84 protein-coding genes, 2 pseudogenes and 1 riboswitch (1 of these 87 running past the window's edge) are annotated in these 109082 nt (G+C 71.7%); of the genes and pseudogenes, 45 read left to right on the top strand and 41 right to left on the bottom strand.

Translation table 11 applies throughout. The features are described 5' to 3' along the window. Window positions 1–1241: 1241 nt before the first annotated feature. The gene (locus ACGF3I_RS02005) at window positions 1242–1697 is read left to right on the top strand and encodes a hypothetical protein (RefSeq protein WP_393128551.1); all 456 of its coding nucleotides are present in this window, start codon (window positions 1242–1244) and stop codon (window positions 1695–1697) included. 428 nt (window positions 1698–2125) lie between these two features. Here ACGF3I_RS02005 and ACGF3I_RS02000 read toward each other — a convergent pair whose 3' ends face one another. Then, on the bottom strand, window positions 2126–3241 hold the full coding sequence (locus ACGF3I_RS02000; protein WP_393128550.1) for a hypothetical protein: 1116 nt from the start codon (window positions 3239–3241) through the stop codon (window positions 2126–2128). A 52-nt stretch (window positions 3242–3293) separates the two neighbouring features. Between ACGF3I_RS02000 and ACGF3I_RS01995 the strand changes: the two genes are divergently transcribed. After that, a complete protein-coding gene (locus tag ACGF3I_RS01995; protein ID WP_393128549.1) occupies window positions 3294–4199 on the top strand; it encodes a hypothetical protein in 906 nt (301 codons plus the stop codon). Between the two features lie 80 nt (window positions 4200–4279). On the opposite strand, the gene ACGF3I_RS01990 is transcribed toward ACGF3I_RS01995, so the two are convergent. Both ACGF3I_RS01990 and ACGF3I_RS01985 read right to left on the bottom strand, forming a co-directional pair. Beyond that, entirely contained in the window at window positions 4280–4870 is a 591-nt protein-coding gene (locus ACGF3I_RS01990; RefSeq protein ID WP_393128548.1) for a transposase, read from the bottom strand. Next, a complete protein-coding gene (locus ACGF3I_RS01985; protein WP_393128547.1) occupies window positions 4867–5382 on the bottom strand; it encodes a winged helix-turn-helix domain-containing protein in 516 nt (171 codons plus the stop codon). Before ACGF3I_RS01985 ends, ACGF3I_RS01990 begins: the two co-directional genes overlap by 4 nt. A 200-nt stretch (window positions 5383–5582) precedes the next feature. Between ACGF3I_RS01985 and ACGF3I_RS01980 the strand changes: the two genes are divergently transcribed. After that, window positions 5583–5990 carry a TetR/AcrR family transcriptional regulator C-terminal domain-containing protein gene (locus ACGF3I_RS01980; protein ID WP_393128546.1) on the top strand — a complete coding sequence of 136 codons (408 nt, stop codon included), beginning with the start codon at window positions 5583–5585 and terminating at the stop codon, window positions 5988–5990. Further along, complete coding sequence (locus ACGF3I_RS01975; protein ID WP_393128545.1) at window positions 5981–6088, top strand: hypothetical protein; 108 nt, start codon at window positions 5981–5983, stop codon at window positions 6086–6088. The genes ACGF3I_RS01980 and ACGF3I_RS01975 overlap by 10 nt, the downstream gene beginning before the upstream one ends. A gap of 405 nt (window positions 6089–6493) precedes the next feature. Here ACGF3I_RS01975 and ACGF3I_RS01970 read toward each other — a convergent pair whose 3' ends face one another. The 9 genes from ACGF3I_RS01970 to ACGF3I_RS01930 form a co-directional block, all read right to left on the bottom strand. Next, window positions 6494–7033, bottom strand: a complete 540-nt coding sequence (locus tag ACGF3I_RS01970) for an SMI1/KNR4 family protein (RefSeq protein WP_393128544.1) — start codon at window positions 7031–7033, stop codon at window positions 6494–6496. Window positions 7034–7042: 9 nt separating this feature from the next. After that, on the bottom strand, window positions 7043–17287 hold the full coding sequence (locus tag ACGF3I_RS01965; RefSeq protein ID WP_393128543.1) for a LamG-like jellyroll fold domain-containing protein: 10245 nt from the start codon (window positions 17285–17287) through the stop codon (window positions 7043–7045). 1185 nt (window positions 17288–18472) lie between these two features. Next, on the bottom strand, window positions 18473–19996 hold the full coding sequence (adh, locus tag ACGF3I_RS01960) for an aldehyde dehydrogenase (protein WP_393128542.1): 1524 nt from the start codon (window positions 19994–19996) through the stop codon (window positions 18473–18475). Between the two features lie 60 nt (window positions 19997–20056). Beyond that, window positions 20057–21322, bottom strand: a complete 1266-nt coding sequence (locus tag ACGF3I_RS01955) for a GAF domain-containing protein (RefSeq protein WP_393129098.1) — start codon at window positions 21320–21322, stop codon at window positions 20057–20059. A gap of 116 nt (window positions 21323–21438) precedes the next feature. After that, window positions 21439–22014, bottom strand: coding sequence for an N-acetylmuramoyl-L-alanine amidase (locus ACGF3I_RS01950; RefSeq protein WP_393128541.1), 576 nt, complete (start codon window positions 22012–22014; stop codon window positions 21439–21441). A gap of 15 nt (window positions 22015–22029) precedes the next feature. After that, complete coding sequence (locus ACGF3I_RS01945) at window positions 22030–23058, bottom strand: acetamidase/formamidase family protein (protein WP_393128540.1); 1029 nt, start codon at window positions 23056–23058, stop codon at window positions 22030–22032. Beyond that, on the bottom strand, window positions 23055–24602 hold the full coding sequence (locus ACGF3I_RS01940) for an APC family permease (RefSeq protein ID WP_393128539.1): 1548 nt from the start codon (window positions 24600–24602) through the stop codon (window positions 23055–23057). Before ACGF3I_RS01940 ends, ACGF3I_RS01945 begins: the two co-directional genes overlap by 4 nt. 165 nt (window positions 24603–24767) lie before the next feature. Continuing rightward, on the bottom strand, window positions 24768–26030 hold the full coding sequence (locus ACGF3I_RS01935) for an SWF or SNF family helicase (protein WP_393128538.1): 1263 nt from the start codon (window positions 26028–26030) through the stop codon (window positions 24768–24770). Continuing rightward, on the bottom strand, window positions 26027–28879 hold the full coding sequence (locus ACGF3I_RS01930; RefSeq protein ID WP_393128537.1) for an SNF2-related protein: 2853 nt from the start codon (window positions 28877–28879) through the stop codon (window positions 26027–26029). Before ACGF3I_RS01930 ends, ACGF3I_RS01935 begins: the two co-directional genes overlap by 4 nt. Before the next feature lie 273 nt (window positions 28880–29152). On the opposite strand from ACGF3I_RS01930, the gene ACGF3I_RS01925 reads away from it, so the two are divergent. Both ACGF3I_RS01925 and ACGF3I_RS01920 read left to right on the top strand, forming a co-directional pair. Then, a complete protein-coding gene (locus ACGF3I_RS01925; protein WP_393129097.1) occupies window positions 29153–30199 on the top strand; it encodes a fatty acid desaturase family protein in 1047 nt (348 codons plus the stop codon). A gap of 205 nt (window positions 30200–30404) precedes the next feature. Then, a complete protein-coding gene (locus ACGF3I_RS01920; RefSeq protein ID WP_393128536.1) occupies window positions 30405–30956 on the top strand; it encodes an MOSC domain-containing protein in 552 nt (183 codons plus the stop codon). Window positions 30957–31007: 51 nt separating this feature from the next. Here ACGF3I_RS01920 and ACGF3I_RS01915 read toward each other — a convergent pair whose 3' ends face one another. The 4 genes from ACGF3I_RS01915 to ACGF3I_RS01900 all read right to left on the bottom strand — a co-directional run bounded on the left by ACGF3I_RS01915 (window position 31008) and on the right by ACGF3I_RS01900 (window position 33649). Further along, on the bottom strand, window positions 31008–31529 hold the full coding sequence (locus ACGF3I_RS01915) for an SAM-dependent methyltransferase (protein WP_393128535.1): 522 nt from the start codon (window positions 31527–31529) through the stop codon (window positions 31008–31010). Window positions 31530–31669: 140 nt separating this feature from the next. Beyond that, window positions 31670–32614 (bottom strand): hypothetical protein, encoded by a 945-nt coding sequence (locus ACGF3I_RS01910; RefSeq protein WP_393128534.1) that lies wholly within the window; start codon window positions 32612–32614, stop codon window positions 31670–31672. Window positions 32615–32709: 95 nt separating this feature from the next. Continuing rightward, a complete protein-coding gene (locus ACGF3I_RS01905; protein ID WP_393128533.1) occupies window positions 32710–32976 on the bottom strand; it encodes a hypothetical protein in 267 nt (88 codons plus the stop codon). Window positions 32977–33127: 151 nt separating this feature from the next. Next, entirely contained in the window at window positions 33128–33649 is a 522-nt protein-coding gene (locus ACGF3I_RS01900) for a PadR family transcriptional regulator (protein WP_393128532.1), read from the bottom strand. Window positions 33650–33786: 137 nt separating this feature from the next. Here ACGF3I_RS01900 and ACGF3I_RS01895 point away from each other — a divergent pair, with 137 nt between their 5' ends. Next, window positions 33787–34560, top strand: a complete 774-nt coding sequence (locus ACGF3I_RS01895; RefSeq protein WP_393128531.1) for an alpha/beta fold hydrolase — start codon at window positions 33787–33789, stop codon at window positions 34558–34560. A 69-nt stretch (window positions 34561–34629) separates the two neighbouring features. On the opposite strand, the gene ACGF3I_RS01890 is transcribed toward ACGF3I_RS01895, so the two are convergent. Then, on the bottom strand, window positions 34630–35229 hold the full coding sequence (locus ACGF3I_RS01890; protein ID WP_393128530.1) for a class I SAM-dependent methyltransferase: 600 nt from the start codon (window positions 35227–35229) through the stop codon (window positions 34630–34632). A 306-nt stretch (window positions 35230–35535) separates the two neighbouring features. On the opposite strand from ACGF3I_RS01890, the gene ACGF3I_RS01885 reads away from it, so the two are divergent. The 4 genes from ACGF3I_RS01885 (at window position 35536) to ACGF3I_RS01870 (ending at window position 39143) form a co-directional block, all read left to right on the top strand. Next, window positions 35536–35949, top strand: coding sequence for a roadblock/LC7 domain-containing protein (locus tag ACGF3I_RS01885; protein WP_393128529.1), 414 nt, complete (start codon window positions 35536–35538; stop codon window positions 35947–35949). A gap of 208 nt (window positions 35950–36157) precedes the next feature. Further along, a complete protein-coding gene (locus tag ACGF3I_RS01880) occupies window positions 36158–37198 on the top strand; it encodes a DUF6397 family protein (RefSeq protein ID WP_393128528.1) in 1041 nt (346 codons plus the stop codon). A 65-nt stretch (window positions 37199–37263) separates the two neighbouring features. Further along, window positions 37264–38319 (top strand): RimK family alpha-L-glutamate ligase, encoded by a 1056-nt coding sequence (locus ACGF3I_RS01875; protein ID WP_393128527.1) that lies wholly within the window; start codon window positions 37264–37266, stop codon window positions 38317–38319. Between the two features lie 5 nt (window positions 38320–38324). Then, complete coding sequence (locus tag ACGF3I_RS01870) at window positions 38325–39143, top strand: RimK family alpha-L-glutamate ligase (protein WP_393128526.1); 819 nt, start codon at window positions 38325–38327, stop codon at window positions 39141–39143. Between the two features lie 158 nt (window positions 39144–39301). Here the strand turns inward: ACGF3I_RS01870 and ACGF3I_RS01865 are convergent, their stop codons facing one another. The 5 genes from ACGF3I_RS01865 to ACGF3I_RS01845 all read right to left on the bottom strand — a co-directional run bounded on the left by ACGF3I_RS01865 (window position 39302) and on the right by ACGF3I_RS01845 (window position 43699). Continuing rightward, window positions 39302–39919: a histidine phosphatase family protein gene (locus tag ACGF3I_RS01865; protein ID WP_393128525.1), complete on the bottom strand. Its 618-nt coding sequence runs from the start codon at window positions 39917–39919 to the stop codon at window positions 39302–39304. A gap of 225 nt (window positions 39920–40144) precedes the next feature. Then, complete coding sequence (locus ACGF3I_RS01860) at window positions 40145–41347, bottom strand: ABC transporter permease (RefSeq protein WP_393128524.1); 1203 nt, start codon at window positions 41345–41347, stop codon at window positions 40145–40147. Continuing rightward, on the bottom strand, window positions 41344–42102 hold the full coding sequence (locus ACGF3I_RS01855; RefSeq protein ID WP_393128523.1) for an ABC transporter ATP-binding protein: 759 nt from the start codon (window positions 42100–42102) through the stop codon (window positions 41344–41346). The genes ACGF3I_RS01860 and ACGF3I_RS01855 overlap by 4 nt, the downstream gene beginning before the upstream one ends. Further along, the gene (locus tag ACGF3I_RS01850) at window positions 42099–43163 is read right to left on the bottom strand and encodes a peptidoglycan-binding protein (RefSeq protein ID WP_393128522.1); all 1065 of its coding nucleotides are present in this window, start codon (window positions 43161–43163) and stop codon (window positions 42099–42101) included. The genes ACGF3I_RS01855 and ACGF3I_RS01850 overlap by 4 nt, the downstream gene beginning before the upstream one ends. Next, window positions 43160–43699, bottom strand: a complete 540-nt coding sequence (locus ACGF3I_RS01845) for a hypothetical protein (RefSeq protein WP_393128521.1) — start codon at window positions 43697–43699, stop codon at window positions 43160–43162. Before ACGF3I_RS01845 ends, ACGF3I_RS01850 begins: the two co-directional genes overlap by 4 nt. Before the next feature lie 238 nt (window positions 43700–43937). Between ACGF3I_RS01845 and ACGF3I_RS01840 the strand changes: the two genes are divergently transcribed. Next, window positions 43938–44636 (top strand): response regulator transcription factor, encoded by a 699-nt coding sequence (locus tag ACGF3I_RS01840; protein ID WP_393128520.1) that lies wholly within the window; start codon window positions 43938–43940, stop codon window positions 44634–44636. Continuing rightward, on the top strand, window positions 44633–45799 hold the full coding sequence (locus ACGF3I_RS01835) for a sensor histidine kinase (protein ID WP_393128519.1): 1167 nt from the start codon (window positions 44633–44635) through the stop codon (window positions 45797–45799). Before ACGF3I_RS01840 ends, ACGF3I_RS01835 begins: the two co-directional genes overlap by 4 nt. 35 nt (window positions 45800–45834) lie before the next feature. Here ACGF3I_RS01835 and ACGF3I_RS01830 read toward each other — a convergent pair whose 3' ends face one another. The 6 genes from ACGF3I_RS01830 to ACGF3I_RS01805 all read right to left on the bottom strand — a co-directional run bounded on the left by ACGF3I_RS01830 (window position 45835) and on the right by ACGF3I_RS01805 (window position 52685). Further along, window positions 45835–46338, bottom strand: a complete 504-nt coding sequence (locus ACGF3I_RS01830) for a hypothetical protein (protein WP_393129096.1) — start codon at window positions 46336–46338, stop codon at window positions 45835–45837. Window positions 46339–46430: 92 nt separating this feature from the next. Continuing rightward, window positions 46431–47678 (bottom strand): MAB_1171c family putative transporter, encoded by a 1248-nt coding sequence (locus tag ACGF3I_RS01825; protein WP_393128518.1) that lies wholly within the window; start codon window positions 47676–47678, stop codon window positions 46431–46433. A 73-nt stretch (window positions 47679–47751) separates the two neighbouring features. After that, entirely contained in the window at window positions 47752–48384 is a 633-nt protein-coding gene (locus ACGF3I_RS01820; RefSeq protein WP_393129095.1) for a toxin, read from the bottom strand. An 80-nt stretch (window positions 48385–48464) separates the two neighbouring features. Beyond that, window positions 48465–48932 carry a hypothetical protein gene (locus tag ACGF3I_RS01815; RefSeq protein ID WP_393129094.1) on the bottom strand — a complete coding sequence of 156 codons (468 nt, stop codon included), beginning with the start codon at window positions 48930–48932 and terminating at the stop codon, window positions 48465–48467. 450 nt (window positions 48933–49382) lie between these two features. After that, window positions 49383–49970, bottom strand: a complete 588-nt coding sequence (locus tag ACGF3I_RS01810) for a DUF2165 domain-containing protein (RefSeq protein WP_393128517.1) — start codon at window positions 49968–49970, stop codon at window positions 49383–49385. Window positions 49971–50156: 186 nt separating this feature from the next. Then, window positions 50157–52685 carry a hypothetical protein gene (locus ACGF3I_RS01805; RefSeq protein WP_393128516.1) on the bottom strand — a complete coding sequence of 843 codons (2529 nt, stop codon included), beginning with the start codon at window positions 52683–52685 and terminating at the stop codon, window positions 50157–50159. Window positions 52686–53043: 358 nt separating this feature from the next. Between ACGF3I_RS01805 and ACGF3I_RS01800 the strand changes: the two genes are divergently transcribed. Then, window positions 53044–54879 (top strand): immunity 49 family protein, encoded by a 1836-nt coding sequence (locus tag ACGF3I_RS01800; protein ID WP_393128515.1) that lies wholly within the window; start codon window positions 53044–53046, stop codon window positions 54877–54879. 21 nt (window positions 54880–54900) lie between these two features. Here the strand turns inward: ACGF3I_RS01800 and ACGF3I_RS01795 are convergent, their stop codons facing one another. Further along, window positions 54901–55974 (bottom strand): LacI family DNA-binding transcriptional regulator, encoded by a 1074-nt coding sequence (locus tag ACGF3I_RS01795; protein WP_393128514.1) that lies wholly within the window; start codon window positions 55972–55974, stop codon window positions 54901–54903. A gap of 490 nt (window positions 55975–56464) precedes the next feature. On the opposite strand from ACGF3I_RS01795, the gene ACGF3I_RS01790 reads away from it, so the two are divergent. Both ACGF3I_RS01790 and ACGF3I_RS01785 read left to right on the top strand, forming a co-directional pair. After that, window positions 56465–59647, top strand: a complete 3183-nt coding sequence (locus ACGF3I_RS01790; protein ID WP_393128513.1) for a GH92 family glycosyl hydrolase — start codon at window positions 56465–56467, stop codon at window positions 59645–59647. A 205-nt stretch (window positions 59648–59852) separates the two neighbouring features. After that, window positions 59853–60845 carry a zinc-binding dehydrogenase gene (locus ACGF3I_RS01785; protein ID WP_393128512.1) on the top strand — a complete coding sequence of 331 codons (993 nt, stop codon included), beginning with the start codon at window positions 59853–59855 and terminating at the stop codon, window positions 60843–60845. Between the two features lie 67 nt (window positions 60846–60912). On the opposite strand, the gene ACGF3I_RS01780 is transcribed toward ACGF3I_RS01785, so the two are convergent. Next, window positions 60913–61605, bottom strand: a complete 693-nt coding sequence (locus ACGF3I_RS01780; RefSeq protein ID WP_393128511.1) for an RraA family protein — start codon at window positions 61603–61605, stop codon at window positions 60913–60915. A gap of 278 nt (window positions 61606–61883) precedes the next feature. Between ACGF3I_RS01780 and ACGF3I_RS01775 the strand changes: the two genes are divergently transcribed. Then, complete coding sequence (locus tag ACGF3I_RS01775; protein ID WP_393128510.1) at window positions 61884–62930, top strand: tetratricopeptide repeat protein; 1047 nt, start codon at window positions 61884–61886, stop codon at window positions 62928–62930. 50 nt (window positions 62931–62980) lie between these two features. Next, complete coding sequence (locus tag ACGF3I_RS01770; RefSeq protein WP_393128509.1) at window positions 62981–64093, top strand: polyprenyl synthetase family protein; 1113 nt, start codon at window positions 62981–62983, stop codon at window positions 64091–64093. A gap of 21 nt (window positions 64094–64114) precedes the next feature. Here ACGF3I_RS01770 and ACGF3I_RS01765 read toward each other — a convergent pair whose 3' ends face one another. Further along, complete coding sequence (locus ACGF3I_RS01765) at window positions 64115–65164, bottom strand: isopenicillin N synthase family dioxygenase (RefSeq protein WP_393128508.1); 1050 nt, start codon at window positions 65162–65164, stop codon at window positions 64115–64117. A gap of 339 nt (window positions 65165–65503) precedes the next feature. Between ACGF3I_RS01765 and ACGF3I_RS01760 the strand changes: the two genes are divergently transcribed. Continuing rightward, on the top strand, window positions 65504–66067 hold the full coding sequence (locus ACGF3I_RS01760; protein WP_393128507.1) for a GNAT family N-acetyltransferase: 564 nt from the start codon (window positions 65504–65506) through the stop codon (window positions 66065–66067). A gap of 110 nt (window positions 66068–66177) precedes the next feature. Here the strand turns inward: ACGF3I_RS01760 and ACGF3I_RS01755 are convergent, their stop codons facing one another. After that, the gene (locus ACGF3I_RS01755; protein ID WP_393128506.1) at window positions 66178–66621 is read right to left on the bottom strand and encodes an SPW repeat protein; all 444 of its coding nucleotides are present in this window, start codon (window positions 66619–66621) and stop codon (window positions 66178–66180) included. Between the two features lie 258 nt (window positions 66622–66879). On the opposite strand from ACGF3I_RS01755, the gene ACGF3I_RS01750 reads away from it, so the two are divergent. Next, window positions 66880–67767: a class I SAM-dependent methyltransferase gene (locus ACGF3I_RS01750; protein ID WP_393128505.1), complete on the top strand. Its 888-nt coding sequence runs from the start codon at window positions 66880–66882 to the stop codon at window positions 67765–67767. A 45-nt stretch (window positions 67768–67812) separates the two neighbouring features. Here the strand turns inward: ACGF3I_RS01750 and ACGF3I_RS01745 are convergent. Beyond that, a pseudogene (locus ACGF3I_RS01745) lies at window positions 67813–68070 on the bottom strand (esterase); the annotation flags it as partial. A 120-nt stretch (window positions 68071–68190) separates the two neighbouring features. After that, entirely contained in the window at window positions 68191–68676 is a 486-nt protein-coding gene (locus ACGF3I_RS01740) for a GNAT family N-acetyltransferase (protein ID WP_393128504.1), read from the bottom strand. 127 nt (window positions 68677–68803) lie between these two features. Between ACGF3I_RS01740 and ACGF3I_RS01735 the strand changes: the two genes are divergently transcribed. The 8 genes from ACGF3I_RS01735 (at window position 68804) to ACGF3I_RS01700 (ending at window position 77074) form a co-directional block, all read left to right on the top strand. After that, window positions 68804–70042, top strand: a complete 1239-nt coding sequence (locus tag ACGF3I_RS01735; protein WP_393128503.1) for an RNA polymerase sigma factor — start codon at window positions 68804–68806, stop codon at window positions 70040–70042. A gap of 683 nt (window positions 70043–70725) precedes the next feature. After that, entirely contained in the window at window positions 70726–72618 is a 1893-nt protein-coding gene (locus tag ACGF3I_RS01730) for a bifunctional metallophosphatase/5'-nucleotidase (RefSeq protein ID WP_393128502.1), read from the top strand. A gap of 171 nt (window positions 72619–72789) precedes the next feature. Then, a complete protein-coding gene (locus tag ACGF3I_RS01725) occupies window positions 72790–74025 on the top strand; it encodes an SLC13 family permease (RefSeq protein WP_393129093.1) in 1236 nt (411 codons plus the stop codon). A 9-nt stretch (window positions 74026–74034) separates the two neighbouring features. After that, a complete protein-coding gene (locus ACGF3I_RS01720) occupies window positions 74035–74526 on the top strand; it encodes a universal stress protein (RefSeq protein WP_393128501.1) in 492 nt (163 codons plus the stop codon). A 37-nt stretch (window positions 74527–74563) separates the two neighbouring features. After that, the gene (locus ACGF3I_RS01715) at window positions 74564–75088 is read left to right on the top strand and encodes a CrcB family protein (protein WP_393128500.1); all 525 of its coding nucleotides are present in this window, start codon (window positions 74564–74566) and stop codon (window positions 75086–75088) included. After that, complete coding sequence (crcB, locus tag ACGF3I_RS01710) at window positions 75085–75459, top strand: fluoride efflux transporter CrcB (protein WP_393128499.1); 375 nt, start codon at window positions 75085–75087, stop codon at window positions 75457–75459. The genes ACGF3I_RS01715 and crcB overlap by 4 nt, the downstream gene beginning before the upstream one ends. 197 nt (window positions 75460–75656) lie before the next feature. Further along, window positions 75657–76274: a phosphatase PAP2 family protein gene (locus ACGF3I_RS01705; protein ID WP_393128498.1), complete on the top strand. Its 618-nt coding sequence runs from the start codon at window positions 75657–75659 to the stop codon at window positions 76272–76274. A gap of 113 nt (window positions 76275–76387) precedes the next feature. After that, on the top strand, window positions 76388–77074 hold the full coding sequence (locus tag ACGF3I_RS01700) for a hypothetical protein (RefSeq protein WP_393128497.1): 687 nt from the start codon (window positions 76388–76390) through the stop codon (window positions 77072–77074). Window positions 77075–77147: 73 nt separating this feature from the next. Here the strand turns inward: ACGF3I_RS01700 and ACGF3I_RS01695 are convergent, their stop codons facing one another. Together ACGF3I_RS01695 and ACGF3I_RS01690 are read right to left on the bottom strand one after the other, a co-directional pair. After that, window positions 77148–77771: an RraA family protein gene (locus tag ACGF3I_RS01695; protein WP_393128496.1), complete on the bottom strand. Its 624-nt coding sequence runs from the start codon at window positions 77769–77771 to the stop codon at window positions 77148–77150. Between the two features lie 145 nt (window positions 77772–77916). Next, window positions 77917–78831 (bottom strand): carbohydrate kinase family protein, encoded by a 915-nt coding sequence (locus ACGF3I_RS01690; RefSeq protein ID WP_393128495.1) that lies wholly within the window; start codon window positions 78829–78831, stop codon window positions 77917–77919. Window positions 78832–79233: 402 nt separating this feature from the next. Further along, window positions 79234–79417, top strand: a riboswitch (cyclic di-AMP (ydaO/yuaA leader). 2 nt (window positions 79418–79419) lie between these two features. On the opposite strand from ACGF3I_RS01690, the gene ACGF3I_RS01685 reads away from it, so the two are divergent. The 3 genes from ACGF3I_RS01685 to ACGF3I_RS01675 all read left to right on the top strand — a co-directional run bounded on the left by ACGF3I_RS01685 (window position 79420) and on the right by ACGF3I_RS01675 (window position 81485). After that, entirely contained in the window at window positions 79420–80199 is a 780-nt protein-coding gene (locus tag ACGF3I_RS01685; RefSeq protein ID WP_393128494.1) for a transglycosylase SLT domain-containing protein, read from the top strand. A gap of 347 nt (window positions 80200–80546) precedes the next feature. Further along, window positions 80547–80984 carry an STAS domain-containing protein gene (locus ACGF3I_RS01680; RefSeq protein WP_393128493.1) on the top strand — a complete coding sequence of 146 codons (438 nt, stop codon included), beginning with the start codon at window positions 80547–80549 and terminating at the stop codon, window positions 80982–80984. 51 nt (window positions 80985–81035) lie between these two features. Continuing rightward, window positions 81036–81485, top strand: a complete 450-nt coding sequence (locus tag ACGF3I_RS01675) for a nucleoside deaminase (RefSeq protein ID WP_393128492.1) — start codon at window positions 81036–81038, stop codon at window positions 81483–81485. A 34-nt stretch (window positions 81486–81519) separates the two neighbouring features. Here the strand turns inward: ACGF3I_RS01675 and ACGF3I_RS01670 are convergent, their stop codons facing one another. After that, window positions 81520–82230: an HAD family hydrolase gene (locus ACGF3I_RS01670; protein ID WP_393128491.1), complete on the bottom strand. Its 711-nt coding sequence runs from the start codon at window positions 82228–82230 to the stop codon at window positions 81520–81522. A gap of 144 nt (window positions 82231–82374) precedes the next feature. On the opposite strand from ACGF3I_RS01670, the pseudogene ACGF3I_RS01665 reads away from it, so the two are divergent. Further along, window positions 82375–83805: pseudogene (locus tag ACGF3I_RS01665) on the top strand (adenosine deaminase); the annotation flags it as partial. Between the two features lie 188 nt (window positions 83806–83993). Here the strand turns inward: ACGF3I_RS01665 and ACGF3I_RS01660 are convergent. Both ACGF3I_RS01660 and ACGF3I_RS01655 read right to left on the bottom strand, forming a co-directional pair. Continuing rightward, on the bottom strand, window positions 83994–86093 hold the full coding sequence (locus ACGF3I_RS01660; RefSeq protein WP_393128490.1) for a glycoside hydrolase: 2100 nt from the start codon (window positions 86091–86093) through the stop codon (window positions 83994–83996). A 33-nt stretch (window positions 86094–86126) separates the two neighbouring features. Then, window positions 86127–86945 (bottom strand): PAS domain-containing protein, encoded by an 819-nt coding sequence (locus tag ACGF3I_RS01655; protein WP_393128489.1) that lies wholly within the window; start codon window positions 86943–86945, stop codon window positions 86127–86129. Window positions 86946–87049: 104 nt separating this feature from the next. Between ACGF3I_RS01655 and ACGF3I_RS01650 the strand changes: the two genes are divergently transcribed. The 12 genes from ACGF3I_RS01650 (at window position 87050) to ACGF3I_RS01595 (ending at window position 104968) form a co-directional block, all read left to right on the top strand. Beyond that, window positions 87050–90202 carry a cytochrome P450 gene (locus ACGF3I_RS01650; RefSeq protein ID WP_393128488.1) on the top strand — a complete coding sequence of 1051 codons (3153 nt, stop codon included), beginning with the start codon at window positions 87050–87052 and terminating at the stop codon, window positions 90200–90202. 182 nt (window positions 90203–90384) lie between these two features. Continuing rightward, window positions 90385–91317 (top strand): NADP-dependent oxidoreductase, encoded by a 933-nt coding sequence (locus ACGF3I_RS01645; protein ID WP_393129092.1) that lies wholly within the window; start codon window positions 90385–90387, stop codon window positions 91315–91317. Window positions 91318–91466: 149 nt separating this feature from the next. Continuing rightward, window positions 91467–92735 carry an imelysin family protein gene (locus ACGF3I_RS01640; protein WP_393128487.1) on the top strand — a complete coding sequence of 423 codons (1269 nt, stop codon included), beginning with the start codon at window positions 91467–91469 and terminating at the stop codon, window positions 92733–92735. Then, window positions 92732–93961: an iron uptake transporter deferrochelatase/peroxidase subunit gene (gene efeB, locus ACGF3I_RS01635; RefSeq protein ID WP_393128486.1), complete on the top strand. Its 1230-nt coding sequence runs from the start codon at window positions 92732–92734 to the stop codon at window positions 93959–93961. Before ACGF3I_RS01640 ends, efeB begins: the two co-directional genes overlap by 4 nt. Window positions 93962–94146: 185 nt before the next feature. After that, window positions 94147–96042: a phospholipase C gene (locus tag ACGF3I_RS01630; protein ID WP_393128485.1), complete on the top strand. Its 1896-nt coding sequence runs from the start codon at window positions 94147–94149 to the stop codon at window positions 96040–96042. Between the two features lie 170 nt (window positions 96043–96212). After that, window positions 96213–97127: a GH25 family lysozyme gene (locus ACGF3I_RS01625; RefSeq protein ID WP_393128484.1), complete on the top strand. Its 915-nt coding sequence runs from the start codon at window positions 96213–96215 to the stop codon at window positions 97125–97127. A 135-nt stretch (window positions 97128–97262) separates the two neighbouring features. Next, window positions 97263–98867: an APC family permease gene (locus ACGF3I_RS01620; protein WP_393129091.1), complete on the top strand. Its 1605-nt coding sequence runs from the start codon at window positions 97263–97265 to the stop codon at window positions 98865–98867. A 209-nt stretch (window positions 98868–99076) separates the two neighbouring features. Continuing rightward, on the top strand, window positions 99077–101206 hold the full coding sequence (locus ACGF3I_RS01615) for a hypothetical protein (protein ID WP_393128483.1): 2130 nt from the start codon (window positions 99077–99079) through the stop codon (window positions 101204–101206). A 54-nt stretch (window positions 101207–101260) separates the two neighbouring features. Beyond that, window positions 101261–102904, top strand: a complete 1644-nt coding sequence (locus tag ACGF3I_RS01610; protein WP_393128482.1) for an ABC transporter substrate-binding protein — start codon at window positions 101261–101263, stop codon at window positions 102902–102904. Window positions 102905–103048: 144 nt separating this feature from the next. Continuing rightward, window positions 103049–103579, top strand: coding sequence for an Asp23/Gls24 family envelope stress response protein (locus ACGF3I_RS01605; protein ID WP_393128481.1), 531 nt, complete (start codon window positions 103049–103051; stop codon window positions 103577–103579). A 32-nt stretch (window positions 103580–103611) separates the two neighbouring features. Then, window positions 103612–103950: a YkvA family protein gene (locus tag ACGF3I_RS01600; RefSeq protein WP_393128480.1), complete on the top strand. Its 339-nt coding sequence runs from the start codon at window positions 103612–103614 to the stop codon at window positions 103948–103950. 85 nt (window positions 103951–104035) lie between these two features. After that, window positions 104036–104968 (top strand): class I SAM-dependent methyltransferase, encoded by a 933-nt coding sequence (locus ACGF3I_RS01595; RefSeq protein WP_393128479.1) that lies wholly within the window; start codon window positions 104036–104038, stop codon window positions 104966–104968. 21 nt (window positions 104969–104989) lie between these two features. Here the strand turns inward: ACGF3I_RS01595 and ACGF3I_RS01590 are convergent, their stop codons facing one another. Together ACGF3I_RS01590 and ACGF3I_RS01585 are read right to left on the bottom strand one after the other, a co-directional pair. Then, window positions 104990–106399 (bottom strand): hypothetical protein, encoded by a 1410-nt coding sequence (locus tag ACGF3I_RS01590; RefSeq protein ID WP_393128478.1) that lies wholly within the window; start codon window positions 106397–106399, stop codon window positions 104990–104992. A 171-nt stretch (window positions 106400–106570) separates the two neighbouring features. Then, a complete protein-coding gene (locus ACGF3I_RS01585) occupies window positions 106571–107956 on the bottom strand; it encodes an amidase (protein WP_393128477.1) in 1386 nt (461 codons plus the stop codon). Window positions 107957–108200: 244 nt separating this feature from the next. Here ACGF3I_RS01585 and ACGF3I_RS01580 point away from each other — a divergent pair, with 244 nt between their 5' ends. Beyond that, window positions 108201–109082 carry the 5' portion of an MFS transporter gene (locus ACGF3I_RS01580; RefSeq protein ID WP_393129090.1) on the top strand. It continues 393 nt past the right edge of the window, so 882 of the gene's 1275 nt are visible here — the first part of the coding sequence; its start codon is at window positions 108201–108203; the stop codon falls past the right edge of the window.

The raw sequence follows: 109082 nt of genomic DNA, 5'->3' as shown, positions 1-109082 counted from the left end.
GTGGGGCCCGGCCGTGGGGGGGGGTGGGTGGCCGGGTTCTGTTTGCTCATTTTTCTCCTCGCTGTCTTGTTTTTGGGGGGGGGGGGGCGGCCCCCCCGCGCCCCCCCCCCCCCCCCCCCGACAGGATGCCGTCCTGCGCCGGTCGTATCCGACAACACCGGGGTCAGCGGTCAGGCAGCATGACTTCGCTGAGCGGGCCCGGGTGCCGAGACACGGCCGATCGGCGAGCCGGAATCAGGCGTCCATGGTCCAGTAAGCCGCGAGGCCACCGCCTCCGCATACGGCACGACAACTGAGGACGAACGCGTCGACGGCGTCGCCCTGTTGGGTGCGAGGGCACCCTGGGCATGGGCGGTCGCGTTGAGCTACTCATCGGGGTGGTGCGCGGTCGCACCGATACGCACCGGGTGACCCTCGCGCTCGTCGACCGCGAGCCAGGAGTCGCGCCATCCCCCTGACTGGGCGGGTGCCGCCACGAATGGTTCGTCTACAGATCCTGGAACCGGATCCGATTCTCTCGACCATCAGGGCGAGGTGGCGCGACAAGGGATGTCGACGTCCATCGGGGCTGGACCACGCAGGACATGGCCCAGGTGCTTCGGCACCGACTTCGGAAGGGTAACTGCTCTTTAGTCAGGCCGACTTGGCGCTCTAGAAGAACCCAACCGCCTTCGGGGAATAGCTGCAATAAAGGTTCTTCGTCTGCTGGTGGTACAGCAGTTGCACCCAAGCTGACCAGGAGAAACAGCAGTTGGTGCGGCTCGCTGGAGGCGTCTGGTCCGGAAATGGTCCGGAACTTGGTCCGTCTCGGCTTGCGCAAGGTGTTGCTGCTGGGCGGGGCCTCCTCGGACCGGCGCTGTGATCGGCAGTGCGACGAGCTGGATTCCGCCGGGGACCTCCCCCGTTTGCCGAGCACGGGTCGGCGGGTTCAGATGTCCAGGCGGCGGCGCCGGGTCGGCCGTTGAGGAAGTCGGTCGCCTTTCGGCCTTCGGCGGTCAATGAGTCGCAGCGGAAACGTTCGGACGCCACAGCGGCGGAAGCAGGAGCGGCAACCAGGAGCAGGGCGGCGCTCACCCAGGCGGACGATGCAGCACGCCGCCTTGCAGCGGATCTCCTGCCCCGTCGTGCTTGCTGCTGACGCTGGTAGCGCCTGGTGACCACGTGATTCCGATGAATCTTTGACCAACACCTGAGTTCAGGCGCTTATGTGCCGACATCACCATAGAAGCAGGGGAACTCACGTGAATCTTGACCCGTCACAGCTCTTCGACGACTCGGTCACCTGGCTCCTCCAGGCCCTCAAGGCCGGCACGGGCGAGGGCATCAAGGCTGCTGTAGCGCGGTGGTTCTCCCGGGGGGACGATGATGCCGAGCAAACCGTCCTCAGCCGCCTGGACCGCACGGCTGACGTGCTTGGCGCTGCTCCCGAAGGTCCGGAAGGCGGGGGCGTACTCAATAGTCAGCATGAGCGTTGGGTCGGCCGGTTCGAGGACGCCTACAGTGACTGGGACGGCGACCAACAAGCAGTTGCTCTCGAGGAGTTGAGGTCTCTCCTTGAGGAGCACGCACGGGCCGTTGGCGCGCAGTCGGGCGACGGTGGAGTCTCAGTGGCCGGAAACATGAGTATCAAGGCCGAAGGCGGTTCCATCGCTACAGCCATCATCAACGGCGGAGCAAGCCTCGGCTCCCCTTCCTAGCCGACTTCGGCACAGAGCTGAACGAAGCCACGGCCACCTCCAGCCAGGCGCCAGTATTTCCGGACCTGGCTCAGCTCCCCTCTGATGCGCGTCTGATCCTTGCGCAGGATCGTTCTATGGCGGCCGGGAAGGTCGTCATCTACAACTTCCCTCCCTCCCACACGTCGGCGCCTCCGCTGCCAGCTGTCAGCAAGTCCTTCGCGTCCTGGGAAGTGGGTGAACTCAGTGTCAAACCATCCGTCGGAGAGGGGCTACCCCCGTACGTCGAGCGGGCCCACGACCACGAGTTGCGTCAGTGCCTGAGAAAGATCAGGAACGGCTCCTCCTCAGTCGTTGTGATCGAGGGAAACTCCTGTGCCGGGAAAACACGCGCAGCCTACGAAGGCGCTGGTACAGAGCTGCACGACTGGGCGCTGCTCTATCCTCACTCAGCTGACGGCCTCAGGCAGGCGGCAGCAAAGGGGCTGGTCAGACCACGAACCATCATTTGGCTCGACGACGCCCACAGCACTGTCCTTGCCGATCGGGACGGCGAGGAGGCCGCCGCTCTGCTCCTGACGCTCAAAGATGCCGTGAGCCACCTGGCGATCGTGGTCACCATCTGGCCCGGCCACTACGAAATGCTCACCGGCGCCGCCCCTGCCTCCCAGGGGCAGGACCGCCTTGCTCGGCGCCGGACGCTTCTTCAAGCCAGCCACCGCGTCACCGTCCCCGACACCTTCACCGACCGCGAGCTCGATGACTTCCAACGCCGGGTCACCGACCCGCAGTGGGTGCAGGCGGTAGACAGCGCCCGTGGTACCCAGGAGTTGACCCAGACGCTGGCCGCCGCCGTAGAACTCATGCACCGCTACCGCCGCAGCGACCACCCCGGCAAAGCCCTGGTGACCGCAGCAGCTGACCTCCGCCGACTCGGAGTGCGCGAACCCATTCCAGTGCGCACCCTCACCGCAGCAGCACCCAGCTACCTGACCTCGCACGCACGCATGAAACTCGTCGGCGACTGGGCAGCAACCGCACTCGCCTGGGCACGAGAACCCTGCCATGGCGTGTGCCCTGCGCTGCCGCCCGTCCTGCACCCCGACGGCATCGGACCGGACCCGGACCGATGCGACCTCAATGACTATCTGGAGCAGCACATTGCCGAGGAGCGTGCCTTCGCCGCCCCTCCTTCCCCCTTCTGGCAGGCTGCGCTGACGGCGGATCTCGGCGGTCTCTCCTATGCGAAGTTGGGCACCGCAGCCTTCTCCAGCGCCCGGTTCAAGATCGCTCGTGATCTTTACATCAAGGCACTTGAGCGTCACCACACACCGGCGTTCAGTGACCTCTGCGTCCTCTATAGCGAGACGGGAATGATCCACACGCGGCGCGGAATCGACGAGCTCCTTGCTCTGTGCGAACCGATTGAGGACGGCGGCGAAAGCGCCTTTCATCTGGGCACCGACATCGGCTATGTCGCGACGGGGCAGGTGGACGCCGAGTACCGAGAGAGGAGTGCCGAACTCGCGACGGCGCTGTTCGAGCGCGCTGCTGAGGCCGGCCACGCGTCTGCTAGGACCGCCCTCGTCATGATGTACGAGGATCTCGGCCAGCTGGATGAGGCGGCCCGCGGCGGCGCGGGTAGCGGATGCTCCAGAAGCCCAGCAGGAGCATCCAGCGGCACTCTTGCATCAGGCGGCGGAGGGCGACGCGGACGCGCTGCACGAACTGAAGAGGCTCGCGCGCACCGGCGGACCCCGCTGGCATGCCCTCGTGGCCCGGGCCTTCGACGTGCCCTCCCGTCTCTGCGCGTGGCCTTCCAAGCTGAGCAAGCAAGGGGAGCGGGACCTGGCCCGGCAACTCCTGGATGCTGGCGTCGCCGCGAAGTCCGCTGCGACTCTGGGCATGTTGCTCGACTTCCTGGACCGCCCGGAGGATCAGCAGGAGGCAGCGGCCCTCAAACGTTCGGCAGCAGAAACCGATTCACACTTCTTGTTCCAGCTGTTCATGGAACTGTGGCCAGAGCGCCGACGCGAGGCACTCGCACTGCTCAGCAGAGCACGCCGTCAGCGCCGGCACGGGGCCGTGCGGACCGTCGTCCGGCATCTACACAAGATCCCCAGTGCACGCCACACCGCTGAAGACATCGCCCACATTCTGGCCATGAGAGACCGGCAACCCTGGGCACAGTACGAACTGGCCTTGTGGATGTACGAGCGACTCGAAACACCTGAGGAGGGACTGCCCCCGCTGGAGAGCATTCCCGACGAGGTGTTCGCGCTCCTGGAAGCTGCAGCGGTTCATCACCAAGACGCACGCCGCTTGTGGGGACAGCTCCTGAGCCGCATGGGGAGGGAGTACGAAGCCCGCGATGCCCTGTTCGCCGCTGTCGACAGCGGCGACTACACCATCGTCACCCACGGCGAACTCGGCGAGCACCTGTTCCCGGACCAGCCGACCAAGGCCGAGCAGTTGAAGATGTACGGCCTCACCGCTGAGGGAGAGCCACACGACGTCTGGTAGTCCAACGATCAGGAGCTACGGCCATCCACTCCTCGGCCAGTTGCCCGCGATCGAGTCCGCTCATTCATCTCCGAGCCCGACTACTGATCTTTTCGTAAGTTCGGTGGGTGTGGTGGATGGATGGTGAGTCCTGTGTGGGTGAGGAATGACCAGGGGAGTTGTGGGTTGGTGTTGATGCGGTGGATGCCTTGTTCGGTGGCGTCGGCGACATCGGCGAGGTGGTTGCCGGCGAGGTTGGCGAGTTCACGCTTCTTGAGCGAGGACCACAGCAGTTCCACTGGGTTCAGCTCGGGTGCGTAGGTGGGTAATCGCTCGAGTGTGAGCCATTCCTGCTCGGCCACCCATGCCCGCATCGCCCGGCTCCAGTGGGCCGACAGGCCGTCCCAGACCAGCACCACGTTCTCGCCGCCGTAGAACACCTTCATCTGCTCCAGGACCTCGATGAGTCCGAGCGTGTCGTAGCTGCCGGGCTTGAGGTGGAAGCACAGTCGTGCCCCTCGTTCGGGGTCGGTGGAGTGGTAGCCCAGGGCCCCGGCCATCGATGCCCGCTTCCAGTTCAGGCGGTGCCGAAGGAGCGGAGTTCGTCCGCGGGGCGCGTAGGTGCGGCGGACCTGAGGCAGGAGGGAGACGCCTGATTCGTCGAGGAACACGATCCAGGCACGTGTGTTCACCGCCCTTTTTTGATCCGCGGCCACTCGTGCGCGACCCAGCGGGCGATCTCCAATTCATCCCGCTCCACCGCCCGCCGCTCGGGCCGCTGCAGACTCCATCCCAGCCGGCCCGTCAGCAGCCGCCACACCGACGCCCGCGACAACACCACCCCCGTCACCCGGGCAACGACCTCTCCGACACGTTCCAGAGTCCACAAGTCGGCCTCGAAACCATGAGCCCGGGCACCTTGCTCCAACGCGGTTCGGACCGCTTCGACCTGGGAGTCGTCCAGCTTGGGCGGGCGCCCGGTAGATGCCCGCCGCCGCAGCGCGGAAGCACCGTCCTTCTCCCACACTCGCCGCCATCGCCGCACGCTCTCGGCACACACCCCTACCGCCCGCGCGATCTCCGCATGCGAGACACCCTCCTCGAACAACTCCACCGCCCGAACGCGACGCGCTTCCTCCAACTGCGGCCGTGACAAAGGCGGAAGAGACGATCCGGCGGTCAAAGGCGAAGGTTGATAAGCCATCCCGACAGCCTCCCACCTACACCGCCAGCACACCCACCGAACTTACGAAAAGATCAGTAGGTCCGCTTGCGCGGCCGCTTCTGCTCGACGATCACAGTCTGGGGTGCGGCGGGCATTCTCCATGCGCGGCGTCGCGGCCCGGCTCGGCGTGGCCGCCATGTCGCCCTACCGTCCCCAGCAAGGACGACCTCATCCTGCTCATGGCCGACACCGCATTCGGCGAGGAGACCTACCCCGCCGATGTACCCGAAGGGTGGCGCTCCCGCATCGGGCTCGGCGCCCGGACCCTGTGGACCCTGTACCGCAGGCACCCGTGGCTGGCCCAGCTCGGCCCCCTCACCCACCCGTTGCTCGTGCCCAATCTGATGGTCCACGCCGAATGGGTGCTGAGTGCCCTCGACGGCCACGACCTCGACCCCACCACGCTCTTCGACATGCACGTCCTGCTCTACAGCCACGTCCAGGGACTGGTAGTACACCTGGAGTGGGATGCGCACGCCGAAGCCTCCACCGGCCAGACGGAAGACCAATGGATGAACAATCGCGCCCCGCCCTCCAGGCACTGGCGGAATCCGGCCGCTTCCCGACGTTCGCCAAGGTGGTCGTAGCCTTCAACGACGGCTACGACCTGCACCTCGACGCTCTCTTCGAATCCGGCCTCAAGGCACTCCTCGACGGCCTGACTCCCATCGTCGAAGGCTACTGAGCGGATGCGGTGAAACGCGCCGCTGATCCCTCGATGTTTGGCTGGGCCGATGTCCCAGCAACGAAAAGGATCAGTCATTGACTTTGCCGCACCCGCTTAGGGGTGCGGGTGCGTTGGCTGGTGCCGTCGCTTGAGAGCCGAGGAAACCCCCGCCGGCTTGCTCGGCGGGGGTTTCCTCGCGTGGCTGGTCAGGATGGCCAGTGGTCTCCTTTGTGGGCTCTGTTGTACTCGGGCTCACCGCTGTCAGGCACTCGAAGCAGATACGTGGTGGTGCCCCGAGTGCTGCGACCGATGCGGAGCACACGACACCCCGGGCGCCCCCCGTCGGCGGGGGGACTACTTCTGGTGGGGGTCTGCGCGCGGATCGGCTCACTCCTGCGTCGGCGGGGAGGACTTGACTCCGCGTCACGTGGGGAGCTTGTGCACCTGGACAGGACCGGCCCAGCCGAGGCTGCTGTTTGGCCCGGCCATTTCCTCGTCGGTCAGATAGCGATAGAGCCACTCGGCAAAGCTCATGTCGTACTCGTAGAAGTCGTCATCGTCTCCGACGTGGACTACGAGCAGCGGTGCGGCACCGCCGGGCCTGGCGAGCAGGAAGAGGTACTCCCCTCCATTCGTCGACGCCAAGGGAACCAGGCCGCCAGCTCCGAATGACAGTTGCTCAGGGTTTAGTGAAGTCGCAGTGATCTCCTCCCATTCGCACTCCTGGAATGCCTCAACAGTTCCCCTCATCCAGTGCAGCAGGTTCCACAACTCAAATCCGGGATGCCCGAAAGAGAGGCGGTTGTTCAACTCCACTGGGGCGTATCTTTCAATAAATTTCTTATAGTCGAGAGGTAGATCTGCTGCAAACTCGGCTTCAATCTCCTGCCACTCATCCGCGCACGGATGGACATCATCAGGGTCTCCGAGCATCTGAAACAGCATTTCCAGATATCGACTCATTTACCTCTCCTACATCTTGCGGCAATTGGGGGTTCCAGTCACCCGTCCACCCTTGGGGTTCTGGTACACGACGCAGTGCTTGGAAATATTGTCCTCGATGATGTTGATGTTGTACTCGATGGCGGAAGGTATGCCGGAGTGAGAACGGTCCCTCCCTGCGTCATCCACCTCGTATCGGGGGACGACCGAGAAAGCGACATGCTTACCCTGCTTAATCGGTTGCACCAGGTCCTTCTCCACCCCAGTGCTCAGGTAAGGGGTATTCGTCTTCTCGTATTCGGCCACCAAGTTCCTCAGATCGATACCGGAGCCGGTCGTGGCCGCTGGCTGCAGGTGCCCGTTAGCTGGCCTCTCTCGTTCGGATCTGATCTCATTCATTCCTGGCGGCTGCGTGGAACCATTTGTATTGGTTCCAGGACGCTTACGACCGGCATTGTAGTCGCTGCCATCGATGATGCCGGAGACCCCAGTCGCACGACACTGTTCGCTGCCCTCGAAATTGTCGTAGTACCGTTCGCGCGGCAGGTAGGTGACGTGGCCAGTGGAGCTGAACCCCGGCCCGTCATCACACTTGCCGTCGTCGCGCGTTCGGCCTCGGTTCTTGCCACCGGAACCATCGTCTGGGGACGGTTGAAACAGTTCTCTTCCGTCATTGATGAGTTTCGGAACGAAAATGGTCAGGATTGAGTCGAGGGCTGCCTGTGCTGACACTACGGCGTTTACGGCTTGCCCGGCTACCCATGTCGCCACGGGGACGACAGGGAGTAGCGGTGGCCGAGGGGGTGCGGGCGTGGGGTTCTTTCCGTTGTTGGGGTTCTGGTCGATCTCCGGGGGGCGCGGAGTGGTGATGGTCCTGCCACACGACCCATTGCACGTCTTTTGGCGTCCACCATGGTATTTGCTTCCCGAGTACGTGCCTCGACCGCGGCCACTGGACCGACTGGATCCGCTGGACCAAGAGCCGGTGATCCGCGCAGACGTCCAACCTTCGCGCGTGGAGTTGGCCTGCTGGCTGAGGCTGTTGCTGAGACGCTTGCTCGTGCAGCGGTCAATGAGGATTCCGCACGTGCCGCTGCCGATGGTGTCGTCTCCGCCAAAGTAGAAGACAGAGAAGGCGCCCCAAAAGGATGGTCTTGCGAACGTCACCAGAGTGTCGTAGTAGCGGCTGGGGTTCCACCAGTGCCCGTTGGGATCTGTTCCGTTCAGGGGGCCGCCGGTTCCGTACGTGTAGCGATTGGCCTGGGCCGAGGGAGTTGGGGCAAGTTGCAGCGTGTCCCGAGAGTCAAAGCTGCCGTTGCCTGGTGCGTACCAGCGGGCCGCCATGTTGACGTCTCCGGAGACCGGGTCTGTCCAGCCTGACTGATAGCCGAGCGTCGAGTTGCTGCCTGTGGAGGCCGCCTTCTCTCCGAACGGGGTGTAGGCGGTGGAGCCGGCGAGCGCCTTGCCGTCGGGAGTGAGGCCGGCGACGAGGTCGGTGTGCTGGTCGGTGACCGCCCATTGGCGGGTGGTGCCGCTGGTCATGCCCTGCAGGGAACCGTTTGGGGTACGGGTGTACTGGCTGGTGCCGTCGTCGGTGAGGTTGTTGGAGCCGCCGTCGTAGCTGAAGGTGGTCTGGCCGTTCTGGTGGACGCGGTCGAGGGAGTCGTAGGCGAGGGTTGTGGCGCCGTCGGTGATTTTGCGTTCGAAGGCGTCGAAGGTCAGGTTGCGGGGTCCTCCGGCGAGTCCGGTGACCGAGGAGAGGGTGCCGCGGGCTGTGTAGGAGTACGAAGCGGTGCCGTCGGTCAGGAGGCGGTTTCGTTCGTCGTAGGACGAGTTCGTGGTGCCTGCTGTGGTGCGGTTGCCGGCGTCGTCCCAGCCGTAGGGCGTGGTGGTAGCGCCGTTGTTCCAGGAGGTCATGCGGCCTGCCTGGTCGTAGCCGTAGGTGTTGTCTGCGGCTCCGGCGGTTCCCTTGGTGTTCTTCTTCGTCAGGCGGTCGTCGAGGTCATAGGCGTAGGCGGTCGACGCCGTCTCGTTCGTTCCGTTCGGGTCGGTGAGCTTGTCGCCGGAGAGGCGGCCGAGGCTGTCGTAGTCGAAGGCGCGGCGGGCGGACACGACGGAGTCTGCCCAAGTCTTCCCGCCCTGGGGTATGACCGCGTACTGGTTCAGGGTGGGCCGACCTGCGGCGTCGTAGGAGGACCAGATCTGGTTCTGGGTGATCGCGTCCTGGGTCCAGGTGATGCGGTTGGCGGCGTCGTAACCGTAGACGGTGGCGCCCGCCTTCGTGGTGCGCTGGGTCATGTTGCCGTCGGAGTCGTAGGCGTAACCGGTCTTGCCGCCGGGGCCGTCGCTGGTGAGGAGTTGGCCTCGGTCGTTGTAGGTGTAGGTGTTGCGGCCGAGCAGGCCGTCCGTTCCGGCGGAGGTCATGTAGCCGGCCAGGTCGTACTGCAGGGACCTTGCGGTGGTGGCGGCTTCGGATCCGGTGCCGGTCTCGGCGGTCAGGCGGCCGAGTGCGTCGTAGGTGCGGTCGCGCTTGACGCCGCCGGGCAGTGACTCCGAGACGCTCTGGCCTGCTGCGTCGTAGACGGTGGTCCAGGTGCGGTCGGCTGCGGCGGGGTGCGCGGTCGTCGCCGGTTCGACGGTCGATTCGGGCAGGTTCCACGGGGTGAAGGTGTAGGTCGTGGAATTGCCGCGGCCGTCGGTGAGACGGGTGCGGTTACCTGCGGCGTCGTAGCCGAAGCGTGTGGTGATGGCGCGTCCGTCGGCAACCGGTTCGACCTGCTGGGTCATGCGGCCCAGAGCGTCGAAGGCGTACGTGGTGCGGGTTCCGGTTGCCGAGACGGCGGCCGTGCGGTTGCCGTCGGCGTCGAACTCCGCGGAAACCGTGCGCAGGGCGGTCGTTCCGGTCCCGTAGTCCGTCAGGGCGGTCTGGTTGCCGAGGGCGTCGTAGGCCATGGTGCTCTTACGGCCGGTGGCGTCGACGGTCTGGGTCTTGCGGCCGAGACCGTCGTAGTCGAACTTGGTGGTTCCGCCCATCGCGTCGGTTGCGGTCAGGGGTTCACCGGCTGCGTTGTAGGTGGCGGTGGTGGTGTGGTTTCCGGGTGTGGTGGACGCGGTCTGGTTGCTCGCGTCGTCCCACGTGTAGCGGGTCGTCAGGTTCTGCGGGGTGGGGTAGCGCTCAAGGGTGGTTGCCGTGATCCGGCGACCGAGTTCATCGTAGGTCGATTCGGTCCGCGCGCCCGTCGGGCCGGTGGCGGACAGCTGCAGGCCGGTGGGTGTCCAGCTGTACCGGCTCACGCCGGCTCCGCTTACGTCCGTCGTCGTGCTGGTGGGCAGGCTCTGGTTGAGGCTCTTGCCCAGGGACGGGTCCGTTTTCTGGGTCAGCTGGCCCAGTTGGTTGTAGGCGAAGGTGGTGGTGCGGCCCAGCGGGTCGACGGTGCTGGCGACGTGTCCCAGGGCGTCATAGCGGGTGCGCGAGACCGCGGTGATCTTCGCGCCGCCGGGCGGGGTGTAGTCGGGCAGCGTGACGGCGGTGGTGCGGCCGAGGCTGTCGATCTCGTTGCGCGTGACGGCGCCGCGGGCGTCCTGGGTCTCGGTGGGCTCGCCGAAGGTGTTGTAGCCGGTGCGGGTGGTGGCCTGCGCGGTCTGGGCGGCGGCGCCGTTCTCCTCCACCGAGGCCGGAGGCGCGGTCTGCTGCACCAGGCGGCCCAGGGCGTCGTAGCGGTTCGTGGTCGTGTACGCGGTGGGATCGGCGCCGGTGGTGTTGCCGCGGGGGCTGACCTGAGATGTCATCAGGCCGCGGTCGTCGTACGTCTGCGTGGTGATGCGGCTGGTGGTGCCGTCGGAGAGGGTCGACTTGGTGGGGTTGCCGGCCGTGTCGTACACGGTGGAAACGGTCTGCTTGTTGCCGGAGCCATCGAGGGTGTGCGTCTGCCCGGTGATGCGGTCGTCGGCGTCGTAGGTGTATGTGGTGATGCGGTTCAGACCGTTCGGGTCCAGCGTGCTGGCCGTGGTGCGGCCGGTGGCGTCCACGGTGTTGACGACCGTGGTGTGCCCGCCGCCGGTGACCTTCTGGGTCAGGTGGCCCGCGCCGTCATAGGAGTTGGATTCCAGGACGATGTCGTGCTTGGTGCCGTCTGCCTGGGTGACCTGCTTGGCCGTAGTGGTGGCTGGCAGGTTGTCGTCGAAGTAGGTGTAGGCGGTCGTGGCGCCCATGGCGTTGGTGACGGTGGCGAGGCGGCCTGCCGGGTCGTAGGAGTTGGAGGCGACGACCAGGTCGTGGGTCTGGCCGGAGACGTCCCCGGTCCAGTCCTTGAGCGTAGTCTCGGCGTGCTGGCCTCGCGGAGTATAGGTGTACGTGTACGTGTTTCCTGCCGCGTCGGTCTGCCGGTTTACACGGCCCAGGCCGTCGTGTCCGAACGTGGTCTGGTTGCCTGCGGCGTCGGTGGCGCTGTCGTTGAGGCCGTGGTCGTCATAGTGGTTGCTGGTGACGCGCTTGGTGTCGCCTCCGGCCGTGTCCTCGGTGCTCTGGGTGAGGAGGTTGCCGTCGTCGTCGAAGGTCCGGCTGATCTTCGCAGCGTGTGCGGTGCCCGTTATCTCGTTCTTGACTGCGGCGCCTGTCTCGGTGGTGACCCGGGACATGGAGTCGTAGGCGTAGGTGGTGGTGACGCCGGCGGGGGAGCTCTTGGAGACCTGGGTCTCCGTGATCTTCCGCCCGAGCCCGTCGTAGGTGTAGGTGGTGATCAGGCCGGACGGTGCGGTGGCTTGTGCGATGTCGCCACTGGCGAAGTAGGTGTACGTGGTGGTGGCGCCTGCGGGCGTGGTGGTCGAGGCCACCAGCCCGGCCGGGGTGGTGCCGCCGCCCGCGGCCGGCTCCGTGCCGCTGGTGTACGCCGTGGCCGAGCTGCGTCCGTCGGCAAGAGTGACCGAAGCCGGAAGGCCCAGGGCCGTGTAGCTCATCGCGGTCTTGTAGCGGTTGTCGGCCGGGTTGGCCGAGCGGGCGTCGCGGATGGCGACCGGCTTGTCGTTGCGCAGGTCGTTCGGGTCGGCGGTGTTGAGGTAGTACTCGGTGAACGACGTCCAGCAGGCATTGATGTCACGGCACTTGGTGGTCGAGACCGTGTTGCCGCGCGTGTCATGGCCGGTGATGGTGAAGTGGCCGTTGGGGTCCGTGACCGTGTTCAGGTAGCCGCCGATGTCGTAGGCGAAGGCGGTCCGGCCGCCTGCGGCATCGGTCGAGCTGACGGTGCGCTGGCCGCGCAGCGCGTCGTAGGTGGTGCTGCTGGTCTGCCCCTGGGGGTCGGTCACGGTGATGGTCGAGGCCAGCGCGGAGGTGCTGGGGGAGTGGACGGCGCCGTAGTGAGCGGCGATCTGGTCGTCACTGAGTGCGCGGCCGTAGATGGCTGCTTCGGCGAGCTGGCCGGTGAAGTAGCGGGTTCCGGCCGTGCCGGTGTCCCAGGGCTGGCTGGAGTATCCGGCGCCCAGGTAGGCGTGGCTGAGGGGTTCGGTCTTGACGGCGCCGGACACGGTGCCCAGCTTCGCTCCGTCCAGGTACAGCGACTGACCGCTGGTGGAACCGGTGAGTACCGCGTGGTGCCATTCGTTGTCGGTTACCTTTTCGACGGACTTGATCGCGCCGGTGGCACCGTTGCTGTTCCACAGGTGTCCGCGCAGCAGGCCGTCGGAGTCCACCAGCAGGATCGGGTTCCAGTTGGTCGGGACTGACCCGAGTTCCGCGTTCTGCAGGCCCAGTAGCACACCGGACTTGGAGGTGCGGAACCACAGCTCTGCCGACAGCTCGTTTGGCGTTCCCAGGATGTCCATGGGAAGCGCCACGTTGCTGTTGCCGTTGAGTGTGACCGCCGAGCCGTCTCCTGCGCCGAAGGGGCCGGCGGTGCCGAGGGTGGCGTTGTTGTAGGTGGCGTAGCCGCCGTAGGCGCCGATCTTGTTGCGAGCCTGAGCGCCGGTGTTCTCGTCAAGGCGCCAGTACTGTGCCGGGGCGTCCGCCAGGACGGTCCCCTGGTAGCGGTCGCTGCCTCCGGTCATGAGCCGGGTGCGGGCCCGGTAGTGGGCGGAGACCGTCTGCTGGTCGAGTTCCTTGTCGTAGAAGGCCGTTTCGGCCATCTGGCCGGTGAAATAGCGGGTTCCGGCCGTGCCGTTCTCCCAGGGCGTGCCGGAGTATCCGGCGCCGAGGTAGGCGTGGTCTACGGCGTCCGGCTTGGCGGCTCCGGCCACCGTGCCCAGCTTTGTCCCGTCCAGGTACAGCGACTGACCGCTGGTGGAACCGGTGAGGACCACGTGATGCCAGGTGTTGTCGGTCACCTTGGCCGGTGACTTGATGGCGCCGGTACCTCCGCCGGCGTTGAAGAGGTGTCCGCGCAGCAGGCCGTCGGAGTCCACCAGGAGGCTGGGGTCCCAGTTCGTCGGGACGGAGCCGAGCTCTGCGTTCTGCAGGCCAAGCAGAACACCCGCCTTGGAGGTGCGGAACCACAGCTCGACCGAGAGGGCGTTGGAGCGGGTCAGCGGTTCGACGGGAACGGATACGGCGCCCTTGGTGCCGTCGAGGGTGATCGCGCTGCTGTCGCCGTCAGCGAAGACACCCGCGTCGCCGAGCAGTACGCCGTCACGGTAGGAGCCGTCGCCACCGCTTGCTATCTCATCGGTTGCCGCGGCGCCGCTGCGCTCGCCCAGGCGCCAGTAGTTGGCCGGCCCCGATGCCCGCACGGCATCGGCGTAGGCCGCCGAACCGGCCGAGTAGGACGGGTTCGAGACCTTCCAGGTGCCGCCGTTCTGGTCTGTCGTCTGGGCCACGCGGCCCGTCCCGGCGTCATAGGTAACGGAGGCGTGCACGCGCCCGGAGGGATTGGTGACCTTGGTCATCCGGCCAGAGGGCGCACGGGACGCGAAGTGGTCCTTGACTGCGTCCAGGCTGAGGGCGTGCTGGTAGACCGCGACGTCGTCGATCTGACCCGCGAAATTCCGCACCCCCGCCGGGCTGCCGTCCCAGGCCGGGCTGGAGTAGCCCGCCCCCAGGTACGTGTACGACTGGTCGAGGTGGCTGATTGTTCCATCGAGCGAACCCACGAGGGCGCCGTCGAGGTAGAGGGACTGGGAGGTGCTGGCACCGGTGAGCACCGCGTGGTGCCAGGAGTCATCCGTGACCATTGCCGTGCTGGTGATCGGCTGGGCCTGGCCGTTCCAGTACTGGCCCCGCAGCTTGCCGTCGGCGCCGACTGCCAGGGTCGGGGTCCAGTTGGACGGCGCGCCATCTTCCAGCCGGCCGTTCTGGAAGCCCATCAGCACACCGGGCTTAGAAGTCTTGAACCACAGCTCGACCGACAGGAAGGTGCTGGTGCGCAGCGTGTTCTGGGGCAGCTCAACAGACGAGCTCGTTCCGTCGAAGCCGGCTGCTGTGTTGCCGGTGCCGGCGATTGCGCCGGGCTGTGCGAGCTGCACATTGCGGTAGAGAGCGCTGTTCACGCCCGTCGCCGACGGCGCCTCGCTCGCAGCCGTCGCTCCGTCGCTCTCGCCCAGTCGCCAGTAGGAGACCGGGTTCTCGTCCAGCACCCGGGTGCGGTAGAGCGAGCCGTCCTCGTAGTCGTAAACCGTGCAGGCAGTGGTGGAACTAGGCGGGCACACCTTGGCAAGGTGGTTGCCGCTGTAGGTGTACGTCCAGGTCAGGCCAGCTGTCTTCGGGCCAACGGCACTGGTGGTCACGGAGGCCACGTGCCCGTTGTCGCCCCAGGTGAAGGACAGCGAGCGTCCGGACTGGACATCGGTCACCGAGCGCAACGCGCCGTCGCCATCACTGCGAGACAGGGTTTGAACACGCCCTGCGCTGTCGGTGATGGATTGGAGCGCCCCGGTTTCAATGAACGTATAGGTGACACCTGAACGCATCCGCAGCGTCCAGTTGTAGGTGTCTGCTCCCAGCAGGTGGGATGCGAGCGTCATGGTGCTGCCGGACGGGCCCGCATAGGAGCCGTCGGGGTTCTTGCCGAATTGGACTCGGGAACCGTCCTCAAGGGTGACGCGCACCAGCGAACCGGGACCGCCCCACGGGACCCCCTGAAGGTGCATGTCGAAACGCGACATCCAGCCCAGGCCGAAGGCGTTCTCCGTGTGCGGGTCCTGGGAGTTGTAGGTCCGGGTGACGGCCAGCTCCGGCCCCACGGACGGCATCGCCGCGTCCGTCGACGAGGTGGCGTAGTTGCCCGCCCGGTAGCCGAACTCCTGACCATCATCGCCCCCAAGATGAGAGGTGACGGGAGGCTGCGGCACTTGGGTGGTGAAGAAAGCCGGGTTGGGGCGGGACGAGTTGTCCTTGCCGTCGTAGGCATAGGCATACCAGGCGTACTGCTTGCCCCACGACAGCCACGTGTCGGGTACGGACCACTGCTGTGCCGCGTTGCGGTCACCGGTACGGCAGTTGACGCGCGTGTCCTTGCCGTTGACCTCGCACACCTCGAACGAGTACTCCAGCGCGGCCGGGTAGTGATCGGGGTCCTTGCCCTCGGCCCAGAGTGTGGGGGTCAGTGAGTCCGCGACCATGCCGCTCGGCGGATTCTCGGCCGTGAGCTGCGGGGGGATGTTGACCGCGTCGAACTTGATGGCGTAGCCGGGCACGCCGTCCACGTTGAAGGCGCTGACCCCGACGTCGTCCATCGTCCACACCAGGGTGTACGTGGCCGGGGTCAGCGGAGCGATCTTCGCTTCGAGCGTCACACTGGAGCCAGGCGCCACGTCGTTCGGCATGGGCGTCCAGCGGATCTTGCTCGCGTCCCCCAGCCGGTTACCCGAGCCGTCGTACAGGTCGTACTTCAGCTTGATGTTGCCGCCCTTGGCCCAGGTCTGCTGTCCGCGGTTGGTGACCGTGACCTTCATCGACCCTTCCGCCGTCGCGGTCACTGGGGTTACGAACCCGCCCACCTGGTAGGCGGCGCCGTACTTGCTCCAGGTCACGTCCAGGCTGGGCTTGCCGCCGGGGTAGTTGGCCGAGCCGAACTGCTTCCAGCTCGCGCTGTCGGACTCAGACGTCTTCAGAGCCAGTCCATAGTTGGGCTTGCGCCCGTGCGTCCAGTCATCCACCAGCTGACGGCCGTCACTGCCCAGCGGTATCCCCTCCCAGGCCGGCCCGCACGCCCAGTTGTTGGTGCCCGCGGGACGCCAGCCGTGTGCGAAGCTCTTGGACGCCAGTGCGCTGCCAGTCGGCGGGCCGGGATAGGTGGTGGTCGTCTTCTCCGACCAGTTGGACGTGATCGGGTGCACGGTCACCGGTCGCGCGGCGCACGAGTACGACCAGGTGTTGTACAGCGACAGGTTCGCGTTGAGCACCCAGGCGTTCTTGAGAGTGTTCTCCACGCCTGCGAACCGCAGCAGCCCAACCGCCTTGCTGCTGCCGCCGTTGGGCGTGCCGACCTTCATCACCGTGTCGCTGGTGAAGTTCTGGTTGTACGGGGACTGCACGTAAGTAGCCACGGTCGCGTCGAACCGGTTGACGGAGGGGTCCACCTTGACGGGGAACACACGTGCCGGGTCAGAAAGCCACTGCTGGTCCAGCGAGACGACCAGAATCTGCCGTCCGGCTTCCTCGACGAGGCTGTAGCGGACGCCGGGGGATATCTCTCCCTGGTTGGCGTTCTCTGCGGACTTCGAGTCCTCCATCCAGCCCGGGGGCATCCACGCCTGCACAGTGCCGCCCGCATCGACGAAGTCCACGCCGCCCTTGTCGGCGAGCCGCGCCGTCAACCCGTTGAGGGCAAGAGGGAAACGCCATTCGGTGGGCGCGTCCTTGCTCTTGAGGACAACGGTCTCCTTCACGGAGTCACTGCCCGCCAGCAGCTCCAGGTCCGCAGCCGTGCGGATGTCCGGGTAACGGATGACGCTGCCGTCCGCGCTGCCCTTCGCAGCCGAGGCACCTTCAACGGCGTAGCCGACGGTGGCGCCCTGGCCGTAGGCGATCTGCACCACGGGGTCACTGTTCGCGTAGTCCCCGAACGAAATCGGCGACTCCGTAGCGGCAGGTACCCAGCCCTGATCGGAGGCGGACATCGTGCGCGGACCCGCAGAGCGCACCAGACGCGTGTCCACTTCCTTCCACTGGCCGCCGTCCTGGTAGTTGACAGGCTCGTCGTAGAAACGCGTGGTGCGCGTGCCGTCCTCGTTCAGGAACGTCCGGGCCTGCCGGGCCCGCTCGGCGACCTGTTCTTTGCTCGCCTTCTCATCGAAGCCATGCAGGTTGGCGGCATCGGGCGCGGGGACCGGCTCTGCCTTACCCATGACGGGCTGGGCCGGCTTCGCACCGAGAGGTGCGTTCTTCGACGCATCGGCAGCATCCCGGGGCAACTCGCCCGGCGCCCGCAAGGCGCCGTTGTTCCCGCCCGAGGCCGCCGCCGACGTGGCGTCGGGCGACGTCTCGTGCCCTCGCCCGGCAGCCGACCCCCATCCCTGGCCCGGCAACTCGCCCACCGCGATGGGACTTCCGAGCTGCGCAGCCAGCGCGGCCTGTTCCGTTCCGGCCAGCACGGCCATCAAGAACGCAACACAAAGCACGATCGGACGCGCAGGGCGCACAGGGATCCCCTACCAAGAAATGATCAACAGCAAAGAGCTTTGTACATGCCAACACAAGGTTCACACAAGTCACGCACAGGAACCCCTTCACTCGTCTCTCGTCCTGGACGCCACTCGGCGTACGGCGATGCTGGGGCCGGGGTGATCCGCCTGGGGTCAACAGCCCTGCGTTTAGCACTAGTTCACGCTGGATCGCAGAAGGCTGGATGCCTCACGAGTCGATAGATGGCCATACCGATATTCGAACATGGCGCTCATGCCCGATTGGAGGGCATCTGGCGTATTCGCCACTGCGACTAATGTGCGCCGTCGCGACTTGAACCTACGGAGTGACGCTCCGTGCAGCCTGGGTCACGCCGAACTGGTCAGGCTGATGGCGGTGATGGTCGCGACGGGTTCGCCCCCTCCATCGTCGCGGGGGGCTGCCGGTCGCGGGATGTCGCCTTGAGGTTGGGCGGTGCTGCGCGGCTTTGGAGGCCGTGCAGGCTGCGAATGCTCCGGGAGCTGGCAACGCTTTGGGCCCGGCGAAGCGGAGCCGGATGGCGCCGCCGCTCCCGACTCGCACACCGCAGTCCCATCGCCTACGGGACAGCCTCCGCAACAACAGCAACTACGCTGACCGAAGTCGCAGAGACTCGTGTCCAGGGCGCGGGGTCAAGGCCCGGTTTCCTCCAGCCTGCTCAGGCAGGCAAAAGAGGTGGGAGACGCTGGCACGGTCGCGTCGCGCCGACGGGGCGCAACGTAGAGATCCAGCTGGTCCGTGGCTGGTCCGGGAGCCGCGCAGTTTCGCGGCGATCGGGGCCGCAAGGTTTCTGAATGGTTACGTATAGTGACTGCATGGCTGAGGTGCCTGGAGGGGTAAGGCTCCCTCCAGGCACCCAACTTGAGGCTCTAGAAGAACCCAAGTTTCTTCGGGCTGTAGGAACAAAGAATGTTCTTCGTCTGCTGGTAGTGCTCCAGCATCATCTTGTGCGTCTCCCGGCCGATCCCCGACTGCTTGTACCCGCCGAACGCGGCATGCGCCGGGTAGGCGTGGTAGCAGTTGGTCCAGACGCGGCCCGCCTGGATGGCCCGGCCCGCGCGGTAGGCCGTGTTCAGGTCGCGGGTCCAGACGCCGGCGCCCAGGCCGTACAGCGTGTCGTTCGCCGTCGCGATCGCGTCGGTGAAGTCGGTGAACGACGTCACCGCCACCACCGGGCCGAAGATCTCCTCCTGGAAGATCCGCATGCGGTTGTCGCCCTCGAAGATGGTCGGCTGGACGTAGTAGCCGCCCTCCAACTCACCTCCCTGATAAATGCGTTGGCCGCCCGTCAGGATCTTGGCGCCCTCCTGCTGGCCGATGTCCAGGTAGGACAGGATCTTCTGGAGCTGGTCGTTGGACGCCTGGGCGCCGATCATCGTGTCGGTGTCCAGGGGATGGCCCGGCACGATCTGCTGGGTGCGGGCGACGGCCGCCTCGATGAACTCGCTGTAGTGGCCGCGCTGGATCAGGGCGCGGGACGGGCAGGTGCACACCTCGCCCTGGTTGAGGGCGAACATCGTGAAGCCTTCGAGCGCCTTGTCGCGGAAGTCGTCGTCCTGGGCCCAGACGTCGTCGAAGAAGATGTTGGGGGACTTGCCGCCCAGCTCCAGGGTCACCGGCTTGATGTTCTCCGAGGCGTACTGCATGATCAGCCGCCCCGTCGTGGTCTCGCCCGTGAAGGCGATCTTCGCCACTCGCGGGCTCGACGCCAGCGGCTTGCCGGCCTCCACGCCGAAGCCGTTGACGATGTTGACGACGCCCGGCGGGAGCAGGTCCGCGATCAGGCTCATCCAGAAGTGGATCGAGGCCGGGGTCTGCTCGGCCGGCTTGAGCACCACCGCGTTGCCCGCCGCGAGCGCCGGGGCCAGCTTCCACACGGCCATCAGGATCGGGAAGTTCCAGGGGATGATCTGGCCGACCACGCCCAGCGGTTCGTGGAAGTGGTAGGCGACCGTGTCGTCGTCGATCTCGCTCAGGGAGCCCTCCTGGGCCCGCAGCGCACCCGCGAAGTAGCGGAAGTGATCGATGGCGAGCGGGATGTCCGCGGCCAGCGTCTCGCGCACCGGCTTGCCGTTCTCCCAGCTCTCGGCGATGGCGAGCTCTTCCAGATGGCTCTCCATCCGGTCCGCGATCCGCAGCAGGATGTTCGCCCGTACCTCCGGCGCCGTCCGTCCCCAGCCGGGCGCCGCCGCGTGCGCCGCGTCCAGGGCCAGCTCGACGTCCTCGGCGGTGCCGCGCGCGATCTCCGTGAAGGGGCGGCCGTTGACGGGGCTCGGGTTCTCGAAGTACTTGCCGAGCCGCGGCGCCACGTACTCACCGCCGATCCAGTGGTCGTAGCGGGACTCGTACGAGACGAGCGCGCCTTCGGTGCCGGGCGCTGCGTAACGGGTCATCTCCGTGGGCCTCCCTCTGCCGCGCCGCCCGCCCTCGGACGGCGCACATGTCGCAGGAGGTTAGGGGTCCGGACGTTGCATCGCCGTTGCCGGGCCGAACGCCGCGGACAGCTCCCTCAACTTGGCCTCCGCAGCAGCCCGTTGCGGCCCCGGCAGCGCGGACGCCAGCGCCTGCCAGGCCGCCAGGTCGTCCTCGGCCCACGGGCTGTACGCCCAGTCGGCCAGCAGGCCCGGGTCGGCGCGGGCGATCAGCGCGGCGCGCAGCTGATCGGCCAGGCGTCGGCGCAGGCGCGCCACCGCGGGTGCCTGCGAACCGGGCAGCAGCGGCCCGCCGTACACGGCCATGGCGGCGGCCACCGCGCCCGAGCCGAGCCGACGGGCCACCGTGTCGAAGTCGGCGTCCACCGGCGCGGTCAGCCGGTACGGCCGCGAGGCCAGCAGGCCGGACCCCAACAGGGCGCGCAGGCGCGAGAGTTCGGCGCGCAGGGTCACCGGTCTGACCGACTCGTCCTCGTACAGCGCGATCTGGAGTTCCTCGCCGCTCAGGCCTTCGGGGTGGCGGGCGAGCAGGACCAGGATCTCGCTGTGGCGCGGGCTCATGCGCAGGGTGCGGCCGTGGGCGAGGAGCAGCGCATCGTCCCGCCCCAGGGCGTACAGCGAGAGAGCCTGTTGGTGCAACGGCGGTGCGTGCAGCGCCAGTTCGGACTCGGCCGCGCGCGCCACGGCCTGGACGAAACCGAGGCTGTGGGGATGGGCGAGGCTGTCGCCGCCGGTCAGGTCCACCGCGCCGAGGAGCCGGCCGGTACGGGGGTCGTGGACGGGGGCCGCCGCGCACGTCCAGCGCTGCACCAACCGGCGGAAGTGCTCGGCGGAGAACACCTGGACGGGACGGTCCTCGGCGAGGGCGGTGCCCGGTGCGTTGGTGCCCGCCGCCGACTCGGCCCAGCGGGCGCCCGGCACGAAGTTCATCCGTTCGGCCGCCTCACGGGTCCGCCGATGTCCCTCCACCCACAGCAGGCGCCCCTGCGCGTCGCACACCGCCACCAGGTGCTCCCCGTCTCCCGCGTACGCGCCGGTCAGCTCGCGGATCACCGGCATGGCGCGAGCCAGCGGGTGGGCGTCGCGGCAGGCCGCCAGTTCCTCCTCGCCGAGTTCCACGCGGGCCGCGCCGTCCGGACTGACCCGGGCCCGCGCGGAGCGGCGCCAGGACGCGGCCACCAGGGGACGCACCACCCGTGCGACCCGGCCGTCATGGGTGAACCGGGCGTGCGCGCCGAGCAGTTGGGCACAGCGCTCGGCCGGATCCGCCCCGGCGCCGAGCGCCACCCACGTCTCGTCCCGCCGTTCCGTCACCCGGCCTCCCGCGCACACCGTATGGGCCGCCTCCATCGTCGCCGCGCCGGCGCGGTGCGACAAGGACAGTGGCGGGACCGGGCGCGGGCTCAGGCGAAGTTGACCAGTCTGAGGTAGCGCACCCAGTCCCACTCCGGGCCCGGGTCGGTGTGGTCGGTGCCGGGGATCTGGTAGTGGCCGAGGATGTGCTCACGGTCCTTCGGGATCCCGTAGCGGTCGCAGATGTTCGCGGTGAGGGCGGCGGAGCGCTCGTACAGGGCGTTCGTGAAGTAGGCCGGCCGATCGACCCAGCCCTCGTGCTCGATGCCGATGCTGCGGGTGTTGTAGTCCCAGTTGCCGGCGTGCCAGGCGATGTCGTGCTCCCGGACCATCTGGGCGATGTACCCGTCGGCGGAACGCGTCACGTAGTGCGCGGACACCTGCTTCGCCGGATTCTGGAAGATGCCGATGGTGTTGGACCACGTCTCCTGCGTCACGTGGATGACGACGTACTCGATCGGATACGCCGACGGTCTGGTGGAGGCGGTGCGGTTGGAGGGGGACGCGGCCGTCCAGTGCGCCCCCGGGTAGTCCGTGGCGCCGTCCGCCGAGGCCTTTGCCGCCGAGAACAGGAAACCTGCGCCGGCCGTGGCGGCGGCGCCCTGGAGGAGTCTTCTTCGGTTCATCGTCTGGTCCCTGAACTAGGCCGTGGGTGAGGGGAGTCGAGCGGCGCGGTCGCGCAGGTGGCGGTGCAGGCCCCGGTGCGGCTCGCCCTGCCGGGGCAGCCACTCCTTGCGGATCTTGGCGACACAGGTGTAGTTGGTGTCGCAGACATTGGCAAGCGGGGCCTCACCCGCCTGGCTCACGAGTTGGTAGGCGTCGAGGGCCGACAGCCCGTAGTCGCGCTCCAGCCACCGCACCAGGTCCAACTGCGAGATGCGGAAGGCGTCTTCGAGGGGCCGCGCGGAGCCCGTCGACATGATGTGGGTGTCCGACTCGATGCGGGGCCAGGGTGTGGCGACGCCCTTGAGCAGCTCCACCACGACCACCGTGTTCATGGCGCACTCGACGGCCACCCCGCACGTCTCGCCCTCGCCCTGCCGGGCGTGTCCGTCGCCGAGGCTGAACAGGGCGCCCTCCACGTTGACCCCCAGGTAGCAGGTGACGCCGGCCCGCATCTCGGGTGTGTCCATGTTCCCGCCGTGCGCGTCGGGCACGAGGGCGGAGCGGACCTCCAGGTTGGCCGGTGCGACGCCGACCGTGCCGTGCATCGGGTCCATCGGCAGCTCGACCTCGATGTCGCTGTCGCGCGCCCGGAACAGACAGGTGCCCCGCGCGCGGTCGAGCTCCCACATCCACACCACCTCGGGCAGCGGCGGCTGGAGGGAGGCCGTCGTGTGGGTGGAGGTGAGCGCGCCGAACAGGGGGACGGTCGTGGACGCCGCCCAGTCCCGGGCCGGTCGGATCGACACGAAGTGCACGGCCAGGGTGTCGCCCGGCTCGGCGCCCTCGACGTGGAAGGGCCCGGTCTGCGGATTGAGGAACGGGAACTCGCAGACCCGGGACACCAGATCGCGTTCCGAGCGCACCCGCCCCGCGAAGCAGTCCTCGGTGTACAGATCGAGCACGGTGCCCGGGGCGATGCGGGCCACCGGGGGCGCGCCGCCGAAGGTCCAGGCGTACTCGTTCTCCTTGGGCCGCACGGTCACGATCCGCGGGTCGTCGCTCATCCTGGTACCGCTCCTGTCTCCTGGGAGCCCCCGTGGGGGCCGGTGTCGGGGCCGCCGACGCGGTCGGTGCCGCTGTCGGGTTCGACGAGGTGGACGCGTCCGGTCTGGGCCAGCCGCTCCGGGAACCGGCGCGCCAGCACCGCCAGTACGACGAGCCCCGCCGCCATCCACACCCCGACGGCGGGCCCGGCGTACGAGACCGGCGGCGCGAGCCGGGCGACGAAGCCGAAGGCCGGAATCCCCGCCGCGGTGAGCAGCGCGGGGACGAACGCGGCGATGCCGAGTGCCGGGAACACCAGGTGTCGCAGCGGGCTGAACAGGTCACGGCGGCGCCGCAGGAAGTATCCGGCGCACGCCGCGTCGGCCACGATGTACACGCCGATGATCACGGTCACGATGACGGTGGCGAGCAGCGCGAACGCCGTGACCGGGCCGTAGGCGAGACCGAGCCCGAGCATCGCGGCGACCGCCACCGCGAACTGCACCGCGACCCCCGTCACGGGGGAGCGGCGGCGCGGGTGCAGCCGGGCGAAGGAGCGCGGGAACACGCCGATCCGGCCGAGCGCGAAGGCCGTACGGGTCGACACGTTGGAGCAGGCGTTGGCGTTGGCGAGCGTGGAGTTGACCACCGCCAGGAACAGGATCACCCAGAAGAGGCCGAACGAGGCCCGGGCCACCCCTTCCCACGACGCCTTTCCCGACGCTCCGAACTCCGCGAACCGGTCGGGCCCGAAGTAGACCGCCATCGCGTACGTGGTGAGGACGTACACCACGCCGATGGCGAGGGCCGCCCCGAACACCGCCCGGCGCATGGTGCGCCGGGGGTCCCTCGCCTCTTCGGCGAGCGGGGCAGCCGCCTCGAAGCCGGCGAAGGCCAGCACCGTGTACACCGACCCGGCGAACACCCCGCCGAACCCGCCGTAGCCCTGCGCGGTGTGCGAAGTCCCGAACACGGACAGGGTGTTGTCCGGGCCGGCCGCCACGATCAGCAGTACCGCGAACGCCACGAACACCAGGACTTCGAAGACGCCGAGCACCGTACCGAAGCGTGCCGAGGCCCGTACCCCGAAGAAGCCCGCCACCGCGATCACGACGGCCCCGGCCAGGGACCAGGGCCACCACAGGCCGGCCGGGTACGACGCCCACTGCTGGTGCAGGGTGCCGGCCGTGGTGAAGCCCAGCTGCAGCAGGAGCAGCGGCGGCACCAGGGCCTCCACGAACACATAGCCCCACCCGACCAGGAAGCCGACCGCCGGATGCAGACCCTGGGCGCTGTACGTGGCGACCGAGCCGGCAGCGGGCAGGTGCTGGGCGAGCTCGGCCACACAGGAGGCGGTGAACAGGCAGGCCACGAGCGCCACCAGGACGGACAGCGGCAGACTGCCGCCCGCGAAGGCGGCGCCGGCCGGAATGGAGGCGGCCACCGCCGCGGCGGGCGCCATCGCGGTGACGCTCTGGAAGAGGACCTCGCGCAGACCGACGGCATCCCTCGCGAGCCCGCTGTCGGCACCGGCGCTCGGGCCCCCGTTCGCGTCGTTCCGCAACCGAAGCTCACCTCCTTCGACCGGCCAACAGGTCTACCGTGTACGGCACTTACCGTACGGTCGGCCGTCCGTGGGACGGAAGGGGACGCGGGGTGCGGGCGAGGCGAGCCGACCCGGCTCTTCCTCCGCGGCCCTCTCGCAGGAGGGGCGCGGCGGGAGGCGGGGTCAGTCCCCGGCCGGGGCCGTCGTCGCTTCCAGGGCCGCGGCCGGATCCCGGTCGGCGGGGCCTGCCGGAGACCATCGGCCGCGGTCCTTGCGGTAGGGCCACCAGCGGCCGTCGTGGCCGAGCCGCAGCTGGACGTCGCGGCCGGTCACGGTCCACCGGTTGCCGGAGGCGGCGCGCAGCGCCGGGCGTTCCCCTTCGGGCCAGGCCCCGTCGAGTTGGGTCAGCGCGCGGGCCAGCACTTCGGGGTGCGGTGTCCACTCCTCCTCAAGGGCGCGCAGCGACGCGACCCCGCCGAGCCGCCAGGCGCGTACGGCCGTGGCGAGTTCGGCGGGCCGGCGCCCCGACGCGGCGCCGAGGCGCGCCGCGACCCGGGCGTCCGGGCCGAGGGCGACGAGCCGCACGGTGTCGTGATCCTCCGTCAACTCCGCTGCCCAGGGCTGGACTTCGTGCCTCGGTGCGAGGGCCTCGGCCAGCATGCGGTGGGCGCGTGCCGCCGCGTCGGCCGCAAGGAACTCCAGCGCCGATGGATCGACACCGGGTTCCGGTGCGGTCTCGGTGTCGAGCCGCGCCGGACCGCCCGGCTCCGGCGGCAGGGGCGGCGGTTGCGGGAGGGGCGGCACGATGTCCCGGGCGGCGAACGCCTCCTCGGCGGGGACGCCGTGCGACGCCGTCGCCGGGTCGCCCTTGGGCAGCGAGCCGCGCTCCTGGAGCGCGTCCAGCAGCGGCCGTTCGGCCCGTCCGCGCAGCAGGAGCAGCACGAACGGGTCCTGGTCGAGGAGGCGGGCCACCTGGTAGCAGAGGGCGGCGGTGTGCGGACAGTGGTCCCAGGCGTCGCAGGTGCATTTCGGTTCCAAGTCGCCTATGCCAGGCAGGAGTTCGACGCCGGCGCTCGCCGCGTCCTCCACCAGGTGCGGTGGCATCTCGCGGTCCAGGAGCGCGGCGATGTGGCCCGCGCGCTCCGCCGCCATCGTGAGGAAGCGGTCCCAGTCGTCCTCGTCCAGCTCCTGGAGCAGCACGTCGCCGCGGTACTGCGAGCCGTCCCGGTCGCGCACCACCGCCGTGATCCGGCCCGGTCGCACCGTCACCGCCCCGACCGCGCCGATCCGGGCCAGGCGGCGGCCCTGTTTGAGCTGCTGCCCATCGAGCGCCGTGTCCTCAAGGGCCTTGAGCCAGGCCATGCCCCACCAACTGGTCGCGAAGCCGCGGCCCTGTGCGGGCGGCAGCGGCTCGAAGGTGCGCTCGTTCTCGTACGTGTCGCTCATCGCCCGCTCCCTCGCAGCGCCACCAGATCGGACAGCTCGGCATCGGTCAGCTCGGTCAGCGCCGACTCGCCCGCACCGAGCACAGAGTCCGCCAACTCCCTTTTGCGGACCAGCATGTCGTTGATCCGGTCCTCGATGGTGCCCTCTGCGATGAGCCGGTGGACCTGCACCGGCTGGGTCTGGCCGATGCGGTGGGCGCGGTCGGTGGCCTGCGCCTCGACGGCAGGGTTCCACCAGCGGTCGTAGTGGATGACATGGCCGGCCCGGGTGAGGTTCAGGCCGGTGCCCGCCGCCTTCAACGACAGCAGGAACACCGGCACGTGGCCGTCCTGGAAGCGCCGCACCATCTCGTCGCGCCGCTCCACCGGGGTCCCGCCGTGCAGGAACTGCGTGGCCACGCCCCGGGCCGCCAGGTGCTGTTCGAGGATGCGGGCCATGCGGACGTACTGGGTGAAGACGAGCACCGAGCCGTCCTCGGCGAGGATCGTGTCCAGGAGTTCGTCGAGCAGCTCCAGTTTGCCCGAGCGGCCGGTGATCCTGGGAGCGTCCTCCTTGAGGTACTGGGCGGGGTGGTTGCAGATCTGCTTGAGGGCGGTCAGCAGCTTCACCACCAGGCCGCGCCGCTCGAAGCCGTCCGCCGCGGCGATCTCGGCGAGCGTCTCGCGCACCACGGCCTCGTACAGACCGGTCTGTTCCCTGGTGAGGGAGACGGCGCGGTCGGTCTCGGTCTTCGGCGGCAGCTCGGGAGCGATGCCGGGATCGGACTTGCGGCGGCGCAGCAGGAAGGGCCGCACCAGGCGGGAGAGGCGTTCGGCGGCCGCCGGGTCCTGGCCGCTCTCGGCGGCGCGGGCGTAGGTGGTGCGGAACGTGCCGAGCCTGCCGAGCAGACCGGGTGTGGTCCAGTCGAGGATCGCCCACAGCTCGGAGAGGTTGTTCTCGACGGGTGTGCCGCTCAGGGCGACCCGGGCGCCGGCCCCGATGGTGCGCAGCTGCCTGGCCGTCGCGGAGTACGGGTTCTTGACGTGCTGGGCCTCGTCGGTGACCACCATGCCCCAGTGCCGGGCGGCCAGCTTGGCCGCGTCCAGACGCATCGTGCCGTACGTGGTGAGCACGAACTCGCCGTCCGCCAGGGCTTCGAGCGAGCGGGAGGCGGCATGGAAGCGGCGGACCGGGGTGCCGGGGGCGAACTTGTCGATCTCCCGCTGCCAGTTGCCCATGAGGGAGGCCGGGCAGACGACGAGGGTCGGGCCCGCGGTCGCCGGATCGCTCTGGCGGTGCAGGTGCAGGGCGATGAGCGTGATCGTCTTGCCCAGACCCATGTCGTCGGCCAGACAGCCGCCGAGCCCCAGCGAGGTCATGTCGGCCAGCCAGTTGAGGCCGCGCAGCTGGTAGTCGCGCAACTGGGCGGTGAGGGCGGCGGGTTGGGCCACGGGCTGTTCGCGGGCGGCCTCGGGGTCGGCGAGGCGGTCACGGAGCCGGGCGAGCCAGCCGGTCGCCGTCACCTCGACCCGGCGTCCCCCCATCTCGGCCGAGCCGGTCAGGACGGCGGCGAGGGCGTCGACCGGCGTCACCTTGCGGTCCTGCGCCGTACGGGCGCGCCGCACCTCCTCGGGGTCGACGAGCACCCACTGGTCGCGCAGCCGCACCACGGGCCGGTTCGCCTCGGCCAGCGCGTCGAGCTCTTGCCGGCTCAACTCCGCGTCGCCCAGGGCGAATCGCCAGTCGAACGCGAGCAGGGCGTCGGTGGCCATGAGTGACGGCGCCCCGGACTCCAGGCGGTCCGGCTCGTCGCTCCGGGGGCCGACCACGGCCTTCGCCGTGAGGGTGCGCGACAGTTCCCTGGGCCAGTGGACCTGCACGCCGATCGCGGCAAGGGTGCGCGAGGCCGCGCCGAGCAGTTCGGCGGCCTCCTCGTCGGCGAGTTCGACGGCGTCCGGTACGGCGTCCGACAGGAGCGGGGCGAGCGGCGCCCACGCGCGGGCCGCGCGGCGCAGGGCGAGCAGGGCGTCCATCCGGGCCCGGGGCCCGAACGCGGCGGCCGCCCCCGTCCCGGCCCACACCTCGGCCGCGTCCGCGACGAGCGCGGGATCGCTGACGCTGTGCAGCTGGAGCACCGCCCGGAACACCGGTCCCGCGCCCAGGGGGTCGGCCGAGGTGAGCCCCGGCAGCTCGACCCGCAGGGAGATGCGCACGCCCGCGTCGTGCCCGGCGGCCACATCGGCGGCCCACGCCCGCTGCTCGGGCAGGCGCTGCGGCGTGTCGGCGGCGAAGGCGGGGGAGCCGGTGGCGCGCGGCGCGGCGGGGGTGCGGGGGAGCCCGTCGGCGACCGCGTCGAGGAAGGCCCGCACCAGCGTCTCGGGGTCCGCGAGGAGCACCGGACGCGCCTCGGCGTCGAGGGGCACGGCATGGGCCTCGGGGGGCATGGCGGCGGCCAGCTCGCGCACCTTGTCCAGCTCGTCGGCGCCCAGCGGGCCGACCCGCCACGCATCGTGGTCGCTCGCGGTGAGGCCGGGCAACAGGAGCCCGCGCGCGGCGAGTTGGAGCGCGAGCAGGCCGGCCGCGCCCCAGAAGGCGGCCGGCCGGGAGGCGTCGGCGAGGGCGCGGGCCCGCGTCAGCACCCCGAGTGCGTCCCGTACGGGCAGCAGGAGGGCGCGAACGACCCGCGGGACGGCGTCGGCGCCGACCACGGTCAGGTCGCCCGTCTCGCCCGGCGCGCCGGGGGGCTCGTCGCCTTCGGGGTGCCAGAAGGCGATGCGGCCGGCGCGGAAGGGGTCGCGGGGGAGGAAGGTCACGGACGAGTGGGCGAGTTCGGCGAGCTGGGGCGGCGTGGGAGCGGGAAACCTCTGCACAGCGCTGACGTATTCCTCAAATTTGACTACGCGGACCGGAGCGGCCGAGGGTACAGCAAGGAGCGCCCGGACGGAGACCGTGCCACGTGGTCTGCGTCACACCGGCCCGAGAGGGTGTTGCCAGCCCCACCCCCGGGCGCCGGGCAGGCCCCCGGGGGCGGCCGGGGGGTGACGCCATGGTCGTCAAGTGGCCCGGTCCGTACGTTCGATGAGGTCAGCGCAGGGGACTGCGGGGGACGACCGAACACCGGAGACGTCATGCACCAGGCGACCATGCCGCAGCCCACCACGGGCGCCGGCGCCCCTGCCGAGCCGCGGGCGGGCAGCGAGTTCGCGCCGCTGCTCAAGACGGTGAAGGGGCAGGGCCTGCTCGACCGGCGCACCGGCTGGTACGCGGCCCGCATCGCCGTCAACCTGCTCGCCCTGGCCGGTACGGCCGGTGCGATGGCGCTCAGCGGGGACAGCTGGTGGACGCTGCTGCTGGCGCTGCCGCTCTCCGTGTTCTGGGCGCGCAGCGCGTTCATCGGTCACGACGCCGGGCACGGACAGATCACCCGGGGCAGGCGCGCCGGCCGGATCGTCGGCCTGCTCCACAGCGACCTCCTGCTCGGCATGAGCTACGCCTGGTGGAACGACAAGCACAACCGCCACCACGCCAACCCCAACCACGTGGACAAGGACCCCGACGTCGGGGTCGGCGCCCTGGTGTGGACGCAGCGCCAGGCCGAGGGACGCGAAGGCTTCGCGCGGTGGCTCACCCGCCACCAGGCCCGGCTCTTCTTCCCGATGCTGCTCCTCGAAGGCATCGCCCTGAAGGTGTACGGATTCCAGGACCTCAAGCGACAGCCCGCCCGCGAGCGGGCCGTGGAGGCGCCGCTCCTGCTCCTCCACCTCGTCGGATACGCGAGCCTGCTGCTCGGCGTCATGTCGCCCGGCAAGGCGCTCCTCTTCGCGCTGCTGCACCACGCCCTGTTCGGCCTGCACCTCGGCATGACCTTCGCGCCCAACCACAAGGGCATGGAGATGCCCGACCCGGACGACCCCGAGCACCGCGCCTGGGGCCATCTGCGCCGTCAGGTCCTGACCTCGCGCAACGTCCGGGGCGGGCCGGTCACCGACTGGTTCCTCGGTGGCCTGAACTACCAGATAGAGCACCACCTCTTCCCGAACATGCCGCGCCCGCACCTCAAGCTCGCCCGGCCCATGGTCCGCGCCCACTGCGCGAGCCTGGGCATCGCGTACACGGAGACGTCCCTGACCGACTCCTACCGGCAGGCGCTGGGGCACATGCACGAGGTGGGTGCCCCGCTGCGCGCATGACTCGGGTGCGCCGGGCAGATTGGCTGCGAGGACCGGCGGACGCGTGTTCCGGCTCGCCCCGCTGGTGCTGATCGGCGTCCCCCTCGGCCGATGGAAAGCTCATGACCTGCCGGGATAGGGTCGGCCGTGTCATGGGGTACGGCCCTCTTGGGTACGCCCGTCAGGGGCGGGGCCGTCATTGAACCGACAGAGGGGGCTCCGCGCGATGAGCGGCACCAGGGGAACGGTCACAGCGGTCAGCAGCAACGACGAGTACTCGTTCACCAAGCCGAACCGGGAGAGCATCACGCTGCTGCCCGGGCTCGGCGTGGCGGGCGACGTTCATGCCGGAGTGACGGTCAAGCACCGCTCCCGCGTGGCGCAGGACCCCACGCAGCCGAACCTGCGCCAGGTGCACCTGATCCACCAGGAGCTCTTCGGTGAGGTCGCCGAGCACGGCTTCGAGGTCGGCCCCGGTCAGCTCGGAGAGAACGTCACGACCGAAGGCATCGACCTGCTCGGTCTGCCGACCGGAACGCTGCTGCACATCGGCCCGGAGGCGGTCATCGAGGTGACCGGACTGCGCAATCCGTGCCTCCAGATCGACGGCTTCCAGAACGGCCTCCTGAAGCAGGTCGTCGGCCGCGACGCCGAGGGACACGTCGTGCGCAAGGCGGGCATCATGAGCGTGGTCCGGGTGGGCGGCGAGATACGCCCGGGCGACACGATCAGGGCGGAACTCCCGCAGGCCCCGCACCGCCCGCTGGAGCGGGTGTGAGCGAGCCGTCAACGGGGCCGTTCCACAAGTGAGTCGGGGCCGCGCGGCGGCTCACTCGTAGTAGTCCCGCATCAGCTCCGCCGACCACTGGGGCTGCTCGATGTCGCCGCGCGGCCCGAACTCGGCCATGTACGGCTTGATGTCGAGCACCGGCGTGCCGTCCACCGCGTCGAGTCCCGCGACCCGTACGTCGAGACCCTCGACCGACAGGACCCGGCAGCGCGAGACCCCCAGCCGGTTGGGCCGGTTCTTTCCGCGCTGGGCGAAGATCCCCACCAGGGGCCAGTCAGGGTTGCCGCGCGGTCGGCGGGCCCCGGACTCGATCTTCTCCGGGGCCACGCGGTCGAAGTGGAAGACCACTTCGAGATGGGTGAAGTCCGCCAGTCCGTAGAGCGCCTCGGGCCCGAACTGCTCCGCGTCGACCCGGATCACCGCCGTCTCGCGGTCCCAGTGGTCATCGGCGACCTCGGCCCGTCCCCCGACCACCCTTCCGACCGGCCGGCACACCACGGCCGACGCGCTCACGGCCTCCGCGTCACTTGTCGAACTTTCGTCAACGGCGCTGTCCGCCATGCCAGTTCCCTCCGTACGTCGCACACCGGCACTTGATCGAAGCGCCGGACACGATCGTAGTCAGGCAGTGGGGGAAAGGGGCCGGACATTGTTACGGGGGCGGGGTGCTGGCAGGGGGTGAGGTCGCTGCGGCGGGGGGCCTACGCAGGTCGGACCGCCATTGACCCCAGCGCTTCGAGCAGACCGGGCAGTTCGGCGTCGCGGCCCACCGGATGGACGTCACCGGGGCACTCGTCGAGGAGGACGAAGGCGACGTCGTCCGTCCTGGCGACCAGGGACCAGCCCGGGCCGTCCGCGCGCAGGGTGCGGGCGCCGCCCGGGGCGAACGTCGAGCGCACGCGGCCGATCGGCGGAGGGGAGTCGAGGTAGCCGCGCAGCTCGGCAAGGGCGCGTCGTACGCCCGACTTCTCACCCTCGGGGTCATGGGTGTGCTGTCCGGTCCCGGAAACGGGCGCGGCCGGCTTCTCGGCGGGCTCGTTCGCCCCGTCCTGAGGGGCCGGTACGTCCTGCGAGGCCGTCCCGTCCTGCGGAACCGTTCCCTCCTGTGGGGCTGCCCCCTCCTGTGGGGCCGGGCCGAAGGTGTCCGTGTCCAACTGGTCGCGCCACATGGCCCACTGCAGCGCGACCGAGTCCGCGCCGAGTCGGCGCTGAGCCGGGCCCCAGGCGCTGGTGTCGGGCGGCGTGAGGGTGGGAGGGCCTTCCGGGTCGGGCTCGGGGTCGTGCGGGGCCGCCACGTTCGGGGCCGCCACGACGAGTTCGAGGGGCCAGCCGGGCAGCGCCGCCACCACGGTGCGGTCGTCCGGCGACAGGTCGTACTCCATGCCGCAGTCCCAGGAGGCGATGGCGACCGCCACCAACGACACGTCGTCGACGACCACCGTCCAGCGCGCGCCCGCACCGTCCTGCCCCAGGACGAGCCCGTACCCCTGGGCGTACGGCCCGAGGCCCAGCGCCGCGCAGGCCTCGGGGTAGTCGTCGCCGAGCACACTCGGGAACTGCGCGGGCGTCAGCAGCGCCGCCGTCAGCACGTACAGCGACTCGTCTGCGGCGATCGCGGCCGCTTCCGCCTCGTCCGTCCCGGTCACGGAATCCTCTCCTTCGGTTCGCTCGTCGGCGCACCTTAACTAGTCGGTAACGCGGACGTCGAGAGTCCCGGACCATCAACTCGCGGGGCGGCGCATCAGAGTGTCGGCAGGCCCATCAGTTCCCGTACGACCTCGCCCGGCGACTCGTCGCGGTCGCGGGCCAGGGTGACGACCGCGCGGCAGGCCAGCTCGCGCACCCCGAACGACAGGGCCTCCGGAGACACCCAGCCGGCCGCCTCCTCGAGCGCGTCCGCGTCGTCCTCGGCGCAGGCCGCGACGTACGCGGCCGCCGCTTCGAAGAGGTTGTGCCGGCGGTCCTCGGACGGCTGGGGCCGGAACGGCTTACGGAATCTCGCGAACATCGGGACCGCCTCCTTGCGCGGGGCCCGTGCCCGGGAGGAGCGGCGACGAGCCCTCAAAGTGGTTGTACGACCGTAGAGTTGAGGTTCCGCAGACGGGTGGGGGATGAAACGCGTGCGCTCCGGTGTGCTGTGCATCCGGGAGTCGTGATCCCTACTCCAGCGAACGCAGCGTCGCGCGCAGCCACTTGAGCTCGGCGGCGCTGGTGGCCCGGGCGATGGTCAGGATGCCGCGGCGGAAAGGGTCGTCCAACTCCTCGGCTGCGATGGGTCGTTCGCCGTCGTAGAAGAAGCTGGCGGGCTCTTCGAGGAAGGCGAGCCTGCGCCGCAGCACGCGGGCCTGCTCGGCCGGGGCGGGCAGATGCCGGAGGAACGCGAGCAGGGTGAACCAGCGGTTCTCGTCGGTGATGTCGAGGCGGTCCGGTTCGGCCAGGCGGTCGAGGAGGTCCCGCCGGCCCCTCGTGGTCAGGGAGAGGGTGTGCCGGGGGGCCGCCGCGGCTCCCGGCTCCGTCTCCCGGGTGAGCAGCCCCGCCTTTTCCAGGCGCTTGATCGCCGGGTAGAGCGTGCTCTCGCCGACCGGGCGCACATGCCCGGTGAGCGCGGTGATCCGCTTGCGCAGCTGGTAGCCGTGCAGGGGTGCTTCGTAGAGGAAACCGAGGATGGCGAGTTCGAGCATGCCCGTATTCTGCCGTACTCGCTGTGTCGTACGGGGTATATCGGCATGGCGGTACATCGTGTACGGAGTACTACGTCAGCGAGGTATGGTCGGGGGTGAACGGTGCGGTGGGCGTCGTCGGAGCGGGGGAGTGCGTCATGCGGGAAGCGGAGTTCGACGGGCGGGGAAGCCTCATCCGGTGGACGGAGAGCGAGGGGGAGGGGCCCGCGCTCGTGTACGTGCACGGTCTCGGTTCCATGGCGACCGTCTACCACGCCCATACGGCCGCCCACCCGGCACTGGCCGACCGCCGCCAGCTCTTCGTGGACCTGCCGGGCCACGGCATCAGCGACCGGCCCGCCGACTTCGGTTACACCCTGGAGGACCACGCCCGGGCGCTGGCCGCGGTCCTCGACGCGGCGGGCGTGGCGGGCGCGGAGCTGGTGGCGCACAGCATGGGCGGGGCGGTCGCCATCGTGCTCGCCGACCGGCGCCCCGAGCTGGTCGCCCGGCTCCTGCTGACCGAGGCCAACCTCGACCCCCATCCGGTGTCGACCGCGGGCAGCAGCGGGATCGCCACGTACACGGAGGAGGAGTTCGTGCACGGCGGCGGCCATGCCCAGGTGCTCGCGCGCGTCGCGCCGAGCTGGGCGGCCACCATGCGCCTCGCCGACCCGCTCGGTCTGCACCGCACGGCGGTCGGACTCGTGCACGGCACACGCCCCACGATGCGCCAACTCCTCATGCGGGCACGGGAGATCGAGCGCATCTACTTGGTGGGCGGACGCGAGGACGACCTCGTGGGGCGCGCCGAACTCGTCGCCTCGGGCGTCCGGGTCGTGACGGTTCCGGACGCCGGGCACAACATCATGTTCGACAACCCGGCCGCCTTCGTGCGCGAGGTGGCGGGGGTGCACGGGGCGGCGGGGTAGCGCGGAGCGGCCGGGCTGCAGGGGGGCGGGGTCGCGCGGCGCGACCGGGCTGCACGGAGCGGCGGGCGCTCAGCCCTCGCGCACGGCGAGTGCCAGGTAGCGCCCGGGCTCGTCGGCGTACGACCGCAGCCGCCAGCCCGCCGAGGCGAGCAGGGGGCGCAGCCGGGGCTCGGCGCGCAGGTCCTCGTCCGTGAGGGTGCGGCCCTGGCGTGCCGCGAGGGCCGCACGGCCGATGGGGTGGTAGAGGGCGAGCCGCCCGCCCGGGTGCGTGACGCGCGCCAACTCCCGCAGGTTCGCGTCGGGTTCGGGCAGATGGGAGATCAGCCCCGCGCCGAACACGACGTCCACGGAGGCCTCCTTGAGCGGGAGCCGAGCCACGTCGGCGCGCAGCAGAACGGCCTCGGCACCGCGTCCGGCCCGTACGGCCTCGATGAGCATCTCCCGAGTGAGGTCGACCCCGAGGACGCTGCCGCGCGGGCCGACCGCGGCGCGCAGCGGCGGCAGGGCGCGGCCGGTGCCGCACCCTGCGTCGATCACGGTGTCCCCCTGCGCGAGGCCGAGTTCCGCGACGGCCGCGGCATAAGCCGGCCCGTCGTCGGGGAACTTGCGGTCCCAGTCGGCCGCCCGGGCGGCGAAGAATTCCTGAACGTGTGCGTGGTCTCCGGCCATGACGCCATGATCCCGCACGGGTCGCGAACCGTGTGTGGTCTGCGGCCGTGGCGCCATGATCCCGCACGGTCGCGAACCGCTCCGCCGGCGCGCGCCCCGCCCTGGCGCCCAGGAGGGGCCGACAGGTCCGGTGGAGTACGCGGGGCGCATGCACACCGCCCGGCCGCCCGACTCCGTCGGGTGGTGCACCGGTCCGCGCCGCCGTGCGACTCCCCGGCGCGCGACACCGCTTGCCCGGGGCGCGCCGGTGGTGAAGGGTGGCAGGTGAACGGGGAAACGGGGACCGCATGAACGGGGAGGCCTGACATGGCACTGAACAAGGAACTCGACTGGCTGCTCGACGACCTGACCCGGCGGGTAGAGCACGTGCGGCACGCGATCGTGCTGTCCAACGACGGTCTGGTCACCGCCGCGAGCGCCGACCTCAAGCGCGAGGACGCCGAACACCTGGCGGCGGTCTCTTCCGGCCTCCACAGCCTGGCGAAGGGCTCCGGCCTGCACTTCCGGGCGGGCAAGGTCCGCCAGACCATGGTCGAATTCGACGAGGGCGTCCTGTTCGTCACCGCCGCGGGCGACGGCAGCTGTCTGTGCGTCCTCAGCTCGGCCGAGGCAGACATCGGGCAAATCGCCTACGAGATGACCCTGCTGGTCAACCGCGTGGGCGAGCACCTGTCCGTGGCAGCAAGGCAGCCGGGACATTTCGGGGCGCCGGACTTCTGACCGGCCGGGGTGCCGGTGCGGGGCCGCAGCCCCGCACCGGCCTTGCGCCATTCCTCGGCATTGGCCACGGTCCAGCGCCTGAACTGGCCTTTCCTGGGGCGCGGGATGAGTTATCCACAGGCCGGGCGGGATGGGGGCGCAGCGCGTTACGGTCGTCACCGAGAGTATTCGTCTCTCGCGTACTTCGTTCCTCACGGGGGAGGATCCGATGACCACCGCGACCACCGCGACCACCGCGTCCGCAGCAACCACCCATGCCACCAGGCCCGCTGTCGCGGCCGCCGCCACGGCCGCCGCGACCGTCACCAGCACCCGTCCCGCCGCCGTGCCCGCGCCTTCCGGGCGCACGGCTGCGCCGGGTGGCCCACTCCTCACGCCCGCGGTGGCCGCGCGCGAACTGGAGCTGCGGCGCGGCGATTTCGAGCTGGCCGTCCAGCTCGGCCGCGTCCGCACGGTGCCCGACCCGGCGGGCGGCCACCGTCGGGTCACCGCGCGCGAGGTGGCCCGCCTGAGAGCCGCCGGCGACTTTCCGGAGGGGCTGCGGGAGCGGGTGCGGACCGTCGGCACCGCCGAAGGCGCCGAGCTGATGGGCATCGCGCCCGGCCGCTTCACCCGGCTCGCCCGGGCCGGCCGACTCACTCCGGTGCGCTGTTACCTCAACCGCTACCGGGCCGTGGTCTGGCTCTATCTCGCCGAGGAGCTGGTCGAACTGGCCATGCGGCAGCCGGAGTTGCTCGCCGGACGGCATCCCGAGGCGGACGTCGCGGGGCAGGACCGGCGGCCCCGCAACTGGCGTCACCGCAGGATCGCCCTGCTGGCGCGCGCGACCGACGACGAGTGGGAGCACGCAGCGGCCGTGGCCTCCGCGCTCGACGGCGCGCTCCTCGGTGACCTCGTGCCCGATCCCCATGAACGGGCCTGTCTGCGCAGGCTCCAGCCCGAGACCCTCCGGGTCCACCCCGATTCGCCGATCGCGCAGGGCATCCTCGACACACTGGTCCTGGCGGACGAGCCGGACGAGATCGACTGGTACCGGCTACGCCTCGTGGAGGCCCTGGCGGACGCCCGTGACCAGTGCCCGGCCCCGCGTCCGCTCGACGGTCCGGCGCCGGCCGGATGCACCCCCGGGCCGGTCGAACCGCCGGTGCCACGGCCGCCCGGTGCGCGGCCGAGGCGCGGTCTGCTGGGGCGGCTGTCGCGGGCAAACCGGCCCGACCGGGGTGGGCGGCGACCGGGTCGCGGTTCATGACATCCTGTGACGTCACAGCTCGCCGGACGGGATCGGCGGACGTCCGGGCATTACGGGGAAGGTCGATGAGGCTCTGCTTCCTGGTGGAAGAGCACTACCGCCATGACGGCATGCCCGTCGAGGTGATCCGCCAACTCGTCGCCTGGGGGCACCAGGTCGACGTGGTGCGGCCCGGCGGCTCCCTGCTGCGGATGTCCGAGGCGGTGCGCGCGGGCAGCCACGACGCCTGGGTGCTCAAGACGGTCTCCGGGGGCCCCGGCCTGCCGCTGCTCGAAGCCGCTGCGGCGGTCGGCCTGACCACGGTCAACGACGTACGGTCCATCCGCGGGGTGCGGGACAAGGCGCTCGCCTCCGCCATCGGCCGCAGCCGGGGCCTCCCGGTGCCGCTGACGTACGCGGCGGCCAGGCCCGAACTGCTCACGGAGATACCCGAGTCCGAGTACCCGCTCGTGGTGAAGCCGGCCGACGGCAGCTCGGGGCGGTCCGTCCATCTGGTGCCGACGCCGGAGCACTTGGCCGCGATGCTGCCCGCCCTGGCAGGCGAAGGGATGCTCATCGCCCAGCCATACGTGCACAATTCGGGCATCGACCTCAAGGTGTACTGCGTGGGCGGCGAGCTGTACGCCACCGAGCGCCGGTCCCCGCTCCACCCCGACCAGGGCGTCCGCGAACGGCATGTGCCGCTGCCCGCCGAGGTGGCCGCGATCGTCGACCAGGTCGGCGCGGTCTATGGGCTCGATCTGTACGGCGTCGATGTGCTGCTCGGCCCGGACGGGCCGGTGGTGGTCGATGTGAACGACTTCCCGAGCTTCCGCCAGGTGCCGGACGCGGCGGCCAAGGTGGCCCGGGCGGTGCTCGAACTGGCGCGTACGGGCAGCGCGGTCGCCGCGGCGGCCTTCGTGCCGGGCATGGGGCGGACACCTCAGCAGGCATTCGGGGCGGGCGGTCCGGTCGCGGTCGCGTCGCCGGTGCCGTCCTCGCCCGTGCCGGCTACGGCGGTGCCGTCCACCGGGGTGCCGGTTGCCGCAGTGGCGCCTGCGGGAGTGGCGGCTTCGGGGAGGCAGGGCTCCGGGGTGTCGGCAGGGGTGCCGTCCTCGGCGGCGGCGGGTGAGGGCCGGTGAACGGCGTGAGTACGGTCGGGTTCATCACGCCGGATCCGGACCATCCGCTGCTCGCCGGCGCCACGGAACTGCTCGGGCGTGACCACCGGGTGGTGACGCTCCACCCGGAGACGGCCGGTGCCGAGGCGTTCGAGCGGCTCGCGGACGTCTATCTGCTGAAGTCGCGCACACCGCGTGCCCTCGCGCTGGCGCGGGCGCTCGAATCCCGTGGGGTTCCGGTCGTCAATTCCGCGGAGGCGACCGCCCTGTGCCAGGACCGCACGGCCATGGCGGAGCTGGCGTGCGACGCGGGCCTTCCCTTCGCCACCACCCGCACCTACGCCTCGCTCGGCGAGCTCGCGGCTGGGCCGGGGCCGGCCGGTCCCCTGGTGGTGAAGAGCCGTCACAGTCGGCGGCATGATCTGGTGGCCCGCGTCGACAACCGGTCCCAGTTGGTCGAGCTGGCCGGCGGCTGGGCGAACGAGCCCGTGGTCACCCAGGACTTCGCCGAGAACAGTGGGTACGACCACAAGCTCTGGGTGATCGCGGGCACGGTCTTCGCAGCGCTGCGCCGTTCGGAACTGGCCCCCGAGGGCCGGGGTGCGACGCGTTCTCTGGGCCTCGGTCAACTGCCGCCCGGCTGGGCCGAGTTGGTGGTTCGGGTCGGTGAGGTGTTCCGGCTCGACGTCTACGGGGTCGACGTCCTGGCGACGGGGGCGCAGGGCGCCCCGCTGATCGTGGACATCAACGCCTTCCCCGGCATACGGGGCCAGGCGGGCGCCCCGGAGGCGCTGGCCGCCCTGTCCCTGCGCCGAGCCCGCGAGGGGGTGGCGGCCCGGGCCTGAGGGCGGGCCTGCGCCGAGCGGCCCAGGCCGGGATCGCCGGGGCCTGCTCGCCGGGGCCTGCCCGCCGGGCTGGGGCAGCCTGGCCGAACCGCCGCGCCGGGGCCGTCGGGCTGGTACCGCCCGGCCGAACCACCGCGCCCGCCCCGTCGGTGCGGATGTCAGTGGTTCGCGGGCTGGGCCATCGTGTTCCATGCGGTGATCACCGGGCGGTCGTGTTCGCGCCCGAGCCGGGAGAGCGCGCCGGTGTCGAGCACGAACAGGGCGCCGCCGGAGGCGGGCAGGCCCAGGTAGCGGGCCGTCAGGACGCGCAGGAAGTGGGAGTGGGCGACGAGCAGGACGTCGTCCCCGTCCCCGGCGCCGCCGCGCAGCGCCGTGTCGGCCTCGGCCAGCACCCGGTCGGCCCGTGCGGCGACCTCCGCCGGGCTCTCCCCGGGGTGGCCGTCGGGGCCGGGCGCGACGCCGTCGGACCACAGGTTCCAGCCGGGGCGGTCGCGGTGGATCTCGGTGGTGGAGATGCCCTCATAGCCGCCGTAGTCCCATTCGTGCATGTCGGGAACGACGCGGGCGTTCTCGAATCCGGCCAACTCGGCCGTCTGCCGGGCTCGTTGGAGCGGGCTGACCAGAACGAGGCCGATGGACCGGTCGGCGAGCAGCGGGGCCACCGCGCGGGCCTGCTCCTGTCCGTGTGCCGTGAGCGGCAGGTCGGTGTAACTCGTGTGCTGGCCCGACCGTGACCATTCGGTCTCCCCGTGACGTACGAGGATCAACTCACCCATGGCTGTGTCTTCCGTTCTCCCTATGCGTCCCCCGGGCTCGAACCGCCCCGGCCGTACGCGGGGACAACCCGGGAACGGGTGCGTGCATTCCGTGCGCACCGGTGTGTCGTGCGTCGGATACCTCACGCGTCGCGCGCCGCCACAAACGCCCGGCGGCGCGGAAACGCCCGGTTGCCCCGAACGGGGCCCGCCCGGGCCCGGCCGAAGTGGCGGGCCCGGGCGGTGTCAGGCGGAGTGCAGTGCCAGGGTGGGCGAGAGCCGTGCGGCGCGGACGGCCGGATACAGCCCGGCCACCGTGCCGATCACCAGGGTGGCACCGAAGCCGCCCGCGACCGCCCAGAGCGGGAGCACCCAGGGAACGCCGCTCGACATCGAGTAGACCGCCGTCGCCGCGGCCCCGAGCACGATGCCGACCGCGCCACCGAGCCCGGAGAGCAGCAGCGACTCCGTGACGAACTGGCCCCTGATCTGCCCCCTGGTCGCGCCGATGGAGCGGCGCAGACCGATCTCGTAACGGCGTTCGAGCACCGAGATGATCATCGTGTTGGCCACGCCCACCCCGCCGACGAGGAGCGCCACCCCGCCGAGCCCGAGCAGCAGACTGCTGAAAGCACCCTCGGTGGCGGCCTTCGCCTGGAGGCCGGAGGAGGGGTCGCTCACGTCGACGTCGCGCGGTGTCTGCGGCGAGATCGTGCGGGCGATGAGATCGTGCACGCGGTCGACCGAGGCGTCCGCCGAGCGTTCGTACACGGCGGTGGGGTGGCCGTCGAAACCGAGCCGGCTCGCCGCGACGTCCCAGCCCACCAGCGCCGAACGGGCGATCTCTGGCGTCAGCGGGAGCGGGTCCAGAATGCCGAGCACGGTGAAGTACTGCCCGGCGATGAACACCTGCTGGCCCGGAGAGGTGATGCCCAGCCGCGCCGCGGCCACGTCGCCCAGCACGACCGACGGGTACGCACCCGTGGCGGAGTTGAGGAAGGTCCCGCTCCGCAGAGTGGCGCGCAGGGTGGTGAGGAGGCCGTCGGTGGCGGCCTGGACCTGGATGCCGCCGGTGATCGTGTCGGGGATCTTCTCCGACCGCCGGACGGTCACGGGCAGCGTACCCGTCGCACCGACGTGCTCGACGCCGGCGATCCGCCCCACCCGTCCGGCCGCGTCCTTCGCCATCGGGACCGGCTTTCCGGTCAGCAGATCCGTACCGGGCGTGGCCACCAGCATGTTGGTGCCGAGCTTGTCGAGTTCCCTGAGCAGCTGCTCCTTGCTGGAGGCCGAGATGCCCACCACCGCGATCATCGTGGCGATGCCGATCGCGATACCGAGCGCGGACAGCACCACCCGCAGGGGGCGGCTGCGCATCCCCGCGGCGCCGGTGTGCAGGACGTCGCGCGGACCGAGCCGGGCCGGCCTGAGCGCCGGCCGCCCGCTCACCGGGCGTCCTTCGGCAACGCGGTGGCGGCTCCGCCACCGGAGTCGGCCGGCCGCCGCACGCCCCGGGGGCCGCTGTCCTCGACGACCCGGCCGTCCCGGATCCGCACCTGCCGGGGCAGCCGGGCGGCGATGTCCGTGTCATGGGTGATCACGGCGATGGTGGCGCCCTCCTGGTTGAGTTCGTGGATGAGCTCCATCACGGCTTCGCCCGACGCCGAGTCCAGCGCGCCCGTGGGTTCGTCGGCGAGCAGCAGGTCGGGTTCGCCGACGACCGCGCGGGCGATGGCCACCCGCTGCTTCTGCCCGCCGGACAGCTCGTGGGGCCGGTGCTCCAGGCGGTCCGCGAGCCCGACCCGCTCCAGGGCGACGGCCGCCCTGCGCCGGCGCTCGGTGCGCCCGAGGCCGGAGTAGAGGAGCCCCTCGGCCACGTTGTCCTGGGCACTGATGCCCGGCACCAGGTGGAAGGCCTGGAAGACGAAGCCGATGTGCTGGGCCCGCAGCGCCGACAGCGCACGGTCGCCGAGCAGGGCCGCGTCATGGCCCGCGATGCTGACGGACCCGGCGGTCGGCAGGTCCAGGGTCCCCACGATGTGCAGCAGGGTGGACTTGCCGGAGCCGGAGGGCCCGACGATCGCGAGCAGCTCGCCGCGCCGGACGGTGAGGTCCACCCCGCGCAGTGCGGCGACCCCTCCCGGATACTCCTTGGTCACACCGGCCAGGGCGACCACGGGCGGTTCGGTCGGGTCAGCGCTCATGACGACGGCACCCCGACCCGCAGTCCCGCGCGCAGTCCCGCGCCGGATATCTCGACGCGGCCCTGCGCGAACATGCCGAGAGCCACCTTCACCTCGCGCGCCGCGCCGTCCTCGACCACCTGCACGCCGAACGACCCGTCGTCCAGCGCGAGCAGGGCCGCGACCGGCACGCTCAGCACGTTCTTGCGCGTCTCGCCGCTGAGCTTCACCGTCGCCGGGGACTTGTCGATGCCCTTGACCCTCGCGGCGTCGTCGAAGGTGACGGTGACGGCGATCCGCGGTGTCTTGTCGCTCGGGTCGTCGCCCGCCTGCGCGGTCGCGCCGACCGACGACACCGTGCCGGATGCGGTCGTGCCGTCCGGCAGCTCCACGCCCACCTTGCTCCCTTCCCTGGCCAGCGCCGCGTCGGACACCTTCAGCCGGAGCTGGACGACCCGGTCGGAACCGGTCGTGGTGAGGAGCTTCTGCCCCGGAGCGGTACGGTCGCCGACCGCCGCGTCCGCGCTCCGCACCCGCACCGGCCCGGCGGCGAACGCGATCTGCTCCGGACCCACCTGTCCGCTGCGCGCCAGACCGTTCGCCTGCTGCCACCGCTTGACCGCCTCCACGGTGCCCGGGGTGAACGTCCCGTCGTCCGCGAGCCCGGCGCCGTGTCCGAGGGCCCGCAGGTTCGCCTTCAACTGCCGTACGTCGCTGCCCTTGTCACCGCTCTTGAGGACCCGGTACATCGGCTCGGTCCCGTACATCAGCCGGACGTCCTTGCCGTCGACGGCGTACAGCCTGCCGCCCCGCTGCACGGTGGAGCCGGCGCTCGCGACCCAGGTCAGCGTGCCGCCGGCGCCGGCGTTGAGCCTGCTCTCGCCGGAGTAGCCGAGCGTGCCGTCCACGCTGGTGCTGCTCACCAGGTCGCCCTGTTCGATGGGCGCGGTGGCGGGCGGGAGTCCGGTCCGCCGGTGCGCGGAGTGCTCGGATCCGGGCTGGGCGAGACCCGTGACGGCGAAGCCGCCGCCGGTGACGGCCGCCGCGGTCACCACTGCCGCGATCACCGTCCGCCGCCTCATGCGGCGCACTCGTTGAGGGCCTTCATGAACGCGTCGCGGTCGGCCCCTTCGGGAATCTTGAAGCCACTGCTGTGATTGCCCTCGACCTTCGGATCGGGCATGTCGAAGCCCTTGCCCCGCAGACACTGCGCGATCTTGACCTGCTGGTCCTGGCGTGCCGGATCCGGTGCGCCCGAGCCCCCGCCGCCCTGGACTCCGGACCCACAGGCGTTGAGCGCCTGGTTCCACTTGTCCGCCGACGCGCCCTGCGGCGGCGAGAGCACCTGGGAGTTCGGGTTCTCGCCCGGCTTGAGGTCGGGCACGTCCATGCCCTGTTTGCGCAGGCAGCCGCGCAGCGCCTGCGCCTTGTCGGCGGCCGCGGAGTCCCCGCCGGAGCCCGAGCCGGAGCCCGAGCCGGAGCCGCCGCCGGAGTCCGGGTCGGATGAGCCCGATCCGCTGTCCGAGCCGCCGCCGGACGAGCCGGAGCAGCCGGAGGCGAACAGGGCGAGTCCCGCCATACCGGAAGCCAGAATCAGGGTGAGCCGGTGGTTCCTCATCGTTTCTCTCCTCGCGGACCTGCGTGGCCGCCGCACGGCTGCGCGCGGCCGGCCGTGCGACACGGCCGGGGAGAGCGTCCAGGAACCCGCTGTTTCGTTTCCCTTACAAGCTCGGCGACCCGGCGACCCGGCGGCCCGGTGGCCCCGACCCGGCGACCCAGCGACCCCGAAGGGCACGCCGCCCGATGGCAGCCCCGCGTAACAACGGCGAAAGGTCCCCTTCCGGTAGACAGGGGGCATGCGCGTACTGGTGGTGGAAGACGAGGCGTTCCTGGCCACGATGATTGCCGAGGGCCTGCGCCGCGACGCCATCGCGGTGGACGTCGCCCTCGACGGTCTCACCGGCCTGCGCAAACTACGGCTGGGCGACTACGACGTGGTCGTACTCGACCGGGACCTGCCGGGCCTGCACGGCGACGAGGTCTGCCGCACGGTGGTGTCGGAGGGCCTGCTCACCCGGGTGCTGATGCTCACCGCCTCCGGCGCCGTCCGCGACCGGGTCGAGGGCCTCGGGCTCGGCGCCGACGACTACCTCACCAAGCCGTTCGCGTACGACGAACTCCTGGCCCGTGTCCTCGCCCTCGGCCGCCGCGCGCGTCCCGCACTGCCTCCGGTGATCGAGCGGGCGGGCATCGTTTTGGACACCGCCCGCCGCCAGGCCCGTCGCAACGGCACCCAACTCGCCTTGACGCGCAAGGAGTTCGCCGTGCTTGAGGCGCTGCTGCGGGCCGACGGGGGAGTGGTCAGCGGCGAGGATCTGATCGAGCAGGTGTGGGAGGAGGGCGCCGGGTACGACACCAACCCGGTGCGGGTCACCCTCAGCCGGCTGCGCGCCAAGCTCGGCGATCCGCCCGCCATCGACACCGTGCCCGGCGCCGGCTACCGCATCGCCCGCACCCCCGACGGCGCCCCCGGCACCCGGCGGGCCGCGCGATGATCCGACGGCTCGTCCCCGCCACCGAACGCGCCCGCCTGACCGCCCTGTACGGCGGGCTGCTGCTGCTCGCCGGGTGCGTCCTGGTCGGGGTGATCTACGCCTTCGTGCAGTACGGCCTGGACAGCCGCATCGGCAGTGCCTTCACGGGCGTGGTGCCGGGCGGCCGGATCCCCTCGCGGCCCGACGCGATCCCGCCCGGAGCCCTCGTGTCCTCCCCGCAGGCGGGCAAGTACGCCCAGACCCAGGTCGTACAGGTCGTCGCGGCCACCACCATGAACCGGCTGCTGACCGTCTCCGGAATCGCCCTCGCCGCCTTCGCCGTGCTGTCGGTCCTCCTCGCCTGGTGGATGGCGGGCCGGGTGCTGCGCCCGGTAGGTCTCATCACCGCGACGGCGCGCAAGCTGTCCGGCGAGAACCTTCATCAGCGCATCGACCTCAACGGCCCGCCGGGTGAGCTCAAACAACTGGCCGACACCTTCGACCAGATGCTGGACCGTATCGAGCAACTCGTCAGCGCACAGCGCAGGTTCGCCGCCAACGCCGCCCACGAACTGCGCACCCCGCTCGCGGTGCAGCGGGCCGCAGCCGAGATCGGCCTCGTGGACCCCGACCCGGAGCGGATCAGGTGGATCCGTGACGAACTCCTCCAAGTGGCCGACAGCAGTGAGCACTTGATCGAGTCGCTGCTCCTGCTGGCCGCCTCCGACCAGGGCCTGGATCACCACGAGTCCGTGGCCCTGGACGACAGCGTGGCCGCCGTCGCCGAGGCCCACCAGGAGCAGGCGGACGAACGGGGCATCACTCTGACGACCGCCCTCGAACCCCTCACCGTCGAGGGCGACCCCGTGCTCCTCACCCACCTGGTCCGCAACCTCATCGGCAACGCGCTGCGCTACAACCACCGCGACGGCTCCCTGCACATCACCGTGGACGCGGGTGACCGTACGCTCCGCGTCACGAACACGGGCCCCATGGTCCCGGCGGACGCCGTGGCCGACCTCTTCGAACCGTTCCGCCGCCTCAACGAACGCCGGCACGCGCCCGGCGAGGGCGCGGGGCTGGGCCTCGCGCTCGTCGCCTCCATCGCCCGGGCCCACGGCGGTGCGGCCGGCGCCCGGGCGAACCCCGGCGGCGGCCTCACCGTGACGGTCCGCTTCCCCTGACCCGGACCGGCCGGATCGGGGTGCGTCCCGGCCGCTCAGACGAAGAGGAACGCCGTCGCCGTGGCCGCGCCCAGCGCGCCGCCCGCGACGGTCTGCATGACCGTGTGATAGATCAGGGCGACCCGCGACCAGCACACCATCACGGTGACCGCGTAGGCCAGCAGCCACCACGGGGAGTGCACCACCGCGAGCAGGGCGACGACCGCCGAGGCGACGGCGGAGTCCACCGAGATCTTCCAGACCGTGTTCACGGCCAGCAGGAAGATCGTCATCACCCACAGGGCCAGCATCGCGGTCAGAATGCCGACCGGAGCGTTCCCGAGCACCATGACGACCGAACCGGCCCCGATCGAGCCGAGGATGACGAAGAAGATCGGCGCCCGCTTGGTGCGGTCCACGACGTGCCGGTCGCCCCAGGTGCCGCGCTTGCGTTCCCATTCGATGTACCCGGCCGGGACGAGCCCCGCGCACAGCGCGCCGAGCAGTCCCCACAGCAGACCGGTCCAGTCGCCCGCGGCGGCAAGACCGATCCCGAGCATCCCGGCGAGCAGGACGTTGCGGGGTTGCAGTACGTCGGTGATGGTGCGGGCCGCGGCCGTCCTGCGGTCGCCGGCCTCGGTCAGGGTGTCGCTCACGCGGTCTTCTCCAGGGAGTTCAGTACGTCACGGGCCCGGTCGCCGCTGACGGTGCGGTAGGCGGCGGCCACCCGTACCAGCCAGGCGACCTCGCCGTCCTGGTCGGTGGCGTGCTTGGTCTCGACGGCCGCGGCGTCGCCCGCCGCCGCGCCACCGGCCTTGGCGGCGAGGGCCGCCTTGATCCAGTACGCCTCGGCCAGCGGCCCGGAGCCCTCCGCCTTCGGGCTGTCGTCGGCGGCGGCCCGCTGGGCGGCGGTCAGCAGACCGTCCGGCACGTAGTGGCGCAGCTTCTCGACGGCGTCGGCGATGTCGGCCGCCCAGCGGTCGATGCGCAGGTCGGCCGGGGTGCCGAAGCGGGTCAGTTCGCGGGTGAGGGAGGCGGGCGGCTCGAAGGGCTGGTCGGGGAAGGCGGTCATCAGCTCCCGCCACAGCGGGTGGAGCCGGGCCTGTGCCCGCCACAGCCTGACCCGGCGCCAGCCCTTGCTGAAGGCGGGGAGGGAGGCGCCGAGGGCGAAGAACGCGAACAGGACGACCTGGGCCGCCTCGGTGACCTCGTCGAACTTCAGGGCGAAGGCCGGGCTCGGCCGGTCGACGACGCTGACCCACAGGAACAGCGTCCGGCTCACGGTGTAGCCGACGCCGATGAACATGGCGAAGGTCATCATGCCGAGGCCGATGCGCAGATGCCGGGCCGCGGCGCCGAGGGTCGCCAGCGCCCACTGGTAGGCGCAGACGGCGGACGCGGCCCCCAAGTACAGGTAGAACACGCTCATGTAGAGCGTGGCGCCCCACTGCCCGGCGTGGTCGGAGACGAACCGGTCCGAGGCGTAGGAGCGGTCGACGACGGTGAAGAAGAGGACGGTCAGCAGGATCAGGGTGGCGACGGACGCCTTGGCTGCCACCTGCTGGATCATGCGCGCGAACCGGACGTGCCGGGGGATGACGCCGTCCTCCGGGAAGTGCCCGTAGATGGCCACGATGTAGCTCAGGATGGCGAGGATCGCGATGGTGGCCGTGTAGTGCTTGATCAGTACGGCGAGATCCACGACCGGGCTGCTGTTGAGCCCGATCCGGACGACCTTCGTCTTGGTCCACAGGGCGATGGCGAAGCCGGCGTAGCAGCCCCACAGGGCACGCCGGCGCTTGTCCTCCTCGTCGCCCCAGAGCGCCGCGGGCATGCGCCACAGGGCTACGGCAGTCATCAGGCCGGCTATGAGATAGCCGGCTAGGTCAAGCGCGGTCACGGGGATTCCTCGGGGACGGTGAGGGGCGGGGAGGGGGCGGGAGGGGGAGCGCGGGAGGGCCGGGCATCGCGGGCTATGAGCGGCGGAAGAAGCCGCGGCGCCGGTGGGCGACGGGCCGGGAGAGGGAGTTGGCGAGCCGTCCGACCATGTCGTCGCTCGTCACGTCACGCGCCATGCGGGGGATCAGCGAGGCCCCGAACTCGGCGATCCGCTCGTCGTGGGTGTCGTACTGCGCCCGTGCCTGAAGGGGGCCGCCGGAGCGGAACGCCTCCGTGACCTCCGGCGGAAGACCGTCCGGTTCCTCCTCGGCGGCGGGCTCGGCCGGTCCGGGGGGCGGCTCGTCGGACACGAGGACGCGCTTGATCAGCGAGGCGTTGAAGACGGGGAGGAGCCGGCGCAACTGCTCGGCGTCGAGGGTGGTGCCGTGGTCGAACCACTCGTGGCACAGCTCGTGCAGGATGACGTGCTGCGTCTGGTACGCGGTGGGCCGACGCCGGTAGAGCACGAAACTGGTGCCCCCCGACTTGAGGCGAAGTCCGCACGCGGCGTTCACGCGGGCGAGGCGGTCGGGGAGTTCGTGCAGCACGATGGTGCGGCCCCGGGCCTTTTCCATGTTGGCCACCAGACCCGGAATGCTGAACGGGGCCGGGATCGGCAGATCCGCCAGGCCGGCTTCGCACTCTCGCCGCAGCTCGCGCATGGACATTGAGACCTCTTGATCGTAGTCACGCGTGTGTGACATGCGATCTGCGATCTTAGCCAATGGTCATGAACACGCGGTGCCCGCTACCCGGACTGCCCGCCCGGGCCCGCCGCGGGATCGGAGCCCTGCCCGTCCCCGCCGTCCTTGTTGTCCTCCAGGAGGGACAGCACGAACTGGAGCAACTCCGGGTCCAGGCCGTCGTCGTCGACGCCGCGCCCGGCCAGGCCGCTGATCTCCCCGGTGCGCCGCTTGGCCAGGAACTGGAGCCCGGACACGACGTCGTCCACCACCTCGGACTCGTCCTTGAAGAAGCGCCAGTCGACGCCGAAACCGAGCCCGAGCGCCTTGAGGATCTCTTCGGACGGGTGGGTCACCTTGCCGGCGAGGATGTTGGAGAAATAGCTGTGCGAGAGCGATCCGCCGCGCTCCTTGACGAGATCGGCGAAGACGCGGCCCGAGATCTTCTCGCCGGGGAAGGTCTTCTCGACCATGTACTCGACCTTCTGCTGCAACGTCGTCAGCTCGGGAGTGCGCTCTTCGCCGCTGTCCATCAGGGTCCCCACGTCCACGTCCGCCGCTCATGCGCTGTCCGACGATGTGCGTTGCTCGATTCGGTCAACGGATTCGTACTTTAACCGACCTTGGTACAGCGGCCCGGCAGCCGGGGAGGCTGTCGGCCACTGCCGACGACGACAAAACGGAGCATCTCGATCCGTCAGCGGAACCGGACTTGCGGAAACACTCTACGTCACTGTTAACTCGAAAAAACACGAACAGGGAGCCACGAGGGGAGTTCCTTGCTCGGGAGGCTGCTGTGCCCTGCGCGCTTGGCGCGCCTAGGGTGCGCGGCCGTGGCACGCAGGTGTAGCCCTTCGCGACGGGGGACGCGCGAAGGGCTACACATGCATTATGCACCTTGTTCGTCGGAAACGCCGACCGCCTCCGTCTGTTCTCAAGGCGGCGCCCCGGCGCATTGGCCGGGAACCGTCGTCACCGGGACGTCAACTCCCCTGTTCTGTACGGGAGTTGGCGCCCGGCAGATGGACGATCACCAGGACGACGCCCGCCATCATGAAGTTGCGGGCCGCCGCGTCCAGGCCGTTCCACGACTTCGACTGCCACATCGCGAACCACTCGCCGCCGACCGCGATGAACCCCGCCCCGAAGAGCAGCAGCACCATCACCAGCCCCACCGTGGCCAGCCGGCGCGCGCGGGCCGGCCCGGCCGCCCCGCCGCGCAGCCCGCGGGCCCAGCCCACGGAGGCCACGACCAGGACCAGGGCCGCCACCGACTCCCAGATGATGATCAGGACGTACGCGATGTCCTGAAGGGCTCTGGACGTGATGGCCCGCCACATCAGATCCGGGTCCTTGAACGTGGTGTCCATCGCCAGGACGTGCTGGACGAACTGCCGGTTGGTGTCGAAGTCGGTGATGTTGCCGAAGGCGACGAGCGCCATGTACAGGGCAACCGTCGCGGTGAGCAGCCCCGCCGCGAGCGGCAGCGCCGACGGCCACCCCCCGCCCCCGGACGCGGTGCCCCTCTCCCTTGCTCCTGCTCCTGCTCCGAACCTGAACCTGGCCGTCATCACGGACTCCCTCGTCGGACGTACCGGGCCGACCCCTCGCCGGGCACACGGACCTGCGCGCCCGCCGTTCGGCCCGCCCACCATCCTGCCGGGCGCCACTGACAGCGAGCCCGCCGCCCCAACTTCCCCGTCCCGCGCACACGTTGACCGCCGAGCGGGCCGGGTGCCGGACGGTGCCGCCGCGGGTCAGCCGAGGCGGGTGAGCTTCGCGCCGAACGACGGCTCGGCCAGATCGCCCTTGAGCGCGACGGGAACCTTCACCTCACCCGTGCCGGTGCCCACGGTCAGCGTGCCGACCTGCGTGCCGGCCTTCGCCGTGTGCGGCAGTGCCTTGCCGCCGTCGGTCAGGCCGATGGTCACCGAAGCGCCGGACCAGACGGGCACGCTCAGGTCCTTGGTCGCGACGACCGGGACCGTACCGCCGAGGCCGTCCTCCACCTGCCCGACCACGTCGCCCTTCTTCACCACCGTCTCGTTCCTGAGCGCCTTGCCCGCCGCGAGGATGAGGTTCTTGCTGGCCGCCGTGGCGGTCTCGATGATGTTCGGCCTGTGCTGGCCGAACACGGCTCCGATGATCAGCTGCTTGGTGTCGCCGACCGTCCGCTCGGCCGCGAACAGGAGGTTGCCGCCGGCCTTGGTCGTGGAACCCGTCTTGATGCCCACGACGCCGTACAGCGGCACGAGCTTGTTGAAGTTGCGCTGCGTCCTGGACGTCTCGACGGTGCCGCCGCCGGACGTCGTCGTCGAGGTGTACGCCGGCAGCTTGGCGATCTGCCGGAACACCGGGTCCGCCATGGCGCGCTTGGCGAGCTTCACCTGGTCCTCGGCGGTGCTGACGGTCGACTCCTTCAGGCCGCTCGCGTCGGTGTACGTCGTGTTGGTCATGCCGAACTGCTGGGCGGTGTCGTTCATCTTCTTGATGAACGCCTCCTCCGTGGACGCGTCCCAACGGGCCAGCAACCGGGCCACGTTGTTCGCCGACGGCAGCATGACCGCTTCCAGCGCCTCGCGCTCGGAGATCCGCTGCCCGGTCTTGACCTCGACCACGGACTCTTTCTCGCGGACGCCGTTGGTGTAGTCGTCCTGCGCCTTCTGGTCGACGGGGACCATGGGTCCCTTGTCGCCCGACTTGAGCGGGTGGTCGCGCAGAATCAGGTACGAGGTCATCACCTTGGCCACGCTGCCGATGGGCAGCGGGCGCATCTCCCCGTACGAGCCCATGCGGCCGAGTCCGTCGATGTCCACCACGGCCTGGCCCTCGGTCGGCCACGGCAGCGACAGCGCCCCGCCGTCGGCGGTGTGGGTCGGCTTGGCGGTGAGCTTCAGCGCCGGCGCGGGGAGTGGCCGCAGCGCCTGGACCGCCACCAGGACGATGGCGAGCAGGGCGACGAGCGTGCCCCAGATCTTGATCCTGCGCCCCACCGTGCGGCCCACGGTCTCGGGCTTCGGCGGGGTGTTGGTGAGCTGCGCGAGGAGGTCGAGCGGGGGCGGCGGGCCGCCCGCGTCACCACTCGCCGGGGCGGTCACGGGGGCCGGCGCGGCAGGGGCGGGCGGCCGGGTCAGCGCCATCGTGCGGTCGTCCTCCGCGCGCGGCGGCGCGGCGAACTCCCGGGTGACCTCGGATCGCCCGGAGGTCTTGCCGAACGCCGGGGGAGCGGGGGCGGGGGCGGGGGCGGGCGAGGCAGCGGTGGCGGGGGAGGAGGCGGGGCGCGGGGTGGTCGGGTGCGGCAGGTCCGGCTTGAGCGCGACGAACTCGCTGGTCCGCTCGGAGTCGGATTCCTTGCGGGCGGCCCAGGAGGGGGTGGGGGGCTGCGGGGCCGGCTGGGGCGCGGTCGGTCCGGCGGCCCCGGGGGGCGTCCCGGCTGCCGAGGCGGCGGTGGCCGCGCGTTCGGCCGATGCGTCGCCCCCTGCCGTGTCGGCGCTGCCCGGGCGCTGCGGCTCCTCGCCCGCGGCGCGCTCGGGGCGCGGCGGAGTGGCGGAGCCGGCGCTCGCAGCAACATTGTCGGCGGGGGCGCCGGCGGCGTCGCTCGGGCGGGCCGCGTCCGTGTGGTCCTCGTCCGGGCCGGGCGACGGGCGGCCTTCCGCGGGGCGCGCAGGCGCCTGCCCGGACGGCGGGGAGGTGAGGATTAGCGTCTTGTCGGCCCGCTCGGCCCGCTCGGCCCGCTCGGCCCGCTCGGCCCGCTCGGCCCGCTCGGCCCGCTCGGCCCGCTCGGACGGCTCGGCCCGCTCGGGCGGAGCGGACTTGCCCGCGCCCGCGCCGGCATCGGCATGCGCTTCGCCGTGCGCATCGGCACGCCCATCGGCAGGTGCTTCCGCATCCGCTTCGGCAGGTGCATCGACACGCCTATCGGCAGGTGCTTCCGCATCCGCTTCGGCAGGTGCATCGACACGTGCGTCCGCATCCGCGTCGGCACCCGCAACGGCTTCCGAATCCGCTTCGGGGCCAGGGGAGTTGGGATCCTCGGGGCGAGGGGGCTTGGGTCCTTCGGGGCGAAGGGACTCGGCATCAGGATCAGACGCCTCGGGCCTCCCCGATTCCCCGGCGGCGGCAGGCGCCGACTCTCCGCGCTGGGGGCGAACGGATGCCCGCGCCGCCTCGGTGTCCCTCGGCCCGGACGCCCGCTCGGCGTCCATCACCGCCGCCGGGGTCTCGTCGTCAGGTCCGGTCTCCGCGCCGGAGACCCCGCCCGTCTGCGCACTGTTCTTCTCGTTCATACGTGGTGCAGCCCGCCTTGCTGATCTCGCCCTGTGCTCTGCGCTGTCGGCCGCCTAGACGTCAAGAACGCACCAAGTCGTTCCCGTCGGAAGTGGTCATTTCCAATCGACTTCGGAACCTTCATGACCTCGGTTGCCAGTCAGCAGGCCTACGATCGCATGCCCATGTGACCAAATGATGACAAAGGCGCACCGCGGCCTGTCATCGACCGGGACGGTGTCCGCCCGGCGCCGGGCGACGGCCGCCGAACCGAAGGCGTTGTCAGACCCCCTTCCTATGCTGGCAGGGCAAGATCGAACGGGGACTCGCCGGGAGGCAGTGGTGTGGATCGAGCGCCATCGAATCGATGAGGCGGCGTTGGCCGCAGCGGAGGCCGGCTTCGCCGAGCGGATCGCCGAGGACGTGCACCGGATGCAGGAGGACCCCTGTCCGGCCGCGGGCTGGCGGATGGTGGCCGACGCCTTTCTCGACTACCTCGGGGCCCGGTCCGTACGGCTGCCCGAGTTGAGCGCAAGGGACGCCGAGGTGGCGTTCGGGTCGGCGGCCGCGGCCGCGGTGGGCGCGCTGGAGCTGACCGCTTTCCCGGGGCGGCGGTTCGGGGTGTTCATCGACTACGTCGGGGCCGGGGTGTCGTACGGCGGCGGGTTCACGCGGGGCGATGAGCGCTCGGAGCAGGACGGGAAGACCGGCGCGTCGGACTGGCTCGCGGCGCTCTGGCCGGCCTTCCTCGCCCGGATCGCGGACGACAGGGCCGAGGTGTTCATCGAGGCCGCACCCCCGTGGCGCGGCAACGAGGGGCGCGCCGATGTGGCGCTGGTCCACGCCCTCATGGCGTATGTCTTCGGCCACGAGGAAGGGCCGGACGGCTTCTGCCCGGGTCCGGTTCAGGACCTTGAGAAGTGTGCGCTGATCGACATGGTGGTCTCGACGCTCGGCGAGGGAGACGACTGGCCCGCCCATCGCGCGGCGCTGCGCACCCTGCGCGCCCTCGCGGCGGGCGATGAGAAGGCGTTCGGCCAAGGTCTCGCCGAGCAGTTGGAGCAGCACCGGGAGCGCGCCGCGGTCCGCGGTGCGGGAGCCCGCAGCCTGCTGCCGCTCGACGCGATGGCGCTCACGGCGATGGCCCTGCGATGGCAGCGTTGGGACGTCCCGGTCGAGTCCGGCTACCTTCCGCGCGGGCCGGTCACCGGGTTCGAGCCGGGCGCTCCACGCGTACGGGCCTATGGCCGCGACAAGCGTGCCAACGCCATGGCCGTGCTCTCCGCCGGGCCGCTGACGGTCGACCGCCCGCACCAACCCGGCGCCGCAGGGCCGACCGACGTGTCCTGGTACGAGGAGTTCGCGGCGCAGGAGACGGCCCGCTTCCACGACCCGGCGGAGGATCCGAAGACGCTCGCTCGGGACCTGACGTCCCTGATGGCGGATCAGCGGGGGCTGCTGCTCGCGCACCTCGCCCTCGACCGGCACCGCATGGACCTGCATCAGAAGGACCCACATCGGAAGGATCTTCATCGGGCAGACCCACACGCCAACACCCCGCGCCCCAACGCCCCGCGCCCCAACACCCCGCACCCCAAGGACTCGCGCCCGTACGAGGCCGCGCTGCTCGGGGCCGAGGCGGGGGCGGGCGCCCTCCGGGTGGCGCGGGCCGAGCCGGGCACCGAGGTGGAGGTGACCATCGGTGGCACGTCCCGCACGCTGCCGGCGTGGCGCAGCCCCTACCGGCCCAACCCGTCCCAGTGGCAGCAGGCCGTGGCGCTCGCCCTGATCGCCGGCGCCCGCGGCCCCCTCGCCGACTGCGTACTCGTCGCGCCCGAGTTCTTCGCGGAGGGCGATCACCCGTCACCCGGGGGTGCCTACTGCGCGGCCCTCCACGACTACCTGCGCGGCGTCGATCCCGTGCCGGCGATGGACCACGCGCTCGTCACCGCGGACCGGACGCCCCGGCCCAGCTTCCTTCGTCCACCGATCGTCCTGCTCTCCCAGTTGGTCGAAGGGGACCGTCCGGGCTTCGCGCTCGCCGTGGCCGACGCCCTGGAGGAACACCGGGCCCACTACACGGTGGGCAGTCGCGGCACGGGTCCGGAGGCGGCCGTCAACCTGGACGTACTGGGCCTGGTCTGCCACGCCCGCCGCCTGGGGTGGGCCGTCCCCGTACGGTCGCCCTATCTGCCCGACGACCTGCTTGGGTGAAGCGCCGGGCGGCCGACGCGGCTATCCAACGCCGCCCGCGCCTGACCCCGGCCCCGCGCCCGACCCCAACTCCGCGCCCGCCCCCAACTCCGCGCCCGCTCCCGGCCCCACCCCCGACCCGCGCACGATGAGCCGGGTGAGCAGGACGACCGAGCGGGGAGCCGAGCGGTCGCCGTCGATGCGGGAGAACAGGAGGTTCGCCGCCGTGGCCCCGAGCGCCACCGGGTCCTGGCTGACCACGCTGAGCGGAGGGCTGAGCCGGTCGGCGAGCGGGAAGTCGTCGAACCCGACGAGGGCGATCGGATCGGGCTGCCCCAGTCCGTCCATCACGCCGATGGTTATGAGGTCGTTGGTGGTGAACAGGGCTGTGGGGGGAGCGGGCAGCGCCCGCAGCTCGGCGAGGGCGCGAGCCGCGTCGGACTGGGAGCGTAGCTCGTGGCGGACGAGCGCGGGATCCTCGGGTATGCCGTGCGAGGCGAGGGCGTCGAGGTAGCCGGCGTGGCGCTCGCGCTGCGTCCAGATGTCGAACCGGTCGCCGAGATAGGCGATGCGGCGGTGGCCGTGCCCGAGCAGATGGTTCACGGCGCGCTCAGCGCCCGCGCGGTTGTCGACGGTCACGGTGTCCACGGCCAGACCCTTGGCCGGCCGGTCGACGCACACCACACAAGTGCCGCCGTCCATCGGCTGCTTGAGGAACCCGTGGCCGCCGTTGGTCGGCACCAGAATGATGCCGTCCACCTGCCGGGCGGTGAAGGCGGCTATGACCTCGCGTTCGCGGCGCGGCTCGTCATTGGTGCTGCCGACCAGGACGAGGAAGCCGCGCCGGTGTGCCTCGTCCTCGACCGAGCGCGCCATCAAGGCGTAGAACGGGTTGGCCAGGTCGTCGACGACCAGGCCGATGGTCGAGGTGCGGAGATCCTTCTGGCGCAGATTGCGGGCGTTGTCGTTGCGCTGGTAACCGAGCTGTCGTATCGCCTGCTCCACCCGAGCGGCCGTGTCGGGCGAGACGCCGGGTTCGCCGGACACCGCGCGCGAGACGGTCATCGGGCTCACGCCGGCGGCGCGGGCCACGTCCTTCATCGTCGGGCGCTTCACGAGCCTCCTCATCGACCGGTCCGTGCCGGGTCCCGGCACGGCGACGGGTCGATGATGGCAGACGGACCCCCATGTCAGGCCGCCCGCGTGGTGCTCGGCGGCGGACGGGGCGCGGCAGCCCGAGGCGGTCTTCCGTATTGGTAACGTTCCCATGCCGTGGAGGGCACAGAACCCTCCTGGCCTGACGGACAGTCAAAGTCATTGCCAGCACTGCTGATTACCCGCGCGACGGAGGTGGCACGAGTCAGGGGTCGGGGAGGCGCTGCGCAATTGGGGCCGTGCCCTTGACGGGCGGTCAGGTACACCTCAACAATCCTGAGTTGATTGGTAACGTTCACATGCGCCGACCGGGCCGGCCGCACCCCGTACGCCCGTCCGCGGCCCCGTTCCACACCCGTGCCCCGCACCCTTGTCCCGCACCCGAGCATCCCCCGTCCCGAGGTCGCCCGCCGGACGGCGAGCGGTCCCTTGCGAGAAGGTGGTCCCCCTCGTGCACCGCTCCGTGCCCCCCTCCGGATCCGCGATCCGGCTTCCTCGCGCCTCCAGATGCGTCAGCGCCCTCAGCGCGCTGGCCCTCTCCGCCCTGGGCGTCGTCGGCCTCGCCGCCGCCGTGCCCGCCCACGCCGCGGCCCTGCCGCTGACGCAGTACGTCGACCCGTTCATCGGCACCGACGACAGCAACGCCCCGAACCCGGTGCCCGGCGGCGCCGGCGGCAGCACCTACCCCGGGGCCGTCGTGCCCTTCGGCGGCGTCCAGTTCGGACCGGACACCCCTACCGCCTCGCCGTCCGGCTACCGCTACAAGGACACTTCCGTGGAGGACTTCAGCCTCACCCACTTCGACGGTGCCGGCTGCCCCAACAACGAGGATCTGCCGCTGCTGCCCGTCACCGGCGCACTCAGCAGCTCGCCGGGCACCAACTGGACGAGTTACGCATCGGGTTACACCAAGGCCAACGAGACCGCCAGGCCCGGCTACTACAAGACGCGTCTGGACCGCTACGCCACCGACGTCGAGCTGTCCGCCACCACCCGCACCGGCATGGGCAGGCTGACCTATCCCGCCTCCACCTCGTCCCGGCTCCTCATCGGCACCGGCCGCAGCGCCACCGGCAACCGCGCCGCCAGCGTGCGCATCAGCGGCAGCGAACTCACGGGAAGCGTGACCGCCGGGGGGTTCTGCGGCTCGTCCAAGACGTACCAGATCTACTTCGACGTCCGCTTCGACCGGACGCCCACCGGGTTCGGCACCTGGTCGGGCGGTACCGTCAGCGACGGCTCCGCCGGCGTCTCCGGCACCAACACCGGCGCCTACGTCACCTTCGACACCACCAGCAACGCCGCCGTCCAGTTCAAGGTCGGGCTCTCCTATGTGAGCGTGGCGAACGCGCAGGCCAACGTGGGGGCGGAGAACGCCGGTTGGGACTTCGGTGCGGTGCGCACGGCGGCCGACAGCTCCTGGAACCAGATGCTCAACCGGCTCCAGGTCAGCGGCGGGAGCACCGCCGAACAGCAGAAGTTCTACACCGCGCTCTACCACGTGCTCCAGAGCCCCAATGTCTCCAGTGACGTCAACGGCGACTACCGGGGCTTCGACAACGCCGTGCACACCTCGGCCCGGCCGGTGTACCAGAACTACTCCGGCTGGGACATCTACCGCTCCTGGGCGGCGCTGATCGCGCTGATGGCGCCCACCGAGGCCAGTGACATCGCCAAGTCGATGGTCCTGGACGGCCAGCAGGGCGGGCTGCTGCCCAAATGGTCGCAGCAGACCAACGAGGACTTCGTCATGACGGGGGACCCGGGCCCCATCATCGTCAGCAGCATGTACGCCTTCGGGGCACGCGACTTCGACACGTCGGCCGCGCTGTCCCTGATGGAGAAGTCGTCCAACGGCGGTGCCGCCCAGGGCAGTCCGATCCGCGGGCGCCAGTCGGCGTACCTGGACCAGCACTACCTCGACGACCCCTCCGACTCGCTCGAATACTCGGCGTCCGACTTCGCGGTGGCGCAGTTCGCCAAGGCGCTGGGGAACACGTCGAGCTACACCACCCACATGGGGCGCGCCCAGTGGTGGCGCAACACCTTCAACTCCGAGTCCTCCTACGTGCAGCAGCACAAGAGCGACGGATCGTGGAGCTGGCCGCTCGACCCGGCGAGCCAGTCCACCTTCACGGAGGGCAACGCCTCGCAGTACACCTGGATGGTGCCGTACGACTTCGCCGGCCTGATCAACTCCATGGGCGGCCCGCAGACCGCGGTGCAGCGCCTCGACCACCACTTCACCGAGGTCAACGCCGGTCAGAGCAGGCCCTATTACTACATAGGGAACGAGCCCGAGCACGGCGTGCCGTGGGCCTACGACTACGCGCGCCATCCGGCCGGCGCCACCGACGCGGTGCGCAAGGTGATGTCCGAGTCGTTCACCACCGGCGCGGGCGGGCTGCCCGGCAACGACGACCTGGGTGCGACCTCCGCCTGGTACGTCTGGGCCGCGCTCGGCATGTACCCCGCCACCCCCGGTGCGGACACCCTCGCCCTGCACGGCCCGCAGTTCCCCTCCATCGTGATCCAGCGGGCGGCCGGGAACATCACCATCAACAGCTCCGGGACCGGACCCTATGTGCAGGCCCTGAGCGTCAACGGCACGCCCACCAGCCACAGTTACCTGCGGTACCCCGACGTCGCGGGAGGCGCCACCCTCTCCTACACGATGGGCGGCCAACCCGGCACCACCTGGGGCACCGGCGCCTCGGACGTGCCGCCGTCGTTCCAGGACGGAGCCACCCCGGTGCCCACCGCGCCGGAGCTCGGCCCCGACCTCGCGCTCGGCAGGCCCGCCACCGGATCGGCGAGCTGCGCCACGGCGGAGTCGGCCGACAAGGCGGTGGACGGCTCGCTGACGAACAACAGCAAGTGGTGCTCGGCCGCGGCCGCACCCTCGCTCCAGGTCGACCTGGGCTCGGCCCGCACCGTCTCGTCCTTCGTCGTCAAGCACGCCGGTCTGGGCGGTGAGAACACCGGCTGGAACACCGGCGCCTTCCAGATCCAGACCAGTACCGACGGATCCGCCTGGACCACCGCGGCCACGGTCACCGGCTCGCGCTCCAGCCGTACCTACCACCCGGTGTCCGCTCGTGCGGCCCGCTACGTACGGCTCCTGGTCACCAGCCCCGCCAACACCGGCGGCGGCGGAAGCGACGCGGCCCGGGTGTACGAGCTGGAGGTCTACGGGCCGGGCGGCGGGGGCCGCGACCTCGCCCTGGGGCAGCCGGCCACCGGCTCCGCCTCCTGCAACGCGACCGAGGGTCCCGACAAGGCGGTCAACGGCAGCTTCACCGGTGGCACCGGCGACAAGTGGTGCTCCAAGGCCGACGGGGCCAAGACGCTCCAGGTCGATCTGGGCGGCTCGCACCCCCTCACCTCCGTCACCGTGCGCCATGCCGGAGCCGGCGGCGAGAGCGCGCAGTGGAACACCAAGGACTACGACCTGAGCGTCTCGGCCGACGGCGGCACCTGGACCACCGCGGCCCAGGTGCGCGGCAACACCGCTGACGCGACCACGAACGCGGTCACGGGCTCGGCGCGCTACGTGCGGCTGACCGTCCTCACCCCCACCCAGAACGGCGATCCGGCCGCCCGGATATACGAGTTGGAGGTCAACGGCAGCTGACCCGCCCGCCACGGCGGCCCGCCCGGCAGGCGCCGGGAGGGCCGCCGTCGGTGTGCGAGGGGGTGGTCGGCCGGCGTTCCGGGGCGGTCCTGGATGATGCGTCTGCTGAAACGATTCACGCGCATAAAACGCCCGATCCTTGGGAATTCAACCACCAGATCAGGGAACAACTGTGCGACGCATGTGCAAAGGTGGGGATGTACCGATGAAGGCCATACGGTTCGCAGGTGCGGGACGGCCACTCAACATCGAGACCGTCGCGGATCCGGAGCCCGGGCCGGGGTGGGTGGTGGTCGACATCGAGGCGGCCGGTCTGTGCCACTCGGACCTGCACATCATGAGCGGCATGGACCTCGGCGACCTCACCGTCAAGTCGCCGGTGACGCTGGGCCACGAGGGCGCCGGAGTGATCTCGTCCGTGGGCGAGGGCGTGCGGGACTTCGCGGTCGGCGACCGGGTCGGCATCGCCCTCGTGTCGCACCCGGTGGAGGAGGCCGTCTTCGCCCCCGGGGTCGGGCACGACGGCGCGTTCGCCGAACAGGAACTGGCCCACGTGTCCACCCTGGTGCGCATCCCCGACGACGTGACGTTCGCCGAAGCGGCCGTCGCGACCGATTCGGTGGCCACGGCCTACCACGCGGTCCGCGCGGCCGGCGGCGTCCGCCGGGGCCGGACGGTCGGCGTGATAGGGCTCGGCGGCCTCGGCCTCAACGGCGTACGCATCGCCTCGCTGCTCGGGGCGACCGTGTACGGGGTCGACGTCAACCCGGACACCTTCGGTCCGGCGGTGGAGGCGGGGGCCGCCGACTGCTTCGAGGACGTCCACCAGCTCGCGCCCCAACGGCCCGACGTGGTCGTGGACTTCGCGGGACTGCCCGAGACGGTGGCCGCCGCCGTGGCGGTCGTGCGGCCCGGCGGTCGCGTGGTGCTCGTCGGGCTGGCCGCGCCCGTCGCTCCGATACCGATCTCCTCCCTGGTGCTGCGCAACGTCCAGCTCGTCGGCTCGCTCGGCGCGAGCAAGGACGAGCTGGGGGAGGTGTACGAGCTGATCGCTCGCGGCGCGCTCAAGCCCGTCGTCCACGAGGTGCCGTTCACCGAACTCCCGGCGGCGATGGACCGGTTGGCGCGCGGCGAGGTGCGCGGCCGCCTCTACACCCGGCCGCGTGCCGAGCTGCGCGTACCGGTGGAGGTCGCCTGACCCCGGTCCGGGGGGTGCAGGTCCCGCGCCGCGCCACCGGGCGCGGCGGCCCGGTCCGCCGGCCGCCCTACTCCTCGATGGCCCCGCCGGTGCGCCGCAGATGCCTGCGGAAGGTGTACGAGGGATCGGCCGCGCGCCGGGCCAGATAGTCCTCGAACGAGGTCTGCCGGCGCAGGGTGAGCCCGGCGCGGACACGGTCCGCCTGCTCGCGTTCGGTCGCGCGGATCCGCAGGGCCGTCGCCAGCACCTCCTCGACGTGGTCGGCGGCGACGAACAGCACCCCGTCGTCGTCGCCGAACACATAGTCCGCCCGCGTCAGTTGATGGGCGCCGAAGCGGGCGCTGAGGAGCGCTTCGGGCTCCTGCGCGTCAACGCGCACCGGCCCGGGCGGGTAGCTGCCGTAGCTGAACACCGGCAGGCCGATCCCGGCGAGTTCGGGAGTGTCGCGGTGCAGGCCCCACACCACGATGCCCGCCACACCCGAGGCCCCGGCCTCAAGGGCGGTCAGGTCGCCGACGCAGGCCTCGTCGGTGCGGCCCCCGTTGTCGACGACCAGCACGTCGCCGGCCTGCGCCGAGCCGAACGCCTCCAGGAACACATCCACGCTGCCGTAGTGCCGCGCCGGCCGTACACGCCCCGCGACCCGGTGGCCGGGCACGACCGCGCGGATTCCGGCCGGCGCAATGCGCAGCGCCATACCGAGACGTACGCAGGCATCCGCGACGAGCGGTGTGGACAACTCGGCAAAGGCCTCGACCATGGCTCCCCCTGACGTGACGTCGCCGCCCCGCGCGGCACGGCCGCGATCCTAGGGCATGCCTTTCGGATCTTGCCTGGGTCGCGGGGGCCGGGCCGTGGGCGCCCGACCGGGCCGGTGCGCCGGCTCCCGCTGAGGAGGGACACCGGGGCCGGAGCGTCCGCCTTCAGATGTACGGCACATGAGCTCGGAGGCTGACTCGGCGCGGCCCGGTCGTCTCCTAGTTTCGTGAGGAAAGGTGGAGCCCCTCGCTCCACACCACGATCCGAAGCGAGACAACCATGTACGGCAAGGCATTCGCTCCCGAGTACCAGGGGTCGCTCGGCGAGCTCTCGGTGAACACCTCGCTGGAGGAGGTGCTGGCCAAGGCGGTCGACGAGCGGGACCGGGCCGAACGGAGCGGTAGCGCAAGGGAGTTGGCCCACGCGGACCTCGCCGTCGCCGAGGCGAGCCGGCGCCTGGGCCGCGTCGACCAGGCCGAACGGGCCTGGAAGGACAGCTACCGCGCGGCCCGGCGCGCCGAGGACCGGGGCGCCATGGCCTGGGCGGTGTGGAGCGGCGGCACCCTGGCGCGCCAGCGCGGCCGGCTCGCCCTGGCCCGCCGGTGGCTGGCCACCGCCGCCGAACTCGCCGAACAGGGCGGGGACATCGTCGCCCGCGGCTACTCGCTGGCCGGACTGGCCGAAACGGGACGCATCCAGGGCGACTACGAGGCCGTCGGGCGACTGCACGAGCAACTGCTCGCCGAGGCGCGGCGGCGCGGGGAGGCCCGGCACACGGTGTGGGCGCTCGAAGGCATCGCGCAGATGCACCGCAACACCGGCTCCTTCGACGCCGCCCTCGATCTCTTCGAGGAGGCCGCGCACATAGCCGCGGACGCCGGCGACGAGCGCGGACGCGCCTGGGCGCTGCGGGGCATGGCCGACGTGCGCTCCGCCCAGGGCGACCCGGAGGGCGCCCTCGTGCTGCTGACCGAGGCCGAGGCCCTGTGCCGGAAGGTCCAGCTCGTCGGCGCGCTCGCGTACAACCGCAAGATGCGCGGCAACGTGCTGTACCGCGCCGGACGTCATGCCGACGCCGAGGAGGTCTACCGCGAGGCGCTCGACGCCTTCCTCGCCATGCGGGAGCCCCGCGGTGAGGCCCTGGCGCGGCTCGGGCTCGTCAAGTCCCTTGCGCGGCAGGGCCGTTCGCGGACCGAGACGGCCGCCGACCTGGACGAGCTGGAGGGAGCGCTCGCCGCCATCGGCATCCAGCACGCCGGCGAGATGGTCGCCAAGGCCCGTGCCGAACTGGGCGTCACGGCCGCCGACGCCGTACCCGGGCGCTGAGCGCAACGCCCGCGACGCCCCGCACCGCGCCCACGACAGAAACGGAACCCATGGCCTCCCACGCCGCTCCGCACGCGCCCCTCCGACACCCGCACACCGGCGAGGCGTCAGCTCCGCCCGGGGCGCCGTCCGCGTCCCGCGGGGCGACCGCGACGCTCGCCCGCTGCCGGGCCCTGGTCGAGCCCGCGCTGCGCGAGGCGGTGCGCGCCCTGCATCCGCAGCCGGGGCTCGTCGCCGCGCACGCCTTCGGCTGGTGCGCGGCGGACGGAACGCCCGGCGATGGCGACGGCGGCAAGGGAGTGCGACCGGCGCTGGCCCTGCTCGGAGCAGAGGCGGTGGGTGCCGAACCGGAGGCGGCGGTGCCCGCGGCCGTCGCGATCGAGCTGATCCACACGTTCTCGCTGATCCACGACGACATCATGGACGGCGACGAGCGCAGGCGGCACCGCGACAGCGCGTGGAAGGCCTTCGGCACCGGCCCCGCGATCCTGGCGGGCGACGCCCTGTTCGCCCTCGCCGTACGCACCCTGGCCGAGCGGGGCGGCCCGGCGGCAGGCGCGGCGGTGCGCGAACTCTCCGTCATGCTGGGCGAGTTGGTGCACGGCCAGGCCGACGACGTCCAGTTCGAGAGCCGACCCTGGTCCGGCCCCGGCGCGGTGGGCCTCGCCGAGTACCGGGCGATGGCCCTGCGCAAGACGGGCGCCCTGCTGGGCTGTGCCACCGCCCTCGGCTCCGTCCTCGCGGGGGCTCCGCCCCGGCTCACCGCCGCCCTCGACCAGGCCGGACGCCAGTGGGGGCTCGCGTTCCAGGCCGTTGACGACGTGCTCGGGATCTGGGGCGACCCGGACGTCACCGGAAAGCCCGTGCACGGCGATCTGCGGCGTGGAAAGAAGACGCTCCCGGTCCTCGGCGCGACCGCCGCGGCGCCCACCATCGGGCCGCGCATCGAGCGGCTGCTGAGCGGTGACGGGCCGCTGGACGAGGCGTGCGTACGGCATGCCGCGGACCTCGTCGAGGAGGCGGGCGGCCGGGCCTACGCGCTGCGGGAGGCGCGGACCCGGGTGTCGGCCGCGCGCGACCAGCTGCGGGCGCTGCCCCTGACAGGCCCCCGCGTGGACGAGCTGGTCGCGCTCTCGGAGCTGTTCCTGGACCGCCGGGTCTGAGCGACCCGGCGGTCGGCCCGACTACGCGCCCGGCGCAGCGCCGACCAGTGGCCGTTCCGTGAGCAGCAGGTCCGCGTGGTGGCGGGCCGCGACGAGCGGATGGGCGCGCAGCTTGCCCTTCAGCTCGTTGCGGCCGTACTCGGCGAACAGCGGATTGGCCGGATCGGCGGTGGCGCCGGGTGCCTCGGTCGCGAAGGGGAATTCCAGCGGCTGGATGTGGGCGTCGAGGCGCGGGTTGTAGAAGAACGGCACCGAGAAGCGCTCGGTGGCTCCGGGCGGGCTCACCACGCGGTGGTTGGTGGCCAGGAGGTAGCCGTTCGTCGCGACTTCGAGGAGCTCGCCCAGGTTGACGACGAAGGCGCCGGGCAGCGGCGGCACGTCGTGGAAGAGGCCGTCCTCGCGCTGCACCTGGAGTCCGCCGACGGTGTCCTGGTGCAGCAGGGTCAGGAACCCGTAGTCCTTGTGGGCGCCGACGCCCTGCGCGGTGCCGTCGCCCGCGCTGCCGGGGTAGCGGACCAGCTTCAGGTGCAGATGGGCCCGGTCGCCGAACGCGTCGTCGTAGAAGCCGGCGGGTGCCCCGATCGAGGCGAGCAGTTCGTGCAGCAGCTTTTCGGCGACCGCGCTGAGTCTGTCGATCCAGGTGAGGGCCGCGGTCCGCAGTGCGGGCAGGGCCGCGGGCCACTGGTTGGGACCTTCGAGCCACCAGTAGGCGGGCTCGCCCGGGCCGGGCGTGCGGGCGGGGCGCTCGGCGCCGATGTCGAGCTGGTCGCGCCAGTCGCGGGAACCGCCGGTGCGCTCGTCCCCGATGCGCGTATAGCCGCGGAAGTGGGGCGAGTTGACGTTGTCCAGCGCCAGCCGGTCGGCCTCCGGCAGGCGGAAGAAGGCACGCATGGTGTCGTTGAGCGCGGCTGTCTCGGCCTCGGTCACGCCGTGCCCGACGAGCTGGAAGAAGCCCACGCCGTGGGCCGCGGCGTGCAGTTGGGCGTGCAGCCGCCTACGCGCCCGGGGGCCGCGGTCGGCGGCGGAGAGATCGATGATGGGGAGCTGCTGCGACGTGGTCACGAGGGACATGGATGCCATCCGCTGGTGTGTCCCGGTCGGCGCGGGTGGGCGCGGTCACGGTGCCGCCGGGGTGAGGCGGGCGCCGCTGGGGCCGGGGAGGGTGAAGGGGGGCCTGGGGTCAGCGGTAGGTGCGACAGGCCATGCTCGTGACGCGGACGAAGTCCACGTGGCGGCGTCGAACGAGCGGAGGCATGCGGCAAGGCTACTCCCGCCCGGCCCCTTCGGGATGTGAGGGCGCTCACACCCCGCGCGATACGGCCCCGCGCGGGGCAGGACACCTGCGCGTCCGCGCGGAGGCGATCTTCACGTACGCGGGACGGGCCGTGTGCCGGCGGTCAGGATGAGGACGTGAACCTTCCCGAAGCCCCACACATCGCGACCGCGCGGCTCGATCTCGTGCCCCTGCGCGTCTCCCACGCCGAGGACATGGCCGCCGTGCTGGGCGACCCCGCCCTGCACACGTTCATCGGCGGCGCCCCGCACGGCCCGCGGGCGCTCCGGGAACGCTACGAACGTCTGGTCGCGGGCTCGCCCGACCCCGCGGTCCGGTGGCTGAACTGGGTGCTGCGGCTACGGGAAGGCGGCGGGCTCGTCGGGACCGTCCAAGCGACGGTGGCATCGGCCGGGCAGGGGGCGGTGGCCGAGGTCGCCTGGGTGGTGGGCGTCCCCTGGCAGGGCCGGGGTCTGGCGGGCGAGGCGGCCGCGGGGCTCGTGGAGTGGCTGGCCCGGAGCGGCGTCCGGGAGGTGGCGGCGTTCGTCCATCCCGAGCACCACGCCTCGGCCGCCGTGGCCGTGGCGGCAGGTCTTTCGGTCACCGGGGAGTGGCGCGAGGGGGAGCGCCGATGGCTGCGGCGCATGGACGCGCGGCCCGACGGCGTCCGCGTCAACTCCGGATCGCAGTCCGGGAGTTGAGGAGCGGGCGCCACCGAGCCGCATACGAGGTGGTGGGGTGGTGCCGGGTTCCGGCGGCGGAGGCGGCCTCGATGCCGCCGCCGTGGCGCCGCCGGAATCCGGCCGCGAGGTCAGGTCGACCTTCGGGACCTGGACATGAGCATTCCGCCGGCGATGAGCGAGAACAGGCACACACAGGCGCCGGTGATGACGTTGCTGAGGATGGCCCCGGTGCCGGCGCTGCGTGCGACGACCCACGGGGAGACGATCAGCCAGGCTCCGAGGAGCAGGACCACGAAGTTCAGGTCCTGGGACCTCTCCGGGACCATGGACATGCACAGGCCCAGAACCGCGAGGGCTATGCCGACGACCAGGTTGCTGAGGGCCAGGGTCGGCTTGGCGGCCGAGAAGTGGACCGTCCAGCCGGAGATCGCTGCGTAGATGCCGGCGAGGATCACGAGTTCCTCGACCGCTGCCACACCTCGGGTTTCCATCACCCTGGCGTAGCGGTCCCGCATCTCCGACACATCGGGGTGCCCGGAGATATCACCGGGGCGGTGTGAGACGTCGGCCATACGACTCGCCTCCTTCTGAAGATCTGCACGTCTGGCCGCGCTGCGACACGATGTCACGTCCCTATTGTGCGCTTATGAAGCCTTTATGTGTAGATGTAGCCCTTGCCTGATTCCTTTTCTTCGGGATGATCGCTCTCGGTGCCGGCCCGGCAGCGGAACGCGACGAAGACCGCCGGGGCCGGGAGTTTCAGCCGGGAGGCCCCGGGGCCACGCCCCGCGGTCATCTGCCCGTCATCCGGCAGGAGTAGGACCGGGGCCATGTCACAAACGACGAGTGCACCGGTTGCGTCCCCGGCCGGCTTCTCCGATGTCAAAGGCTGGTTCTGGCCGGCCGACCAGCTCCTCTTCGACTGGTTCCTGACCCGCCAGAACGCCGCCGGGGGACCGGCGGGCGATCTGCTCGAACTCGGTGCCTATCTGGGCAAGAGCGCGATCTTCATCGGCGGATACCTGCGGCCCGGCGAGGAATTCACGGTCTGCGACCTCTTCGACTCCCCGGCCCCCGACGACCCCAACAGCGCCGAGATGGGCAGGTCGTACGCGACCTTGACGCGACGGGCCTTCGAGGCCAACTACCTGGCCTTCCATGAGCGGTTGCCCACCGTCGTGCAGGCGCCGACGTCCGTCATCGCCGGGCGGGTCGAGCCATCCAGCTGCCGCTTCATCCACGTCGACGCCTCGCACCTGTACGAGCACGTGCACGGCGACATCGAGGCCGCCCGCCAACTGGCCGCCCCCGACGCGATCGTGGCCTTCGACGACTTCCGCGCCGAGCACTGCCCCGGAGTCGCCGCGGCGGTCTGGGGCGCGGTCGCCACGATGGGGCTGAAGCTCATCTGCATCACCGGCACCAAGGCGTACGGCACTTGGGGCGACCCCGACCCGGTGCGGACCGAACTCCTCGCATGGCTGACGTCGCGCTCCGACCTGTGGCACGGGGTGGAGGAGGTGGCCGGCGCCCCGCTGATCCGGATCGACGGCAAGAAGGCGACGGCTCCTGCGCCGCCCCGCCCGCTGCACTGCGCGCCCGACCCCGACCCCGGTTCCGACCCCGCGCCGGAGCCGACGCACCCCGCCGCTGCGGCGCCGGGCCCCGCCTCCCGCGGTCTGCTCACCCGGGCCCTCGGTGGCCGGCGCCGCCGCTGAGTCGTGGAGGTGAAGCCGCGCCGGGTGTGGCGGTCGGCCGGATCAGTGGTCGACCACCACACCCACGCCCTGCTCCTGGCCGAAGAGGTCCGTCCACGAGCCGAAGAACAGGAAGGAGTTGTTCGTCGCGAGCCCGACGGCGGCGAAGATCAGTACCTGGGTGGCGACCAGCAGTCCGAGGCGGCCCAGGACCGTCTTCCAGTGCCGGCGGGACAGGCGCGGCCACAGCACGATGGTGACGGTGAACATCACCACCGCGCAGAGCACAGTCAGCGCCAGCACCTTGTTACTCGTGAGACCCATGGGTCGATAGAACTCTCTGCCGGATGGTGCCCCGAGCCGCGCCCGGGTGGCACCGCTCAGGGGTGCTCAGGAGAGTAGACAGGGATCCGCGCCGATCCGTTCCACCCGGCGGCCGGATGCTCAGCGCGCGAGCTGTCGTACGAACCGCAGTCCCGGCAGCCCGCTCAGCACCGTGTCTCCCGTGGCCCTGAATCCGGTGCGGGCCAAAACGGCCCGGGAAGCGGCGTTGTCCAGCGTGGTCCTGGCCGTCAGCTCGGTGAGGCCGTAGCGCGTGACGGCCAGGGTGCAGAGGTCGAGGACCGACGCGGTGGCGAGGCCGCGCCCCGCGGCCCGCTCGGCGATCCGGTAGCCGAGTTCGGCCGAACCGCCTTCGGCGTCAACGAGGTTGACCCGTCCGAGCAGCCCGCCGTCGTCGTCCACCACCACGTGGAAGAAGCAGACACCCGCCTCCTGCTCCGCCAGCAGGGCCTGGTGACGGGCGTCGAAACGCGTGAAGTAGTCGTCCCCGCGGTCGGGTACGGAGGCCGCGAAGTACGCGCGGTTGGCCCGCTCGAACTCCAGGAGCGCCGGGCCGTGATCGAGGCGGAGGAGCTGCAGCTGAGGCATCCCGCCAGCCTACGGGCCGCGCGCGGAGGCCGCGCGTGAGGGCGGCGGCCGTCGAGGGGGCGGTGGCCCGCGGGTCGTGCCTTGCCGCGTCCGTCCCCGGCTGCTCTGATGGGTGCCCGTGACGGCAGTGAGTACGACCAGGACGGTCGAAGCGGTGTTCCGGATCGAATCCGCGCGGATCATCGCCGGTGTCACCCGCATCGTGCGGGACGTCGGCATCGCGGAGGAACTCGCGCAGGACGCCCTGGTCGCCGCGCTGGAGCAGTGGCCCGCGCAGGGCGTTCCCGACAAGCCCGGCGCCTGGCTCATGACCACGGCCAAGCGCCGCGCGATCGACCTGGTGCGCCGCAAGGAGACCTACGCGCGGAAGCTGGCCGAGGTCGGCCGCGCACTTGAGGACGTGCCCCCGCCCGACCCCGCGGACTTCGACGACCCCGACGGCATCGACGACGACCTGCTGCGCCTCATCTTCACCGCCTGCCATCCCGTGCTGTCCACGCAGGCGAGGACCGCGCTCACCCTGCGCCTGCTCGGCGGTCTCACGACCCAGGAGATCGCCCGCGCCTTCCTGGTCCCCGAGGCCACCGTGGCGCAGCGCATCGTCCGCGCGAAACGGGCCCTCGCCAAGGCCGCCGTGCCCTTCGAAGTGCCCTACGGAGCCGACCGCGAGGCCCGCCTGTCCTCCGTGCTCGACGTCATCTACCTCATCTTCAACGAGGGGTACTCCGCGACCGCCGGGGACGACCTGGTGCGGCCCGCGCTGTGCGAGGACGCGCTGCGGCTGGCCCGGGTGCTCGGCGCGCTGATGCCCAAGGAGGCCGAAGTGCACGGTCTGACCGCGCTCCTGGAGTTCCAGGCCTCCCGGATCCCGGCGCGCACGGGGGCCGACGGACGCCCGGTCCTGCTCGCCGACCAGAACCGGGCCAAGTGGAACCGGCTGCTCATCCACCGCGGCATCGAAGCGTTGCAACGCGCGGGCGGCGGGCCGTACGCGGTCCAGGCCGCCATCGCCGCCTGCCACGCACACGCCCTGCGCTACGAGGACACCGACTGGGCTTCGATCGCGCTCCTCTACGCCCGTCTGATGGCGATGACCCCGTCCCCGGTGATCGAGCTGAACCGTGCGGTGGCGGTCGCCATGGCCGAGGGCCCCGCGGCCGGGCTGCCCCTGGTCGACGCCCTGCGGCACGAGTCGGCCCTGAAGGACTACCACTTGCTGCCGAGCGTCCGGGGGGACCTCCTGGAGCGACTGGGGCGCCCGGCCGAGGCCAGGGCCGAATTCGAGCGGGCGGCCTCCCTGACCCGCAACACCCAGGAGAGGGAACTCCTCCTCGACCGGGCGGCCCGCCTTGCGGGTGAGGGCTGAGGCATCCGCGCCGCGCAGCACAGCTGGAACGTCAACTGCCTTTCTCGCAGGGCCATTTGGACTCCCGGGGCAGCGGGCCCGTCCGGCGGGACGCCGCGCACACCTGCACCGACCGCGCACGGACGGTGGCGACTGCCCGACGGCGAGCCGCGCATCCCCCTCCTGTTCACCCTGCTCGCCCAGCGCTGAACACCTCCGCCGAACACCCGGCGAAGCCGCACCGCCGCGCACCGGCTATGGCTTGATTGCTCAACCTCCTTTCCGCATGCCTGATTTGAAGGCGTTACCGCGGGGGACACTGCCAACGAGCGCACAGCCGTGTACGGCCGCCCGGAGACCGCATCGCAATGCCCGGCCGCAAGCCGGGGCGCAGAACGTCCGGTCCAGTTCAGCAAGTCGTCATGCGACACCACCTCCGCGTTCCGCACGTCTTTCTCCCGTCGTGCGCTTCACGTGCTTGAGTGGGGCGTGTCGACGATCGTAATTTCGGGGCGCCTTGGCCGGGCGGCGTGTCGATGGTCCGGTCATCCTGCCGTGTTGTATTCCTTGTGGCCGCAATCGGCGGATTCGTGTCGCGTAGTTCTTCGGGCCGCCAGGCGGGGAGTCGGATAACCGCTCCCGGCAGGGTCGCATAGCTTTCGAGAGAGGGAGTCGAAATGTGGGGCGTGGGTCGACGGAGCTTCATGACCGTGGCGGGATCGCTGGTGACGATGGCGGCGACGGGCACACCGGCCCTGGCCAGCGGCCACGCCCGTGACGCCGAGACCGCCACCGAGTACGTGGACGTACAACTGCTCAGCATCACCGACCTGCACGGCTATCTGCAGGCCCCGCCCGCAAGTGACGCGGTCATTACCGGCGCGGGCGGTGAGAGGTTCACCGTCGGCGGAGTGCCGTACCTGGCCACGCATCTGAACAACCTGCGCGCCGGCCGCACGAACACGCTGTTCTTCTCGCAGGGCGACCTGTTCTCCGGCTGGGCCTTCCCGGCCGAATCACTGGCGGACGAGCCCACCATCGAGGCACTCAACCGCATGGGGCTCGACTTCTCGACGGCCGGAAATCACGAGTTCGACCGCACTCCAGGGTTTTTGATCAATCACATGGAGCGCGGCAGATCGTACGCGGGAGAAGGCTGGACGAACAGCTTCCCCGACTCGGGCGGACGGATCTTCCACGGCGCGGACTTCCGTTACTATTCGGCCAACATGCTCTGGGGTAATTCGGGGAAAACCGTGCTCCCCCCGGTGAATGTGGAATGGGTCCGCGGTCGGGGCGGACGGCGCCTGCCCATCGGGTTCATTCACCTGACGGTCACCGGAACCGACACCGGCTCCACCAGTTTCCAGACGGCTCTGCGCATGACGGCCGAACTGGAGACCGCCAACCGGTGCGCGGCCCAGCTCAAGGCGCAGGGTGTCAACGCGATCGTGCTCAGCATGCACGACGGGGCCGTGGCCGGAAGCGACTTCAACAGCGGGAGCACTCCCTCCGGACCCGCCTACGACCTGGCCCTCGCCGTGTCCTCCGACATCGACGCGATCGTCACCGGCCACTGGCACTGCGCCTTCAACATGATGGTGCCCGACCCCTCCGGAAAGCCCAGGCCGTTCGTCGAGGCGGGGTGCCACGGGCAGCTCATCAACGAGATCAACCTGCGTCTCGACCCGGTCACCGGTGAGGTCGTACGGGAGCTCACCACGTCGACCAACCACCCCAACACCCATGACGTGCCGCCCGACCCGGAGCTGAAGGAGACCACCGACTACTGGACCGGGTACGCCGACAACCGCGGCGCCACCCGCATCGCCCGCCAGACGGCCTCGTTCACGCGGGCGCTGAACAAATTCGGCGAGAGCACCATGGGCAACCTCGCCGCCGACTGGGCACTGTGGGCCGGGAGCCAGCCCCTCGATCCGTTCGACACGGGCAACATCAACCCCAACGAACCGGCGCAGCTCGCCCTGATCGCGCTCGCCCCCCGCCAGGGCTCCTGCGTGATCGGCGGCGACCTCACGCTCGACGCGAGCGTGCAGGGGGCGGTGTCCTTCCGCAAGGCGTTCACCCTGGTCGGTTACGGCAACCCGATCGTCACGGCCACCGTCACGGGGCAGTGCATCCACGACACGCTCGAACAGCAGTGGAAGATGAACGGCACGCTGCTCACCTACGCGCCCTTCGCGGTCTCGCACAACGTGCGCTACACCTTCGACGCGACGGGCGCCGCCGGGGACCGGGTCAGCCCGGCCGACGTCCTCATCGACGGCACCCCCCTCGATGTGAAGGCCTCCTACCGGATCGCCGTCCCCGCCTACACCCTGATCGGCGCCGACGACTATCCGGCCCTGGCCAAGCACACCCAACCGGTGCGCCACACAAGGGACTTCGAGAGCTTCATCGCCTACCTGCAGAGCCAGGCCGTGCTGACCCCGGCACCGCTCGGCCGGGTCACCGCGCGCAACGCGGCCGGCCTGCGCGCCGAGACCGGCGAGCTGCTCCCGGTGCCCCCGACGGCCAGTGCGGACACCCCCCGGGTGGCGTCGGCCGGCACCGACGGCGGCCAGGGCCGCTGCTGACCCGCCGTCCCCCTTCCTCGTGCCCGGGCGTACGAGGAAGGGGTGGTGCGCAGGCCGGGGAACGCGGAACGGAGCGCGCCGCGTAGGGTCGATCGCGGTGGCGCGGCACGGTGCCCGCCGCCGTGATCGTCCGCTGCCCGGAGGCCGACCCTGAGTACCGTCACCGCCGAGATCGTGTCGGCCGTCCTCCTGGCCGGCGTGCTCGCCTTCGCCGTCGTGCGTCCCCGCAACTGGCCGGAGGCGGTCGCGGCCGTCCCGGCGGCGGGGCTCGTGGTCGCGCTCGGCGCGGTCTCACCCGCCGAGGCCTGGCAGCAGACCCGCGACCTGCTGCCCGTCGTGGGATTCCTGGCCGCCGTCCTCGTCCTGGCCCAACTCTGCGACGACGACGGCCTGTTCGCCGCGGCGGGGGACGCCGTGGCCCGGATCTGCGGGTCCGGCGCGCAGCGGCTGCTCGGTGGCGTGTTCGTGGTGGCGGCCGTGATCACCGCCGTCCTGAGCCTCGACGCCACCGTCGTGCTGCTGACGCCCGTGGTGTTCGCGACGGCGGCCCGCGCCGGGGTCCGGGCCCGCCCGCACGTGTACGCCACCGCGCACCTGGCGAACTCGGCGTCCCTCCTGCTGCCCGTCTCCAACCTCACCAATCTGCTGGCCCTCGCCGCGAGCGGGCTCACCTTCACCCGGTTCGCCGCGCTGATGGCCCTGCCGTGGCTCGCGGCCATCGCCGTGGAGTACGCCGCCTTCCGCGTCTTCTTCCGCAGCGACCTGGCGGCCCCTCCGGCCGGGGGGCGTACGCACGAGAGCACCGAGGTGCCCGTCTTCACGCTCGTGGTCCTCGGCCTGACGCTCGCCGGCTTCGTCGTGACCTCGTTCGCCGGGCTCAGCCCGGCATGGGCCGCCCTCGCGGGCGCGGTCGTGCTCGCGGCGCGCGGCCTGTCCCGGCGGCGCACCACGCCGCGCGCCCTGGTCGCCTCCGCCGGGGTGCCGTTCTGCCTGTTCGTGCTCGCCCTCGGCGTCGTCGTCAAGGCCGTCGTCGACAACGGGCTCGGCCCGGCGATCGGACGGCTGCTGCCCGACGGGGATTCGCTGCCGGCGCTGCTCGCCGTCGTCGCCGTCGCCGCGGTCCTCTCCAACCTCATCAACAACCTGCCCGCCGTGCTGGCACTGCTCCCGGTGGCCGCACCGGGGGGCGCGGGACCGGTCCTGGCCGTTCTCATCGGCGTCAACCTCGGCCCCAACCTCACCTATGTCGGCTCCCTGGCCACCCTGCTGTGGCGGCGGATCCTGCACGAGCACGACGACGCGCCCGAACTCGGCCACTTCACCCGGCTCGGACTGCTCACCGTTCCCGCCACACTGGTCGCGGCGACGGCCGCGCTGTGGGCGGCCCTGCACACGATCGGAGGCTGACCGCATTCCATGAGCGTCATCGTCTGGATCACCGAAGGCACCTGGCCCGCCTGCGTGGACGCGGCACGCGAACACGCCGACGAGCGCGAACTCGTGCTGCTGCACGTCACCGACGACGCGGTTCCCGAGGCCGCGCACGGCGCGTTCGCCGGGCTCCTCGGACGCGGCCACCGCGAGCGCGACCCGGGCACCCGGCTCGAAGACCTCTCCCGCACCGCAGCCGAGGACCTCCTCGCGGAGGCCGAACGCCGCCTCGACCGCCCGGCCCGCCGCCTCGCGCTGCACGGCCGTGCAGAACACCAGGTCGTCCGCGCGGCGCAGGGCGCCGACCTGCTGATCTGCGCCCGGGACGGCGACCGGGCCCATCTCGGGCCCCGCAGCCTGGGCCCGGCCACCCGGTTCGTGGTCGACCACGCGCCCTGCCCGGTCCTGCTCGTCTGGCCGGACACCGCCCCCGGCCTCGGCTCGCTGCCGCCCCCGCCCCACCACCCCGGTCCCTGATCGCCCCCCATCCGTGTGTCCCGCAAGCAGGAGAGGCATGTCCGAGAGAGCACAGCAGCCGGAGCGCGGTCCGGCACCGATTGACCCCGATGTCGATCTGGCCGTACCGGCTCAGCGCCGCGAGGTGGCCCAGGGGCTCGGCCCGCTGGTCGCGGTGGTGGCGCTCGGCGGCGCGCTCGGCGCCTGTGCCCGCTACGGTGCCTCGCTCCTGTGGGCCACGCCCTCCGGGGCCTTCCCCTGGACGACCCTGCTCGTCAACGCCGTCGGTTGCGCGGTGATCGGCGTGTTCATGGTGGTGATCACCGAGGTGCGGACCGCGCACCGGCTGGTGCGGCCCTTCTTCGGCACCGGGGTGCTCGGCGGCTTCACCACGTTCTCGACGTACGCCGTCGACATCCAGAAGCTCCTGGCCGCGCACCGGCCCGGCACCGCGTTCGCCTATCTCGCCCTGACCTTGTTCGCGGCACTGGCGGCGGTGAGTGGCACGGTGTGGCTGACCCGCCGCCTGTTGGTGCGGGGAGCCACGGCGGCGGACGCGGCCGGAAGGGAGCGGGCCCGGTGAACTGGCTGTTCGTGGTGGTGGGGGCGGCGATCGGCGCGCCCCTGCGCTTCCTCACCGACCTGACCGTGCAGAAGCGGCACGGGGGCGCCTTCCCGTGGGGCACCCTCACCGTGAACGTGGCCGGATGTCTCGTCCTCGGCGCTTTGACGGGTGCCGTCACGGAGGGAGCCGCCTCCTCCCAGATGCAGCTGTTCGTGGGCACCGGTCTGTGCGGGGCACTCACGACGTATTCGACCTTCTCGTACGAGACGCTGAGGCTCGCCGAGCAGGGTGCGACCCGGGCAGCGGCGGCGAACGTGCTGGTCAGCCTGGTGGCCGGGTTGGGCGCGGTCTTCCTGGGCGTGGGGCTCGCCGAGGCGCTCTGGGGCTGAGGCCCCTGGGCGGGGAGGGGCCGGGCGCCCCGGGCGAGGCCCGGGCCGGGAGCCCGGGCCCGCGTGCCGCGCAACCGATCCGGATACTCTGGCGTCTACATGCTTGTAGTCGTTCATGTTCGGCCGCCCCGCCCTTCACGCCGAGGACCACCGCACGCCCTGCCCCGTTCGCCCCACCCACCGGAGTACCGCACCCCATGACCAGCCCCACCCCGACGATCCAGGCCCTGGACGGCGCGTCCATCGACGGCGGCCTGTACGGCGACATCACGGACTTCGCCCGGCACACCCCCTGGCTGAACGGGCCCGTGTCCGCCTACACCAGTTACGGTGTCGCCCTGTTCGCCGTGTTCATGCTGGCCGGCTGGTGGCTGGCCCGCCGCAAGGACGCCTCGGTGATGGCCGCGGCCCTGGCCACGCCGGTCGCGGTGGTGCTCGCCTACGTGGTCAACGACGCGGTCAAGTCCGTGTTCACGGAACCGCGGCCCTGCCGCGCCCTGCCGCACGACTTCCTGATCGAGAAGTGCCCGCCGCTGGACGACTACGCGTTCCCCAGCAATCACAGCACCGTGGTGGCGGCAGCCGCCGTGGCCCTGTTCCTGGTGGACCGGCGTCTCGGGGCGGTCGCCGCGGTCGCCGCGCTCCTGATGGGCGCGTCGCGGGTGTACGTCGGGGCGCACTACCCGCACGACGTCCTGGTCGCCTTCGCGACCGGCGCCGTGGTGGCGCTCGCCGTGACCTGGTCCGCGCGGCGCTACGCGGCTCCACTCGTCGAGCGGCTGCGCGGCGGCGCACTGAAGCCGGTCCTCACCTGACACCAGGTCAGGGAATTCCGGGGCCGTCTCAAGTGCCCCCCGGGCGGCGATTCCGCGCCCGGGCGGGCGTGGGCCGGTAGGCGGGCGGGGCCGCAGCGCCTAGGCTCGGCCGTGTGCTGCGAATCGTCGAGGAACTCGCCGGCCCGGGCCCGCTGCGCGTCTGCGCACACGCCCCCGCCGACGGTGACGCAGGGACCGGACTGCGCGTACTGCTGATCGCCGACGTGCTGGCCCGCGTGGTCGAACTGCGCGGCCGGGCCGTGCTGATCGGCTGGAGCGGGCCTCGGTGCGAGGCTGCCGCCGAGGCGGGCATCCGGCCGCCCGACGCCGAAGGCGACCCCGAGCGCATCGCCGAGGAACTCGGCGGCCCCCCGGGTGTCCGGCTCGGCGCCGACACGTACGAGGACGCGGGTGTCGCCGCCCTCCGCATCGGCGCCGCCACGCTGCCCCCGCTCGCCGGCGCCGACCTCCTGGCCGTACGCCTGTTGCTGCTCAGCCGGCCCTACGAGGAGCCGGTCTCGATCACGACCGGGCAACTCGACGAGGCGAGCCGCGCCCTGGCCCGCTGGCGCCGCGCCGTGGCGAACTGGGCCGCCCAGCCCTCGAAACCGATCCCCGCCGCCCTGAAGACCACGGCCCGTACCGCATTGGACGAGCGCCTCGACACCGCCGCGGTCCTGCGGCTCCTGCACGATCTGGCGACCGACGACGAGGTGCCGCCGGGAGCCAAGTTCGAGACCATGGCCCACCTCGACCGGATCCTCGGGCTCGAACTCGTCCGCGAGGTGGGCACGGTGTGAGTCGGCGACGAGCCGCCCCTTCAACTCCTCTTCATCGCAGGGGAGTTGCAGGGGCGGCGCCGTCCGGAAGGGATCAGCCCGCGAACCCTCCATCGCTCAACGCCTTGTCGATGCGGGCCCGGTGCGCCTCTTCCCACGCGTCCAGGGTCTCGGTGGCCTCCTTGGCGAGCTTGGCCCGCGCGTCGCGCAGGGTCTGCTGAGCCCGCGCGTGCGGGGTGACCACGATGCCCTCCTCGTCGGCCACCACCACATCGCCCCGGTGCACGAGCACCCCGCCGCAGCGCACCGGTTCGCCCAGCGGGGTGACGGCCTTCTTGGTGCCGGGGATGGGGAGGACGCCCCGGGCGAACACGGGGAAGCCCGCCTCGCGGACCTCGGCGAGGTCACGGATCACTCCGTCGAGCACGAACGCCGCGATGCCCCGGCGCTGGGCCACGGCGCACACGTTGCCTCCGGCGAGCGCGTAGTCCAGGTCGCCCGATTGCACGACGACGACCGTCCCGGGCTCGGCCCGGTGGATGGCCGCGTGCAGCATGAGATTGTCACCGGGCGGACAGCGAACGGTGAATGCGGGCCCGGCCACCCGGGGAATCGGGGACCACAAAGGGCGAATGCCGATATCCATGACCTGGTCGCGGCCGAGGAGATCGGCGAGCGTGGTCGGAGGAATGTCCTTGAATTCCGCGTGGTCGTTCATGCTCTTTCTCCTGTTGCGTGTGGCTGATGGGTCGACAAGCGCGTCAGCCACGTTCTGACGGGGATGGTGGAACGGAATTGACGGGGTCCCAGATGCTGGGGCGGTAGAGGCTCGGGCCGTGTCCAGTGCGAACTCGGAAACGTTCTCAGGCGGATTGATCCGCCGCCAGGAGGCGGTCCCGCGACAGGGGATCGGTGGCGGCCGGGGCCGTGCAGGCGTGGGCGCCCGCGAGCGCGCCGAGCCGTCCGCAGTCAAGGGCGTCCCGGCCGTCGAGCCGGCCGTACAGGAAGCCGCTGACATAGGCGTCGCCCGCGCCGTTGGTGTCCACGACGGGAGCGGGCGGCGCGACGGCCGGAACGTGCTGGGGGTGGGCGCCGCCGTCGCGGGTCAGCACGTAGGAGCCCGCGGCCCCGGCGGTGGCCACGACCGTGTCGGCGCGTCCTTCGCGGAGGATCTCCCGCATCAGCGCGGGCGTTCGGTCCCCCGCGCCCGCCGAGCTGAGGAAGACGAGGTCGGCCCGGAGCGCGAACTCCCGGTGGTGGTCGGCCAGTCCGTCCCAGTCGTGCAGATCGGTGGAGACGGAAACGCCGAGTTCCTCGATGTCGTCGAAGAGGAAGCGGGAGAAATTCATGATGGACAGATGGACATGGCGGGTCCGGCGCAGCCAAGGGAGGTAGAAGTCGGGCGGCATCCGCAGGTCCGCCGGGTCGCGGGCGTCGTAGAAGGACATCCGGCGGCCGTCCGCCGCCACCAGGTTCACCGCGCGGCGGGTGCCGGCCGCTGAGATCAGCGGTGCGAAGTCGACGTCTGCGGCCGCCAGCATCTCGCGCACCCTCGCACCGGTCGCGTCCTCGCCGATGCAGTCGAGCAGGCCGACCGCGAGGCCGAGCGCCCGCGTCCCGAGGGCGACGTTCGCGCCCGTGTGGCCGGGCCACTCCTCGATCGGGCCGACCTGCACGGAGTCGGCCAGGGGTACGGGCAGGGATTCGACCCGGACGACGGTGTCCACCCCCGTTCCCCCCACCACCAGGACGTCGTACCGCGCACCGTCTCGGATCACTGTTCCACCTCTCTGCCGCCGTCCCCCCGTGCGGGGCGGTCCGTGAGCATGATCGCGGACGGGTTCCGGGGGCGTACGGCCGACAGCCCAAGTGTCCTGAATGGGCGGTTATGTGGGGCTCGATCGGCGGCGCAGTAATGTCCTAATTGGGGGTAATGAGTACACCCCTCCTCTTTTGTCGAAGGGCTCTTCGGTTGCACCGCGGGCGAGTGAATTGGGTCACGTGCGGCGTGCGGGGCGGGCCAGGGCGGTCGACGTCAGTTCTGTTTCCCCGAAAGCGAGTTGGGGATTTCGGTGGGGTGCGGATCCGCTGTCCATTCAAGTTGATCTATATCCGTGAGTGCGCCGCATGAATTCCGGCCTTGTTTCCGCTCGGCCTATTCGTCTACGTTCACCGTCAATCCGGAAGGAACGCCGAATCCTGCCGCCGTCCGGAGCCTCCCACACACGTACGGCAGGAGCGGGGGACCCAGGTAAGCCGCCGAACCGGATTCCGGAACGGCTGGGGTGAAGTCGCGCATGCCGCGGCCGGACATCTCCCGTCCGAACCCGACAGCTCACCTCGTAGGCGACGGAGAGGAAAACACCATGCCTGCAAAGGGCAAGCACCGCCGTCCGAAGTCCAGCGCGTTCTCCCGCCGCCTCGCCGTCGCGGGCACCGGCGGCGCCGTTCTGGCCATGCCGGTGATCGGCGCGACCACGGCCTCCGCCGCCCCGTCGCACGCGGCCACCGCGGTCACGTCCGCCCCCGCCGTCGCCGCGGCCAAGACGGTCACGGCCGCGAAGGCCGCCCCCACGAGCTACTCCGTCGCCGCCGGCGACTCGCTCGCCAAGATCGCGGACGCCCTCCAGGTGACCGGCGGCTGGAAGCAGCTGTACCAGGACAACCAGGGCGTCATCGGCAGCAACCCGGCGCTGATCCACCCGGGCCTCAAGCTGACCATCGGCGGCGCCGCCGCGAGCACCGCCCGCGACGCCTCGGCCGACCGCGCCGACCGCTCCGCGCGGACGACCACGCTCGCCACCCCGGCCTCGACGAAGTTGTACGCGAACAACCTGGACGGCTGGATCAGGCAGTCGCTCGACATCATGGCCCAGCACGGCATCCCGGGCAGCTACGACGGCATCTACCGCAACATCATGCGGGAGTCCTCGGGCAACCCGATGGCGATCAACAACTGGGACTCCAACGCCGTGGCCGGAACCCCCTCCAAGGGCCTCCTCCAGGTGATCCAGCCCACGTTCAGCGCCTTCCACGTGCCGGGCACGTCCACGGACCTCTACGACCCGATCGCCAACATCACCGCCGCGTGCAACTACGCGGCCAAGACCTACGGCTCGATCGACAACGTCTTCGGGGCCTACTGACAGACCCTGTGGCCGGGCGCTCTCGGAGGCGGGGAGCGAGCGCCCGGCCACAGCACGGCTCATCGCCGGCCTCCGCACGGTCACAACTGACCGTGCGGCATTGCCTTTTGGGGGTTCGGCCGCGCGCCGGGCCGCCGCCTCCAGGTGCTCAACGCTGCCGCTCCCGGGTGCTCAAGCCGGGGTGGCGCAACTTTCGTTCACCCTCCGGAGTGAACAAATCGCTGGCTGCACGTTTCTGCATGCGCGGCTGTTCCTAGGGTGCTAGTGCGTCACCCCGGAACCACGGTGACTGTCCCACTACCGAGTACTCCCGCGCCGCGGGGGTCAGTTCTGGACCGGGAGCTGCCATGGGATCCACCACTCAGCCGTCCGTCTTCGCTCCCGTACCCCTGCCGCCGGGGCTGCTGCCGGACCGCAGCCGCACCGCCCGCACCTACCTGATGCGCGGGTTCACCGTCGTCGAGGTCCACGGCACCGTCGACCTGGCCAGCGCGCCCGATGTGCGGCTCCATCTGGACGCGGCCACCCAGCCCGCCGGTGCCCGCGTGATCGTGGATCTGCGGCCGGTGGACTTCTTCGACTGCTCCGTGCTCACCCTGCTCTGCCGGGCCCACCGCAGGATCCGCGAGCGCGGCGGCCACCTGGGCCTGGTCTGCGTACGGCCCTGGCACCTGAAGATCCTCGCGGCGGGACGGCTCGACACCCTGCTGTGCCCCGCGGCGTCCGTCGACGAGGCGGCCCTCGCGGCGCTGGCGCGCAACGATTCCCAGAACAAGGCGCCCTGAGGCGCGGCCAGTTGACCCGAGGACGGCCCGGCGCGGGCGTATCGTCACGCCATGGACGACCAACTCGCCGCCCAGTGGCTCGCGACCGCCGTCGAAGAGGCGCGGGCGGGCCTCGCCGAGGGCGGCATCCCGATCGGCGCGGCACTCTACGGTCCGGACGGCACCGTCCTCGGACGGGGACACAACTTGCGGGTGCAGAACGGCGACCCCTCGCTGCACGCGGAGACCGCGGCGTTCCGGCACGCGGGCCGACAGCGCTCATACCGGGGTACGACCATGGTGACCACGCTGTCCCCGTGCTGGTACTGCAGCGGTCTGGTGCGGCAGTTCGGCATCTCGCGCGTCGTCGTGGGGGAGGACCGGACGTTCCGGGGCGGACAGGAGTGGCTGGCCGAGCACGGGGTGGAGATCACGGTGCTCGACGATCCGCGATGCGTGAGCATGATGACGGACTTCATCGCGGCCCGCCCCGACCTGTGGAACGAGGACATCGGGAAGTGAGTCGCACGCGACCCTTCGACGACATGATGGTCCGTCAAGTTGTGCCCCACGCACCGTGGTTGATGAGTTCCATCAGCGCGCCGAGGTGGGGGATGGTCGCGATGTGCGGGGGAAGCTCGGCCGGACGGGGGCGGGAGCCCACGAGAATAGCGGCCATCCCGTGGGTGTGGGGGCCCAGCGCGTCGCCCCGCGGGTTGTCGCCGACGAACAGGATCTCTCGCGGCGGGCAGCCGGCCGCCGCCGTCACCGCGGCGTAGAACCGCGGGTCGGGCTTGCGGAAGCCGAGGGTGCTGGAGAGCACCAGGGCGTCGAAGCAGTCCGCGATGCCGGCGTCCCGCAGGGTCGTGCGGCGCACCGGCTCGGGCCGGTCGGTGTTGGAGGCCAGCACGCAGGACAGTCCGGCCGCCCTCAACTCCCGTACGGCAACAGCTGCTTTGGGGTCGACCCGGGCGTCCGGCAGCACGGTGAACACCCTCTCGGTCGCGCGCCGCAGATTGGGGACGCGGGCTCCGCACTCATGGGCCGCCCGGGCGAGACGGTCCACGAAGGGCGTGCGCAATCCCCGGGCCGGGTCGGTGCGACGGGCCTCGCGGGTGACGGAGTCGAAGCGTGCGGGGAACTCCGCCGGGACCGAGACTCCCGGCAGGCCGGCCAGGACGTCCGCGACGAACCGTCCGTCCGGGACCGGGCCGTGGCCGGCCAGGGTGCCGACGAAATCGAGCGCGAGCACACGCGGCCGCTCCATGGGACCGCCCCTTTCCCGGGATCCTGAGGTCACCCTAGGGGTGGCCGCGGGCAATTCGGTTCAGTGGCCAGGACCGGCGATTCGCCCTTCGGCGGGCCGAGCGGGTCGGTGCCCCACGGGTCCGCCGGATGATCTGATGCGTACATGGAAGAGGAGAAGGAAGTCCCCCCGCGCAAGAGGTGTCCGATCCGGTGGCCGGTGCTGGCGGGTTCGGCGGCGCTGGCGCTCGCGGCCGGTGTCCTGCCCGCGGCGGCGGCCCCGGTGGACCGGCAGAGCGGTGAGCGCGCTCAACAGGCGGCCCTGCAACGCCATATGGAGAGCGTCGCCCCCTCCCCGACGGAGCTCAGGCGCTTCCTCGAGGCGCTGCCCAAGGGGGGCGATCTGCACCACCATCTGGCCGGTGCGGTGCGGGCGGAGTCCGTCATCGGGTATGCCGCGCGTGACGGCAAGTGCATCGACGCGACGACCTACGTGGCCACCGAGGGGCCCGTTCCGTGCGCTGCGGGACAGCGCCCGGCCGCCGACGCCGCGGTGCCGGGGCCGTTCCGGACGGCCGTCGTGCGTGCCTGGTCGATGCAGGGCTTCGTGCTGCCGCCGGACGGCGACCCACAGCCCGGCCACGACCACTTCTTCAACACCTTCGGCGCCTTCGGCGCCGCCCAGACCGGGCACGACGCGGACATGCTCGCCGAGGCCGCGCGGGACTCGGCCAAGGAGCACAGCCAGTATCTGGAGACCCTGATCTCTCCCGGGATCGGCCCGCTCAACCAGCTCGTGGACCGCGTCCTGCCGCACGACCCGGGCCCCGACGACCTCGCCGCGTTCCACGCCACCCTGACCGCGGACCCGCGCTTTGAGGCCATCGTCCGGCAGGCGGCCGACGACACCGACCGCAGCGTCCGCGACTCGCGCAAGCTGCTCGGCTGCGACACCCCGAACGCGCCCGAGGCCTGCCGGATCGCGATCCGCTTCGACTACCAGGTGCTGCGCGCCCAGGGCCCGCGCCACGTCTTCGCCCAGCAGATCCTCGGCTTCGAGCTCGCCCGCCGGCACCTGGGCCGGGTCGTCGGCGTGAACATGGTGCAGCCCGAGGACGCGCCCCTCGCGCTGCGGGACTACACCCTGCACATGAGGATGGTCGGCTTCCTCAGGTCCCGTGCCCCGCAGGTCCATGTCACGCTGCACGCGGGGGAGCTCGTCGGCGGACTGGCCGGTGTGACCGGGCGCGATCTCACGTTCCACATCGGCCAGGCCGTCGGCGTGGCCGGGGCCGAGCGGATCGGCCACGGCGTCGACCTCGCCCACGAGCACGACCCCGAGGCCCTGCTGGCCCGGATGCGCCGTGCGCACGTCCTGGTCGAGGCGCCCCTGATCAGCAACGCCCAGATCCTGCGCGTGAGCGGCGACCGGCACCCGCTGCACACCTACCTGGACGCGGGCGTCCCGGTGGCTCTGGCCACCGACGACCCCGGGGTCAGCCGCACCGACCTGACGGACGTCTTCCAACTGGCCGTCCGGGACCAGCGGTTGACGGTCGCCCAACTGCGCACGATGGTCCGCGCCTCGCTCGACCACGCGTTCATCGAGGGGCGCGGTCTGTGGCAGGAGCGGGACAGGTACGACGCGTTCACCCAGCCGTGCGTCCACGACACCCCGGCGAACGACCGACGGCCCACCGCCCGTTGCCGTGCCTTCCTCGCGACGAGCCCCAAGGCCGCCGTCCAGTGGAAACTGGAGGCGGACTGGCGGGACTTCGCAAACCGCTACGCCCCCGACGCAGGACACAGGCGGCGCGGCGTGCCGCCCTTGAGGGTCGCGTCGGCGCAACCGCCCGGGAGGCCGTCGTGGGCACGGGTGCCGAAGTTGGCCGTCACGGTGAGCGTGCCGGCGCCGAACACCGTGCGCTGAACGGTGCGGTCCGCCGTGAGCCAGGCGAAGCCGGTCAACTCCTTGGTTCCGGCGGCCTGGTGCAGCGGCGCGAAGTACTGCTGCAGAGCGGCGAGTTCGCGTGTGTTCTCGTCGTCGTGCGGGTCCTTGTCGCTGAGGACGAAGTTCAGCGGGGTGTTGTAGAGCATCGCGAGCAGCGCGCGGTCCTTCTTCTGGTCGGGGAGCTTGCCGTAGGGCAGCTCCCAGCGCTCGACGTTGATCAGCGAACCGTGCAGGGCGGTCTCGTACAGCGGTACTCGGTAGGCGGGGTCGTACATCGCCTTCAGGGCATCGGAGGCTGCCGCACGGTGCTCCGGCTTGAAGTCGCCGACCCGTACCGGCTTGAAGAACGTGTCGGGTGCGGCCTGCGGTGCGTAGCCGCCCCAGGCCGGATCGTCCTTGGGCTGGTCGGGGGCGCTGTCGAAGTGGCCGGTCTCCATCGGCCAGAGCCGCCCGTCGACCGGGGTCCCCGAGCCGTGGTCGAAAGCGAGGACGCCATTGGCCCACGCCCCGGCGGACTCCGATCCCAGGACCAGGGGGTCGCGGTGGGCCGCGTCGTACGTGCCGTCGGTCAGGCGCCCCATCCGGGCCAGCCGGTTCGCGCGGTCATCGGCCATGGTCATCGGGTGCGCCGTGTCGTGGTCGCGGAACAGCTCGCCCGCCGCGTCCACGTCCAGGAAGTAACTCGTGGCGCCGTTGGCGACCAGGGAGCTGCTGCGGTCGGCGAGGTAGTGGTGTCCGCGCTCGGCCTGCTCGAACGCCTGCGAGCTGAGGTAGCAGCCCTGCCGGTGGAAGCCCGGCTGAGGGGTGCCGTCCGCCCGGCGCACGCAGAAGGACGGGTAGACGCCGTCGGGCCAGATCGAGTTCGGGGGAGTGTCGGGGCCCTTGGCGCGCCCGTTGGCGTACGAGTCGTACGGTCCGACGAGGTATCCGGCCCGGGCTGCCGCCGCGACGTCCGCGGGCTTCATGGGGGCGTCGTCGGCGTCGTATCCCAGCCAGAGCCGGGACACGCCGAGGGACGTGAGCCGGTCGATCCCGGCCGTGGTGCGGGCGCCGCCCCAGGCGTAGGCGTGGAAGGCGCCGAGCAGTTTCGCGGTCTCGGGGTTGGCCGCGATCTTGTCGCTCAGGCTGCCGAGCCGCCCGTGCTCCGCGAGCCAGCGCCGGTAGTCGGTGGCCGGAGCGACGGGAGAGCCGTCGGTGAGGGTGAAGGCGACGGTGTACGTGCGGGTCGTGTTGCCGCCGGAGAAGGTGTGCCTGGCCGTGGTGCGCAGCCGTCCGTCCGGTGAGGCGTAGCCGAGCGTGGTGTCGATGTCGGTGGGCGTGAGGTAGCTGACGCCCCGTCCGCCACCCAGTGAGTAGCCCCAGACGGGCAGGGTGAGCTGGGACGCCATCTCCTCGGCCGAGCCCACGAGTTGAGCGCGGGAGGAGTTCCAGAACGGATCGGAGACCGGCAGCGACAGGCCCTCGCCGCGCGGCAGCTGGAGCGCGGTCGCGCCGGGGTCGGTGCCGGTGACCGGCCACGCCAGGCTCTCGTCGCGGTCCGCGGTGAGGCTGATCAGGAGCCGCCCGCGCTCGACACGGGCCGCCGCGTGCAGTCCGCGCGCCGGGTACGACCACCGGGCGCCGTCGGCGGTCGTGGTCACCCGGCCGGGACGGCCGGGTGCGTCGGCGGCCGGGTCCGAGACGCGCAGGGTGCGTCCGTCGTCGGTACGGGCGGCGATGCCCAGGGTCCTGGTGTCGATGGTGGCGGTGCCGCCGGCCACGGGCAGGTCGACTTGGCCGTCGTGCACGCGGATCCCCGAGCCGGTGGGTCCGGCGGTGGCCGCCGGGGTGAGGCCGGCCGTCAGGGCGGTGGCGACGGCGAGAACGAGCAGGCCGCGCCGGGGAGTTCGGCGGGCGTGGTGCGCCAGGGGGGACTTCCCCGTAGTGGTGTCCATGGGGCAGTGATAGTGAGGCGTTGTAAGAGCGTTCTAAGAGAGCCGGTCCCGGGAGGGGCCCGGGCTCCCCGTGCCGTCCGCCGGGACGGGCGGCCAGTGGCCCGGCGCCAGGACCCCGAGGGCGTAGGCCTTCGCCACCAGGGCCGTGCGTCCCTGGACGCGCCAGCGCTGGGAGAGCCGGGTCAGGTGGTAGTTGACGCCGTCCACGGTCAGGCCGAGCGCCTTGCCGACCGCCGCCGTGGTCGCGCCCGACGCGGCCAGCGCGAGGATGCGGGCCTGCACCTCGCTCACCGCACCGCGCGCCGGCGCCGGCGGTTCGGGGCGCTCGTCGCGTACGTACAGCATGGCGAGCAGTACGGCCGCAGGTTCGGGCACGGTCATGATCGGGTCGATGGTGAACTCGCCCTCGCGCGCGGCGCCGTGCCGGTCGCGCCAGGTCACTTCCAGCGGATAGCGCGAGGTGCGTCCCGCGCGCAGCGCCTCCACCAGCCGGTCCAGCTGGACCTCCGAGCGCGGGGTGAACAGCTCGCGCAGGCCACGGCCGCGCAGCCGGCCCGGTGTGGTGCCCCACTCGGCGGCCATCGCGGGATTGGCGACGTGCACCTCGCCCTCGATCGTGCAGACGGCGATCGGCAGCGGGATCCGGTCGAGGAGGGTCAGGAAGTGGTTGCGCCAGGCCCCCAGCTCCTCCGAGGACTGCTCACGGACCTCGCCGCCCGCCGGAGCCCGGTCGTCGGGCGCGGCCGGACGCGGAGCCGCCGCCCGGCCGCCGGCTTCCCGGCCGTCCGCTGCCGCCAGGCCGTCCGCCGCGGCCGGTGCCGTCGCGCGCTCGTCGGCCATGCCGCGTGCCACCGCCCCTCCTTGGCCCGTCCGCAAGTGCCGGACGCGAGAAACCACTGCACAATCATGCAGTCGCCCGCCCCGGCACGGCACACCGGGAGGGTGAGTCTTGAGCCATGACGGACACGATCCTGATCCCCACGCCTGCGCACCCCGCCACCGACGACACCGTCCCCCTCGTGGACATCTCGGCCGGCGGCCTCACTGAGACACCCATCCAGCAGGCCATGGAACTGACCCGCGCCCACGGCCCGGTCTACCGCCGCCGCCTCAATGAACACCAGCACCTGTTCGTCAGCTCGCTCGACCTGGTCACCGAGGTGTCCGACGAGACCCGCTTCGCCAAGGGCATCTCGAAGATCCTCGACCACGTACGCGAGTTCGCGGGCGACGGCCTGTTCACCGCCTACAACGACGAGCCGAACTGGGCGAAGGCGCACGACATCCTGATGCCGGCCTTCGCGCTCGGCTCCCTGCGCACCTACCACCCCGCGATGCTGCGGGTGGCACGCCGCGTCATCGACAGCTGGGACGACCGCGCGGGGAGCGGCGCCCCGGTCGACGTGGCCGACGACATGACGCGGATGACCCTGGACACCATCGGCCTCGCCGGTTTCGGCTTCGACTTCGACTCCTTCGGGCGGGCCACCCCGCACCCCTTCGTCGAGGCGATGGTGCGCTGTCTGGAGTGGAGCATGCAGCGCCTGGGGCGCGTGCCGGGCTCCGATCACAGCGCCGCCGACCGGGAGTTCGAGCGGGACTCGGCCTATCTCGCCTCCGTGGTCGACGAGGTCATCGCCGCCCGCACCGAGAGCGGGGACACCTCCGTGGACGACCTGCTCGGCCTGATGCTGGGCGCCACGCACCCCAAGGACGGGACCACCCTGGACGCGGCCAACATCCGCAACCAGGTCATCACGTTCCTGATCGCCGGCCACGAGACCACCTCCGGCACCCTGTCCTTCGCGCTGTACCACCTCCTGAAGGATCCGGCCGCGCTGCGCCTGGTCCAGCGCGAGGTGGACCAGCTGTGGGGCGACACCCGCGACCCCGAACCCGCCTTCGAGGACATCGGCAGGCTGCGCTTCACCCGTCAGGTCCTGAGCGAGACCCTGCGCCTGTGGCCCACGGCCGCCGCCTTCACCCGGCAGGCCCGCGAGGACACCGTGCTCGGCGGTCGGGTACCGATGGCCGCGGGCGACCTCGTCACGGTGCTGACACCCATGCTGCACCGCGATGCGGTGTGGGGTGACAACCCGGAGCTCTTCGACCCCGGGCGGTTCACGCCCGAGGCGGAGGCGGCCCGCTCGCCACACGCGTACAAGCCGTTCGGCACCGGGGAACGGGCCTGCATCGGGCGGCAGTTCGCCCTCCACGAGGCGACCATGCTGCTCGCGCTGCTCGTGCACCGCTACCGCTTCCTCGACTCCGGCGACTACCGCCTGCGGATCCGGGAGACCCTCACCCTCAAGCCCGAGGGCTTCACGCTGTCCCTGCTCCCGCGCACCCCCGCCGACCGCGCCCTGAACCGGCTCGCGCTGCCCGGCGCCGCCGCCGTCGCCGAGGCGCCCACGGCCACGCCCGAACTGCCCACCCGGGTGCGCCAGGGCACCGGTCTGCTGGTCCTGCACGGCACGAACTACGGCACCTGCCGCGGCTTCGCCGAAAGCCTGGCCGTCGAGGCCGCGGCCCTCGGCGCCGCCACGGAGGTCGCGCCGCTCGACGCCCACGCCGGGGCGCTGCCCGCGGACCGCCCCGTCGTCATCGTCGCCGCCTCCTACAACGGACAGCCCACCGACGACGCGGCGCGTTTCGTCCGCTGGGCCGAGGAGGCGGGGCCGGGCGCGGCTGAAGGGGTGCCGTTCGCGGTGCTGGGCGTCGGCGACCGCAACTGGGCCGCCACCTACCAGCGCGTGCCGACCCTCATCGACGACCGGCTCGCGGCCCTCGGCGGTGAACGTCTGCTGCCCCGCGCCGCAGCCGACGCCTCCGGTGAACTCACGGGCGCCGTGGGGGAGTTCACCCGGGAGCTGCGACGCGTGCTGCTGGCGCGGTACGGGGACGCCGACAGCGTCGGCGCTCCCGCTCCCGCCGCCGGTGCGCCCTACACCGTCACCGAGGTCACCGGCACCGCGCGCGAGGCACTGGCCGCACGCCACGGCCTCGTCGAAATGACCGTCACCGAGAGCCGCGACCTCACCGCCCCCGGGCACCCCAGGCCCAAGCGCTTCGTGCGGCTCGCCCTGCCCGACGGCGTCGACTACCGCACCGCCGACCACCTCGCCGTGCTGCCCGCCAACAAAGCGGACACCGTCGCCCGGGCCGCCTCGGCGCTCGGCGTGGACCTCGACACCGTCCTCAGCATCCACGCGTCCGGCGCCGCGCCCGGCGCGCCGGCGCCCGACCGGCCCCTGTCCGTACGTGAACTCCTCACCCATCACGTCGAGTTGGGCGCTCGCCCCACCCGGGAGCAGATCGCCCTGCTCGCCGCGCGCAACCCCTGCCCGCCCGAGCGCGCCGCGCTCGAACACCTCGGGGCCGACGACCCGCGTCCGCTCCTCGGCCTCATCGAGGACCACCCCGCCCTGCGCGGCGCACTCGACTGGCCCACCCTCCTGGAACTGCTGCCCCCGCTGCGCCCCCGCACCTACTCGGTGTCCTCCTCGCCCACCCGCGACCCCCGGCACGCCGATCTGATGGTCTCGCTCAACCCGGGCGGCACCGGGTCCGGCCATCTGCACGCGCTGCGGCCGGGCGACACCGTCCTCGCCCGCGTCCAGCCCTGCCGCCAGGCCTTCCGCATCGCACCCGACGCACCCGAACCGGTGATCATGATCGCGGCGGGAACGGGCCTCGCTCCCTTCCGCGGCGCCGTCACCGATCGGCTCGCACAGTCCCGCCCCGCGCCCGCCCTGCTGTACTTCGGCTGCGACGCACCGGACGCGGACTTCCTGCACGCCGACGAACTGCGCGCCGCGGAACGGGCGGGCGTCCTCTCCCTGCGGCCCGCCTTCAGCGCACCCGCGGAGGGCGGTGGCCGCTTCGTGCAGCACCGCCTCATCGAGGACGCCGACGACATCTGGCCGCTCCTGGAGGCGGGCGCCCGGGTGTACGTGTGCGGCGACGGCAACCGGATGGCGCCGGGCGTGCGCAGCGCCTTCCGCGAGCTGTACGCCCTGCGCACCCGGGCCTCGGCCGATGAGGCGGAGAGCTGGCTGAACCGCCTCACCGCCGAAGGCCGGTACGTGGAGGACGTCTACGCCGGCTGAGGCGTCCCGGGCGCGCTCCTGGGCCGGGCGGACGGCCCGCCGGGGAGCGCGCGCCGCCGCCGCGCACCACAATCGGAGGAACCGGGACGCCCGCCGCACCGGCGGCCCGCCCACCTCGACATCTCGACACCGGGAGAGAGCACGCGATGCCCACCAGCTCCGCAAGCACCGGCAAGGACACCATGAAGGCCATGACCTACTCCGCGTACGGGGACAACGCGGTCCTCAGCCTCACCGAACAGCCCCTGCCCAAGGTGGGCCCCGGCGAGGTGGTCGTGCGGGTGCGCTGCGCGGCCGTCAACCCGGTCGACTGGAAGATCATGTCCGGCGGTCTCGACGGCATGATGGACACCGTCTTCCCCGTCGTCCCGGGCTGGGACGTCGCCGGCGTGGTGGAGCGCGTGGGCATCGACACCCCCGAGTGGAAGGAGGGGGACGAGGTCATCGCGTACGCCCGCAAGGACTATGTGCACGGCGGCACCTTCGCCGAGTACGTGACCGTTCCCGTACGGGCACTGGCCCGTAAGCCCGGATCCTTGACCTGGGAGGAGGCGGCGGGCCTGCCGCTGGCCGGGCTCACCGCGCACCAGACCCTGACCCGCCTCGGCACCGCGAAGGGCGACACGGTGCTCGTGCACGGCGCCGCGGGCGGCGTCGGCACCTTCGGCGTCCAGATCGCGCGGGCGATGGGCGCCCGCGTGATCGGCACCGCCTCCGAGCGCAACCACGACCGGCTGCGCGAACTCGGGGCCGAACCGGTGACGTACGGGGACGGCGTCGCCGACCGCGTCCGGGCGCTGGCACCCGACGGTGTGGACGTCGTCGTGGACTACGTCGGCGGGGTGCTCGACGCCACCCGCGCGGTCCTGCGCGACGGCGGACGCCACGCCTCGATCGCCGACCCGTCCGTCATGGAGGCGGGCGGCCAGTGGATGTGGGTGCGCCCCGACGGTGCCGGGCTCGAAGCGCTGGCCACCCTCGCGGACGCGGGCCAACTGAAGGTCCCGGTCGCCGAGACGTTCCCCCTGGAACGCCTGGCCGAGGCTTTCGAACTCAGCCAGGCGGGCCACACCCACGGCAAGATCGTCATCCGGGTCGACGGGGACGCGGCGTAGCCTTCGGGTTCGGCGGCGGACGGGTGCCGGATCGGTGTCCGTGGGGTCGGATCCGGACGCGCGCCCGTCGGACGTGCGGTTGGACGCGGCCCGGGTGCCTAGCATGAGCGCCGTGGTCCGCCCGCCGCCGACACGAACGGAGCGCCGTGATGAGCGACCCCGACCCGGGCGCCGCCCCGGAGCCGGCCGCGCCCGATGAGCAGGTCGGGGCGCGCTCCCGCAACGGCCCGCGCCCCGGGGGCCGTCGGCTGGCCGCGGCGCTGGCCGTCACCGTGGTCGTGGCCGGCGGGGGAGCCCTGGCGCTCGGCGCCCGTGACGACAGCCACCCGGAGGCGAAGCGCCCCGCCCCGGAGCCGACCACCGTCGAGGTGTCGACGGGCGCCTGTGGCAGGGGCTGGAGCGGCGCGACGGCCGGCCCCCAGGTCTTCCGCCTGCGCAACACCTCGGCGACGGCCGCCGAGGTCGATCTCACCGACCCCGCGACCGGGGCCGTCTACGGCGAGATCGAGGGCCTCGCCCCCGGCACGTCCCGCGAGTTGCGGGTCGTCCTCGGCGGCGGCTCCTACGCCTTCAAGTGCCTGCCGGACGACGCCGACGCCGTGACCGGACCCACCGTGCGGGTCACCGGCCCGCGCGCCGGAGGCGGCCCGGCCGCGGTGCCGGTCACCCAGCACGACCTCATCCCGGTGGCCCTCGCCTACCAGGCCTGGATCACGACGCGGACGGTCGAACTCGCCGACCGCACCGATGCGTTGACGGCCGCGATCGACGACGGCGACCTGGCGGCGGCGCGCTCCGCCTGGCTGCCCGCCCACCTCGTCTACGCGCGCATGGGCGCCGCCTACGACGCGTTCGGCGCGGCGGACACGGCCATCGACGGAGCGGGCCCGGCGCCCGCCGACGCGGCGTCCGCCCAGGACTTCGCCGGTTTCCACCGCGTCGAGTACGGGCTCTGGCACGGCGAGCCGGCCGCGTCCCTGCGCGGCCCGGCCGAGCGGCTCGCGGGAGCCGTGCACGCGCTGCGCGACAGCTGGCCGCAGGAACGGCTCGACCCCGCCCAACTCGGGCTGCGGGCGCACGAGATCCTGGAGGTCACCGCCCAGTCCGTACTCACCGGCCGCACCGACTACGGCAGCGGCACCAGCCTCGCCACCGCCCGGGCCAACCTCGACGGCACCAGCGAACTCCTCACCCTGCTGCGCCCGTTGCTCACCTCCCGCTACCCGGACCTGCCGCGGCTCGACTCCTGGCTCGACCGCACCCGGCGCACCCTGGACGGCTTCGGGACGGGCGGCCGCTGGACACCGCTGGACAAGCTCGCCCGCCGGGACCGGCAACGCCTCAACAGTGACATCGGGCAGGCGGTGGAACTGCTCGCCCCGGTGGCGACGATCTGCGACGCGCGGAGGACGACATGAGTGAGGTACGACGCCGGGGTCTGCTGCGCGGCGCCGCGGCAGGCGTGGGGACGGCGGTCGCGGCGGCCGCCCTGAGCGGCGCGGTCCCCCGCCCCGCCCGGGCGGGTGTGACCGCCGCTGTCCCCGCACCCGTGGACTTCCACGGCGCGCACCAGGCCGCCATCCTCCAACCCCCGTGCCGCGCAACGGCGTTGGTGTCCTTCGACGTGACGGCCGCCGACCGCAGGGAACTCACCGAACTGCTGCGCACCCTCACGGAGCGGGCCCGCTTCCTGGCCACGGGCGGCACCCCGCCGCCGCTGGGGATCACCGCCCCGCCCAGCGACTCGGGCGTGCTCGGACCGCAGGGGCCCACGGGCGCGGTGACGGTGACGACCGGCGTCGGCGCCTCGCTCTTCGACGACCGGTTCGGCCTCACGAGCCGCAGACCGGCCCGGCTCGCCGCCATGCCGGCCTTCCCCGACGACGACCTCGACCAGGCCTGGTGCCACGGCGACCTGAGTGTGCAGCTGTGTGCCGACAGCCAGGACGTGGTGCTGCACGCCCTGCGCGACATCGCCCGCCACACCCGCGGCGCGATGCAGGTGCGCTGGCGCATGGACGGCTACACCAGCCCGCCGAGGCCCAGCGGAACGCCCCGCAACCACCTGGGGTTCAAGGACGGCACGTCCAACCCCGACACCTCCGACGCGGCCACCATGAACCGGCTCGTGTGGGTCGGCCCGGGAGGCGGCGAGCCCGCCTGGACGGCCGGCGGCAGTTATCTGGTGGTCCGGCTCATCCGCATGTTCGTCGAGTTCTGGGACCGGGTCTCGCTCGGCGAGCAGGAGCGGATGATCGGACGCGGCCGGGACACCGGTGCGCCCCTGGACGGCTCCGCCGAGTTCGACGCGCCGAAGTTCGCGGAGGACCCCAAGGGCGACGTGATCCCCCTGGACAGCCACATCCGCCTCGCCAATCCGCGGTCCGGGTCCAGCGAGAGCGGGCGCATCCTGCGCCGCGGTCACAACTACGACCGGGGCACGGACGCCAATGGCGACCTCGACATGGGGCTCGTCTTCTGCTGCTACCAGCGGGACCCGGCCCGGCAGTTCGAGGCCGTGCAGAAGCGCCTCGCGGGCGAGCCGCTGGTGGACTACATCAAGCCGTTCGGCGGGGGGTACTTCTTCGCGCTGCCCGGCGTGCGGGACCGCACCGACTGGTACGGCCGCGCCCTGCTCGGCTGACCGCGGCCGACCGGGCGAATCCGGCCAACAGGGGGTCAGGTTTCGGCCTGGTATCCCCGGCTGTCTGTCCACCATGGGGACACGGTGTCGCCGTCGCGGTGTAGTGGTCCGCGCGAAGCATCGCGATTCGTCAACGACATCACGAAGGCGGCCGGGCGCCGGACGCCAGTGGAGGCACGCGAAGCATGGGCAGCAGAGGCAGCGCGGCGGTCCCGGGACGCCGGGCCGGACGGTGGGGGGTGCTCGCGGGAGCCGCGGCACTCGGCCTGCTGAGCAGTACGGTCCCGGCCTCGGCCGACCCGGCGGACCACCCCGGCGGCCGGCCGGCCACCCCGGTCAAGCACCTGGTGGTGCTCTTCCAGGAGAACGTCTCCTTCGACCACTACTTCGGCACGTACCCGGTCGCGGCCAACACCGACGGCACGGAGTTCACCGCCGACCGGCGCACCCCGAAGGACATCGACACGCTCCGCAACGCCGGGCTGCTGACCAGGAACCCCAACCAGTACCTGCCCAAGCGGCTCACCCCCGAGCAGGCCATGACCTGCGACCAGAACCACGCCTACGGGCCCGAGCAGTACGCCGCCAACGGCGGCAGGGCCGACCTGTACGTCCAGAACACCGACTCCGGCAAGTGCTCCGGCAACCTGTTCGGCGAGCCGGGTCTGGTGATGGACTACTACGACGGCAACACCGTCACCGCGATGTGGAACTACGCCCAGCACTACTCGCTCGGCGACAACTCCTTCAGCAGCACCTACGGTCCCTCCACGCCGGGGGCCATCAACCTCGTCTCCGCGCAGACCCACGGCGTCATCTCCACCGACCCGGCCTCCGGCACCGAGCACCCCGAGCAGACCGACACGCCCGACCCGTACGCGGTGGTCTCACCCGACGCGGAGGGCGTGGGCACCCTCGTCAACGACCCGGAACCGGCCTACGACGACTGCTCGGGCAAGGACCACACCAGCTCCAGCCCGCTCGCCGCGATGCGGGGCCGCAACATCGGCGACCTGCTCAACCGGCAGAAGGTGACCTGGGGCTGGTTCCAGGGCGGCTTCCGCCCGAGCACCCCCTGGGACGGCGAGCAGGGCCACTACGCCAAGTGCTCGGGCACCACCCACACCAACGTCGGCGGCGCCGCGGCGGTCGACTACAGCCCGCACCACGCGCCGTTCCAGTACTACGCCTCGACCGCCAACCCCCACCACCTGCCGCCGAAGAACACCGCGGAGATCGGCCACGACGGCCGGGCCAACCACAACTACGACCTCACCGACTTCGACGCCGCGCTCAAGGCCGGCCGCCTGCCCTCGGTGAGTTTCCTCAAGGCGCCCCAGTACCAGGACGGGCACGCCGGGTACTCCGACCCGATCGACGAACAGCACTACCTCGTCGAGCAGATCAACAAGATCCAGCAGTCGCCGCAGTGGAAGGACACCGCGATCATCGTCGCCTACGACGACTCCGACGGCTGGTACGACCACGCGTACGCCAAGCCGCAGAACGGCTCCCGGGACACCAAGGCGGGCTCCGACGGACGGGCCACCGACAGCCCCGCATGCCAGGCCGGGCCGCCCGCCGCGGGCGGCCACCTCGACCGCTGCGGCCCCGGCACCCGCCAGCCGCTGCTCGTCATCTCCCCGTACAGCAAGGTGAATTCGGTCGACCACACCCGCACCGAGCAGGCCTCCATCACCCGCTTCATCGAGGACAACTGGCACACCGGACGGCTCGGCGACGCCTCCTTCGACGCCCGGGCCAACGCGCTCACCGCCGCCTTCGACTTCCGGCACCCCAACGGCAAGCAGGTCCTGCTCAACGCCGACGGATCGGTGAAGTCCGTCAAGGACATCCCCGAGCACCCCGCTCCGCCCGCCGCGGGCGCCGCAGGGACGTCCGCCCCGGGCGGTCCGGGGAACGCTCCGGTGCCCCAGAGCGCCGGTGAGGCCCTCGCCGAGACGGGCTCTTCGTCGGTCCTCCTCCCGGCCGGCATCACCGCGGGCGCGCTCGCGGCCGGCGGGGCGGGCATCGCCCTGGCGCTGCGCCGCCGCAGGAGCCGCACGAGCACCGCGCGGTAACTGCCGCACCTCCGGTTCAGCAAGGGCCGCCGACACCGTCGGCGGCCCTTCGCGCCGTGCGCCCCCGCCGTCGCGAACAGGACATGCCGCAAAGGGGAGTCGGCTCCCCGCGGCGCGGGCAACACCTAGGAAGGAAGAGGTGGTTCCGCCGGCTCGCGGAAGGACTCCGGATGGGGATCTACGGGCAGGACTGGGCGTCGTACCAGTCGTCGACACCGGATACGAGCGGCCTGTCCTTCGCCTTCGTCAAGGTCACCGAGGGACTCTCGTACATCAACCCGCACTGGCTCTCCCAGCGCGACCACGCCAAGGCCAACGGGCTCGTCTGGGGCGGCTACCACTACCCCAACATGGGCAACGGCGTACAGGCCGAGGCCGACTACTTCATCAGCCAGGTCAACTGGCGGCCCGGCGACGTCGTCATCCTCGACTGGGAGGGCTACGACCCGGCGAACTCGCACGTCGCCAAGTCGACCCAACGCGCCTACAAGGACGCCTGGTTGAGGTACGTCAAGGGCCGTCTCCCGCACAACCCCGTCGGCATGTACGCCAACCTCGACTACTGGCTGAACGTCGACCAGAACGGCTACTGCGCCGACTTCCTGTGGATCGCCACGGCCGGGCGCGCGGCCGGCGACCCGGGGATCCGGGCGAAGTGGCTGTTCCACCAGTACGGCGAGTCCGGCGGCCTCGACCGCGACTACTGCCCGCTCGCCGGCACGCGTGAACTGCGCGACTGGGCCCTCTCGTTCCAGACCTCACCGCCCCAGGAGACCGACATGCCCCAGTGGATCATCGGACGCGTCGAGCCCGGCGCCCAGCCCACCGTCGTCCTGCTCCCGCACGGCACGGCCTGGGCCGACTACCACCGCAGGCTGCACCTCGGCATGGACCAGATCACCGACGCCCCCGCCGTCGGCCCGGTCCGCGTCGCGCTGCACGACGGCACCGCGTGGCGCGCCATCCAGGCCGTCCAGGTCGAGGCCGCGGGCGGCACGGTCGACGTGGACATCGCGGCCGCCGACGTGAAACTGAGCCTGCAGACGGACACCGCGGGCGTCACCTTCGCCGTCGAGACCTGGTGACACCGCCGCCGCCCGCGCCTCCCACCGCGATCCGCCGGAACTCGGCCGCCGTCCTCGGGGACGCGTGGCGCCGGACATGACACGCTGGGCACTCTTGTCCCACGTCATGCGAGGAGGCGGGCGCGCGTGCGGCCGATCACACCGGGGGAGCCCCCCGAGGTCCTGACCGTGCTGGGCGAGGAGCGGCGGCTCCGCAAGGAACTCGGTTTCTGGAGCCTGACAGCGATCGGCTTCTCCAACATCCTCGGTTCGGGCTGGCTGTTCGCCGCGATGTTCGCCGCCCAGACGGCGGGCCCGGCCGCGCTGCTCTCCTGGGTGGGCGCGGGCGTGCTGTGCGCGCTGGTGGCGCTGGTGATGGTGGAGCTCGGGGCCACCCGGCCCGAGGGCGGCGGCACCGTGCGCTGGCCGCTCTACGCGAGCGGGCGCCTGGTCGGCACCGTCGTCGGATGGTCGGTGCTGCTCTCGGTGGGCGGCACGGCCGCGGAGATCAGCGCGATCATGCAGTACGCCGCCCACTATCTGCCGGGCCTCTACGACCACGGCCGCCTCACCGGCTCGGGGCTCGCCGTGGCCACCGGTCTGAGCGTCCTGCTCACCGCGCTCAACTGGTTCGCGGTCCGCGCCTTCGCGCGCCTGAACAACCTGGTGTCGCTGTTCAAGGTGCTCATTCCCGTCCTGACCGTGGTCGCCCTGTTCCTCTCCGGCACCCACACAGGCCGGCTCACCGACCACGGCGGCTTCGCCCCCTACGGCTACGCGGCCTGTCTGACCGCCCTGGCCGGCGGCGGCATCGTCTACTCGGTCAACGGCTTCCAGGCGCCCCTCGACTTCTCCGGCGAGGCCCGCAACCCGCGGCGCACCGTGCCCCTCGCGGTGCTCACCGGCATCGCACTCGCCGTGCTCGTCTACCTGGGACTGCAACTCGCGTTCCTGTTCACCGTGCCCGACTCGCTCCTCGGCCACGGCTGGCAGGGCGTCAACTTCGACTCGCCGTTCGGCCAGCTCGCCCTGGTGCTCAACCTGCACTGGCTCGCCACCCTGCTCTACGCGGACGCGGTCGTCTCGCCCGGCGGCTCCGCCTACGTGGGCGTCGCCATCGACGCCCGGCACACCTACGCCCTCGCCAAGAACGGCCTGCTGCCCCGGTTCTTCATGCGGATCGACCCCCGCTCCGGAACGGCCCGCCGCGCCCTGCTCCTGAACCTCCTCGTCATCATCGTGTTCATGCTGCCGTTCGGCGGCTGGCAGGACATCGTGAGCGTGATGGGCGACATGTACCTCATCGTGTACGCGGCCTCGGCGGTGGCCGCCGCCTCCTTCCGTGCCCACGACCGCGACCGGGGACTGCCGCCCGCCGACGGGCAGGTGCCCGGGGTGCACTGGATCGCGCCCATCAGTTACGTCGTGGCCTGCGAGTTCGTGTACTGGTCGGGCTGGCACCATCTGCGGCTGGCGCTGCCCCTGGTGCTCGCGGGCGTCCCGCTGTTCCTGCTGCTGCGCCGCGACGCCGACGGCCGCCCCACCCGTCTCGAGCTGCGCCACGGCGCCTGGCTCATCTTCCAGCTCGCCGCCCTGACCCTGCTGTCCTGGCTCGGCACCTTCGGCGGCTCGGGACACCTGCCCGCCCCGTACGACTCCGTGGCGGTGGGGGCGCTGTCCCTGGCGGTGTTCGTCTGGGCGGTCCGCTCGGGCGCGGACCATCTGCGTACGGCTCCGGTCACCGCGCTGCCCGTCGACTGACGCGCCAACGCCCTTCCCCGGCGCGGCAGATGGGCCGGAGCGGGCCACGACCGCGATCCCGAACCCACTCAAGTGCCGCAGAGCCGCGCATCCGGGGGCCGGATGTGCGGGAACACCCGTCGCGGCGCGTCCCTCCGGTGTTACCTTCCGTGTCGATCGTGGCCGAAGGTGCACCTTCGGCGTGCCGGTTCCGGGGGACGGTGAGTGCGGTGGGGGATCTTGATGCGGCAGCGGGCGCGGACGCGTTCCTGCGGCACATGCTGTGGCGCCAGCCAGGTCAACGGCAGCCGGTGGTGGCCCTGTTGGGGCCCCGCGCCTCCGGCAAGACCGAGCTGCTGCGCGCCGTGTCACGGGCGTGCGGCGGCACGGTGATCCATGCCGGGCTCGACTTCGACGAGAACCCGGTCGACCCGGTCTCGGCGGCGGCCCTGGCCGCGTTCCAGATGATGCGCGGCTGGGACAACCTGCGCCACGGCCCGGTCTTCCACCGCTTCGGCCTCGGTCTGCTCGCCCTCAACGAGAACCTGGACGCCGACCGCAACCGGGCCACCGAGCAGATCCGCGAGCTCATCCAGCAGTACACCCGCAGCACCCCGCACGGCAGGATCGCGGGCCGCCTGGGGGACGCCGCGGCCGGCACGATGGACATCGTCGCCCAGGGCGCGCTGAGCCCCCTGGTGTCCGGGCCCGCGCGCGAAGTGGTCGCGGCGGTCCGCGAACAGGCCAGACCCGTCATCGGATCGCTGTTCCAGAGCGCCGCGCGCTGGAGCGTACGGGACGCGCTGCGCTGGCACGTCAGCGTTCCCGAGGCGGAGTCCGCGCGCTCCGTCGACGCCCTGATCCGGTTGAGCTCCACCTCGCGCTCGGCGGCGGTCGGCCCCCTGATGGCGGCCTTCCTCGCCGACGTCAAGGACCAGGCCGAGCGCCATCCGCCGCTGCGCTCCGCCTGCTCCTGCGCGCTGCCGACCCGCGGCTCCCGCCGCGACCGGCACGACCACGCCTGGGTGCTCCTGGTGGACGGCGCCCAGACCCCGTCCGGCCGCCGCTTCCTGACCGAGCTGGCCGCCGCCCGCGCCCGCAACCAGCTGGCCGATCCCGACGGCACCGGGGCGGCCGACCCGCTGCTCGTCCTGTCCGCCTGCGCGCAGTGGCAGTCCGAGTGGACGTCCTGGTGGTGCGAGCCCTGGCGTTCGACGCCGCTCGCGGGCACGCCCCAGCGCCGCGTCCCGCTCCTCTCGCGCGCCACGCGCACCCTGTGGGCCGCCGAGAACGAGACGGCCGCCGGCGCCGAGCGCGGGCCCGCGGCGGCCTGGTGGTACCCCGTGTGGCTCGACCCGATGACCGAGGAGCAGGTCGGCTACGCGATGGACCGGTCCGACCCGTCGCCCGCGCGGCCCCTGCCCGCGTCCGTCGTGCACCGGCTGACCGGCGGCCACCGGGGCGCCGTCTCGGCCGTCCTCGATGAGCCGTTCGCGGCCCGTCCCGGCCCGCACGGGCCCGCCGTGTCACTGGTCGCGCCCGCCGACGAGGACGGCACACCCCTGTGGTCGCACGCGCTGGAGAGCAGCCTGCCCGAAGGGCTGCCCGTCCCGGGCGCCACCTGGAGCACCACGCCCGCGGTCGTCCAGGCCGCCGCCTACCTCGCCGACGTCCGCACGGCCCAGGACCCGCGGCTGCCCGCCGGCTCCACGGAGCTGCCGCGCAGCCTCGAACTGCTGCGCCGCCACCTGTGGGTGAGCACCTTCACCCACCGCCCCTCCCGCATCCGCCGGATCGGCTGGGCCGACTCGGACGCTCCGGCCACCCTGCACCCCTGGCTGTCGCGCTCCGCCCTCACCGCCCTCAACACCGCGCAGCCGTCGCGTTCCGACGAACCGGCGCCCTGGTACCGGGTGTTCACCGCCCAGTCGGCGGCACTGGCCGCGCCACCGTCCCAGGACGAGGACACCGCAGCGGTGGAGCGGCGCCTCTTCCACGACCTGGCGCTCGGCCGTTTCGCCCCCGTCGCCGCGGCCCTCGCCGCCCGCTTCGACGAGGACCACCGGGCCTGGATCCGGCTGCTCGACTACCTCGCGTCCGCGCCCTGCCGCCCGCTGTACGAGCACGCGCCGCAGGACGCGTACGCCACGCTGCTGCACGGCGTGGAGGACGGCGGGCAGACGGTGCCTGCCGTGGCCACCGCGAAGCTGCTCGCCCTGCTGTGGCTGTACAACGACCCGCTGACCGAGCACACCCGGCGCTGGGACGGCGAGATACAGGAATGCTTCACCCGCCTCGCGCACAACTCCCGCCTGCTGGACGTCAGTCCGCTCCAGCAGGCGGCGGCCGCCTTCGCCTAGCCCAGCGGCGGACGCGGCGCCCCCGCGTCCGCCGACGCACCGCAAGGAGTGTCCATGCCACCCGCTGTAGGCAACCCGCGCTTCGGCCGGCTGCGCCGCCACCCCGTGCTCTCCGCCCTCGCGGCCCTCGTGATCCTCGCCGGCCTGGTCTTCGGCGGACGCTGGGGCTACGGCCGGCTCTTCCCGCCCTCGCTCACCTGTGGCACCGGCCTGACCGCCACGGGCTCACCCCTCGCCTGCGCCGGTGTGAACATCGACAGCGGCCCGTTCACCGACCACGAGCCCGCCCGTATGCGGGAGTTGCAGAAACAGGTCAAGGCGGCCAATGACACGGTGAGCGGCCCGTACATCAGCGTCGTCCTGATGCTGGACCTCTCGCCGGTCACCGATGTGGACACCCTGACCTACGAGTCGCTCTACCCGAACATCGAGGGCGCCCTGACGGCGGTGTGGCGGGCCAACCACACGGCCGCGTACGGGAGTACGCCCTCGATCAAGCTGTACCTCGCCAACATGGGCAGCCAGTACGGCTCGTGGGAGCAGACCGTCGCCCAGCTGAAGAAGCAGGCGGGCGGCGAGCACATCTCGGCGGTCATCGGGCTCGGCCAGTCCACCGAGCAGACCCGCCACGCCGCCGCGGCCATCTCGGCCCAGCTGCACATTCCCGTCATCGGATCCACCGTGACGGGCGACTCGATGAACCTCGACCCCGGCGACCCCGCCGGCAAGAAGCTGATCCCCGACCTGTTCCGGGTGTCGCCCACCAACTCGGACTCGGTGATCGCCGCCAACCAGTACGTGTCCACCCTGCGGCCCGCCGCCACCTCGCTCGCGGTCGTCGCGGACAGCGTCACCGGCGACGACTACACGCGGACGCTGGCCGAGGCGGCCAGGACCACGTTCAAGGCGCCGAACCGCACCGTGACCGTCCTGCCCTACAGCTCGCCCGGCGACCTGTCCGCCGGCTCGGGCCGCCAGGCCTATCTGGTGCAGCAGTTCAACCTCATGCACGCCAACCTGTGCCAGGCCGCGCCCTCCGTCGTCTACTTCGCCGGCCGGGGCCGCGACCTCGGCGCGTTCGTCGAGAACTGGGTGCAGGGGCCGCCGTGCGGGATCGCTCAGCTGCACATCCTCGCCGGCGACGACGCCTCCGAGGCGATCCGCGACAAGGCCGTCCTCAGCGGCATCGCCTCCGGGCGCGTCACCGTGGCCTACACCGCGCTGGCCAGCCCCGACGAGTGGGGCAAGGAGTGTCCGGGATCGGACGCCAAGCACAACTACGACCAGTTCTGGACGGCCTTCACCGGCCGCCCCGACCCCTGCACCGGCCAGCCCATCACGGGCGACAAGGACGCGCCGTCCCTCTCCTTCGACCCCGCCGACCTCGCCAGCGGCCAGGCCATGCTCACGCACGACGCGGCCGTGGCGGCGATCAGCGCGGGCCGGCGCGACGCCGTCGGACTGAAGAACCCGGGCCTGGAGACCGGGATCCTGCACCAGTTCTACTGCGCGCAGATGCTGCCGGGCGCCAGCGGCTGGCTGTCGTTCGGCAGCGACGGCTCGCCGGCGGGCAAGCCCACGCCGGTGGTCCAGCTCGGCTCCGACGGCTCCGCCAGGACGGTCGCCCTGACCTGGCCCGACGGCGCCCCCAACCTCAGCCTCCCGCAGCGCGGGGGCAAGGGCGCGCCCGGCTGCTGAGCCCCGGCATCCGCGAAGGCGCGACGGCCTGCGCGGGGCCGGTTCGCACCGGCCCCGCATGAACCGGCCGCGGCACGGTACCCGAAGGGAGTGACGAGGCGGCCGGCCGGGCCGCCGAAGCGCCTGCCGAGGAGGTGGCTTCGCATGACGGAGCCGATCAGCCAGACCTTGCACAAACCCGCGTCCGACGAGTTCCGCACCGCCATGGCGAGCACCGCCACGGAAAGCACCGCGGCGGAGGGCACGGCCACGGAGAGCACCACGCTGGAGCCCGCCAGGAGCGGCGCGGGCCAGCCGCCCGCGACCCGCGGCCGGACCAGCATCGCGGGCGGCGTCGTGGAGAAGATCGCCGGGCTCGCCGCCCGCGAGGTCCCCGGCGTGCACGCGCTCGGCGGCGGACTCGCGCGCACGCTCGGCGCGATACGCCCGGGCCGCGTCCCCGTCACCCGGGGCGTGAAGGTCGAGGTCGGCGAGCGGCAGACCGCGATCGACCTGGAGGTCGTCGTCGAATACGGCGTGAGCATCCCCGAGATCGCCGCTGAGATCAGGGTGAACGTCATCGGGGCCGTGGAGCGCATGACGGAGCTGGAGGTCGTCGAGGTGAACATCGCGGTGAGCGACGTCCACCTCCCGGAGGAGAACGCCTCCGAGGCCGTGGAGAGCCGGCTTCAGTAGCATCGCGGGGACAGGCGACGGAAGGCGGCTCGATGAGCACGGAAGTGAAAGTGGGCCTGGCCCTCGCGGCCGTCGCCCTCCTGGCGACCGCCGTGGGGGCGGCCGTCCTGACGGTACGTCTGGTGAAGGCCCGCAAACTCCTGCGGGACGCCGGCATCCCGCTGACGCACAAGGCGGCCTGGTGGGGCGCGCTCCTCTACGTCGTCAGCCCCGTCGACCTGCTGCCGGACCCGATCTACCTGGACGACATCGGGGTGCTGCTCCTCGCCCTGCGCACCCTGCACATGGCGGCCGCACGGGTCTCGCACCGGAGCGAGGCGGAACTCGGCGGTGAGTACGCGGTCGAGCCCGGAGGCCGGTCGCGCTGGTGAGGGAGCGGCGCCCGCAAGCGCCACCCCGTCCCGGAAACGGCAACGAAAGTTGCCGTCCGGGCCCGGCGGGCGCACGCTCCTGGGCATGAGCGCACCCAACGAGTCCGGACACACCCACACCCACACCCACGGCCACGCCAAGGCCCATGCCCAGAGCCACCAGCACGGCGAACTCGACTGGGCGGCGATGACCGCCCACCTGGAGAACAGCGGCGAACTCCACCTCCCCGTCCTGCGCGGCACGGCGGCCCGCCTGGGCGAGCTGCTCGGGAGCGGGCACGAGGTGCGCCGGATCCTCGACGTCGGCAGCGGACCCGGCGTGATGACCTGCGTACTGGCCGAGGCCTTCCCCGGCGCCGAAACCGTCGCCGTCGACGGCGCGCCCGCCCTGCTCGACCACACCCTGGCCCGCGCCGAGCGGCTCGGCGTCGGTGGGCAGGTGAACGTCCGGCACGCCGAACTGCCCGACGGCCTGGACGGCGGACTGGGCGCGGCCGACCTGATCTGGAGCAGCAAGGCCGTGCACCACATCGGCGACCAGCAGGGCGTGCTCGACGCGCTCGCCGCCTCGCTGAACCCGGGCGGGCTGCTGGCGGTGGCCGAGGGCGGCCTGCCGCCGCGGTTCCTGCCGCGTGACATCGGCGTCGGCCGGCCCGGGCTGCAGGCCCGGCTCGACGCGGTGCAGGAGGACTGGTTCGAGATCATGCGCGGTGAACTGCCCGGCAGCACCTCCGTGGTCGAGGACTGGCCGGCGATGCTCCGCCTCGCGGGCCTCACCCGGGTCACCAGCTTCACGCTGCTGCTCGACCTGCCCGCCCCCCTGGGCGAGTCCGCCCGCACCTTCCTGCACACGCAGCTGACGCGGCTGCGGGAGATGATGAGCGACTCCCTGGACGCCGACGACGTCAAGACGCTCGACCTGCTGCTCGATCCGACGTCCCCGCAGGGCATCCTGCGCCGGAGCGACGTGTTCCTGCTGTCCGCGACCACCGTCCACACGGGCGTGCGCCCCGCCTGACGGCGGGCCGGTGCAGGCCCGTCACCGCTCGGCGTGCCCCCGGGCGAGGACCCACTCGCGGTGCAGCGCGCCGAGCGGGATGCGGTGCTCGATCACCGGCGTACCGAACAGGGACAGGTGGAAGTCGAGCCGGCCGCTCAGGTCGAAGCCGCCGTACACCGCCCAGGAGGCGTGGGCCGATGCCTTGCCGTCGCTGGACGCGGTGGCCCGGGCGTCGGCCTCGCCGCGCAGCGACGGCGCGAAGTCCGCGGTGACGCCGACGGCTCCGTACAGACCGACCGAGGCCTCGGCGCCGAGCGCGCCCTTGACCTTCCCGGCGGCCGCGACGCTCGCGTTCACCGGGGTGCTGTGCACGGCCGACGTGCTCACGGGGGCCCAGCCCTTGCCCGCCGCATAGCTGCCACCCACCCGGAAGTCGCCCTTGACGTCCTGTTCGACGTCGAGGGTGACCTGGCCGTCGGCCTCCACCTGTACGTAGCAGGTCAGGTCGAGGCTGACGACGACGGGCACCGGGCCGACCTGGATGACGGGAGCGCTGTGCAGCTTGGCGAAGGGAAGCCGCTTGGGCCCGCCCGTGCTCGCGGCGGCGCGGCCCTTGAGCGCCCACCGCGAGGACCAGTCGCCGCTCATCCCGAGGAAGGCCTGGCCGATGCCGTGCCCGCCGTGCCCGCTGCCGTCGTACGCGAACTCCACCTGCGGGGCGAGCTGCACGAAGCCGGAGACGGAGGCGGCGGCCGAGGCCGGGGCGTCCTTGGCGGTGTCCACGGCCGCGTTCACGTCGAGGCGCAGACTGCCCAGCGGCAGCGTGGCGCCCTGCGGCCCGAACCGTACGCCCTGGCCCTTGGCCCAGGAGAACGTCACCCCCTTCATCAGGGGAACGACGGTGACGGAGGCGGGATCGACCGGCACCTTCCCGTCCGCCTTGTCGTCCCCCAGGGCGGAGGCGAGCGTCGTCGGCGCGGTCTTCACCTCGGTGCCCCGGTCCGTGCGGCCCACGACCTGAGTGACCTTGGCGAGCAGCCCGTCCGGTGCTCCGGGGGCCGGCGCGCCGGCGATGACGTCGCCCACCGCTACGGGCTCGTCGCCGGGCGCGGGGGAGTGGCTCGGGGCGCGGCTCGGCCCGGCCGTGTGGCTCGGGGGAGCGGTGGTGATGACGGCGCGTCCGCCGGCCCGGTCGTACGAGAGAACCTTCAGGGTGGACTTCTGCGGCCCCTTGCCCGAACGGGTACGGGCAAGGGGGGTGGGCTCGGCCGAACCCTGCGGCGCCGCGTCCACGGTGAGCCGTCGGGCCTCGCCGGCCGCGGGCGAGGAGGTCGAGGCGCTCGCCGGCGCACCGGCCGCGGCGGGGGCGGCCGGCGCGGAGCAGCCGGTGCCCGCGAGCGCGAGGGCGGTCAGGCCGGGGAGCAGGAGGCGTCTGGAGAGCGTGCGCACGGAGGAGTGACCTTCGAGTCGGGGGGTGGCCGTTACTGACAGGTAACGTGAAGATGATCATGCCATGCCGCCGGGGGCGCGGTCATCTCGGGAACCGCCAACTCGCGTGCGGGGAACGTCGGTTGAAGCTTCACCTACGAGAGGTGCGGCCCGTACCGGAACGCTCCGGGCTCAGACCGCGGGCTCTCCCAGCGGCGCGGTCCGGCGCCAGGGGTGCAGCTCCTGCAACTGCGCGGCCAGATCCAGCAGTTGGTGCTCCGAGCCGGGCCGCCCCACGAGCTGCACGGAACCGGGCAGCCCCGACGGCAGGGTGCCGAAGGGCATCGCGAGGGCGGGCCGCCCGGAGAGGTTCCACGGCGGGGTCATGGGCGAACAGGCCGTGTTGGCAAGGGTGTTGGCGAGCCAGCCGCGCTCGTGCCACGCCCCGGCGGCCGGGCCCGGCCGGGCGAGCGCGGGGGTCAGCAGCACGTCGTACTCCTCGAAGAACGGCCCAAGGCGACGGTTCAGAGCGGCGCGGTGGTCGGTGCGCAGCATGCCGAGGTGCCCGGCGATCCGCCCGAGCCGCGCATGACGACGGGTGCGGGGCGCGAGCAGCTGGGGGTCGAGCCCCTCGGCGTCCTGCGCCACACCTCCCGTCCAGCGGGCCAGGATCACCGCCCCGAAGGTCGCGGGGTAGGGAGGGTGCGCGGTGACCACGTGGTGACCCGCGCCGGAAAGGGTGCGTGCGGCGCGTCGGGCCAGCGCCGCGTAGGCGCCGCCGACGCGCACCCCGGCGACCGGGCTGCGGGTGGAGAAGGCGATGCTGAGCGCGCCGCGCTCCGGGTGCGGGGGCTCACCCTCCTCGAAGTCCCCTGCGCCGTCGTCCGGTTCACCGGCCAGGACCGAGAACATCAGCCGCGCGTCCGCGGCCGTCGTTGCCAGCGGGCCGTGCTCCGACATCCCGAACCAGCCGCCGCCGAGCTCGAAGGGGACGCGCCCGGTGCCGGGCTTGAGGCCGATGAGCCCGCAGTGCGCGGCCGGAATGCGCAGCGAGCCCATGCCGTCGTTGCCGAGCGCGAGGGGCACGAAGCCCGCCGCCACGGCCGCCGCGCTGCCGCCGGACGAACCGCCGGCCGTGCGCGCCGGATCCCACGGATTGCGGGCGATGCCGTGCACCCCGTCCGTGGTGCCGTAGACACACAGCTCCGGCACGTGGGTGAGCCCCACCACCACCGCGCCCGCCGCGCGGAGCCTGGCGACGGTCACGTGGTCCTCGTCGGCCGGGGTGGCCGGGGTCGCCGCCGAGCCGTTGCGGGTGCTCTCGCCGCGCACCGGGAGGTTGTCCTTGACGGCCACCGGGACACCGGCGAGCGGCAGACGGGACAGGTCGCCGCGCGCGCCGATCGCGTCCGCCTCCGCCACCGCCGCTGCCGCGCGCACCACGCGGAACGCGCCCACGCGCCCGTCGAGCGCGGCGATCCTGGCCAGGTGGTCGGCGACCACGTCGCGGGGCGCGACCTCCTTGCGGCGCACCGCCCCGGCTATATCGACGGCCGTGCGTCCTGCCCAGCTGGTCACGGTGACTCCTTGCTGCCGACTCGGTCATGAGGCTGAAGGGGCCACTGTGTACGGTGGTACGCCCCCTGTCGATGCCTCGATCGCCGAGGCGGCGGGATTCGGCCCCGTCCGGTCGTCCGGAGGAGGGAGCCGGTGCGGACCCGGAGGGCACGCGGGTGCACAATCGCTGTCTTCGGGGTCGTCGCGGTCGCCGGGGTCGTCCGGGCCGTCGGGGCCTTCGGGGCAGGAAGAGGTGCCGGGCATGGTGGGCGGGCGGGCGTCGCTGGGGCGGCGGTTCGGGTGGCTGTGGGCCGCGTACGGAGTGAGCACGGTCGGCACGATGCTGGCGTTCGACGCGCTCCCCGTGATCGCGATCCTCGTGCTGCACGCGGGGCCGGCCGCGGTGTCGGCGCTGGCCGCGACGGGTCTTGCCGTCGGTACGGTGCTCGCGGTGCCGCTCGGCCCCTGGGTGGAGTTCCGCCGCAAACGGCCCGTGATGATCGCGGCGGACCTCGTCCGCTGCGCGGCCCTCGTCAGTGTGCCCGTCGCCTTCGCCCTCGGCCTGCTCGGCCTCGGTCAGCTGCTCCTCGTGTCGGTGGTCGTCGGGGCGGCCGACATCGCCTTCCGGGCGGCGAGCGGCGCCCATCTCAAGGCGCTCGTCGCACCCGAGCACCTGCTCGTCGCCAACGGACGCTTCGAGTCCACCTCCTGGACCGCCACCATGATCGGGCCGCCCCTCGGCGGGCTCGCGATCGGACTGTTCGGACCCGTGGTCACCGTGACCGCCGACGCGCTCAGCTATCTCCTGTCGGCCCTGGGCATCCGGGCGATCGGCGGAGGGGAGGCACCGCCGCCGGTCCGGGGCGCCGGCGCCAGGACGGGACTGCGGCGGGACGAGCTGCTCGCGGGATGGCGGCACATCCTGGGCCACCCCACGCTGCGCCCGATGCTCTTCAACACCCTGCTGTGCAACGGTCTGATCATGGCGACCGCCCCGGTGCTCGCCTCGCTCATGCTCGGCCCGCTGCACTTCGCGCCCTGGCAGTACGGCCTCGCGTTCGGGGCGCCCTGCATCGGGGGGCTCATCGGCTCCCGGCTGGTGGGGCGGCTCGTCGCACGGTTCGGGCAGCGCCGGGTGATGCTGGCC

Origin of the sequence: Streptomyces sp. NPDC048111 (assembly GCF_043202815.1) — a bacterium.
In the GTDB taxonomy this organism is placed as follows: Bacteria; Actinomycetota; Actinomycetes; order Streptomycetales; family Streptomycetaceae; genus Streptomyces.
This window is presented reverse-complemented; position numbering and strand designations above follow the sequence as displayed.

Excerpts from the sequence above, each read along its gene's own strand:
- ACGF3I_RS01995 (WP_393128549.1), top strand. The coding sequence starts at position 3,294 with ATGAGGCGGCCCGCGGCGGCGCGGGTAGCGGATGCTCCAGAAGCCCAG.
- ACGF3I_RS01985 (WP_393128547.1), bottom strand. The coding sequence starts at position 5,382 with ATGGCTTATCAACCTTCGCCTTTGACCGCCGGATCGTCTCTTCCGCCT.
- ACGF3I_RS01980 (WP_393128546.1), top strand. The coding sequence starts at position 5,583 with ATGGCCGACACCGCATTCGGCGAGGAGACCTACCCCGCCGATGTACCC.
- ACGF3I_RS01970 (WP_393128544.1), bottom strand. The coding sequence starts at position 7,033 with ATGAGTCGATATCTGGAAATGCTGTTTCAGATGCTCGGAGACCCTGAT.
- ACGF3I_RS01965 (WP_393128543.1), bottom strand. The coding sequence starts at position 17,287 with ATGGGTAAGGCAGAGCCGGTCCCCGCGCCCGATGCCGCCAACCTGCAT.
- adh (WP_393128542.1), bottom strand. The coding sequence starts at position 19,996 with ATGACCCGTTACGCAGCGCCCGGCACCGAAGGCGCGCTCGTCTCGTAC.
- ACGF3I_RS01950 (WP_393128541.1), bottom strand. The coding sequence starts at position 22,014 with ATGAACCGAAGAAGACTCCTCCAGGGCGCCGCCGCCACGGCCGGCGCA.
- ACGF3I_RS01945 (WP_393128540.1), bottom strand. The coding sequence starts at position 23,058 with ATGAGCGACGACCCGCGGATCGTGACCGTGCGGCCCAAGGAGAACGAG.
- ACGF3I_RS01935 (WP_393128538.1), bottom strand. The coding sequence starts at position 26,030 with ATGAGCGACACGTACGAGAACGAGCGCACCTTCGAGCCGCTGCCGCCC.
- ACGF3I_RS01925 (WP_393129097.1), top strand. The coding sequence starts at position 29,153 with ATGCCGCAGCCCACCACGGGCGCCGGCGCCCCTGCCGAGCCGCGGGCG.
- ACGF3I_RS01920 (WP_393128536.1), top strand. The coding sequence starts at position 30,405 with ATGAGCGGCACCAGGGGAACGGTCACAGCGGTCAGCAGCAACGACGAG.
- ACGF3I_RS01915 (WP_393128535.1), bottom strand. The coding sequence starts at position 31,529 with ATGGCGGACAGCGCCGTTGACGAAAGTTCGACAAGTGACGCGGAGGCC.
- ACGF3I_RS01905 (WP_393128533.1), bottom strand. The coding sequence starts at position 32,976 with ATGTTCGCGAGATTCCGTAAGCCGTTCCGGCCCCAGCCGTCCGAGGAC.
- ACGF3I_RS01900 (WP_393128532.1), bottom strand. The coding sequence starts at position 33,649 with ATGCTCGAACTCGCCATCCTCGGTTTCCTCTACGAAGCACCCCTGCAC.
- ACGF3I_RS01895 (WP_393128531.1), top strand. The coding sequence starts at position 33,787 with ATGCGGGAAGCGGAGTTCGACGGGCGGGGAAGCCTCATCCGGTGGACG.
- ACGF3I_RS01890 (WP_393128530.1), bottom strand. The coding sequence starts at position 35,229 with ATGGCCGGAGACCACGCACACGTTCAGGAATTCTTCGCCGCCCGGGCG.
- ACGF3I_RS01885 (WP_393128529.1), top strand. The coding sequence starts at position 35,536 with ATGGCACTGAACAAGGAACTCGACTGGCTGCTCGACGACCTGACCCGG.
- ACGF3I_RS01880 (WP_393128528.1), top strand. The coding sequence starts at position 36,158 with ATGACCACCGCGACCACCGCGACCACCGCGTCCGCAGCAACCACCCAT.
- ACGF3I_RS01875 (WP_393128527.1), top strand. The coding sequence starts at position 37,264 with ATGAGGCTCTGCTTCCTGGTGGAAGAGCACTACCGCCATGACGGCATG.
- ACGF3I_RS01865 (WP_393128525.1), bottom strand. The coding sequence starts at position 39,919 with ATGGGTGAGTTGATCCTCGTACGTCACGGGGAGACCGAATGGTCACGG.
- ACGF3I_RS01855 (WP_393128523.1), bottom strand. The coding sequence starts at position 42,102 with ATGAGCGCTGACCCGACCGAACCGCCCGTGGTCGCCCTGGCCGGTGTG.
- ACGF3I_RS01850 (WP_393128522.1), bottom strand. The coding sequence starts at position 43,163 with ATGAGGCGGCGGACGGTGATCGCGGCAGTGGTGACCGCGGCGGCCGTC.
- ACGF3I_RS01845 (WP_393128521.1), bottom strand. The coding sequence starts at position 43,699 with ATGAGGAACCACCGGCTCACCCTGATTCTGGCTTCCGGTATGGCGGGA.
- ACGF3I_RS01840 (WP_393128520.1), top strand. The coding sequence starts at position 43,938 with ATGCGCGTACTGGTGGTGGAAGACGAGGCGTTCCTGGCCACGATGATT.
- ACGF3I_RS01835 (WP_393128519.1), top strand. The coding sequence starts at position 44,633 with ATGATCCGACGGCTCGTCCCCGCCACCGAACGCGCCCGCCTGACCGCC.
- ACGF3I_RS01830 (WP_393129096.1), bottom strand. The coding sequence starts at position 46,338 with ATGCTCGGGATCGGTCTTGCCGCCGCGGGCGACTGGACCGGTCTGCTG.
- ACGF3I_RS01820 (WP_393129095.1), bottom strand. The coding sequence starts at position 48,384 with ATGTCCATGCGCGAGCTGCGGCGAGAGTGCGAAGCCGGCCTGGCGGAT.
- ACGF3I_RS01815 (WP_393129094.1), bottom strand. The coding sequence starts at position 48,932 with ATGGACAGCGGCGAAGAGCGCACTCCCGAGCTGACGACGTTGCAGCAG.
- ACGF3I_RS01810 (WP_393128517.1), bottom strand. The coding sequence starts at position 49,970 with ATGACGGCCAGGTTCAGGTTCGGAGCAGGAGCAGGAGCAAGGGAGAGG.
- ACGF3I_RS01805 (WP_393128516.1), bottom strand. The coding sequence starts at position 52,685 with ATGAACGAGAAGAACAGTGCGCAGACGGGCGGGGTCTCCGGCGCGGAG.
- ACGF3I_RS01785 (WP_393128512.1), top strand. The coding sequence starts at position 59,853 with ATGAAGGCCATACGGTTCGCAGGTGCGGGACGGCCACTCAACATCGAG.
- ACGF3I_RS01780 (WP_393128511.1), bottom strand. The coding sequence starts at position 61,605 with ATGGTCGAGGCCTTTGCCGAGTTGTCCACACCGCTCGTCGCGGATGCC.
- ACGF3I_RS01775 (WP_393128510.1), top strand. The coding sequence starts at position 61,884 with ATGTACGGCAAGGCATTCGCTCCCGAGTACCAGGGGTCGCTCGGCGAG.
- ACGF3I_RS01770 (WP_393128509.1), top strand. The coding sequence starts at position 62,981 with ATGGCCTCCCACGCCGCTCCGCACGCGCCCCTCCGACACCCGCACACC.
- ACGF3I_RS01765 (WP_393128508.1), bottom strand. The coding sequence starts at position 65,164 with ATGTCCCTCGTGACCACGTCGCAGCAGCTCCCCATCATCGATCTCTCC.
- ACGF3I_RS01755 (WP_393128506.1), bottom strand. The coding sequence starts at position 66,621 with ATGGCCGACGTCTCACACCGCCCCGGTGATATCTCCGGGCACCCCGAT.
- ACGF3I_RS01750 (WP_393128505.1), top strand. The coding sequence starts at position 66,880 with ATGTCACAAACGACGAGTGCACCGGTTGCGTCCCCGGCCGGCTTCTCC.
- ACGF3I_RS01740 (WP_393128504.1), bottom strand. The coding sequence starts at position 68,676 with ATGCCTCAGCTGCAGCTCCTCCGCCTCGATCACGGCCCGGCGCTCCTG.
- ACGF3I_RS01730 (WP_393128502.1), top strand. The coding sequence starts at position 70,726 with ATGACCGTGGCGGGATCGCTGGTGACGATGGCGGCGACGGGCACACCG.
- ACGF3I_RS01720 (WP_393128501.1), top strand. The coding sequence starts at position 74,035 with ATGAGCGTCATCGTCTGGATCACCGAAGGCACCTGGCCCGCCTGCGTG.
- ACGF3I_RS01715 (WP_393128500.1), top strand. The coding sequence starts at position 74,564 with ATGTCCGAGAGAGCACAGCAGCCGGAGCGCGGTCCGGCACCGATTGAC.
- ACGF3I_RS01705 (WP_393128498.1), top strand. The coding sequence starts at position 75,657 with ATGACCAGCCCCACCCCGACGATCCAGGCCCTGGACGGCGCGTCCATC.
- ACGF3I_RS01695 (WP_393128496.1), bottom strand. The coding sequence starts at position 77,771 with ATGAACGACCACGCGGAATTCAAGGACATTCCTCCGACCACGCTCGCC.
- ACGF3I_RS01685 (WP_393128494.1), top strand. The coding sequence starts at position 79,420 with ATGCCTGCAAAGGGCAAGCACCGCCGTCCGAAGTCCAGCGCGTTCTCC.
- ACGF3I_RS01680 (WP_393128493.1), top strand. The coding sequence starts at position 80,547 with ATGGGATCCACCACTCAGCCGTCCGTCTTCGCTCCCGTACCCCTGCCG.
- ACGF3I_RS01675 (WP_393128492.1), top strand. The coding sequence starts at position 81,036 with ATGGACGACCAACTCGCCGCCCAGTGGCTCGCGACCGCCGTCGAAGAG.
- ACGF3I_RS01670 (WP_393128491.1), bottom strand. The coding sequence starts at position 82,230 with ATGGAGCGGCCGCGTGTGCTCGCGCTCGATTTCGTCGGCACCCTGGCC.
- ACGF3I_RS01660 (WP_393128490.1), bottom strand. The coding sequence starts at position 86,093 with ATGGACACCACTACGGGGAAGTCCCCCCTGGCGCACCACGCCCGCCGA.
- ACGF3I_RS01650 (WP_393128488.1), top strand. The coding sequence starts at position 87,050 with ATGACGGACACGATCCTGATCCCCACGCCTGCGCACCCCGCCACCGAC.
- ACGF3I_RS01645 (WP_393129092.1), top strand. The coding sequence starts at position 90,385 with ATGAAGGCCATGACCTACTCCGCGTACGGGGACAACGCGGTCCTCAGC.
- ACGF3I_RS01640 (WP_393128487.1), top strand. The coding sequence starts at position 91,467 with ATGAGCGACCCCGACCCGGGCGCCGCCCCGGAGCCGGCCGCGCCCGAT.
- efeB (WP_393128486.1), top strand. The coding sequence starts at position 92,732 with ATGAGTGAGGTACGACGCCGGGGTCTGCTGCGCGGCGCCGCGGCAGGC.
- ACGF3I_RS01630 (WP_393128485.1), top strand. The coding sequence starts at position 94,147 with ATGGGCAGCAGAGGCAGCGCGGCGGTCCCGGGACGCCGGGCCGGACGG.
- ACGF3I_RS01625 (WP_393128484.1), top strand. The coding sequence starts at position 96,213 with ATGGGGATCTACGGGCAGGACTGGGCGTCGTACCAGTCGTCGACACCG.
- ACGF3I_RS01610 (WP_393128482.1), top strand. The coding sequence starts at position 101,261 with ATGCCACCCGCTGTAGGCAACCCGCGCTTCGGCCGGCTGCGCCGCCAC.
- ACGF3I_RS01605 (WP_393128481.1), top strand. The coding sequence starts at position 103,049 with ATGACGGAGCCGATCAGCCAGACCTTGCACAAACCCGCGTCCGACGAG.
- ACGF3I_RS01600 (WP_393128480.1), top strand. The coding sequence starts at position 103,612 with ATGAGCACGGAAGTGAAAGTGGGCCTGGCCCTCGCGGCCGTCGCCCTC.
- ACGF3I_RS01595 (WP_393128479.1), top strand. The coding sequence starts at position 104,036 with ATGAGCGCACCCAACGAGTCCGGACACACCCACACCCACACCCACGGC.